At 68.6% G+C, this 112969-nt stretch carries 105 protein-coding genes and 1 tRNA gene (2 of these 106 only partly in view); 46 read left to right on the top strand and 60 right to left on the bottom strand.

From position 1 onward, the window contains the following. The 7 genes from B0I29_RS07205 to B0I29_RS07235 all read right to left on the bottom strand — a co-directional run. A protein-coding gene (locus tag B0I29_RS07205) for an FAD-dependent monooxygenase (RefSeq protein ID WP_111648111.1) crosses the window boundary here: on the bottom strand, positions 1-1114 show its 5' portion. Its footprint begins 341 nt before the window's first position; the window shows 1114 of its 1455 coding nt (coding positions 1-1114); its start codon is at positions 1112-1114; its stop codon lies beyond the left edge, outside the window. 16 nt (positions 1115-1130) lie between these two features. Beyond that, positions 1131-2477 carry a dipeptidase gene (locus B0I29_RS07210; protein ID WP_181557744.1) on the bottom strand — a complete coding sequence of 449 codons (1347 nt, stop codon included), beginning with the start codon at positions 2475-2477 and terminating at the stop codon, positions 1131-1133. Between the two features lie 26 nt (positions 2478-2503). Next, positions 2504-3586, bottom strand: a complete 1083-nt coding sequence (locus B0I29_RS07215) for a M48 family metallopeptidase (protein WP_111648113.1) — start codon at positions 3584-3586, stop codon at positions 2504-2506. Positions 3587-3683: 97 nt separating this feature from the next. Then, the gene (locus B0I29_RS07220; RefSeq protein WP_111648114.1) at positions 3684-5207 is read right to left on the bottom strand and encodes a cobyric acid synthase; all 1524 of its coding nucleotides are present in this window, start codon (positions 5205-5207) and stop codon (positions 3684-3686) included. Next, positions 5201-6142, bottom strand: a complete 942-nt coding sequence (locus B0I29_RS07225; RefSeq protein ID WP_111648115.1) for a cobalamin biosynthesis protein — start codon at positions 6140-6142, stop codon at positions 5201-5203. The genes B0I29_RS07220 and B0I29_RS07225 overlap by 7 nt, the downstream gene beginning before the upstream one ends. Beyond that, positions 6139-6606 (bottom strand): hypothetical protein, encoded by a 468-nt coding sequence (locus B0I29_RS07230; RefSeq protein ID WP_245972320.1) that lies wholly within the window; start codon positions 6604-6606, stop codon positions 6139-6141. The genes B0I29_RS07225 and B0I29_RS07230 overlap by 4 nt, the downstream gene beginning before the upstream one ends. 261 nt (positions 6607-6867) lie before the next feature. Then, a complete protein-coding gene (locus tag B0I29_RS07235) occupies positions 6868-7500 on the bottom strand; it encodes a single-stranded DNA-binding protein (protein WP_111648116.1) in 633 nt (210 codons plus the stop codon). A gap of 176 nt (positions 7501-7676) precedes the next feature. Here B0I29_RS07235 and B0I29_RS07240 point away from each other — a divergent pair, with 176 nt between their 5' ends. Beyond that, positions 7677-8759: an alpha/beta hydrolase gene (locus B0I29_RS07240; RefSeq protein WP_111648117.1), complete on the top strand. Its 1083-nt coding sequence runs from the start codon at positions 7677-7679 to the stop codon at positions 8757-8759. A gap of 13 nt (positions 8760-8772) precedes the next feature. Then, positions 8773-8845, top strand: a tRNA-Arg gene (locus tag B0I29_RS07245). Positions 8846-9011: 166 nt separating this feature from the next. Here the strand turns inward: B0I29_RS07245 and B0I29_RS07250 are convergent. The 3 genes from B0I29_RS07250 to B0I29_RS07260 form a co-directional block, all read right to left on the bottom strand. Further along, positions 9012-9947 (bottom strand): ADP-ribosylation family protein, encoded by a 936-nt coding sequence (locus B0I29_RS07250; protein ID WP_146616734.1) that lies wholly within the window; start codon positions 9945-9947, stop codon positions 9012-9014. Positions 9948-10170: 223 nt separating this feature from the next. Continuing rightward, positions 10171-11286, bottom strand: a complete 1116-nt coding sequence (locus B0I29_RS07255) for a sensor histidine kinase (protein ID WP_111648119.1) — start codon at positions 11284-11286, stop codon at positions 10171-10173. Beyond that, positions 11283-11939 carry a response regulator transcription factor gene (locus B0I29_RS07260; protein WP_111648120.1) on the bottom strand — a complete coding sequence of 219 codons (657 nt, stop codon included), beginning with the start codon at positions 11937-11939 and terminating at the stop codon, positions 11283-11285. Before B0I29_RS07260 ends, B0I29_RS07255 begins: the two co-directional genes overlap by 4 nt. 127 nt (positions 11940-12066) lie before the next feature. Between B0I29_RS07260 and B0I29_RS07265 the strand changes: the two genes are divergently transcribed. Genes B0I29_RS07265 through B0I29_RS07280 form a run of 4 tightly spaced genes read left to right on the top strand, consistent with a single transcriptional unit; the run spans position 12067 to position 15544 of the window. After that, on the top strand, positions 12067-12648 hold the full coding sequence (locus B0I29_RS07265; RefSeq protein WP_111648121.1) for a hypothetical protein: 582 nt from the start codon (positions 12067-12069) through the stop codon (positions 12646-12648). Beyond that, the gene (locus tag B0I29_RS07270) at positions 12645-13703 is read left to right on the top strand and encodes an efflux RND transporter periplasmic adaptor subunit (RefSeq protein ID WP_111648122.1); all 1059 of its coding nucleotides are present in this window, start codon (positions 12645-12647) and stop codon (positions 13701-13703) included. The genes B0I29_RS07265 and B0I29_RS07270 overlap by 4 nt, the downstream gene beginning before the upstream one ends. After that, entirely contained in the window at positions 13700-14362 is a 663-nt protein-coding gene (locus B0I29_RS07275; protein WP_111648123.1) for an ABC transporter ATP-binding protein, read from the top strand. Before B0I29_RS07270 ends, B0I29_RS07275 begins: the two co-directional genes overlap by 4 nt. Next, entirely contained in the window at positions 14363-15544 is a 1182-nt protein-coding gene (locus B0I29_RS07280) for an ABC transporter permease (RefSeq protein ID WP_111648124.1), read from the top strand. It abuts the gene before it with no gap. A 48-nt stretch (positions 15545-15592) separates the two neighbouring features. Here the strand turns inward: B0I29_RS07280 and B0I29_RS07285 are convergent, their stop codons facing one another. From B0I29_RS07285 to B0I29_RS07295, 3 genes are all read right to left on the bottom strand, one after another. Further along, positions 15593-16474 (bottom strand): SPFH domain-containing protein, encoded by an 882-nt coding sequence (locus B0I29_RS07285; RefSeq protein ID WP_111648125.1) that lies wholly within the window; start codon positions 16472-16474, stop codon positions 15593-15595. Positions 16475-16571: 97 nt separating this feature from the next. Continuing rightward, positions 16572-17282 carry a tyrosine-protein phosphatase gene (locus B0I29_RS45640; protein ID WP_181557727.1) on the bottom strand — a complete coding sequence of 237 codons (711 nt, stop codon included), beginning with the start codon at positions 17280-17282 and terminating at the stop codon, positions 16572-16574. Positions 17283-17989: 707 nt separating this feature from the next. Continuing rightward, entirely contained in the window at positions 17990-19006 is a 1017-nt protein-coding gene (locus tag B0I29_RS07295; protein ID WP_245972323.1) for a DMT family transporter, read from the bottom strand. 145 nt (positions 19007-19151) lie between these two features. Between B0I29_RS07295 and B0I29_RS07300 the strand changes: the two genes are divergently transcribed. Together B0I29_RS07300 and serA are read left to right on the top strand one after the other, a co-directional pair. Then, positions 19152-20075 carry a phosphotransferase gene (locus tag B0I29_RS07300; protein WP_111648127.1) on the top strand — a complete coding sequence of 308 codons (924 nt, stop codon included), beginning with the start codon at positions 19152-19154 and terminating at the stop codon, positions 20073-20075. A 182-nt stretch (positions 20076-20257) separates the two neighbouring features. Next, entirely contained in the window at positions 20258-21475 is a 1218-nt protein-coding gene (gene serA, locus B0I29_RS07305) for a phosphoglycerate dehydrogenase (protein ID WP_111648651.1), read from the top strand. Between the two features lie 46 nt (positions 21476-21521). Here the strand turns inward: serA and B0I29_RS07310 are convergent, their stop codons facing one another. Together B0I29_RS07310 and B0I29_RS07315 are read right to left on the bottom strand one after the other, a co-directional pair. Next, positions 21522-22841 (bottom strand): hypothetical protein, encoded by a 1320-nt coding sequence (locus tag B0I29_RS07310; protein WP_146616735.1) that lies wholly within the window; start codon positions 22839-22841, stop codon positions 21522-21524. Between the two features lie 505 nt (positions 22842-23346). After that, on the bottom strand, positions 23347-24003 hold the full coding sequence (locus B0I29_RS07315; RefSeq protein WP_111648129.1) for a response regulator: 657 nt from the start codon (positions 24001-24003) through the stop codon (positions 23347-23349). Between the two features lie 227 nt (positions 24004-24230). Here B0I29_RS07315 and B0I29_RS07320 point away from each other — a divergent pair, with 227 nt between their 5' ends. From B0I29_RS07320 to B0I29_RS07335, 4 genes are all read left to right on the top strand, one after another. Beyond that, positions 24231-24713 carry a hypothetical protein gene (locus B0I29_RS07320; protein WP_111648652.1) on the top strand — a complete coding sequence of 161 codons (483 nt, stop codon included), beginning with the start codon at positions 24231-24233 and terminating at the stop codon, positions 24711-24713. Between the two features lie 13 nt (positions 24714-24726). Next, positions 24727-25311: a class I SAM-dependent methyltransferase gene (locus B0I29_RS07325; RefSeq protein ID WP_111648130.1), complete on the top strand. Its 585-nt coding sequence runs from the start codon at positions 24727-24729 to the stop codon at positions 25309-25311. Between the two features lie 63 nt (positions 25312-25374). Then, entirely contained in the window at positions 25375-25851 is a 477-nt protein-coding gene (locus B0I29_RS07330) for a MarR family winged helix-turn-helix transcriptional regulator (protein WP_111648131.1), read from the top strand. After that, positions 25848-27482, top strand: a complete 1635-nt coding sequence (locus tag B0I29_RS07335; RefSeq protein WP_111648132.1) for an MDR family MFS transporter — start codon at positions 25848-25850, stop codon at positions 27480-27482. The genes B0I29_RS07330 and B0I29_RS07335 overlap by 4 nt, the downstream gene beginning before the upstream one ends. Positions 27483-27539: 57 nt before the next feature. Here B0I29_RS07335 and B0I29_RS07340 read toward each other — a convergent pair whose 3' ends face one another. From B0I29_RS07340 to B0I29_RS07350, 3 genes are all read right to left on the bottom strand, one after another. Further along, positions 27540-27842: an antibiotic biosynthesis monooxygenase family protein gene (locus tag B0I29_RS07340; RefSeq protein ID WP_111648133.1), complete on the bottom strand. Its 303-nt coding sequence runs from the start codon at positions 27840-27842 to the stop codon at positions 27540-27542. Between the two features lie 63 nt (positions 27843-27905). Next, positions 27906-28712 carry a GAF and ANTAR domain-containing protein gene (locus tag B0I29_RS07345; protein ID WP_245972325.1) on the bottom strand — a complete coding sequence of 269 codons (807 nt, stop codon included), beginning with the start codon at positions 28710-28712 and terminating at the stop codon, positions 27906-27908. Between the two features lie 327 nt (positions 28713-29039). Then, a complete protein-coding gene (locus B0I29_RS07350; RefSeq protein WP_111648134.1) occupies positions 29040-29543 on the bottom strand; it encodes a DUF1360 domain-containing protein in 504 nt (167 codons plus the stop codon). 87 nt (positions 29544-29630) lie between these two features. On the opposite strand from B0I29_RS07350, the gene B0I29_RS07355 reads away from it, so the two are divergent. From B0I29_RS07355 to B0I29_RS07365, 3 genes are all read left to right on the top strand, one after another. Beyond that, entirely contained in the window at positions 29631-30065 is a 435-nt protein-coding gene (locus B0I29_RS07355; RefSeq protein ID WP_111648135.1) for a hypothetical protein, read from the top strand. A 12-nt stretch (positions 30066-30077) separates the two neighbouring features. Further along, positions 30078-30404, top strand: coding sequence for a DUF3817 domain-containing protein (locus tag B0I29_RS07360; RefSeq protein ID WP_111648136.1), 327 nt, complete (start codon positions 30078-30080; stop codon positions 30402-30404). A gap of 293 nt (positions 30405-30697) precedes the next feature. Continuing rightward, positions 30698-31657, top strand: a complete 960-nt coding sequence (locus B0I29_RS07365; RefSeq protein ID WP_245972327.1) for a C40 family peptidase — start codon at positions 30698-30700, stop codon at positions 31655-31657. Positions 31658-31711: 54 nt separating this feature from the next. Here the strand turns inward: B0I29_RS07365 and B0I29_RS07370 are convergent, their stop codons facing one another. After that, the gene (locus tag B0I29_RS07370; RefSeq protein ID WP_111648138.1) at positions 31712-32713 is read right to left on the bottom strand and encodes a sigma-70 family RNA polymerase sigma factor; all 1002 of its coding nucleotides are present in this window, start codon (positions 32711-32713) and stop codon (positions 31712-31714) included. A gap of 533 nt (positions 32714-33246) precedes the next feature. Here B0I29_RS07370 and B0I29_RS07375 point away from each other — a divergent pair. Further along, complete coding sequence (locus B0I29_RS07375; RefSeq protein ID WP_111648139.1) at positions 33247-33936, top strand: SDR family NAD(P)-dependent oxidoreductase; 690 nt, start codon at positions 33247-33249, stop codon at positions 33934-33936. Between the two features lie 28 nt (positions 33937-33964). Here B0I29_RS07375 and B0I29_RS07380 read toward each other — a convergent pair whose 3' ends face one another. Then, positions 33965-34708 (bottom strand): dTMP kinase, encoded by a 744-nt coding sequence (locus tag B0I29_RS07380; RefSeq protein ID WP_111648140.1) that lies wholly within the window; start codon positions 34706-34708, stop codon positions 33965-33967. A 142-nt stretch (positions 34709-34850) separates the two neighbouring features. Between B0I29_RS07380 and B0I29_RS07385 the strand changes: the two genes are divergently transcribed. The 7 genes from B0I29_RS07385 (at position 34851) to B0I29_RS07410 (ending at position 40182) form a co-directional block, all read left to right on the top strand. Then, positions 34851-35432, top strand: a complete 582-nt coding sequence (locus tag B0I29_RS07385) for a nucleotidyltransferase domain-containing protein (RefSeq protein WP_111648141.1) — start codon at positions 34851-34853, stop codon at positions 35430-35432. Position 35433: 1 nt separating this feature from the next. Further along, positions 35434-35682, top strand: a complete 249-nt coding sequence (locus B0I29_RS07390) for a hypothetical protein (protein WP_111648142.1) — start codon at positions 35434-35436, stop codon at positions 35680-35682. Further along, positions 35679-36422: a metallophosphoesterase family protein gene (locus B0I29_RS07395; protein WP_111648143.1), complete on the top strand. Its 744-nt coding sequence runs from the start codon at positions 35679-35681 to the stop codon at positions 36420-36422. The genes B0I29_RS07390 and B0I29_RS07395 overlap by 4 nt, the downstream gene beginning before the upstream one ends. 45 nt (positions 36423-36467) lie before the next feature. Then, positions 36468-36614, top strand: a complete 147-nt coding sequence (locus tag B0I29_RS45645) for a GPGG-motif small membrane protein (protein WP_181557729.1) — start codon at positions 36468-36470, stop codon at positions 36612-36614. A gap of 190 nt (positions 36615-36804) precedes the next feature. Beyond that, the gene (locus B0I29_RS07400; protein WP_111648144.1) at positions 36805-37767 is read left to right on the top strand and encodes an MHYT domain-containing protein; all 963 of its coding nucleotides are present in this window, start codon (positions 36805-36807) and stop codon (positions 37765-37767) included. Between the two features lie 66 nt (positions 37768-37833). Continuing rightward, complete coding sequence (locus tag B0I29_RS07405) at positions 37834-38529, top strand: HD domain-containing protein (RefSeq protein ID WP_245972328.1); 696 nt, start codon at positions 37834-37836, stop codon at positions 38527-38529. A 27-nt stretch (positions 38530-38556) separates the two neighbouring features. Continuing rightward, on the top strand, positions 38557-40182 hold the full coding sequence (locus B0I29_RS07410) for a glycoside hydrolase family 13 protein (RefSeq protein ID WP_111648146.1): 1626 nt from the start codon (positions 38557-38559) through the stop codon (positions 40180-40182). Here B0I29_RS07410 and B0I29_RS07415 read toward each other — a convergent pair. Then, positions 40090-41559, bottom strand: coding sequence for an MFS transporter (locus tag B0I29_RS07415; RefSeq protein ID WP_111648147.1), 1470 nt, complete (start codon positions 41557-41559; stop codon positions 40090-40092). The genes B0I29_RS07410 and B0I29_RS07415 overlap by 93 nt on opposite strands. A gap of 134 nt (positions 41560-41693) precedes the next feature. Here B0I29_RS07415 and B0I29_RS07420 point away from each other — a divergent pair, with 134 nt between their 5' ends. Continuing rightward, the gene (locus tag B0I29_RS07420; protein ID WP_111648148.1) at positions 41694-42824 is read left to right on the top strand and encodes a glycosyltransferase; all 1131 of its coding nucleotides are present in this window, start codon (positions 41694-41696) and stop codon (positions 42822-42824) included. Here B0I29_RS07420 and B0I29_RS07425 read toward each other — a convergent pair. From B0I29_RS07425 to xylA, 4 genes are all read right to left on the bottom strand, one after another. Beyond that, positions 42821-44296 (bottom strand): RICIN domain-containing protein, encoded by a 1476-nt coding sequence (locus B0I29_RS07425; protein ID WP_111648149.1) that lies wholly within the window; start codon positions 44294-44296, stop codon positions 42821-42823. The genes B0I29_RS07420 and B0I29_RS07425 overlap by 4 nt on opposite strands. Positions 44297-44298: 2 nt before the next feature. Next, positions 44299-45729 (bottom strand): pectinesterase family protein, encoded by a 1431-nt coding sequence (locus B0I29_RS07430; protein ID WP_111648150.1) that lies wholly within the window; start codon positions 45727-45729, stop codon positions 44299-44301. A gap of 154 nt (positions 45730-45883) precedes the next feature. Beyond that, a complete protein-coding gene (xylB, locus tag B0I29_RS07435; protein WP_111648151.1) occupies positions 45884-47284 on the bottom strand; it encodes a xylulokinase in 1401 nt (466 codons plus the stop codon). A gap of 2 nt (positions 47285-47286) precedes the next feature. Next, positions 47287-48471, bottom strand: coding sequence for a xylose isomerase (gene xylA, locus B0I29_RS07440; RefSeq protein ID WP_111648152.1), 1185 nt, complete (start codon positions 48469-48471; stop codon positions 47287-47289). 74 nt (positions 48472-48545) lie between these two features. Between xylA and B0I29_RS07445 the strand changes: the two genes are divergently transcribed. Then, entirely contained in the window at positions 48546-49673 is a 1128-nt protein-coding gene (locus B0I29_RS07445; RefSeq protein ID WP_111648153.1) for an ROK family protein, read from the top strand. Positions 49674-49743: 70 nt separating this feature from the next. Here the strand turns inward: B0I29_RS07445 and B0I29_RS07450 are convergent, their stop codons facing one another. Further along, on the bottom strand, positions 49744-51444 hold the full coding sequence (locus B0I29_RS07450; RefSeq protein ID WP_111648154.1) for a substrate-binding domain-containing protein: 1701 nt from the start codon (positions 51442-51444) through the stop codon (positions 49744-49746). 248 nt (positions 51445-51692) lie between these two features. After that, positions 51693-52751 (bottom strand): lactonase family protein, encoded by a 1059-nt coding sequence (locus B0I29_RS07455; RefSeq protein WP_111648155.1) that lies wholly within the window; start codon positions 52749-52751, stop codon positions 51693-51695. A gap of 108 nt (positions 52752-52859) precedes the next feature. Here B0I29_RS07455 and B0I29_RS45135 point away from each other — a divergent pair, with 108 nt between their 5' ends. Together B0I29_RS45135 and B0I29_RS07460 are read left to right on the top strand one after the other, a co-directional pair. Further along, complete coding sequence (locus B0I29_RS45135) at positions 52860-53051, top strand: hypothetical protein (RefSeq protein WP_146616736.1); 192 nt, start codon at positions 52860-52862, stop codon at positions 53049-53051. Between the two features lie 84 nt (positions 53052-53135). Next, positions 53136-54203: a LacI family DNA-binding transcriptional regulator gene (locus tag B0I29_RS07460; RefSeq protein ID WP_111648654.1), complete on the top strand. Its 1068-nt coding sequence runs from the start codon at positions 53136-53138 to the stop codon at positions 54201-54203. Between the two features lie 37 nt (positions 54204-54240). On the opposite strand, the gene B0I29_RS07465 is transcribed toward B0I29_RS07460, so the two are convergent. Continuing rightward, entirely contained in the window at positions 54241-55047 is an 807-nt protein-coding gene (locus tag B0I29_RS07465) for a hypothetical protein (RefSeq protein ID WP_111648156.1), read from the bottom strand. A gap of 68 nt (positions 55048-55115) precedes the next feature. On the opposite strand from B0I29_RS07465, the gene B0I29_RS07470 reads away from it, so the two are divergent. Then, positions 55116-56714 carry an AfsR/SARP family transcriptional regulator gene (locus tag B0I29_RS07470; RefSeq protein ID WP_111648157.1) on the top strand — a complete coding sequence of 533 codons (1599 nt, stop codon included), beginning with the start codon at positions 55116-55118 and terminating at the stop codon, positions 56712-56714. A 6-nt stretch (positions 56715-56720) separates the two neighbouring features. On the opposite strand, the gene B0I29_RS07475 is transcribed toward B0I29_RS07470, so the two are convergent. Genes B0I29_RS07475 through B0I29_RS07490 form a run of 4 tightly spaced genes read right to left on the bottom strand, consistent with a single transcriptional unit; the run spans position 56721 to position 60774 of the window. Beyond that, complete coding sequence (locus tag B0I29_RS07475; RefSeq protein ID WP_111648158.1) at positions 56721-57320, bottom strand: GTP-binding protein; 600 nt, start codon at positions 57318-57320, stop codon at positions 56721-56723. Next, positions 57301-57687 carry a DUF742 domain-containing protein gene (locus B0I29_RS07480; protein WP_111648159.1) on the bottom strand — a complete coding sequence of 129 codons (387 nt, stop codon included), beginning with the start codon at positions 57685-57687 and terminating at the stop codon, positions 57301-57303. The genes B0I29_RS07475 and B0I29_RS07480 overlap by 20 nt, the downstream gene beginning before the upstream one ends. Further along, complete coding sequence (locus tag B0I29_RS07485) at positions 57677-58099, bottom strand: roadblock/LC7 domain-containing protein (RefSeq protein ID WP_111648160.1); 423 nt, start codon at positions 58097-58099, stop codon at positions 57677-57679. The genes B0I29_RS07480 and B0I29_RS07485 overlap by 11 nt, the downstream gene beginning before the upstream one ends. Then, positions 58096-60774: a nitrate- and nitrite sensing domain-containing protein gene (locus B0I29_RS07490; protein WP_111648161.1), complete on the bottom strand. Its 2679-nt coding sequence runs from the start codon at positions 60772-60774 to the stop codon at positions 58096-58098. Before B0I29_RS07490 ends, B0I29_RS07485 begins: the two co-directional genes overlap by 4 nt. 310 nt (positions 60775-61084) lie before the next feature. Here B0I29_RS07490 and B0I29_RS07495 point away from each other — a divergent pair, with 310 nt between their 5' ends. Together B0I29_RS07495 and B0I29_RS07500 are read left to right on the top strand one after the other, a co-directional pair. Beyond that, positions 61085-61771, top strand: coding sequence for a hypothetical protein (locus tag B0I29_RS07495; protein WP_111648162.1), 687 nt, complete (start codon positions 61085-61087; stop codon positions 61769-61771). A gap of 12 nt (positions 61772-61783) precedes the next feature. Next, positions 61784-62806, top strand: a complete 1023-nt coding sequence (locus B0I29_RS07500) for a hypothetical protein (RefSeq protein ID WP_111648163.1) — start codon at positions 61784-61786, stop codon at positions 62804-62806. Positions 62807-62867: 61 nt separating this feature from the next. Here the strand turns inward: B0I29_RS07500 and B0I29_RS07505 are convergent, their stop codons facing one another. The 3 genes from B0I29_RS07505 to B0I29_RS07515 form a co-directional block, all read right to left on the bottom strand. Further along, on the bottom strand, positions 62868-63401 hold the full coding sequence (locus B0I29_RS07505; RefSeq protein WP_111648164.1) for a hypothetical protein: 534 nt from the start codon (positions 63399-63401) through the stop codon (positions 62868-62870). Positions 63402-63495: 94 nt separating this feature from the next. Next, positions 63496-65628, bottom strand: coding sequence for a M48 family metallopeptidase (locus B0I29_RS07510; RefSeq protein WP_111648165.1), 2133 nt, complete (start codon positions 65626-65628; stop codon positions 63496-63498). Positions 65629-66755: 1127 nt separating this feature from the next. Beyond that, entirely contained in the window at positions 66756-68189 is a 1434-nt protein-coding gene (locus tag B0I29_RS07515) for a family 20 glycosylhydrolase (protein ID WP_245972331.1), read from the bottom strand. 25 nt (positions 68190-68214) lie between these two features. On the opposite strand from B0I29_RS07515, the gene B0I29_RS07520 reads away from it, so the two are divergent. Both B0I29_RS07520 and B0I29_RS07525 read left to right on the top strand, forming a co-directional pair. Beyond that, complete coding sequence (locus B0I29_RS07520) at positions 68215-68760, top strand: GNAT family N-acetyltransferase (RefSeq protein WP_111648167.1); 546 nt, start codon at positions 68215-68217, stop codon at positions 68758-68760. Continuing rightward, positions 68753-69259: a GNAT family N-acetyltransferase gene (locus tag B0I29_RS07525; RefSeq protein WP_111648168.1), complete on the top strand. Its 507-nt coding sequence runs from the start codon at positions 68753-68755 to the stop codon at positions 69257-69259. The genes B0I29_RS07520 and B0I29_RS07525 overlap by 8 nt, the downstream gene beginning before the upstream one ends. Positions 69260-69360: 101 nt before the next feature. Here the strand turns inward: B0I29_RS07525 and B0I29_RS07530 are convergent, their stop codons facing one another. Next, on the bottom strand, positions 69361-70320 hold the full coding sequence (locus B0I29_RS07530; protein WP_111648169.1) for a helix-turn-helix transcriptional regulator: 960 nt from the start codon (positions 70318-70320) through the stop codon (positions 69361-69363). Between the two features lie 65 nt (positions 70321-70385). On the opposite strand from B0I29_RS07530, the gene B0I29_RS07535 reads away from it, so the two are divergent. From B0I29_RS07535 to B0I29_RS07545, 3 genes are read left to right on the top strand one after another with little or no spacing between them, the layout of a single operon-like run. Beyond that, on the top strand, positions 70386-71327 hold the full coding sequence (locus B0I29_RS07535; protein ID WP_111648655.1) for an ABC transporter ATP-binding protein: 942 nt from the start codon (positions 70386-70388) through the stop codon (positions 71325-71327). Between the two features lie 2 nt (positions 71328-71329). Beyond that, entirely contained in the window at positions 71330-72067 is a 738-nt protein-coding gene (locus B0I29_RS07540) for an ABC transporter permease (protein WP_111648170.1), read from the top strand. An 18-nt stretch (positions 72068-72085) separates the two neighbouring features. Continuing rightward, positions 72086-73159: a magnesium and cobalt transport protein CorA gene (locus B0I29_RS07545; protein ID WP_111648171.1), complete on the top strand. Its 1074-nt coding sequence runs from the start codon at positions 72086-72088 to the stop codon at positions 73157-73159. Between the two features lie 67 nt (positions 73160-73226). Here the strand turns inward: B0I29_RS07545 and B0I29_RS07550 are convergent, their stop codons facing one another. Continuing rightward, the gene (locus tag B0I29_RS07550) at positions 73227-74006 is read right to left on the bottom strand and encodes a hypothetical protein (RefSeq protein WP_111648172.1); all 780 of its coding nucleotides are present in this window, start codon (positions 74004-74006) and stop codon (positions 73227-73229) included. Between the two features lie 206 nt (positions 74007-74212). On the opposite strand from B0I29_RS07550, the gene B0I29_RS07555 reads away from it, so the two are divergent. Continuing rightward, entirely contained in the window at positions 74213-74551 is a 339-nt protein-coding gene (locus B0I29_RS07555) for a PRC-barrel domain-containing protein (RefSeq protein WP_111648173.1), read from the top strand. 47 nt (positions 74552-74598) lie between these two features. Here B0I29_RS07555 and B0I29_RS07560 read toward each other — a convergent pair whose 3' ends face one another. The 3 genes from B0I29_RS07560 to B0I29_RS07570 form a co-directional block, all read right to left on the bottom strand. After that, positions 74599-75588, bottom strand: a complete 990-nt coding sequence (locus B0I29_RS07560) for an MHYT domain-containing protein (protein ID WP_111648174.1) — start codon at positions 75586-75588, stop codon at positions 74599-74601. A gap of 304 nt (positions 75589-75892) precedes the next feature. Next, positions 75893-76771, bottom strand: a complete 879-nt coding sequence (locus B0I29_RS07565; RefSeq protein WP_111648175.1) for a response regulator — start codon at positions 76769-76771, stop codon at positions 75893-75895. A 66-nt stretch (positions 76772-76837) separates the two neighbouring features. Further along, complete coding sequence (locus B0I29_RS07570; RefSeq protein ID WP_111648176.1) at positions 76838-77395, bottom strand: PadR family transcriptional regulator; 558 nt, start codon at positions 77393-77395, stop codon at positions 76838-76840. A gap of 42 nt (positions 77396-77437) precedes the next feature. On the opposite strand from B0I29_RS07570, the gene B0I29_RS07575 reads away from it, so the two are divergent. Beyond that, positions 77438-78679, top strand: coding sequence for a D-arabinono-1,4-lactone oxidase (locus B0I29_RS07575; protein ID WP_111648177.1), 1242 nt, complete (start codon positions 77438-77440; stop codon positions 78677-78679). A gap of 2 nt (positions 78680-78681) precedes the next feature. On the opposite strand, the gene B0I29_RS07580 is transcribed toward B0I29_RS07575, so the two are convergent. Next, positions 78682-79116: a rhodanese-like domain-containing protein gene (locus B0I29_RS07580; RefSeq protein ID WP_111648178.1), complete on the bottom strand. Its 435-nt coding sequence runs from the start codon at positions 79114-79116 to the stop codon at positions 78682-78684. A 71-nt stretch (positions 79117-79187) separates the two neighbouring features. On the opposite strand from B0I29_RS07580, the gene B0I29_RS07585 reads away from it, so the two are divergent. After that, a complete protein-coding gene (locus B0I29_RS07585) occupies positions 79188-80204 on the top strand; it encodes a helix-turn-helix domain-containing protein (RefSeq protein ID WP_111648179.1) in 1017 nt (338 codons plus the stop codon). Here B0I29_RS07585 and B0I29_RS07590 read toward each other — a convergent pair. After that, the gene (locus B0I29_RS07590; RefSeq protein WP_111648180.1) at positions 80119-82104 is read right to left on the bottom strand and encodes a beta-galactosidase; all 1986 of its coding nucleotides are present in this window, start codon (positions 82102-82104) and stop codon (positions 80119-80121) included. The genes B0I29_RS07585 and B0I29_RS07590 overlap by 86 nt on opposite strands. A gap of 45 nt (positions 82105-82149) precedes the next feature. On the opposite strand from B0I29_RS07590, the gene B0I29_RS47390 reads away from it, so the two are divergent. After that, on the top strand, positions 82150-84267 hold the full coding sequence (locus B0I29_RS47390; protein WP_111648181.1) for a glycosyl hydrolase family 95 catalytic domain-containing protein: 2118 nt from the start codon (positions 82150-82152) through the stop codon (positions 84265-84267). 598 nt (positions 84268-84865) lie between these two features. Here the strand turns inward: B0I29_RS47390 and B0I29_RS07600 are convergent. The 3 genes from B0I29_RS07600 to B0I29_RS07610 are packed head-to-tail and all read right to left on the bottom strand — an operon-like array spanning position 84866 to position 88400. Then, positions 84866-85768: a carbohydrate ABC transporter permease gene (locus B0I29_RS07600; protein ID WP_111648182.1), complete on the bottom strand. Its 903-nt coding sequence runs from the start codon at positions 85766-85768 to the stop codon at positions 84866-84868. Further along, complete coding sequence (locus B0I29_RS07605; RefSeq protein WP_111648183.1) at positions 85765-86745, bottom strand: ABC transporter permease; 981 nt, start codon at positions 86743-86745, stop codon at positions 85765-85767. The genes B0I29_RS07600 and B0I29_RS07605 overlap by 4 nt, the downstream gene beginning before the upstream one ends. After that, the gene (locus B0I29_RS07610; protein ID WP_181557730.1) at positions 86742-88400 is read right to left on the bottom strand and encodes an extracellular solute-binding protein; all 1659 of its coding nucleotides are present in this window, start codon (positions 88398-88400) and stop codon (positions 86742-86744) included. Before B0I29_RS07610 ends, B0I29_RS07605 begins: the two co-directional genes overlap by 4 nt. A 173-nt stretch (positions 88401-88573) precedes the next feature. On the opposite strand from B0I29_RS07610, the gene B0I29_RS07615 reads away from it, so the two are divergent. Both B0I29_RS07615 and B0I29_RS07620 read left to right on the top strand, forming a co-directional pair. Continuing rightward, on the top strand, positions 88574-89713 hold the full coding sequence (locus tag B0I29_RS07615) for an ROK family transcriptional regulator (protein ID WP_111648185.1): 1140 nt from the start codon (positions 88574-88576) through the stop codon (positions 89711-89713). 195 nt (positions 89714-89908) lie between these two features. Beyond that, positions 89909-92707: a glycoside hydrolase family 3 protein gene (locus B0I29_RS07620; RefSeq protein ID WP_111648186.1), complete on the top strand. Its 2799-nt coding sequence runs from the start codon at positions 89909-89911 to the stop codon at positions 92705-92707. A gap of 683 nt (positions 92708-93390) precedes the next feature. Here B0I29_RS07620 and B0I29_RS07625 read toward each other — a convergent pair. Next, entirely contained in the window at positions 93391-95103 is a 1713-nt protein-coding gene (locus B0I29_RS07625) for a cellulase family glycosylhydrolase (RefSeq protein ID WP_111648187.1), read from the bottom strand. A 547-nt stretch (positions 95104-95650) separates the two neighbouring features. On the opposite strand from B0I29_RS07625, the gene B0I29_RS07630 reads away from it, so the two are divergent. Beyond that, on the top strand, positions 95651-96202 hold the full coding sequence (locus tag B0I29_RS07630) for a hypothetical protein (protein ID WP_111648188.1): 552 nt from the start codon (positions 95651-95653) through the stop codon (positions 96200-96202). Between the two features lie 103 nt (positions 96203-96305). Here B0I29_RS07630 and B0I29_RS07635 read toward each other — a convergent pair whose 3' ends face one another. The 3 genes from B0I29_RS07635 to B0I29_RS07645 are packed head-to-tail and all read right to left on the bottom strand — an operon-like array spanning position 96306 to position 99208. Next, on the bottom strand, positions 96306-96920 hold the full coding sequence (locus tag B0I29_RS07635; protein ID WP_111648189.1) for a GNAT family N-acetyltransferase: 615 nt from the start codon (positions 96918-96920) through the stop codon (positions 96306-96308). A gap of 9 nt (positions 96921-96929) precedes the next feature. Continuing rightward, the gene (locus B0I29_RS07640; protein ID WP_311733611.1) at positions 96930-98561 is read right to left on the bottom strand and encodes an APC family permease; all 1632 of its coding nucleotides are present in this window, start codon (positions 98559-98561) and stop codon (positions 96930-96932) included. Then, entirely contained in the window at positions 98558-99208 is a 651-nt protein-coding gene (locus tag B0I29_RS07645) for a GOLPH3/VPS74 family protein (protein WP_111648190.1), read from the bottom strand. Before B0I29_RS07645 ends, B0I29_RS07640 begins: the two co-directional genes overlap by 4 nt. Before the next feature lie 256 nt (positions 99209-99464). Between B0I29_RS07645 and B0I29_RS07650 the strand changes: the two genes are divergently transcribed. Together B0I29_RS07650 and B0I29_RS07655 are read left to right on the top strand one after the other, a co-directional pair. Then, complete coding sequence (locus B0I29_RS07650) at positions 99465-100313, top strand: helix-turn-helix domain-containing protein (protein WP_111648191.1); 849 nt, start codon at positions 99465-99467, stop codon at positions 100311-100313. Between the two features lie 41 nt (positions 100314-100354). Continuing rightward, complete coding sequence (locus B0I29_RS07655; protein WP_111648192.1) at positions 100355-100570, top strand: DUF397 domain-containing protein; 216 nt, start codon at positions 100355-100357, stop codon at positions 100568-100570. Between the two features lie 165 nt (positions 100571-100735). Here the strand turns inward: B0I29_RS07655 and B0I29_RS07660 are convergent, their stop codons facing one another. Next, complete coding sequence (locus B0I29_RS07660) at positions 100736-101509, bottom strand: hypothetical protein (protein ID WP_146616737.1); 774 nt, start codon at positions 101507-101509, stop codon at positions 100736-100738. Positions 101510-101597: 88 nt separating this feature from the next. Further along, positions 101598-101900: a hypothetical protein gene (locus tag B0I29_RS45140; RefSeq protein WP_146616738.1), complete on the bottom strand. Its 303-nt coding sequence runs from the start codon at positions 101898-101900 to the stop codon at positions 101598-101600. A 177-nt stretch (positions 101901-102077) separates the two neighbouring features. Between B0I29_RS45140 and B0I29_RS07665 the strand changes: the two genes are divergently transcribed. Next, positions 102078-103940 (top strand): sensor domain-containing diguanylate cyclase, encoded by a 1863-nt coding sequence (locus B0I29_RS07665; protein WP_146616739.1) that lies wholly within the window; start codon positions 102078-102080, stop codon positions 103938-103940. Here the strand turns inward: B0I29_RS07665 and B0I29_RS07670 are convergent. After that, positions 103925-105355: an LVIVD repeat-containing protein gene (locus tag B0I29_RS07670; RefSeq protein WP_111648195.1), complete on the bottom strand. Its 1431-nt coding sequence runs from the start codon at positions 105353-105355 to the stop codon at positions 103925-103927. The genes B0I29_RS07665 and B0I29_RS07670 overlap by 16 nt on opposite strands. 133 nt (positions 105356-105488) lie before the next feature. Here B0I29_RS07670 and B0I29_RS07675 point away from each other — a divergent pair, with 133 nt between their 5' ends. After that, complete coding sequence (locus tag B0I29_RS07675) at positions 105489-106157, top strand: DUF305 domain-containing protein (protein WP_111648196.1); 669 nt, start codon at positions 105489-105491, stop codon at positions 106155-106157. Positions 106158-106175: 18 nt separating this feature from the next. On the opposite strand, the gene B0I29_RS07680 is transcribed toward B0I29_RS07675, so the two are convergent. From B0I29_RS07680 to B0I29_RS07715, 8 genes are all read right to left on the bottom strand, one after another. After that, on the bottom strand, positions 106176-106901 hold the full coding sequence (locus B0I29_RS07680; RefSeq protein WP_111648197.1) for an SDR family NAD(P)-dependent oxidoreductase: 726 nt from the start codon (positions 106899-106901) through the stop codon (positions 106176-106178). 30 nt (positions 106902-106931) lie between these two features. Continuing rightward, positions 106932-107753 carry a helix-turn-helix transcriptional regulator gene (locus B0I29_RS07685; protein ID WP_111648198.1) on the bottom strand — a complete coding sequence of 274 codons (822 nt, stop codon included), beginning with the start codon at positions 107751-107753 and terminating at the stop codon, positions 106932-106934. 68 nt (positions 107754-107821) lie between these two features. Beyond that, a complete protein-coding gene (locus tag B0I29_RS07690; protein WP_146616740.1) occupies positions 107822-108415 on the bottom strand; it encodes an FIMAH domain-containing protein in 594 nt (197 codons plus the stop codon). Between the two features lie 19 nt (positions 108416-108434). Next, the gene (locus B0I29_RS07695; protein WP_181557731.1) at positions 108435-109634 is read right to left on the bottom strand and encodes a cytochrome P450 family protein; all 1200 of its coding nucleotides are present in this window, start codon (positions 109632-109634) and stop codon (positions 108435-108437) included. A gap of 23 nt (positions 109635-109657) precedes the next feature. Then, positions 109658-110467: an ABC transporter permease gene (locus B0I29_RS07700; RefSeq protein ID WP_245972333.1), complete on the bottom strand. Its 810-nt coding sequence runs from the start codon at positions 110465-110467 to the stop codon at positions 109658-109660. After that, positions 110452-111189 (bottom strand): ABC transporter permease, encoded by a 738-nt coding sequence (locus B0I29_RS07705; RefSeq protein WP_111648200.1) that lies wholly within the window; start codon positions 111187-111189, stop codon positions 110452-110454. The genes B0I29_RS07700 and B0I29_RS07705 overlap by 16 nt, the downstream gene beginning before the upstream one ends. Beyond that, complete coding sequence (locus tag B0I29_RS07710) at positions 111186-111935, bottom strand: ABC transporter ATP-binding protein (protein ID WP_111648201.1); 750 nt, start codon at positions 111933-111935, stop codon at positions 111186-111188. Before B0I29_RS07710 ends, B0I29_RS07705 begins: the two co-directional genes overlap by 4 nt. A 20-nt stretch (positions 111936-111955) precedes the next feature. Next, positions 111956-112969, bottom strand: partial view of an ABC transporter substrate-binding protein gene (locus tag B0I29_RS07715; RefSeq protein WP_111648202.1) — the 3' portion only. 63 nt of this gene lie beyond the right edge of the window; the window shows 1014 of its 1077 coding nt (coding positions 64-1077); its start codon lies off the right edge, out of view; the stop codon is at positions 111956-111958.

Here is a 112969-nt window from a genome sequence, read left to right on the forward strand (position 1 = left end):
ACGAGCGCGGCAGCAGCCGAACACCGATCGGCGCGATCAGGGGCACGGCGAGACGCCGCAGGGTACGCGCGGGAAGCCGGCTGGACGTGATCAGCCCGAAGAGACGGTCCGTGGTGGCGACGAGCTTGCGGGCCACCGGGCGGCGCTCGGCCTCGTACCGATCGAGCCAGGTGTCCTTGGCCTTGCCGCGCAGCACGTCGGCGAGCTTGAAGGCGAGGTTGTGCGCGTCCTGCAGGCCGGTGTTCATCCCCTGCCCGCCGATCGGCGAATGCACGTGGGCAGCGTCCCCGGCCAGGAAGAACGGCCCGTCCCGGAAGGCGGCGGCAACCCGGTGATGCACCTTGTACGTGGCGAACCACCGCGATTTTTCGTATTTAACATTGAATATCCGGCTCAACCGGTCGCGGGCGTCGTCCTCGTCGAGGTCGCCGTCGCGCACCGCCCCGATCAGCCGCCAGTTGCCGTCGCCCCGCATCGGGAACGCCACCATGAAATCCGTGCCGTTCGGCCGGGCGTTGATCGCCCTTTCCTGAAGGCCGCTGACGCCGGCAGCGTCCAGGACGAAGAACCGGTGCGGGTTGGTGACCCCGTCGAAACCGATCCGGCGAGCCCGGCGGACCACCGAGTTCGCCCCGTCGCACCCGACGCAGAACCGCGCGCTGACCGTGTCGTTGCCGATCTTCGCCGAGATCCCCTGCTCGGTCTGCACGACAGCGGTGACCGGGTTCTCCCAGTGCACCTCACCGCCGAGTTTGCGCAGGTTGTCGTAAAGGATCTCCTCGTTGCGGCTCTGTTCGAGGATCTCGATGAACGGGTACGGGGTCACCTTCAACCCGAGCGGCCCGAGCGGAACCCGGCCGAACGCGCGCGGGCCGAAACCCGGCGCGAACGCCTCAGCCCGCCGGGCCGCTTCCAGCACGTGGTCGCCGATGCCGAGTTGGTCGTATATCTCCAGACTCCGTGCCTGTACGACGAGCGCCCGGGACTCCCGGGTCGGCCCGTCCTTCGTGTCCGTGACGATCACGTCCACGCCCAGGCGCGTCAGCCAGTTGGCGAGCATCAAACCGGTCGGACCGGCGCCCACCACCAGGACCTCGCACGACAACTCGGCCATCGGCCACCCCGCTCCATTACTTCGTCAGGCTCTCCGCGACGTTCTTGAGCAGCAGCGCCTCGGCGACGCAGACACGCTCGAACTCACCGAGGTGCAGGCTCTCGTCCGGTCCGTGGGCACTCGAGTGCGGGTCCTCCACGCCGGTCACGAGAATCGCCGCGTCCGGGAAGAGCTCCTGGAACGTGGCGATGAACGGGATCGAGCCGCCGACACCCATGTCGACCGGCTCGGTGCCGTCCCAGGCGTCACGGAATGCCGCCCGGGCCGCGTCGTACGCCGGACCGGTCGCATCGATGACGCAGGGCGAGCCGTCGCTTTCCAGCTCGACCTTCAACGAGGCCCCCCACGGAACATTCCGCTCCAAGTGGGCACTGATGGCCTTGAACGCCGATGCCGGGTCCTCACCCGGCGCCAGCCGCACGCTGATCTTCGCCCGCGCCGACGGCTGCAGCGCGTTCGCCGCCTCCAGCGTGCGCGGGGCGTCGATGCCGAGCACCGCGATGGCCGGCTTCGTCCAGATCCGGTCGGTGATGGTGCCCTTGCCGATGAACTCGACGCCGTCGAGCATCCCGGCCTCGTGACGGAAGCGGTCCGCCGGGTAATCCACGCTGGCGCCCTCCCGGCCAACCAGGCCGTCGACCGCGACCTCGCCGGAGTCGTCGTGCAGCGTCGCCAGCAGCCGGGCCAGGGTGATCAGCGCGTCCGGGACCGGGCCGCCGAACATGCCGCTGTGCACGGCGCTTTTCAACACCCTGACCTCGGCGAACAGGTTGACCAGACCGCGCAGAGAGGTGGTCAGCGCGGGCTGCCCGATGTCCCAGTTGCCGGAGTCGGCGATCACGATCACGTCGGACCGCAGCTCTTCCAGGTGCTCGTGGATGATCGTGTCGAGGGAGTCGGAGCCGTACTCCTCCTCGCCCTCGACGAAGACGACCACACCGACCGGCAGCTGGTCGCCGAACGCGCGCAGTGCGGCGACGTGCGCCATCACGCCGGCCTTGTCGTCGGCGGCGCCCCGGCCGTACAGCCGGCCGTCGCGTTCCACCGGCTCGAACGGGTCGCTCGTCCACAGCGCGGGGTCACCGGCCGGCTGGACGTCGTGGTGCGCGTACAGCAACACGGTCGGTGCGCCGGCCGGGGCGGCCTTGCGCCCGATCACGGCCGGCTGGCCGCCGTGCCGCACGATCTCGGTGTCGAGCCCACACCCGCGCAACAGCTCGGCGACCGCTTCGGCGGACCGCTCGACGTGCGCGTGATCGAAACCTTCAAAGGCGATGCCCGGGATCCGAACCAACCGTTCCAGGTCGGCACGGACGCCGGGCAACTCGCGCCGGATCGCGGCGCGCAGATCGGATTCACTCAGGCTCATGCCGCCGATCGTAGGCCCGATCAGTTCTGCGGCGCGCCCTCACCACCGTTGTCGCCCTGACCGCGCCGCCGCGCGTCGCTCGCCCAGTTCATCGCCCGGCCGGCAGCCGCGCCGGCCATGTCCGACGCCCCACCGCCGACCCGGCGCAACAGCCCGACCAGCGGGTCCTGCGAGTCGGAAAAATCTTTTTTGTACGCCGAAGCAGCCGCTTTCACATCCTCGGAGACCGACGAGGAACCGTCGTCGTCGCGGCGCGGGTAGTCGCCGGCGAGGATCTGCGAGTACTCGCCCGAGTCGACCCACTTGCGCAGCTCGGCCGCGCGAGCGACCGGCACCGGGTGGGTGCTCCACGCGGTGATGCCGATCTTGTGGACGCTGTCCCGCAGGTCACCGCCGCCTTCGTACTCCCCGGCCTGCTCCAGGAACGCCGCGGTGTCGATCTGCGACAGGTCGCCGCCACCGGCCAGTTTCATCAGCAGGCGCAGCGAGGCGGCCGGGTCCTGACCGGCGAGCAGACCGGCCCGGTCGGCGGAAAGCTCCGCCTTGCGCCACCACTCCAGCATCGCCGCGATGATCGCCCGGAGCGCGATCGCGCCGACCGGGATCCAGCTGATGTTCGCCGCCCAGCTGGTCAGGATCGACATGATGGTCTTGTAGACGGCGTGGCCGCTGCGCACGTGGCCCAGCTCGTGCCCGAGCAGGGCGCGCAGCTCGTCGTCGTCGAGTTTCTCCACCGCACCCGTGGTGATCACGATGAACGGCTTGTCCAGGCCGATCGCCTGACCGTTGATGATCGGGTTCTGGGTGACGTAGAGCTCCGGCAGGTCGGGCACGTCGAGGGTGGCCGCGGCCTCGGTGAAGCGCTGGTAGACCCGTGGGTACTGCCGATGGTCGACGCGGATCGAACCGGCCAGGAACGTGAGCCGGAAACCCCGCTCGTTCCACATGCCGAAGAACGTCTTCACGACGTCGTCGAAGCCGCGCAACTCGCGCAGAGCGGAGAGCGCTCCGCGATCGGCCGGATGCTCCCAGGCACGCGAACTGATGCCGGTCAGGGTCACCCGTCGCCGCACCGGCTGGGTCGCGTCGTCGGAAGTCGTCATCGATCCTCACCCCGATCCCCGCCGCCCACGCGGCAGTCATGGCTGCGTGGGACCAACGTACGCGCGGAACGCAACCGCTGTCGTCAGGGACGAACCCCTACGGGGCTCCGGGCGCTCCGGGTGGCACGAACGGCAATCCGGGCGGTGCGCCCTTCTCGATCAGCCGCAGCAGTGCTCCGGTGTCCAGGTGCTCCTCGACCAGGTCGCCGAGCACGTCCAGGGCGCGCTCGCGGATCGCCGCATACCTGGTGTCCGGCGCGACAGTGAACCCGTGCCGGCCGGCCTGCGACGCCGCCCGGGTCAGGAACCGCCGCCGGAACTCGTCCGACTCGAACGCCCCGTGCCAGTGCGTGCCATGAACATTTCCGGACACGGCACCTTCCGGACGGCCGTCGTCATAGTGCAGGAACGGTTCCGGGGTGCCCGATGAGACGTACCCATGATGAATCTCGTAACCGCGCGCCGGCGCACCTAAGCCGGCGCCCGACGAACGTCCGAGGGTCTTGCGCGCCGCGAACGTGACCTCGACCGGCAGCAGTCCAAGACCGGACACCGAGCCGCGTCCGCTCTCCACCTCGTCGTGGATCCGCTCGCCGAGCATCTGGAATCCGCCACAGATGCCGAGCAGCGGTTTTCCGGCGGTGGCGTGTGCGCGGACAGCGTCGGCCAGGCCCTTCTCGCGCAGCCAGGCCAGATCACTCACGGTCGCCTTCGACCCGGGAAGCACCACCAGGTCGGCATCGGCGATCTCGGCCGGCTCGGTCGTGAGCCGCACCTGCACACCCGGTTCGGCGGCGAGCGCCTCGGCGTCGGTGGCGTTCGAGACACGCGGCAGCCGGACCACCGCGACACGCAGCCACTCGGTGCCGCGCGGCGGACCCGGACGGCCGAGAATCCGCCCATAAGCCAGCGAATCCTCCGCGTCCAGCCAGACGTCGGCGTGGAACGGGAGCACACCGTGCACCGGCCGCCCGGTCACTTCGGTGATCATGTCAAGGCCCGGCTGGAGCAGCCCCAGATCGCCCCGGAATTTGTTGACCACGAAGCCGGCGACCAGCTCCTGATCCTCGCGGGAAAGCAGCGCGAGGGTCCCGAAGAACGCGGCGAACACCCCACCGCGGTCGATGTCACCGACGACCAGGGCGGGCATGCCGAATCGGCGCGCCAGCCCCATGTTGACGAAATCGCCGTCCCGCAGATTGATTTCCGCGGGGCTGCCGGCGCCCTCACAGATCACCGCGTCATATTCGCTCCGCAGCTCGGCCAGGGCCGCGTAAGCGGTCTCGGCAAGCCGTGGCTTCATCGACCGATAGTTACGGGCAGTTGCCGTGTCGACGGCCTCGCCCATGAGAATCACCTGGCTGGACCGGTCGCTGCCCGGCTTCAGCAACACCGGGTTGAACCGCAGATCAGGCTCGACCCCACACGCCGCCGCCTGCATGGCCTGCGCCCGCCCGATCTCACCGGCCCGCCCGTCCGGCCCCAGAACAACCACCGAATTGTTCGACATGTTCTGCGCCTTGAACGGTGCCACCCGGACCCCGCTGCGATGCAGCCAGCGACAGATCCCGGCCGTGACAACGGTTTTTCCCGCGTCCGATGTGGTGCCGGCGATCAGCATCGTCGCCCTCTGAAAAGGGCGGTCGCGGCTGCCAGGGCCACCGCTGCCGCGCCCACCGCGCCGGACACCCGGGCTGCCCGGCGCAGGTGCGCGGCTCCCGGTCGGGGGCCGTCGCCGAGGAACGGCCGGGTCTCGCTCCGACCGAAATAGACGTTTCGTCCACCCAGCCGGACACCGAGCGCGCCGGCCATCGCCGACTCGCACTGGCCGGCGTTCGGCGACGGGTGATCGTTGCGGTCCCGTCGCCAGACCCGCAGCGTCTCCCGGGGCGAACCGCCGGCGATCGGCGCCACCGCGATCGTGAGCAGGCCGGTCAGCCGGGACGGCACCAGGTTCAGCAGGTCGTCGAGCCGGGCCGCCGGCGTACCGAAACGCGCGTAACGCTCCGACCGGTGGCCGACCATCGCGTCGAGCGTGTTGGCGGCCCGGTAACCGAGCAGGCCGGCCGGCCCGAGCAGCGCGCCCCAGAAGAGCGGCGCCACGACGGCGTCCGACGTGTTCTCGGCGACGGACTCGACGGTCGCGCGGGCGAGCTCCGGCTCGTCCAGCGCCGACGGATCCCGGCCGCACAGATGGCTGAGCCGGTCACGAGCGGCAGGCATGTCATTTTCGGTCAGGTGCCGGCCCATCGCGCGACTTTCGCGCCGCAGGGTACGCGCACCGAGCACCGTCCACGTCGCAGCGGCCGTGACCACGAACCGGGCCACCGGCCGTCCACGAGTGGCCCGCGAGGCGGCGTACCCGGCAAGCACCGGCACACCGACCGCCACCGCCGTGTACAGCGCCCCGGCAGCACGGCCAGGCCGATAAATCCGCCGCTCCAGCGCCCCCGCGGCGGTCCCGAACCCGGCGACCGGGTGGAACCGCCGTGGATCGCCGACCGCCGCGTCGAGCAGGTAACCGGCGATCAGCCCGGCAGCGTCAGCGGAGGTCACCGGCCGAACGGCGTCAGATCGAACGCCCACACGGCCAGCCCGGACGCCTCCTCCGGTCCCTCGGGGAACGGCACCGGCTCCAGCTCTCCCCACACGATCGAGCCGGGCGCACGGTCCTCGAGGAACTCGACGACGATGGCCCGCAGATCGTCGGTCACCTGGTACGGCGTATCGAACGGCAAATCGTTCGCCTTGCACGTCCCGGCCGAGCACCGCAGTTGCCCGGCGATGGCGTCGTGCCAGACGTAGAACGTCGCGGAGCCCTGATGCCCGGCACCGGCGATCTGTTCACGCAGCACGAAAGCCGTCTCCTCGAACGTGGCGACGACCTCGTCCGCTGACAGGCTGATGCGCTCGTGTGGCGGCGCACCGAACCAGTTGGTGTTCGCGTTCTCGGCGGCCGGGTCCTCCGGCGCGAGCACCACCGCTTCGCTCACGATGGCGCGGATGTCCTTCAACAGCACGCGTCCAGTTTGCCGGGTCGAGGCGACAGATACCCACTCGGGCCGCTCCGACTCGTGGGCGGAAGCGTCGGCACGATCGGCCCATCCCTATCGACGGAACATGTCCACGTGGGCAAAGTCGGCATACCGGCCCGCTTTCCGATGAGGTAAATCCGCAACCGGCGGCCCGGCCCGGTGACCCCTACCGGGCCAGGCCGCCGGGCGCCACCGCGCCGGAGATAGCGGGAGACAGTCTCCGGGCGGCGGCTATCCGGGAATGCCTCAGGCCGCGACCGGCTCGCGCTTGGCGCCGCGCCGGCCACGCCGCGGTTCGTCCATCGGAACCTGCGGGATCTCGGGCGTGTCGCCGGTCTCGTCCTCCTCGGGTTCGGCCAGTCCGGCCACTACCTCCAGGAAACCGGGCGGCACCTCGTCGGGAACGCCGTCCCCGTACGTCACCGGCACCTCAGCCCCGTCCAGCGTGACCGAATGCTCACCGAGCACCTGCGCCTCGTCCTCGGAGTCCTCGACCATGGCGAGCGAGGGCGCCGGCCTGTTGCGGTAGAACTTGCCCCGGCCCCGGCTCAGGTCGTGACCGACGGCAAAGGCCTCCATTTCGTACGAGACACGGTTCTTCTTCTCCTCGTCCACCCAGTCACGGGTGAAGATCCGGCCGTAGACGATCACCGGATCGCCGACGTGGACCGACGACGCCACCCCCTCGGCGAGTTTGCGCCAGGCGGTGACCCGCAGGCGCATCGTGTTGCCGTCGACCCAGCGGGCGGCATCCCGGTCGTACCGGCGGACCGTCGAGGCGACCCGGAAGTTCGCCACGAGCTGCTGGGAATTGGTGGTGCGCCGCCATTCCGGCGCGGTGAGCACGTTGCCGACGATCACGATGTTGGTCTCGTTCACGTTTCCTCCTCAGGACGTCGAGCGCATCGGACGGCGGCCAGCTTGGCCGTTCCCGGGCCGGGCCCGGGGATCTTGCGGTCGCGGCCTGTGGACAGCGCCGGATTGTGGACGACGCGCCGATACGGAGGTCGATCTGTTACGGCGCGCCGCCGCGTACTGGTGGGTAGCCTGAGTTCGTGGAGACCGATGTTCTGGGATGGCCGTACGAGCGGCACACGATCGACCTGGGCCGCGACGACGAAGGACCGGTCGTGGCAACCCTGGTCCGGCGCCGGGCCGAACAGCCGACCCGGCGGGCCGTGCTGCACGTCCACGGTTTCGTCGACTACTTCTTCCAGACCCATCTGGCCGACTTCTTCGCCGAGCGAGGCTGGGACTTCTACGCGCTGGACCTGCGCAAGTACGGCCGCAGCCTGCTGCCGCACCAGACGCCGAACTTCACCCGCACCCTCACCGAGTACTTCCCAGAGCTGGACGAGGCGACCCGGATCATCCGCGAGGAGGACGGGCACGACCAGCTGCTGGTCACCGGCCACTCGACGGGCGGCCTGATCACCTCGCTGTGGGCGCACTCGCGCAGCGGCCAGGGCCTGGTCGACGGCCTGTTCCTGAACAGCCCGTTCTTCGACTTCAACATGCCGTGGTTCATGCGCCGGCCGCTGATGTCGATGATCCTGGCGGTCAACGGCCGGTCCCCGTACCGAAAGATGCCGACCTCTTCTCTGGGCTTGTACGGCCAAAGCCTGCACAACGAGCACCACGGCGAGTGGAGCTACGACCTCAGCTGGAAGCCGATCACCGGCTTCCCGGTCACGATGGGCTGGCTGGAAGCGATCCGCCGCGGCCAGCAACGGCTGCGCGCCGGCCTGACAATCGACGCCCCGATCTTCGTCGCCTGCTCGGACCGCACCTTCCGCGGCAAGGAATGGCACGACGACGTACGCGTCACCGACGCGGTCCTTGACGTGGATCACATCACTCGCTGGTCACCCGGCCTGGGCCCGCGCGTGACGATCGCCCGCTTCGACGGCGGCATGCACGACCTGACCCTCTCGGGCAAGGAGGTACGCACCGAGGTGTTCCGTGAGCTGGCCCGCTGGACGGACGCCTTCCTCCCGGCGCCCGGCACTCCGGAGGTCGAGGTCCCGGCCGCACCCGAGGACCAGGCAGACGTGGCAAAGGTCCTGGAAGCAGCCGAGGCAGCAGTCGAGCACGCCGCAGCAGACGACGCGGACGACAGATCCGGCACGACCGCCTAGTATGTGCAGGCCAGCGCTCGTAGCTCAGCGGATAGAGCAACGGACTTCTAATCCGTCGGTCGCAGGTTCGAATCCTGCCGGGCGCGCCTCTCACAAGCGGCTTTGACCTTGCAATCCACGGCGGTTGCAGGGTCCCGCTTGGTCATTCCGCTGCGGCGCTCGTTGCTTGTGAGCCCGAGGTAAGCCGCTGTGCGGAGGTGGCAGTCACCCTCTCCCCGCTCGCGTGGCGTGAGCGATGACGACAAAATGCGGTCACGCGCGCTTCAGTACCTCGACGTCGGCCAGGTCTCGCCAGTCGGCATGAACCGCAGCGATCTCGGCCAAGGCATCCCTACCCAGCACACGGTATGCACCGATCAGCAGGTCACGGCCGGCCGCCCGATACTCGTCAAGATCCAACCAGTGCAACTCCATGCCAATCGCAAGCGCATAGGCAGGAAGCCCAGCAGCTAACTCATGTCGAGCATCCGCAATCCATCCATCACCTGCTGACGAGAGACTGTTGAACCCAGCCAACCGTTGTGCCGCTTGGGCCACACGAGGGTCTCCGCTGTTCGCCGGCAGGATCGGAAAGATCGAAATCAAACCGTCCGTGCGGTCTGTATCGATCCAACGTGGCTCCCCGTCCGCCGCCAGCGCCTCTTGGTCGGGGCCAGTGAACCACTCAAGCGCATCGGCCAAGGGCATCAGAAGCGATGCCTCCTGACCGGGGCGTTTGATGCCCTGTTCCAGTACAGACCACATCTCTCCAAGCATGGTCGTGTACCCGGATGTCCAAGTCTCAGCCGAATCACCGGCGTAGTTGTAGGCGATGAACGTCGGTAACTCAGCCGGGTCGTCGTACCAGAGCCCATAGTGCAATCCGTCTGAACTTCCTGACGCGACAGTGACGAACTCCGCTGGATCTTGGCGAAAGCGGCAGTGCAACCGTTCGTCAAGGCCGTCTCTGCCGGCCAGATCGACTCCATCGTTGCGGAAGTAGTCGCTGATTCCCCAGGGCGCAAAGCCGAGCTCGAAGAGCGCCTCGCGTTCGGCCGCATCCTGCTGAGCACTCGCCCATAACGCCGCAAAGACTGCGCAATGCCGTGGCAGCCGGAGCCCGAAAACCCGTTGCATCCGTGCCTCGACGGTCGGGAATCGGTCGAGCATCTCTTCAAGAGAGGCACGCCGACGCGAATCGCCACCCACGAAGAAAGACTAGCGATCTTTGAGAGGTGTCCAACTTCTAATCCGTCGGTCGCAGGTTCGAATGTGGTGGCGGCGAGCCACGGAGGTGCTCCCGGACCACCCGAAATCGATACGCCACGGCGGCCCGCTCCGGAAACTCGTGCGTTCCTGGTCGATCGGACGGCCGAACGGCACAAGATCTGAACAGCGCCGGCGCCGCCCGACCCTCTTCCAGAAAAGCGCTTCAGGGGGCTCGGGGGAGCAGCACCGTCACGATCAGGCCGCCCTCGTCTCGGGCTTCGGCTCGGGCCTCGCCCCCGTGGGCCCTTGCCACCGCTCGCACGATCGACAATCCCAGCCCGGCGCCCGGGGACGCCAGCCTCTCCGTGCCGTACCGGTGGAACGGCTCGAACAAGCCTGGCACCTCGTACCGTGGCACCACCGGGCCCGTGTTGCCCACCTGCAGCTCGACCCAGCCGTCGAGACGTGTTCGGGACGTCACCCTCACCCAGCCGCTGGCCGGGATGTTGTGGCGGATGCCGTTTTCGACAAGGTTCTGGACCAGGCGTTCCAGCAGGACCGGGTCGCCCAGGACCGCCGCTTCGCCGGGCTCGGTCAGGACCTTCACCGTGTCGGACACCGCCACGTGGTCGACGATGTCGGCCAGATCCACATATGACCTCTCGGTTACCTCTCGGTCCGAGCGTGCCAGCAGCAGCAGGCCGTCGATCAGCCTGCCGTGGCGGTCGTTGATGGCCAGCAGGGTCGTGCCGAGCTGGCGTATCTCCGGCGACGCGGTCTCTGGCTCCAGCGTCACTTCCAGCAGGGTGCGGTTCAGGGTGAGCGGGGTGCGCAGCTCGTGGGACGCGCTCGCGATGAATCGGCGCTGGCCGTCGAACGACTGGTCAAGGCGGGACAGCATCAGGTCGAACGTGTCGGCCAGGCGTTTCACCTCGTCGTCCGGGCCGTCCAGGGCGATCCGCTCGTGCAGGCCGCGGTCGGCGGCCGGGGACTCGGCGATGCGGCGGGCCGTCGCGGTGATCTGGTGCAGCGGTTGCAGCATCCGGCCGGCGATCAGCCAGCCCAGGGCGATCGTTGCCACGCTGACCAGGGCGAAAGCGATCGCGCCCCGGGTCAGGATGGTGTGCAGGGTGTTCGCCTGGGTGCCTTCGACCACCTTCTGCAAATAGCGTTCGCCGTCGTCGGGTGGTGTCACCAGACGGTCTGTCACCACAGCGCCGCCGACCGAAGGAGCCCTCTGGTCGACCAGGACGTAGATCGCGCCGAGCAGCACGAGCCCGGCGATGACGAAGAGTCCGCCGTACACGAGGGTGAGCCGGCCGCGCACGGTGAGTTTCATCGGATCTTGTACCCCACTCCGGGTTCGGTCAGCACCACCGGCGGGTCACCGAGCTTGCGGCGGAGCTTCAGGATCGTCATGCGTACGGCATGCGTGAACGGATCCGCGTTCTCGTCCCACGCCTTCTCCAGCAGAGTCTCGGCGGAGACCGCGATGCCGTCGGCGCGCAGCAGTTCGGCGAGCACGGCGAACTCCTTGCGCGAGAGCGGCACGTACCTGCCGTCGCGGTGCACCTCACGGCGGTACGGGTCAAGGCTGATCCCGGCACGGCGCAGGACCGGAGGCGCGGCCGGCCTGGCCCGGCGCCCGAGGGCCGCGACCCGGGCCGACAGCTCCCGGAAGGCGAACGGTTTCGGCAGGTAGTCGTCGGCGCCCAGGGCCAGACCGGTGACCCGGTCGTCGATCCCGGCGGCGGCGGTCAGCATCAGGATCCGGATGTCCGCCTTGCGTTCGGCGAGGACCGCGCAGACCTTGTCGCCGTGCACGACCGGCACGTCCCGGTCGAGCACCACCACGTCGTAGTCATTGACGTCGATCCGTTCCAGGGCCGAGCCGCCGTCGTAGACGACGTCCACGGCGTGCGCCTGCTGCCGCAGGCCGAGTGCCACCGCGTCGGCGAGCAGCGGCTCGTCCTCCACCACCAGGATCCGCATGTCTCCATAGTGGCCCGGCGGCGTGTCAATTCGCCGTCATCGTTTTCCGTGACGCCCGGGAAACCAGGCCATCGCTTCACTGGCGCTGCCAGATGACGCCAGCAAGAAAGAGCGAAGGAGACGACGCATGAGGACCAGCACGGTGCTCGCGGTCGGCGCGCTGTTCGTGGTGATGGCAGGCGGCTGCGCCCAGAACGACAACGGAAGCCCGGATGTCGCGACCGCGCAGAGCGGTCCCGCACCTGCCGCGAGCTCGACGAGCGCGAACACGACCGACGACGCGGACGCACCCCTCAAGTACGCGAAATGCATGCGCGAGAACGGGATGACCTGGTTCCCCGACCCGGACCCCGACAAGGAAGGCCGGTTCGCCATCAACCTGCCGCCCGGTGTCACGCCGAAGGACATGGAGAAGGCGGAGAAAGCCTGCCGGCAGTGGGCGCCGAACGGTGGCGAAGCGCCCGAGATGAGCGCCGAGGACCTGGAGAAGATCCGGCAGATGGCGAAGTGCATGAGGGAGAACGGCGTGCCTGACTTCCCGGATCCGGATCCGGACGGCCGCATCGAGGCCCACCACAGCGTGGGCGACGGTCCTGGCAACGACGTGTTCGACAAGGCACAGGAAATCTGCTCGCAGTACCTGCCGAAGCCGCCCGGCGGCGGCGAGGCCGATGGCCCGGCCACCAATGTCGATGGAGGCGGAGCATGAGCCGGCGGGGACGGACCACGGCGGCGGTCGCCGCGGTGCTGACAGCGGGAGCGGCAGCCGCGGCGGTGTTCGTGGCCGGCCTGCCCGAGGGCGAGGCCGGTGCGCAGCCGGAGAGCGACCTGCCGGCGGCGACCGCTGACGTCCGCAAGGAGACCCTTGTCGACAAGGAGACCCACAACGGCTCACTCGGGTACGGCGATCCGGTCGCCGTCGACACCCGGCTGACCGGGACGGTGACGTCGCTGGCGGCACACGGTTCGACGGTGAAACGGGGAAAGCCGCTGTACGCCCTCGACAACGACCCGGTGGTGTTGCTCTACGGCAAGCTGCCCGCGTACCGAAGTCTGTCGTCCGGGGCTGAGGGCGCTGACGTGAAGCAGTTCGAGAAGAACCTGTGGGCACTCGGGTACCGCGGCTTCACTGTCGATAACGAGTACACCTCGGCGACCGCCGGCGCGGTCGAGGACTGGCAGGACGACCTGGGTCTGCCGGAGACCGGCACGGTCGAGCTCGGCCGGGTCGTCTACCAGCCAGCCGCGGTACGCGTCGGCTCCGTCACGGCGACGAAAGGCGACGCGGCCCAGCCCGGCACCGAGATCCTGCAGATCGCCGGGATCCGTCAGGTCGCCACTGTCGAGCTCGATGTCGACGACCAGCGGCTCGCCAAGAAGGGTGCGAAGGTCGACGTCACCCTGCCCGACGGCACGTCGGTGACCGGCCGGATCGCCGACATCGCGAGCACTATCGAGACCGCCGAGAACCCGTCCGAGGAGGACCGGACCGTCCTCACCCTGACGATCACGTTCGACAAGGCGCCGACCGGCCTGGACGACGCCGGTGTGACAGTGGACTTCATGTCCTCCCAGCGGAAGAACGTGCTGACGGTTCCGGTCAGCGCGCTTCTCGCGCTTTCCGAGGGAGGGTACGGGCTACAGGTCGTCGACGGCACCACCACCCGGATCGTGGCCGCCGAGACGGGGTTGTTCGCGGACGGCCGGGTCGAGGTCAGCGGCACCGGCCTCACCGAGGGTACGAAGGTCGGTGTACCGGAATGACCGGCCCGGTGATCCACCTCGAAGGTGTCACGAAGCAGTACGCCGGTGGCGTGACGGCCCTGAGAGACGTCGACCTGATCGTCGAACACGGCGAGCTCATCGCGATCGTCGGCCCGTCCGGTTCCGGAAAGTCCACGATGCTGCACCTGATCGGCACGCTGGACCGGCCGTCCACCGGAACCGTGCGGATCGACGGGTACGACGTGGCCCGCCTCTCCGACCGGCAACTGTCGGCGTTGCGAGCCCGCAAGATCGGCTTCGTGTTCCAGTCGTTCCACCTGGCGCCGGGACGGGACGCGATCGCCAACGTGGCTGACGGTCTGCTCTACATGGGCGTACCCAAGAAGGAGCGGGAGCGGCGCGCTGAGGCCGCGCTCGTCAGGGTGGGTCTTGGTGATCGTCTGCGGCATCGGCCGCATCAGCTCTCCGGTGGGGAGAAGCAGCGTGTCGCGGTGGCGCGGGCGGTGGCGGGGGAACCGGCGGTGCTGCTGGCCGACGAGCCCACCGGCAACCTCGACTCGCATGCCGGTGCCGGGGTGGTCGAACTGTTGCGGGAGTTGAACGCGGCCGGAACCACCGTTCTGGTGATCACCCACGATCACGAGATCGCCGGCGCGATGCCCCGGCAGGTGCCGATGCTCGACGGGCAGGTGGTCTGAATGGCCCTGCGACCGGCGCCTCTCGGTGCCGCCGACCTGGTCAGGCTGGGTGGATATGGTCTTCGCTCCCGTCCGCTGCGTGCGGTTCTGTCCGCGCTCGGCATCGCGATCGGTATCGCCGCGATGATCGCCGTGGTCGGCATCTCGGAGTCCAGCCGGGCCGAGCTGGACCGGCAACTCGACGCGCTCGGCACCAACATGCTGCGGGTCTCGCCGGGGCAGACGATGTTCGGTGATGACGCCAGCCTGCCCGACGAAGCCCTCTCGATGATCAAGCGGATCGGCCCGGTGACCTCGGCGACCGCGACCGGCACGGTCTCCGACACGCCGGTCTACCGCACCGACCGGATCCCGGCGGGCCAGACCAGCGGCATCGCCCTGATGGCGACCCAGCTGGACCTGCTGGAGACGGTCGGCGCGGAACTGGCCGGCGGCACCTGGCTCAACGCCGCCACCGCGAAATACCCCGCGGTGGTCCTCGGCGCCACCGCGGCCAAACGGCTCGGTGACGTGCCGGCCGTTTACATCGACGGGCGGCGTTACCCGGTCGTCGGCGTGCTGAAGAACGTGCCGCTCGCCTCGGAACTCGACACCGCAGTGCTGATCGGCTGGGCCGCCGCCGAGTCCTACCTGGACTTTGACGGGCACGCCACCACGGTCTACACCCGGGCCGTCGAGGCGAAAGTCGAGGCGGTCCGGTCGGTTCTCGCGGCCACCGCCAACCCGGAGAGCCCCGACCAGGTGGACGTCTCCAACCCGTCCGACGCGCTGTTCGCGCAGCGCGCCGCCAGCCAGACGTTCACCGCCCTGCTGCTCGGACTCGGCGCGGTCGCACTGCTGGTCGGCGGCATCGGCGTCGCCAACACCATGGTCATCTCGGTGCTGGAACGCCGCGCCGAAATCGGTCTGCGCCGCTCCCTGGGCGCCACCCGAGGACAGATCCGCACCCAGTTCGTCGCCGAGTCACTGCTGTTGTCCCTGCTCGGCGGTGCCGCCGGGGTGCTGGGCGGATTCGCGGTCACACTCTTCTACGCCAGCACCCAGTCCTGGCCGACGGTGGTGCCGCTCTGGGCGATCGGCGGCGGCCTCGCGGCCACCCTGCTGATCGGCGCGGTAGCCGGCCTCTATCCCGCGATCCGAGCAGCTCGGCTTGCGCCGACCGAGGCACTCGCGGCCGCATGACTTTCTTGGGTACGGGAGATGCGCTTTCTCCCGTACCCAAGAAGGGTTTTAATCGGCCTGACCGACCGGGCGGGTGAGAGAGACGCCGGCGCCCATGCACAGGCCTGGCTCTTTGCTGAGTTTCTCGGCGATCTGCAGACAGCGGGCCACCTGGTCGACGCTCGCATCGGTGCGGGTGATCTCGGCGCGGGTCTTCGCGTTCGCCTTGTCGATCTCCAGGTTGCGGGCTTCGAGAATCTTCTGACCGTACGCGGCGATGGCCTGCGTCGTCGGGTCGTCGTAACGCGGCGACTCGAACGCCACCGACTTCACCACGATCTCGTCGCCGAGCTCACCGGTGAGCGCCGTGATCAGCGGTTCCTTGTAGGTCTTGTTCAGATCCGGCGCCGGCGCGTCATCACTGGTCACGTCAACCACGCCGAGCGGATCGAACGACGCGAAGATCGACGTCATCGCACCGTTGATCTGCGGGTTGACCCGGCGCTCGACGAACACCTCGAAACGGGACTTGCCGTCGACCTCGCGGTAGGCCGCCCAGTTCTCCGGAGCCTTCTCCGCCTTGGCCGACCACTCGATCTGCACCGGAATGCAGGCCCGGCGCTGCGCCGCGATCGTCACCCAGACGCAGTCCTCGCCGAGGTGCGCATAGGTCTGCCCGGACGCGTCCCACTCGTCCACGTCCTGCCACGGCGCGGTCCACTGGAGGCCGGCGCCGGTGGTACGGCCGGTCGGCTTGTTCCAGCTGGTGACGATACCGACGTTCCGGGTCGGAACGACGGTGATGCAGGAGGCGATGAGGAACCCGGCGGCGGCTACCAGGCTGATGGTGAAGGTCAGCCAGGCGTTGCGGGGTTTGGGAAGCTTGCCGCTGACGGCGGCAAGAAGGGCGATGAGTGCGACGGCGGCAAGAACGAGGCCGAAGACGAACAAAGGGGATCCTCACGATGGGGGTGCGTCGACCACCCACGGTAAGGCAAATGATCAACAGTGCGTGGCCGTCCGGGATCTGTTGTCTCTTCGTCGACGCTCAGCCGGCGAGGCGGCGTCGCGCCAGGCTGATGTCGTCGTCCGTCAGCCCACCGTGGCGGAGATAGGTGGTTACGTCGAGTGAGGAGACCACCGCGGCGATGGCCTGCGTGACTGAGGTGCCGTGTTCGGCCAGGGTGGCAGAGAGCCATTGCTGGTATTCCGGCTCGCGTGCGGCGAGCCGTGCGGCGCTGCGCGCGTAGTCAGCGGCGATATCGCCGGCGGACACCCCGGCGAGGGCCAACAGAATCAGAGATGCGATACCGGTTCGGTCGCAGCCGCGCCCGCAGTGCACCAGCACTCCGCCCGGGGCGGCGTGCGCGACTGCCGCCACTACCGTGGCGTGCCGGTCCGGCCAGCGAGCCAGCGCGTCCGCGTAATACAACGGCGTGCCCCACAGACCGTTGTCAGCCCACCGCGCGACGAATTCAGCATCGGCGCCGTCCTCGATACCGATCCGAACCTGGATCAGCGCCGGGTGATGATCCCGTACGTCGATGCTGGTGTTGGGGACGTTGTCGGTCTCCAGTGTTATGACGGTGCGGATGCCGTAGTCCCACAACGCGGCCCATCCCGACGGCGTCAGGTATCGCGGGTGATCGCTGCGCACCACCGCTCCCAGTCGGGTTTGTCCACCGTCTGTCGTTCGTAAGCCGCCGAGGTCGCGAACATTCAGGCAGCCATCCCACTCCAGCTCTCGCCGATCCACCATGCCGCCATCCTGGCGAACACGATCAAACCGGCGCGCGCCGGATTGGTTGTGGCCAGACCGTGGTGGCGGGCCCGCCGGATGCTGCCCTCGCCGTTGTTCAGATCTTGTGCCGTTCGGCCGTCCGATCGACCGCGAACGCACGAGTTTCCGGAGCGGGCCGCCGTGGCTTGTCGATTTCGGGTGGCCCGGGAGCACCTCGGTGACTCGCTGCCACCACAAAGGTGGAGAGCGTCGGCTTTGTGGAAACCCGCGGGGGTCAGAGCACCTACAGGTCTCCAAGATCGGGCCGGCGCCGACGGTATGCCGCGACGAGCGCGCACTCTCCGTGACAATTCGTGGAGAAGGGTGCCACCAGCCGGGTTGATCCCCATGCCAGTGCCGTCGTTTCGTCGAGGACTGGGAAATCATCAGGCCCCGCGGCGGTCAAGCGGGACCCTGCAACCGCCGTGGACTGCAAGGTCAAAGCCGCTCGGGAGAGGTGCGCCAGGCAGGCTTCGAATCTGCGACCGACGGATGAGAAGTCCGTTGATCGCAGGGCGGGCAACCCGTTCGGCATGGAGGCGGGTCACGCCGCGTGGATGGGAGCACACCGTTGATGTCTGTGTGCCTTCATCACGGCCAGGGCATCGACGCGGGCACACGGTACGGCTGTGTGCGACTCCATCCACCCTGCACACATCCAGCCTGCCGCCAGAGCGCAGGTCGAATCAGGGGCCTGTCACTTCAGGGGCTTTGACGCCGCGATCGGCCCGGTCGTCAACCTCGTTGCCATCCGCCGGACCCGGAACGACCGGCTGCCCGCCCGCGTCAGAGACGCCCGGCCGACCCTCGCCCTGCCGACCCTCGCCCGGCCGACCCTCACCCGGCCGACCCTCACCCGGAGCGCCCGGCCTCGAACCCGGAGCAGCCGTCCGGCGGGCCAGGCCCACCACTCCCCACCCCATCACCAGCGCCGCCACGCCCACCGCGACCAGCCCGAAAACCCCGAACCGCACCCGCTCGTCGAACAGCACCACCCCGGCCAGCGCCGCCACCAGCGGATTACTCACGCTGACCGTGGCGAGCGGCGCGGCCAGCCCGGCACCCTTGTACGACAACTGGCCCAGCAGATAGCCGCAGACCGAAAACGCCACCACCATCGCCAGCGCCAGCCCGGACACCGCGCCGAAACCGCCGCTCGTGAACGACGCCAGCACCGCCTTGGACAGCACCGACGCAATTCCAAAAGCGACGCCGGCCGCCCCGGCGAGCAGCATCGCCCGCGCGCGCGGCCCGGCCCACCGGTCCGTGCGGGACGCCACCCACCGGGCGGCCAGCGCGCACACGACGACCACGCCCGCCGTGATCACGCCGAGCACCCGCACATCACCGGAGCCCAGCAGCGCCGGGCCGGACGCTTCCACGGACAGCAACAGAATCACCGCGAGGCCGAAGACGGTCAGGCCCGCGTCGATCCAGGACGCCCGGCTGACCGGGGTCCGGTATCGAATCACCTGGATCGGCAGCGCGAAGATCAGGGTCAGGGTGCCGAGCGCCTGGACGACGGCGACGGTCCCGAAGTTGAGCGCCACCACGTGCAGCGCAACGCCGGCCCCGGTGAGCAGCAGCGCGACGGCCCAGCGGGACAGGCCACGATGGCCGCGCTCGGCGAGACGCTCCTGCGCGACGGCGGCGATCGCGTAACTGGCGGCGGAGAGCAGGGAAAGACCCACGGCCCAGCCCATCGACCCACCCCCGAAGTAATCCGCTCCATCGAACATACCGAGCGCCGCCCACCGAATTACCCGTCACCAAAGAAGCAAACCGACAAAACACTCACCCGGGAAATTCCGTTTCGCCGGCCACCCGCGACCTGCCAACATCGCCCGCATGGTGACGGCAAGTGGTGTACGCATCGGCTGGGCGGATCTGCCCGGCCACGTTCGCGACCGGATCGAGCGGATCATCGGCGGCGGACCGGTGGTCGAGGCGCTCTCCCAGACCGGTGGTTTCTCCCCCGGCACCGCTGACCGGGTCCGCACCGCCGACGGCCGCCGCGCCTTCGTGAAGGCCGTCTCCCCCAGCCAGAACACGGACTCCGCGACGATGGCCCGCCGCGAGGCCAGGATCACCGCGCTCCTGCCCGAGCACACGCCGGTCCCTCGGATGCTGGGAACGTTCGAGCAGGACAATTGGGTCGTTCTCATCCTGGAGGACATCGTCGGCTCGCATCCGCGTACCCCCTGGGTGGAGAGCGAGGTCGACGCGGCCGCGGCCGCGCTCGCGAAGCTTGCCCAGGCACTCACGCCGGCGCCTGATCTTGACCTTCCTCGGGTGACCGATTACGTGGCGTCCGATTTCGCCTGCTGGGCCAAGCTCGCCGCCGACCCGCCCGCCGACCTCGACCCTTGGCTGGTGGCCAACCTCGGCGCGCTGCGCGCGGCCTCGGAGCACGGCCTTGCCGCGATCTCTCACGGCGACACGCTCACTCACTGCGACATCCGAGCCGACAACCTTTTGGTACGCACGGACGGCCGCATTCTCATCGTCGACTGGCCCTGGGGCAGCCTCGGTCCGGCATGGCTGGACACCGTGATGCTCGCCATGAACGTGCTGGTGCACGGCGGCGACCCGAGCCGGCTGCTGGTGGGCCTCGACCCGGACGACGTGACCGGGGTGATCGCCGGTTTCACCGGTTACTTCCACTGGCAGTCCCGGCTGCCGCCTCCTCCGGGTCTGCCGACCGTGCGGGCGTTCCAGAGGTTCCAGGGTGACGCCCTGGTCCCGTGGCTACGCGCCAGGCTGACGGCCTGACTCACAGAAACACGACTGAACCACACCCGCTGCCGGGCCGTAACAGTTACCGCATTGACCGGCAGGTGGGACCTCAAGCACACCGCGCCGGACCGCCCCGCCTCCCGGACTAGGCTTGACCACCGTGAACTGGGCTTCGGCGTGGCGGCCCGGAAGCAGCCCACCGAAACATGGAACGGAAGATGATGATCGATCAGGCCAAGGTGCGAGTCCTTCTTCTGGAGAGCATCCACCCCGACGCGGTTTCCCGGCTCGAGGAAGACGGCTTCCAGGTCGAGTCTCTCCGCAACGCCTTCGACGAGGCTGAGCTGATCGAGCGGATTCCCGGGGTGCACCTTCTCGGCATCCGCTCCAAGACCCAGGTGACGGCAAAGGTGCTGGAGGCCGCAGACAGTCTGGTGGGCATCGGCGCGTTCTGCATCGGCACCGACCAGATCGACCTGCCGCACGCGTCAGCGACCGGCGTGGCCGTCTTCAACGCCCCGTTCTCCAACACCCGCTCGGTCGTCGAGCTGGCGATCGCCGAGATCATCGCGCTGACCCGCCGGCTCACCGAGAAGAACACGCTGATGCACAACGGCGTGTGGGACAAGTCGGCGGACGGCTCGCACGAGATCCGCGGCCGCCGCCTCGGCATCATCGGGTACGGCAACATCGGCACCCAGCTGTCGGTGCTCGCCGAGAACCTCGGCATGTCGGTCTCGTTCTACGACACCGCCGACAAGCTGGCGCTGAGCAACGCGCACCGCTGCGCCAGCCTCGAGGAACTGCTGGAGACCAGCGACATCGTCACCATGCACGTGGACGGCCGTCCCGGTAACGCCGGCTTCTTCGGTGCCGAGCAGTTCGCGAAGATGCGCCCCGGCAGCCTCTTCCTGAACCTCTCCCGCGGCATCGTGGTCGACCACCTGGCGCTGCGTGACGCGCTGAAGAGCGGCCACCTGTCCGGCGCCGCTGTCGACGTGTTCCCGAAAGAGCCGAAGGGCCGGGGTGACGAGTTCATCTCCGAGCTCCGCGGCCTGCCGAACGTGATCCTCACGCCGCACATCGGTGGCTCGACCGAGGAAGCGCAGTCGGACATCGGCGGCTTCGTGGCGAACAAGCTGGCGAAATTCGTGACCGAGGGCAACACCACGCTCAGCGTGAACCTGCCCGGTGTGTCCCTGCCGGAGTCGCCCGGACTGCACCGCATCGTGCACGTCCACAACAACACGCCGGGTGTGCTCGCCCAGGTCAACCGGATCATGGCGGAGCACAACGTCAACGTCGAGGGTCAGATGCTCAGCACCCGCGGCGAGTACGGGTACCTGATCACCGACATCGCCGCCGGTTACGCCGACGAGGTGCTCGTGCAGCTCCGCGCCATGGAGCAGACGGTCCGCCTGCGCGTTCTGGACTGAGATCGTTGTTGAGAGATGCCGCCGGGGTGTTCCCCGGCGGCATCTTTCATTTGGCGTTCTCGACAGTCAGCAGGGTTATCGGCGCGACCGCGTCCACGTCGTAACGGTCGGCGTTCTGCCAGTCCTTCGGCGTGAGCGTGGAGCCCGGCGGAACATCCCGGAGGGTACGAGCACCCGCCGTGACCGTCGACGCGCCGCCACCCACCTTGACCCGCACCGGGCTGCTGGCCGGAGCTCGCAGCAGCAGCTCCTCCACCCCGCCGGTGATCTTCATGGGCACGGTTCCGGTGGCCTTCGCGAGGGTCACCTCGGCCCGGCGGGTTCCGCCCACCACTTCGATTCCGCTGACCCGGCCCTCGCTGAGGTCCAGGACGCGTTCGGCCGCGTACCCGGAGAAACGCAGCGTCCAGCGCACCTCGGCGGCGAGCAGCACCTCGATCTCCCCGCCGGTGGCCTTGTCGGCGTCCCGGGTCAGGTCGAGGCGTACCGCGTCGTCGCGCAGTTCCGCGTTCGGGTAGATGCCGGCGCCCTCGGCCGCGCTGATCCGGTACAGGTCGGTGCCGAGGTCGGCGATCCGCACGCGGACCCGGTCGGTCGCCGCCAGCAGCTCGAACGATCCGATGGTCCGGCCGTCGAGCGGCGCGCTGACCGCCGCCTGGCTGGTGGTGCCACCGCCGTTGCCGAGCTGGAGCATCTCCGGGATCTTGGAGTCCGGCCCGGAGTAGTAGACGATCCCGGTCAGGGCGATCGCTGCCAGCGCCACCACGCCGAGCACCGCCATGCCGAACGTCACGGCCCGCGACTGCCGCGGCCTTTGCGGGGGTACGACCGGAGCAGGTGCCGTGTCGGACCACACGACCGGCTCGTCCCAGACCGGCGCCAGCCGGCCCTCGTTGTTCCCGGACCACGGCGGCGGGGAGTCGAATCCGTCCACCGAGGACGCCGGCCGGTTGGCCGGCTCGAAGGTGATCGGCGCCCAGGAGCTGGTGGCCCAGTGCTCGACGGGCGGGTCCAGGGTCTGCCCGGAGCCGCCCGACGCGGGCGCGGGCTCGAAGCCGGCCGAAGCAGGCGGCCACGGGGCTTCCGGAACGGGGTTCCAGGCGCTCTGCTCCGGCACGGAACGGGGAGCCGGAGCAGGAGCCGGGGCCGGAGCAGGAGCCGCCGCCGGAGTGTCCCGGCGGCGGATGACCGGCAGCGAACCAGAGGCGCCGCTGCTGCGCCGGCCACCACCGATCGGTCCGTCACTGAATCCGAACGAGGCCCGCCCGGGCCCACCGGGAGAGGCCGGCCCGAACTCGGGCGCCGGCGTGCCGGCGGGTGCCTGCTTGACCGTTGGTGCCGGAATAGCGGCGGGTGGCGCCGGCACCGGATCCGCGTCCCCGGAGCGGGATGCGAAATTAGAGCTGGAAGCCGAGCTTGAGGAGAAACCTGAGGGCGAGCCCGGAGCAGGGCTGGACGCCGACAGGGACGAGAATCCGCTGGATGACCGCGAGGAGGACCGGGGTGTGAGCCCCGAGGTCAGCCGCGCCGACGTCCGGGCGGGCAACCCGGTCGGAGCGCTTTTCTCAGCCGCCTTCTTGGCCGGCACGAACGGCTTGGGCATGAACGATTCGTCATCTGCCACAACGGGCACCTCAGACGACCCCGGCGCCCCCGCGCCGAACCATCCGCCTTCTGGTGCATCGGACTGTTTAGCCTCTGGCATCGTCGCCCCCGGACGACGCTGAGGCAGATCGGTGTCGGTCACGGCCGGATCGGACGGCGTGCCGACAGCGGTACGGTCCACTGCGATACCTCCCTGCGACGCCTCTCGGGTAAGGCCCCCGAATGGAGTACGGAAGGAATCGCCTGTCGGATGAGTGACCGGCGATTTACCGCGGGTCAGGTCGGACAAGTCCGCGACGATTGGCGATCGCGACCGCTTCCAGCTGGCTGTGCGCGCCCAGTTTGGCGAGCACGGCTTTCTGATATCCGCGGCACGTGTGCACGCTGATCCCGAGCCGCCGGGCCACCGCGCGAGCGTCCAGACCGGCCGCCATCAGCTGCAACACCTCGTCCTCACGAGCGGTAAGACCGCTGGCCCGGGGCACGCTGACCGGCGACGTGCTGCGCAGCAGACGCGCCAGGATGTCGGTGGAGACGGTCATGCCGCCGACGTGCGCGGTACGCAACGCGTTCAGCACGTCGCCGAGCGCACCGTTCTTGGACAGGAACCCGGCGAAACCGGCGGCGGTCGCCCGGCGTACCAATGCCTGTTCCTCGCTCGCAGTGAGGATCACCACACGCGAATCGGGCTGGCGCACCCTGATCAACTCGGCGATCGCGATGCCGTCGGCATCGGACAGTTCGGGATCGAGCAGGATCACGTCGGGCGTCAGCTCCGCCGCAAGGCTCAACGCCTCCTGCCCGGTACGCGCGTGGCCCACCCACCGAAGATCGGGTTGACCAGCCAAAGCATGTCCGAGCAGCTCTGCGAAGGTCTGGTGACCGTCGACGACGAGGACTCGTATCGTCTCGCCGTTGTCCATACGTCACCTTCCTCTATCCGCCCGTCTGGGCTCCGCGCAGTCTAAGGATTACCTGCCTCGATGGCGGCCCTACCAACAGACGGCCAATGCGGCACCGAGCCTGACACACCCGGTACACCCGACGCCGGGTTGCCTCCGAGCGGATGCGATAACCAGTCTTTCGGCCGAGTGTCCCCCTCGCTTTGGGGCCTTGCTGCCCCGGACTTCGAAGCGCAGAGTTTGTGATCATGTTCGAGATCCAGCTCTTCGGCCGTCTCGAGGTCCGCACGCGGGGCATCAGCCTCTCCGGCGACGACTTCGGCGGCGAGCGTCCCCGTCACCTGCTCGCCCTCCTGGCGCTGCGCGGGGAACGGTCGCTTGTGGATCTGGCGTACCTGGTTGGCGTGCCTGCCGTGACGCTGAAAGACGACCTCGCGGTGCTGCGCGACCGCCTCGAGCCGGGTGTCCGCAGCCGCGACTCGGTGATCGCCGGGCGCCGCAACCGGCTGTTCCTGGTCCCCGAGCGGGTCCGCGTCGACGTCGCCACCTTCGACGAGCTGATCGCGGCCGCCGCCGGCCGGACCGCCGAGCGCGCCGCCCGCCCGCTGACCGCCGCGGCGTACGTGGCCGCCCGCCCGCTGCTGGAGGACGTCGACACGCCGTGGGCCGCCGAGGCGCGGGGCGAATACCGGGCGAAGCTCGTGATGAGCGCACAACCCATCCGGAGCTGAAAAGATCGGTGGGGTGTTCTCCACCCAACTGAAACCGGTCCCGCTCACCCCGGAGATCAGCCTCCATCTGGCCGGCGATCACCAGGGCTTGTTCAGCGGCGACTTCCACAGCGATCAGCCACCCCCGTTCTGGGCCTTCGTCTGGGCCGGCGGCCAGTCCCTGGCCCGCTATCTGCTCGACGATCCCGCGCAGGCGGCCGGCAAGCGCGTCCTTGAGGTCGCCTGCGGTTCCGGAGTGGCCTCGATCGCCGCCGCCCGATGCGGCGCTTCCAGCGTCTGCGCCACCGACATCGACCCGGACGCGGTGGCCGCCGCGCGCCGCAACGCCGCCGCGAACGGCGTGACCCTGGCCGAGACCGAGGACGCCCCTGACCTGGTCCTGGCCGGCGACGTCTTCTACAGCCCGTCGGTCGCCCCGCAGATGACATCGTTCCTGCGTGCGGCCCGGAAAGCGGGTGCCACGGTTCTGGTTGGCGACCCCGGACGCGGGTACTTTCCCGGTCGTCTCTTCGAGAGGGTGGCCGAGTACACCGTCCCGGTGCCGGCCGCGCTTGAGGAGACCGAGTCTCTGGTCTGCGGCATCTGGAAGATGAAATGAGAATGCGTTCATCACGCAACCACTTGTAGGCTGCAACCAAACCTCGAGAGAGATGGCGAACGCTTGCATCACGACCACGACACCGGCCAGCTGGCCGACGAGATCGCCCGATTCATCCGATTGGGCACTCGTTTCCGGGGCATGCTCAAAGTGGGAGACCTCGGTGCCGAGTTCTCCGCGCTCATGCTGCTGCGGCCGCTGCGTGAGCAGGGCCCGATGCGAGTCACCGACCTGGCCGAGATCAAGCAGGCCGACCCGTCGACGATCAGCCGTCAGGTCGCGCAGCTGGTGAAAGCCGGGCTGGCCCGCCGTGAGGCCGACCCGGTGGACGGCCGCGCGTCGCGCCTCGCGGTCACCGAGTCCGGCGTGGCCGCCTGCGATCGGCTCCGGGACGCCCGGGTGGCGCTGCTCGCGAGCGCGCTGCACGAGTGGCCGGCCGACCGCGTCGCCGTCTTCACCGACATGTTCGAAGAATTCAACAGCTTGATCGAGACGCACCTCCGGCTCGATCCCACCGCACCCCCACGGGAGAATCCGTGAGTCACCCGAGCCCACCGGCTACCGCGCCGGTGGAATTCACCCACCGCCAGATCCTGACGATCCTCGGCGGCCTGATGATGGGCATGTTCCTGGCCGCCCTCGATCAGACGATCATGGCGACCGCGACCCGGACCATCGCTGACGACCTCCAGGGCTTCGACCTTCAGGCGTGGGCGACCACGGCGTTCCTGATCACTTCCACGATCTCCACGCCGCTGTACGGCAAGTTGTCCGACATCTACGGACGGCGCCCGTTCTTCCTCCTCGCCATCGGCATCTTCATCGTCGGCTCGTTCCTCTGCGGCCTCTCCGACAACATGTGGCAGCTGGCCGGGTTCCGGGCGATCCAGGGCATCGGCGCCGGCGGTCTCATGTCGCTCGCGCTGGCCATCATCGGCGACATCGTGCCGCCCCGCGAGCGCGCCAAGTACCAGGGCTTCTTCCTGGCCGTCTTCGGCACCGCGAGCGTCCTCGGCCCGATTCTCGGCGGCTTCTTCGCCGGCGCCGACGAGCTGCTCTGGTTGTCCGGCTGGCGCTGGGTGTTCTTCATCAACGTGCCGATCGGCCTCGCCGCGATGGCCGTCGTCGCGAAGGTGCTGCACCTGCCGCACCAGCGGGTCAACCACCGGATCGACTGGCCCGGCGCGCTCACCCTGATCCTCGGTCTGGTGCCGCTGCTGACCGTCGCCGAGCAGGGCCGTGACTGGGGCTGGGGTTCCGGCCGCTCGATCGCCTGTTACGTGGTCGGCGTGGTCGGCATCATCGGCTTCATCCTGGCCGAGAGGGCTTACAAGCACGAGGCACTGCTGCCGCTGCGGCTCTTCAGCAACCGGACCGTCGCGGTCGGCGCCGCGTCCAGCACGATCCTCGGCATGGCGATGTTCGGCGGCCTGATGACCGTCCCGCTGTACCTGCAGATCGTGAAGGGCTCCACCGCCACGATGGCCGGGCTCCAGATGATCCCGTTCGTGTTCGGCATCATGGCCGGCTCGATCACCTCCGGTCAGCTGATCTCCCGGACCGGCCGCTACCGGATCTTCCCGATCATCGGCAGCTCGCTCATGGTGGTCGCGCTCTTCCTCTTCTCCCGGGTCGGCGCGGACACCCCGCTGTGGCAGACCATGCTGGTCATGGTGCTGATGGGCCTCGGCCTGGGCAGCAACATGCAGCCGATGATCACCGCCGTGCAGAACGCTGTCTCGCCCCGGGAGATCGGCGTGGCGACCGGCGCGGTGACGTTCTTCCGCTCGATGGGCGGCACGCTCGGCACCGCGGTCTTCCTCTCGGTGCTCTTCAACGTCCTGCCCGGCAACATCGCCAGCTCGTACCAGGAGGCGGCGAAGGACCCGGCGTTCCAGCAGGCCGCGGCCGATCCGGCGCAGCAGGCGCTGCTCGCGCAGGCGAAGGGCGGTGACGCGCTCACCGACACGTCGTTCATCACCAAGCTGACCGACGTGGTCGCCCACCCGTTCAAGGTCGGCTTCTCGGACAGCGTGCACGTCGTTTACCTGATGGCGTTCTTCATCATGCTGATCGGCCTGATCGTGGTGTTCTTCCTGCCGGAGCTGCCGCTCCAGCAGCGCTCCGCGCAACAGGCCCGCGCCGAGGACGCCCTCAAGGCCGAGGCCTGACAAGATCAAGATCAAATTCCGAGGGTACGGGCGAAGCACCCCGTACCCTCGGAAAACTTACTTATGGACCGACTGGACGACCTCGAACTCCAGGAGGCTGGCACCGCTGGCGACCGGCTTGGCCCGCTCGCCGGAGTGCGCCTCCTTGGCGCCGCCGCTGGACCACGCCTGGAACGCCTCCTCGGACTCCCAGCGGGTGTAAACGAAGTACCGGTTGTCGCCGGACACCGGGCGCAGCAGCTCGAACCCGAGGAAGCCCGGTGAGTTCTCCACAGCGCCCTGCCGCGCGGCGAACCGCTTCTCCAGCTCGGGGCCGGCGCCCTCGGGAACCTCAATCGCGTTGATCTTCACAACAGCCATGCCGTCACGCTACTGCGCATGCCTGAGAGCCGCGGAGACCCGCCGGAGCGGCGAGCCCCGGCGTCACCCGCCGGATTTGCGGGCCGCGGCGGCCACCAGCCGCTCGGCGACGACGCGGCGGTCCAGGCCGAGCCGCTGGGCGCTCTCCTGCAGGATCGAGTACGCCTCCTGCACGCCGCAGCCGCGCTGAGCGATGATCACGCCGACCGCCCGGTCGACCTCGGCACCCTCGGTGAGTGCCGCGCGCCGGCCCAGCTCGCCGAGCAGCACCTCGGCCTGCCCGCCGATCGCCATCGCGGTGACCAGCAGTTCCGGGCCGGGGTCGCCGGCGTCCTCCAGGTACACGCTGAGCCCGCCGACCGCGGTGCGCCGCACGTCGAGCGGGATCGCCGCGACCGCGCGCAGCCCGCTGGCCGTCGCGGCCTCACGCAGCTGCGGCCAGCGCTCGTCGACGGTCAGGTCGCCGGAGGTCACCAGGGTGCGGGTCCGTGCTGCTTCGAGCCCGGGTCCGGTGCTCATCTCGTACTGTCGCCTGTCGAAGATCTCGCTCGCGGAGCCGGAGGCGGCCTCGGTGAGCGGGCCACCCTCACCGATGAGCGCGACCGAGCAACGGACCGCGCCCGGCAGGGAGCTCACCGCGAACGCGGTGAGGCGATCGAGGGCACGCGGCAGCGTGTCCGCGGAGAGCAGGCGGACGGTCAGCTCGTGCAGCATCCCGGCGAGCTCGACCGGGTGCGGGCCGGTGCCGGCGGGGATGTCGCCGGCGAAAAGGCCCGACGTGGATCGCCGTGACCTGCGGGAAGAGAGGGTGCGTCGGAGCGAGCGGCCGCCTGTCGAGGCGGCCGGGACGCGACGTTGCGGAACGGACACGCCAGGGATCCTGCCACGTCGATAAGAAATCGGGGTGGTCGAGGTGCCCCGTTCGAGGGGTCCTGTCCCGATAAACCTTCTCGCCCGCCGAAGACGAAAAAATGCCGGAGAAAGTAGTACGCCGCCCCCCGGCGAACCGGAAGGCGGCGCTGAGTGCCGGTGTGCAGGTCGCCTCGCGGCGAAAGGCTCAACACGGCTCCAGCCGAACTGGTATTCCGTGAAGGCAAAGGGTGAGGCCCGGGGACACTGGGCACACCGGCATTCGTTCTCAACTGTCGGTCGCCCCACGCGATTCCTGCAGTACTTGTGACCTGGATCACATCCAGATCAACCCTCCGCCTTCTCCTTCGCCATCGAGTACGCCATCTGGAGGAAGTCGGAGACCGCCGTGGCGGTGAGCACCGTCGCGACGAGCCGGGTGAACCGGGGAGCGAGCACCAGGCCGCCGGTCAGCCCGGTTGCCACCCAGACGGCCAGGCAGAACGGGCAGGTGACCAGCTCGCCGATGCCGTGCCGGACGCTGCTGCCCTCGTCCCGGACCTCCTCGTTGAGCTCCGCGGCGCCGGCCGGTTCGGCGTACCGGGTGAAGGGCGCCCGCAGCGGGCTGGTCACCGAGTCCTTGGCGATCAACCGGCTGAGCTTGTGTGTGGCGATCGAGATCAGCGCCACATCGGCGAGAGCCGGACGCTCCGGCACCGGGGCGCCGGTCAGCTTGGCGGCGGCCACCAGGCTCGCGGACAGGACGCCGAAGGCGCCCATCGTCACGACATAGCCGTCAAGCGGCCGGTGCTCGTGCGGCGAGTACGCCCGGGCCAAACGCGCTTGGGTCATCGTGCACCTCCGATCTATTCGGATTCCGTCCGTGAGCACCGTTGCCCGACCCGTCAGGCACCAAACCCACGCCGGTACGCTCGGGGCATGAGAGGGCTGTGGACACCCGCATGGATGGCCCGTCATCTGCTCGCGATCGTGCTGACCGCGGGCTGTCTCGGCCTGGGCTGGTGGCAGTTCAGCCGCGCGACCTCCGGCAACTCGATCAGCTGGGGCTACATGTTCCAGTGGCCGGTCTTCGGCGGCTTCGTGGTCTTCATCTGGCTCCGCGAGGTCCAGCTGGCCAAGCGCAAGGCCGCCGGCGAGCCGCTGGAGGAGCCCGACGCTCCCGCGCCGGAGACGCCGCGCGCTCCCGGCGCCCCGGTCACCTTCGGCCGCCCGGTGCGCGTCAGCGCCCGTCCGTCCGCTGCGGACGGCGACGACCCGGAGCTGGACGCGTACAACGATTACCTGGCCTGGCTCGCTGCCCACCCGGGCGCCCGGCACATCGATTACCCCGGCCGCACCCAAGCAGAGAAGTAGGAGACACCCGCCGTGCAGGGAGCCCTGACCCGTTACCGGACCATCGCCTGGATCGTCGGCGTCGTCCTCATCGCCCTGGTCGTGGTCGGCATGCCGCTGAAGTACCTGGGCGACAACCCGATCGTCGTCGAGACCGTCGGGCCCTTCCACGGCTTCCTCTACATGGTTTATCTGGTGCTCACGTTCGACCTGTCGCGCCGCGCGCACTGGCCGTTCAGCCGAATGCTGCTCGTGATGTTGTCCGGCACCATTCCGTTCCTCTCGTTCTGGGCCGAGCGCAAGGTCACGAAGAACTGGGTTCCGGTCGCTGACAATTCACGCTTAGCTGTTGTGGAATGACAGTCCGTTATCGGGATTAATCGCACAACAGCGACTATTGGCATAAATCACTCGGCCAGGTCTTGATTTCTTTTCTCCCGCCGATAAGTTGATGCGGTTGGTTCGGTCCGCAGCCACAAACCCTCCTGTGGCGCCGGCCAACGCCGCCGAATCAATCGCGGCCATCCGGCGCCTTCTCCCCCTACGGTGCCGGCAACCGCGAACCGAACCGGGGACGGCTGGGCCTTCTTCCCGCCCACGCCCGTCGGACCGCTCCCGGTAGGCGGCGCAGCGGAAGAAAGGCCCTCTGACCAGTGCCACACCCCCGTACCCGGCTCCGGGCGCTCGTGGTCGCACTCACCGCGTTCGCGATCACCCTGTCGGGAGCCAGTGCCGCGCATGCGGCGCCGTCCGCCGAGCTCAAAAAGAAGATCAAGGCGGCCGAGGAGAAGCTGGAAGACGTCGCCGAGTCGTACAACAAGATGCGGCTCGAACTCAAGGAAACCAAGGCCGAGTCGAAGCAGCTCGAATCTTCGCTGAAGCCGACCGAGATCGCCCTCGCCGCGGCCACCGCCAAGGTGGAGACGATCGCCACCACGACGTACATGCAGGGCCGTCCCGGTGGGATGACCGTCCTGGTCGCCGGCGACCAGGGCAGCCTCCTGGAGCGTCTCACGTTCCTTGAGCAGATCTCCCGGACGAACCAGCAGAACATCGACACGTACACCGAGACCACTCAGACGTTCGCGGAACGCAAGGCCGCTCTCAAGACGACCCAGGCCAAGCAGACCGCGCAGGTCAAGGAACTCGCCAAGCGCAAGGACAAGATCGAGGGCGACCTCGACGACCTGTACGACATGCGCGAGGCGGCGTACGGCAGTGCCACCGAGGACTCCGGGTCCTACACCGGCAAGATCCCGAGCATCGCCGGCTCGGCGGGCACGGCGGTCACCTACGCCTTCAACGCCATCGGCAAGCCGTACGGGTACGGCGACGACGGTCCCAGCTCCTACGACTGCTCGGGGCTGACCTCGGCGGCGTGGGCGGCGGCGGGCAAGTCACTGCCACACAACGCGGCCGCGCAGTACAGCGCCACCGCACGGATCAGCAAGGCCGACCTCAAGCCGGGCGACCTGATCTTCTACCGATCGAACGGGCACGTCGCGCTCTACGTCGGCGACGGCAAGATCATCGACGCGCCGTCGGCGGGCCGGGACGTGCTGTATCGCGGCATGAACATCATGACCCCGAACGGATACGGCCGAGTGAAGTAACACCAGGCACGAAAAGGCCGGCGCCCCTCGGGGTGCCGGCCTTTTTGTCTACTCTCAGGCGGCCTGGAGGCCCTCGGCCCGGGCCAGCTCACGCAGCCGGCCGAGCGCCTGGATCTCCAGCTGGCGGATGCGCTCGCGGCTCAGCGAGAAGCGCGAGGCCACCTCGGTCAGCGAGTGCTCGCGGCCGTCCTCGAGGCCGTAACGCGCCCGCATGATGCCGGCCGACCGGTCGTCCAGGTGGTTCAGCAGGCCCTCGATGCGCTGGCGCTCCAGGGCGCTCAGCACGATCTCCTCCGGGGAGGGGGCGTCGCTGTCGGCGACCAGGTCGCCGAGGTTGGTGTCGCCGTCGTCGCCGACGGGGGTGTCCAGGGAGACGGTGTCCTGAGCCCAGCGGGTGAGCTCGTTGACCCGCTCCACTGTCACACCGAGCGCCGCGGCGATCTGCTCCGGCTCGGGGTCGCCGCCCAGCTCACGGACGAGCTGACGGGTGACGTTGCGCATCCGGTTGACGTCCTCGACCAGGTGCACGGGGAGACGGACGGTGCGCTCCTGCTGAGCGATGGCCCGGCTGATCGCCTGGCGCACCCACCAGGTGGCGTAGGTGGAGAACTTGAAGCCCTTTTCGTAGTCGAACTTCTCGACCGCGCGGACCAGGCCGGTGTTGCCCTCCTGGATCAGGTCGAGCATCGGCATGCCGGACCGCACGTAGCGTCGTGCGATCGAGACGACCAGCCGCAGGTTGGCTCGGATGAACAGGTCCTTCGAGTGCTGGCCGTCGGAAACGATCCGCTCCAGCTCTTCCCGGCTCACACCACGCCGTTCCTCACCCTGATCGAGCAGGTGCTGAGCGTAGAGGCCCGCCTCGATCGCCCGAGAGAGCTGTACCTCTCGCTCGGCGTCCAACAGCGGCGTCCGGGAGATCTCGTGCAGGTAGACTCCGACGAGGTCGCGCTCCTCGGCGACCTGATCGGTACGCATCACGGTGTTCTTCTCCACGTTGCCCACGGTCCCCTCATTGCCGTCACTAACCCTGTTACGGGCATTACCTGCGTCCATCAGCCCTCTCCCGTAACGTCCGCAGCACGTGCATTGCGGTTGCTGACATCCACATAACAAATTGCAGCCTGCACTGATTCCGGCTGGCGGATCGAAAGTGTCACGAACGCCTGGGTGATAGCTGAGAACCCAGTGCGGGGAAGCTGAGTGCGGTCTCTTGCGGTCTGTCGTGTAGACAGCCGGATACCCGTCGCGCGTCTCTCATAACACCATCGGCCTCTCATCGATCACAGCGACGGGCATCACCCTGGGCTACGCGATGCTCGTCACCCCGAAGTACGGAAAACGCACTCGGCGGGTTCATGTGCAGCATCGGCCGGCCGATGACGGGCCTGAAACAAACGCCACGGGCAAAAGATCCCCGCACTTGGGCGCACGAACGGGACCACCGGTCACAATGCGCCACGCCGCCCCGCAGATCACTCGCCCACACGGGTGACGCCGCATCTAACGGGAACATTCCCAGGTGGCAGCCAGGTAGCCCGCACAAGTGAGCAAAAGCACAGACACCGCCGTGTGACAAGCTTCGGCGCATGACGGACACGCGTACCGCGCTCGTGACGGGCGGCACCGGCGGATTGGGCTCCGCGACGATCTCTGCGTTTCTCGCGGCGGGATGGCGGGTGGTCGCCCCGGCCCGCCCTGGAACAGCCGCGCGGCTTCCCGCGGGCGCGATCCCGGTGGATGCGGATCTCACCGACGCGGCTCAGGTCAGAGCCGCGGCCGAGGCGGCGGCAAGCGACCAGCGCGCCCCCCTCAAGGCGGTGGTCAATCTCGCCGGTGGGTACGCCGGAAGCGGGCTGATCGCCGACACACCGGTCGAGGAGTTCGAGGCGATGTTCGCGGCGAACCTGCGACCGACGTACCTGACCACGGCGGCCGCGCTGCCGCACCTGGTGGCCGCGGGCGGCGGCTCGGTCATCTGTGTCTCGTCCCGTGCCGCGGTGTCGCCGTTCCCCGGAGCGGCCGGGTACGTGACCTCCAAGGCCGCCGTGCTGGCGTTCGCCGAGACGGTCGCGGTCGAGTACAAGAAGCAGCACGTGCGCTGCAACACGGTCCTGCCCAGCATCATCGACACGCCTGCGAACCGGGCAGCCCAGCCGGATGCCGACGTCAGCCGCTGGGTCAGCCCCGAGGAGATCGCCGCGGTGATCCTCTTCCTGGCCTCGGACGCGTCCGCGCCGACCAGCGGCGCCCGGATCCCCGTTTACGGCGCGGCCTGAGTTTTCGGTCTCCGAGGGGCTCCAGCGCTCAGAGTGACTCCGCGAGCTGCAGTCCGAGCATCGCGAAGGCGGCCAGCAGCGGCGCGGCGGCGAGCACCAGCGTGCGCGTCGCCGGCCGGTGCCGCGGCGCGGGCACGACCACCGGCCGGGCCGCCATCCGGACTTTCAGCTCACGCTGGATCTCGGCGGCCACCTCGTCCGGAGTGCCGTTCGCGTCGATCACCACGAAGGCAGGGAACTCCGGCAGCGAGCGATAGGCGGCATCGGCGGCCCTCAGGTAGTCCATCTCCTCGTGGTCGTACCCGCGGCGGTCGATCCGCAGCTGGGCCGCGGCCGGGTCGACCGCGAGCAGGAACGTGACGTCCGGCGCCGGGAACAGCCGGTACGCGAGCCGCGCCCGGCGCTCGGCGACCGGCTTCGCCCCGCGGGCCCGCAGGCTCGCGTACTGGCAGTACGCGTACCGGTCCATCACCGCGATGTCCCTGGCGAACGCGCGGCGCAGAATCGTGCGCAGAATGGCGAGCCAGCGCAGCACCGACTCGATGCCGAGCATCGCCCGGCGGCCCACCAGTTCCTCGGCGTCGGCGCGTCCGAAGAAGCCCGCGACCCGGCCGACCCAGTGGCGGCCGCCGGCGTTACGGCGGTAACCCGCCGCGATCCCGGCGGCGGTCAGCTCATCGGCCAGCCGGTGTGCCTGGGTCGTCTTTCCGGAGCCGTCGATTCCGATGAGGGCGACGGTCCGGACGGCCGGGGACTTCTGCTGGGGAGCCATACCAACTTACGGTAGCGCCGGCCTGCACGTTCCGTTTCCACATCGTGGGGCGCCTCGGCCGGGCGAGAATGACCTCGGGGGTTCAAGGTGGGACGACTCCGGGTAGTCGTTCACAGACCGGACACGGGACCAGGAGGTCGCCATGCCACACCGTGTGGACGAGGGATTGGCCGTCACCTTGAAGCGCGTAGCGTCCACGCTCAAGGGCGCGGACATCCCCTTCGCGCTGGGCGGGAGCTTCGCCGTGTACGCACGCGGCGGGTACTCCAGCGACCATGACGTGGATTTTCTGATCCGCGAGCAGGACAAGGACCGGGCTCTGCAGGAGCTGGCGGCGGTCGGTTTCGAAACCGAACAGCCGCCGGAAGACTGGCTGGTCAAGGTATACGACGAGGGCCGGATGGCGGACCTCATCTACCGGCCGGTGGAGTCACCGGTGACCGACGAGACGCTTCAGGACACCGACCAGATCTCGGTCGAGGCGATATACATGCCGGTCATCTCCGCAAGCCAGCTGATGGTCCACAAGCTGCTCAGTTACAGCCAGCACTACTGCGATTTCGCCACCGGGCTGCCGGTTGCCCGCTCGCTGCGCGAGCAGATCGACTGGGACCGGGTACGCCGGGAGACCGCCAAGTCGCCGTACGCGGACGCGTTCTTCGTGCTCCTCGACCGGCTGGACGTGGCGTCGTTCCCGGCCCACGAGCTGAAGGTAGGGGGATGAGATGACCAACCAGATCGACCTGGAAGCCGAGATCCAGCGACTGCTCACCGAGCACGACCGGATCGCCGAGCAGGGAATCACGATCCAGCGCCGGGAGCACGCGATAGTCCTCGGCGGGGAGGTGGAGAGCGCTCAGCGCCGCGACGAGATCTGCCGGCAGATCACCGGCCATTTCCCGGAGATCGAGATCACCTGCGACATCGGCATCACCCGCGCACAGGCGCCCATCGAGGTGGAGGAGATTTCATGATCCGGATCGCCGCCGTGGGCGACGTCCACGTGGACAAGGACGTTCTGGGCCGTTACCGGCCCGCCCTGGAGGAACTCCCCGATCGGGCCGACGCGCTGCTGATCGCCGGTGACCTCACCCGGCACGGCACCGTCGAGGAGGCCCGCTGCTTCGCGACTGAATTCGGCGGGCTCGGCGTACCGGTCGTGGTGGTGCTCGGTAATCACGATCATCAGAGCGACCTTCAGGACGCGGTCACCGGCACGCTCACCGACGCGGGCATCACCGTGCTGGAAGGCTCGGCGACCGTCCTGGAGATCAACGGCCATCGGCTCGGCATCGCCGGCAGCAAGGGGTTCGGCGGAGGTTTCGCCGGGGCCTGCGCCAGCAACTTCGGCGAGCGGGAGATGAAGAACTTCGTCGGCACCACCGAGGAGATCTCGGCCCGGCTCGGCGAGGCGCTGCGCTCGGTCGAGTGTGACGCGCTTGTCGCGCTCACCCATTACGCGCCGGTGCCGGAGACCCTGATCGGCGAGCCGCTGGAGATCTACCCGTTCCTCGGCTGCTATCAGCTCGGCCAGGCCATCGACTCGGCGCCGACCGCGCTCGCCCTGCACGGGCACGCGCACCACGGCTCGGAGCGCGGCCGTACGCCCGGCGGCGTTCCGGTCCGCAACGTGGCGCATCCGGTCATCAAGCAGGCGTACAACGTGTACCAACTGCTGTCTGAAACCGTTGATACCGAACTGTTGCCTGCCTGATTGATCACAGGTTTTCGATTTCCCGGGTCCGGGTAATCGAAGGCCATGGCTCTTCTACTCTGGATTCTCGCCGTCATCCTCGTCGTCTCCGGCATCCTCGCGCTGTTCCGCAGGCAGGTCCTCTGGGGGGTTGTGCTGATCATCGTCGGCCTCCTCGTCGGCCCCGGTGGAGTCAGCATCTTCAACGTATGACGCCGTGACCCATCCACGGCCTTAGCGTCAACCGGGGTCGCCGCCGCTTCGTCCGAGATCGAAAGACTCGGGCGGGGCGACGGTGGTCCCGGTTCTCTTTGGCCTACTGACGCACATGAGGTGCGATGTACGGTCGCTGATTTCTGACTGAATCCCCCGCGGACGATCGCCGACTCCCGCGAGGTAACCAGTGGCTCACGTGCATCACTTCACCTATGGGGCGTTCAACCCGATAGCCGCCTATCTCCTGGCGTTCCTCGGTTCGTTCCTCGGCTTGCTCTGCACCGGACGGGCCCGCGACGCGCACAGTCGCGGCCGGCGCAACCGATGGCTGGTGATCGCGGCGTTCGCGATCGGTGGGGGCGGCATCTGGCTGATGCACTTCTCGGCGATGCTCGGCTTCGACGTCCCGGACAGCCCGGTCCGGTACGACGTCACGCTGACCCTGCTCAGCCTTGTCTTCTCGGTGCTGACCGTCGGCATCGGGCTGATCGTGGTCGGGCACGGCAAACGCAGTACCGCCCGGATCCTCACGGCCGGCGCGCTGACCGGCAGCGGCGTCGTCGCGATGCACTACACCGGAATGGCGGGCATGCGGATCGCGGCCACCATCCACTACTCCCCCGTGCTGGTCGTCGCCTCGGCGGCAATCGCGCTCGCGGCCAGCACTGTCGCGCTCTGGTTCGCCGTCTCGGTTCGTGGCTGGCTCAAAATCATCGGCGCCGCCGCCGTGATGGCCGTGGCGGTCTGCGGCATGCACTACACCGGGATGGCCGCCATGTCGGTCGAGCTGGACCCGGCCGGCACCCCGCCCGGCGGCATCCGCCCGCTCACCATGCTCGTGCCGATCACGGTGATCACCGCGGCCACGATCATCGGGGTGGCGCTGAGCGCGTTGCAGGCGATGACCGAGGAGGAGTTCACCGACGGTGCCGGCACACCGAAACGTGGCGTGCACGCGGAGAACCCGCCGCCCTGGTCGCTCAAGAACGCCTCGATGGGCGCGGTACGCCTCACCCCCGCCGCCCGTGCCGTGGTGTCCGGCCGTACCTCCGCCAACCGGCCCTCGCCCGGCCCGCGGCCCTCGCCCCGGCCGGTTCCGGCGGCGCCCGCGTCCACCCCTGCCGCACCACCGGCCACCTCGGGGGGCTGAGAGAAACCCACGAGCCGCCGTGATCGGGTATATCTGATCGGCATGGCACCACGGATGCTGCTCTCGATGCCACTTCACGCGATCACGGAGGTGTACGGCGAGGCCGGGTTACGTGACCGGTTCGCCCTGGAGCTGGAGTCCTTCCCCGACCCCGACCGCAAGCAGCTGACCGAGGCGCTCGACCTGGCCGCCGCCCTGCACGCCGAGGACCGGCGGGTCCGCGAGCCGTACCTGAACCATCTGCTCCGGGTCGCCATCCGGATCATCAAGTACTACGGGGTACGCGACCTCGACGTGCTCGTCGCGGCGCTGCTGCACGACGCCGTCGAGGACCATCCCGCCGAGCTCGGTGGCGTGCCCGAGCAGACCCCGTACCCGGAGGCTGTCGAGGCCGCGCTGGCCGAGCTGGGCCGGCGTTTCAACTGCCGGGTCGCCGACCTGGTCAGCTCGGTGACCAACCCGGAGTACGACCCGGGACGCGATCGGCACGAGCAGTACCGGGAGCACGTCGCGGAGAGCCTGGAACGGGATCCGTGGGCGCGCGTGATCAAGATCTCGGACTTCACCGACAACGGTGTCGGGGTCATCCACACGACGATGGACAAGGCTTTCCGGTCGGCCACGAAGTACCGTCCGCTGGTCCCTACGCTGCGCGAACTCGTCGGGCGGCCGGACACTCCGCTCTCCACCCAGGCCAAGGAACACATCCTCGATCAGCTCGACCTGGCCGAGGAGCGATTCGCGGCCATTCTGGACGTCTGAGGTAGGGCGCGGCCTAACCTTGGGCGCATGCCCTCCTCAGAAGCCTGGTGGCGTGACGCCGTCATCTACCAGATCTACCCACGCTCGTTCGCCGACTCCGACGGTGACGGCATGGGCGATCTACCCGGCATCACCGCGCGCCTGCCCCAGCTCCGCCGGCTCGGCGTCGACGCCGTGTGGCTGTCCCCGTTCTACCCGAGCCCGCAGCACGACGCGGGTTACGACGTGGCCGATTACCGGGGCGTCGACCCGCGGTTCGGCTCGCTGGGCGACGCCGACAAGCTCATCACCACCGCACACGAGCTCGGCCTCAAGATCATCGTGGATCTGGTGCCGAACCACACCTCCAGTGACCACGTCTGGTTCCAGGCAGCGCTGAACGCCGAGCCGGGCAGCCCAGAGCGCGAGCGCTACATCTTCCGTGACGGCAAGGGCGCCGGCGGAAACGAGCCGCCCAACTCGTGGCAGAGCGTCTTCGGCGGTTCCGCCTGGGAGCGGCTGCCCGGCGGCCAGTGGTTCCTGCACCTGTTCGACGTCTCCCAGCCGGACCTGAACTGGGACCACCCCGAGGTCCGCGCCGAGTTCCTCGACATCCTGCGGTTCTGGCTGGACCGGGGCGTCGACGGTTTCCGGGTCGACGTCGCGCACGGCCTGATCAAGGACGCCGACCTGACCGACTGGACCAGCCCGGCCACCGTGCTCGGCGGCCTGGAGCCGGCCGGCCCGCCGCCGCCGATGTGGGACCAGGAAGGCGTGCACGAGATCTACCGGCAGTGGCGTGCCGTCCTCGACGGTTACCCGGGCGGGCGCATCCTGGTCGCCGAGGCGTGGGTGCAGCCCGAGGAGCGCCTGGCCCGTTACGTACGCCCGGACGAGATGCACCAGGCGTTCAACTTCCCGTACCTGGAGACGCCGTGGAAACCGGCTGAGCTCCGCGCGGTGATCGACTCCTCGCTCGCCGCCAACAGCTCGGTCGGCGCGACCACCACCTGGGTGCTGTCGAACCACGACGTGGTGCGGCACGCGTCCCGCCTCGGATTTCCGATCGGCGAGCCCCGCAAGCCCGGCATCGGCGCCGACGACCCGCAGCCGGACACCGGACTGGGCCTGCGCCGGGCCCGCGCCGCGACGCTGCTGATGCTGGCGCTGCCCGGCTCCGCGTACCTGTACCAGGGTGAGGAGCTCGGCCTTCCGGAGCACACCACGCTCGCCGACGAGTACCGCGAGGACCCGGCGTGGGAACGCTCCGGGCACGCCGAGAAAGGCCGCGACGGCTGCCGGGTGCCGATCCCGTGGGAGGCGGACGCCCCGTCGTACGGTTTCGGCCCCACGGACGCGAGCTGGCTGCCGCAACCGGCGGTCTGGTCCGAGTACGCGCTCGACCGCCAGGTCGACGTGCCCGGCTCGACGTACGAGCTGTACCGCTCGGCGCTGGCCGCCCGGCGTGAGCACGCGCTGGGCTCCGGCGTGCTGACCTGGTCGGACACCAGCGAGAAGGTGCTGTCGTTCCGCAACGGCGATCTGCTGGCGCTCACCAACTTCGGTGCCGAGCCGGTCGGATTACCGTCCGGCGCCCGGGTCCTGCTGACCAGCGAGCCCTTGGACGCCGACGGCCGGGTCCCCTCCGACGTCACCGTCTGGGCCGTCGTCTGAGCGCTCGGCTGCCACGGCCAGCAGGGTGGTGTGCGTCTCGGCCATGTCCGCCGCCACCGTCCTGCTGGCCAGCCAGTACATGATCCCGGTCGGGATGAAGAAGAACTGGAACGCGGCAAGCCCGACGGCGTAGTTCAGCGGCGGCGGGAACGCACCGGCCAGCCCTCGGAAAGCGACGCCGACCAGCGCGTTGCCACCGGCTCGGCCAACCCCGTTGATCAGGTTGCCGAGGCTGTAGACGGTGCCACGGTGCTGCGGCGGGTTCACGTCGGCGATCATGGCGAACCAGTTCGGTGAGTTCGCCGAGGTCAGCATCAGCGCGAAGACCGCGATCGCCAGGCAGGCCGCGACGGTCGGCTCGGTCACCACGTTGGCCAGCACCGCACGGATCAGCTCACCGGTGCTCCCGCCGTCCGGCACGGTGATCTTCATGGGAACGAAGAAGAGCACCACGTAGAACGGCACGGCGGCGAGGACACCGACCGAGGCGACCAGCGCCCGGCCCCTCGGAGTGCGCCGCTGCAGCCGGTCACCGGCGAGCCCGCCGAGGATCGACAGCGCCGCGCCCAGCTGGAAGATCGTCGCGAAGATGCTGCCGACCAGCACCGCGGTGCCCGCTGAATATCCCTGGTCCTCGGCCCGCGCGCGGAACAGGATCGGCAACCAGACCAGCGATCCGAACGCGATCTGCGCGGTGCCGCCCTGAAGGATCAACCAGACATTGGTACGCCTTTTCAGGATCACCGGGATGTCCTGGTGGTGGATCCGCTCGTCGTACTCGACGCCGGCCAGTTCAGGCTGGCTGTCGCCGCGCGGCACGTTGTAGGTCAGCAGGTACGCGCAGGTGGCGATCACCCCGGCCGCCGCGGTCACCAGGAACGGCCGCCGCCAGTCGGCGTGCCCGAGCAGCCCGCCGACCAGCGTGCCGGCCAGCGTGCCGACGCCCTGCGACAGCCCCCAGAAACTCATCACCAGCCCACGCCGGCGCGGCGAGATCAGGTCACTGACCACGGCGAAGCTGACCGAGGCCACCCCGCCGAGCCCGAACGCCGCGACCACCTGCGCGGACAGGAACGCCGGATAACTCTCGGCGAGACCGGACCAGGCGGTGCCGATCACCCAGATCGTGGTGCCGGCCACCAGGACCGGCTTGCGGTCGGTGCGATCACCCACGTACGCGAAACCGATCGCCGCGACCGCGCTGATCAGGAACATGGCCGTGGTCGCCAGCGCGATATGTCCCTCGCCGACACCCAGATCGTCGCCGATGCTGCCGTACAGCGGCGGGACGATGCCGATCGCCACGTTGTCGAGGGCGGCCAGGATGACGAAGACCACCACGCTGTACACGCGGTGCACAGTCCCGCCCCGGCCCATCACCCGATGAGGCTATCCGCACCCGATGCCCGCCAGCGCCCCGCACGGTGGCCGTCCCAGGTTGTTGTTGATCGTTAGGGAGGGCGTCAGCGGTGTGTTGCCTGCCGGACCACGGTCCCGGTTCACCTATTGGCATGCTGATCGCCCGCATCGCCAACTTCGTGCACGCAACGTCGGGTGGGCTTCGTACCGCGCTCCGGGAGCTGGGCCGGGGGTACCTCGAAGCCGGCCACGAAGCGGTGCTGATCGTGCCGGGCGCGGTGGCTTCCGACGAGCAGACCGATTACGGGCGGGTCATCACGCTGCCCGGGCCGATGGTGCCGGGTCTCGGCGGATATCGCGTGCTGCTCAACCGGATCGCCGTGGGCGGGCTGCTGCGCCGGCTGGAACCGGATCGGATCGAGGTGCACGACCGGTCGACGCTGCGCTGGACCGGTGCCTGGGCGCGGCGGGCCGGGGTCCCGGCGCTGATGGTGTCGCACGAGAGTCTGGACGGGCTGCTGCGGCTCTACGGTCCGGGACCGGTGGGCCCGTGGATCGCCGGGGCGCTCAACCGGCGGACCGTGGCGGCTTTCGACACCGTGGTCTGCACGACCGGCTGGGCTGCACGGGAGTTCACCCGTTTCGGCGGGGCTCCTTTACGCGTACCCCTGGGAGTTGATCTTGAAAGGTTTTCGCCCGCGTTTCGCGATGAAGAGTGCGCGGGTGAGGTGATGTTGCTGCACTGCGGGCGGTTGTCGGCGGAGAAGCAGCCGCATCTCTCGCTGAACACGCTTGCCGAGCTGCGGGCGGGCGGGATCGACGCCGAGCTCGTGGTGGCCGGTGACGGTCCGTTGCGCGAGGCGCTGGAGGCCGAGGCCGTGGCGCGGAAGCTGCCGGCGCGGTTCCTCGGATATGTGGGTGATCCGCGCGGGCTGCTGGCGACCGCCGACGTGGTGCTGGCGCCCGGTCCGATCGAGACGTTCGGGCTGGCGGCACTGGAGGCTCTGGCGAGTGGAACGCCGGTCGTGGTGCGGTCGGAGAGCGCGCTGCCCGAGGTGATCGGGCAGGCCGGGGTGGCCGCGGAGGGTGACGGCGCGAGCTTCGCCGCCGCCGCACGGACGTTGCTGGACCGGCCGGAGAGCGAACGCCGGGCTGCGGCCCGCGCTCAGGCCGAGCGTTTTCCCTGGTCCCGATCGGTGGACGGCTTCCTCGCCGCGCACCGGATCCCGAAGGCGGCGCCGCGCTTCGCTCGCGGCGCCGCCCTCCCCTTGCCCCCGGGTTAGTTGCCGATGTTGGCCTGCGGCCCGGCGTATTTGGCGAGCAGCGCCGGGATGTCGGCTGCCGCGTCCAGGGTGTACGCGTAGAAGCTGCTCGGCGTGAAGGCCGAGCCGTTGGTGACCTGCTTGCCGGACGAGTTCTTCACGATGCTGCCGCTCTGCTTGAGCTGGCCCTTCGTGAGGTCGTCGACGTTGTACGGGTTGGCCACGTTGTCGAAGTAGCTGTTCTCCAGAACCATCTTGGTGCTGCCGCGCGACAGGTTGCCGTACGAGGTGATGTTCTGCAGGTAGTTGTTGTAGAGGTGGGCGTACGCCACGTTGTCGGTGCTGGGGTTCCGCTGGCTGGTGTTCTTGATCCAGTTGTGGTGGATCGTCATCCGCGCGGTGACGTTCTCGGTCCAGCCGATGCCGAACGCCTTGTTGCCGGTGTCCAGCAGGTTCCAGGACACGGTCAGGTACGTGGTGTCCTTCCGGCTGTCGATCATGCCGTCGTTCATCCGGGTGATCTTGTTGTGGTCGATCCAGATGTGGTCGGCCGTGTCCATCTGGATGCCGTCGTAGTCGTACGTCTTGTCGTCCGGGTCGTCCTCGGTCATCTGGGTGTCCCGGATGGTGAGGTTGCGGATGATGACGTTCTTGACGCCCGCACCCAGGAAGAACCCGCCGCCGACGATCTCGCCGCTGGTGCCGGAACCGACGATGGTCTTGTTCGACTTCACCTTCAGCTCGGTGCCCTTCGGCGTGATCGTGATGGCCTTGGCCACCTTGATCACGTAAGGCTCGGTGGCGGTGACGTACTTCGTCAGGTCGGCGAGGGTCGACACGGTGACCGTGGCGCCGGCCGCGCCGCCGGTCGTGCCGCCGCCGGTGGACGCGAAACCGTCCGGGGTGGACGCCCAGGTCCGACCGCTCGAACTGGCGGTCGGCGCCGCGGTGGCCCCGGTGACCGGGGTGAACGCCCACTGCTTGTTGCTGTTGGCCGTACACGTCTCCTGGATGATCGACGCGCCGTTCGCGGTCGACGCTGCCTGGTCGGAGATGCACAGGCCGGAGGCGATGTTGACGATCTGGAACGTGTCGGTGCCGCTGGCGACCGTCTTCCACTGCTGGTTCGTCTGCGAGCCGACACAGCCCCACTGCTGGAGCCGCAGGCCGGACGTCGTGGCGCCGGACGGCACGTCGACGCACTTACCGCTGTTCACGTTCTGCAGCAGGAAGTTGCTTCCCGACGCCACCAGCTTGAACTGCTGCCAGGTCGAACCAGTCGTACAACCCCACTGCTGGAGCAGAGCACCGTTGTCCTTCGACGCGGCCGGCACATCGATGCACTTGCCGCTCTTCTTCACGACCAGCTGATAGGTGCTGCCGGCTGCCGGTGCGGCGGCCGCGTTGGAGGGCAGCACCGCCCAGCCGATGAGCGCGGCGGGGACCGCGATGACGACAGCGGTCAGGGCCGCGCGCTTCTTGGCGATTTTCATGATCAACCCACCGGGTTCCAGTTGTCCGAGCCCGCGAGGTACTTCTGCGGGGTGTAGTTGGCCGCCGTCGACGCGCTCATCTGCGGGCGGTTGCTGTTCTTGGTGGCGCCCGAGCCGGTGTTCGCGTACTCGAAGAAGCGCGCGTTCTGCCAGGTGTTCGTGGACATGTTGGTCCACGGCTGTGCGGTCGCGATGGTGGCGCTCAGGCTGGTCTCGCGGTACAGCACCTGCGCGTCCTGACCCCACGGGCGGCCGAGCCCAGTGGTGTTGTTCGTCGCGCCGGTCACCGTGGACTTGTAGATCAGGAATCCGTACGCGTTGGCCGCGTCGGTCCGGGCCGCCGTGATCGGGCCGCCGGTGCTGCGCTTCTGGTAGATCTTCGTCGCGTTGATCACCGTGGTGCCGCCGCCGAAGATGAAGTCGACGGTGCCCTCGACGTACGAGTTCTTGATGTACGAACGGCCGCTGTTGAGCAGCAGGGTGTCCTGCGCGCCGAGGAACCGGACGTTGTCGAAGATCAGACGGTCGGCGTTGAGGTTGGCGGCCACGGCCTGGCTGCCTTCGCCGTAATCGTTCGAGATCGTCAGGTTGGTGGCGTTTGTCTCCTTGCCGTTGGCGAAGAAGGTCGCGCTGCCCGAGGTGCCGTAACCGCCGGCGTTGCTGCGGTTGTTGACGATCACCACGTCGTCGGACGAGTCACCGCCGCCCTGCAGCGTGATGAACGGCTTGTTCGACGGGATGGTCACGATCTCCCGGTACGTGCCGGGCTTGATGGTGATCGTCTTGCGGCTGGTGTTGTTCGCGGCGACCGCGTCGACGGCGGCCTGCACGGTCTTGTACGTCCCGGTGCCGTCAGCGGCGACCGTGAACGTGCCGGTGCTTCCGCCCGACACCAGATTGAACGCCCACTGCTTGTTGCTGTTGGCCGTGCACGTCTCCTGGATGATCGACGCGCCGTTCGCGGTCGACGCGCCCTGATCCGAGATGCACAGGCCGGAGGCGATGTTCACGATCTGGAACGTGTCGGTGCCGCTCGCGACCGTCTTCCACTGCTGGTTCGTCTGCGAGCCGACACAACCCCACTGCTGGAGCCGCAGGCCGGACGTCGTGGCGCCGGACGGCACGTCCACACACTTGCCGCTGTTCACGTTCTGCAGCAGGAAATTGCTTCCCGACGCCACCAGCTTGAACTGCTGCCAGGTCGAACCAGTCGTACAACCCCACTGCTGGAGCAGAGCACCGTTGTCCTTCGACGCGGCCGGCACATCGATGCACTTGCCGCTCTTCTTCACGACCAGCTGGTACGTGCTGCCGGCGGCGGGGGCGGCCGCGGCGTTCGACGGGAGCACGGCCCAGCCGATGAGTCCGGCGGGCACGAGCAGCGCGGTCGCGAAACCGAGCAGTTTCCGCCTGCGAGATCTTCTCTCTGCCATTGCGGGTCCTTCCTACATGCGGGGATGCCGGCCGGGGACAGCCGGGAGGTTCCGTGCATGTAGATGCCGCTGCGGCGAGAGGACAACAAGTTTTCGGCCGGCTCTTTTTTCGAGCTCTTCTTTTCGAGCTCGGACCCGAGCCGGCCGAAACCTGTCAGCGGGTGCGGTCGATCACCGCGTTCTGTGCTGCCGCGTACTGCTCCCGGATCAGCGGGACGGGTGCGTCCTCGTAGATCTCGGGGCTGGCCGCCGACCACGAGGGCGGGTTGTCCCCGCCGAGCACGACCCAGGCCGCCTGGCGGGCCGCGCCGTCGGCGACGTACTCGCCGGGCGGCGGGACCAGCACCGGCTTGCCGAAGAGCGCGGGCGCGATGCGGCGAACCGCCTCGCTGCGCGCCCCTCCACCGACCAGCACGATCCGGTTGGCCGCGGCGCCCTGCGCGACCAGGGCGTCCAGGCCGGCGGCGAGGGCGCAGAGCATCCCCTCGACGGCGGCCCGGGCCAGGTGCGCCGGGTCCGAGGTCTTGAGCGTGAGCCCGTGGATCGCACCGGTGGCGTCCGGCCGGTTCGGCGTCCGTTCCCCTTCCAGGTACGGCACCAGGACCAGGCCGTCGGCGCCCGCCGGGGCGGACAGCGCGAGCCTGGACAACTCGTCGTGGTCGACGCCGAGCAGCTTGGAAGCCGCGTCGAGCACCCGGGCCGCGTTGAGCGTCACCACGATCGGCAGGAACCGCCCGGTGGTGTCGGCGAAGCCGGCCACCGTGCCGCTGGGGTCGATCGGAGCCACGTCGGAGGAGACGAAGACCGTGCCGGACGTGCCGATCGAGACGATCACGTCGCCGGGCAGCGCGCCGGTGCCGAGAGCGGCCGCCGCGTTGTCACCGGCGCCGGGACCGAGCGGCGCACCGTTGGGGAGGCGACCGGCGATGCCGGTCGGTTCCAGCACCTCGGGTACCCGAATCCGCCGGCCGAAACCAAGTTCGAGCAGGTCCAGACGGTATTCGCCGGTCTTCGCGGACCAGTAGAGCGTGCCGCTGGCGTCGCTGCGGTCGGTCTTGATGTCCGCGATGTCGGTCGACCCGGAGAGTTTCCAGGTCAGCCAGTCGTGTGGCAGGCAGACCAGGGCAACCCGAGCCGCGTTCTCCGGCTCATTGCGGGCCAGCCAGCGCAGCTTGGTCAGCGTGAAGCTGGCGACCGGGACGATGCCCACGGCCTCCGCCCACTTCTCGCCGCCACCCAGCTCCTCGATCAGGTCGGCGGCCGCGCCGGCGCTGCGTGTGTCGTTCCACAGCAGCGCCGGGCGGACCACCTCACCGTTCTCGTCCAGCACGACCATGCCGTGCTGCTGGCCGGCGACCGAGGCGGCGACGACGTCGTCGAGACCGCCGGCTTCCTCGATCGCCTGCTGCAGCGCGGCCCACCAGGCGTCCGGATGCACCTCGGTGCCGTCCGGATGGCTCGCCCGTCCCTGCCGGACCAGCTCGCCGGTCTCGGCGTCGCGGATCACGACCTTGCAGGACTGGGTAGAGCTGTCGATCCCGGCAACCAGAGCCATGGTCAGCGGGCTCCGAGGAGGTGGTCGATCGCGAGCTGGTTCAGCTTCACGAAGCCGAAGCCCTTGGCGCCGACGGCGTCAGCGTCGTAGTCCTCGAAGGCGGACTTGTCGGCGAGCAGCTCGGCGTAGCCCTCACCCGGGTTCAGCGTCGGGGTCTTGAGCTCGGCGACCTTGCTGGCGGCGAGCGCCTCCTGCACCTCGGGGTCGGCGCGGAACGCCTTGGCCCGCTCCTTGAGCAGCAGGTACATCCGGATGTTGGCCTTGGCCGAGTCCCAGACGCCGTCGTAGTCCTCGGTGCGGGACGGCTTGTAGTCGAAGTGACGCGGTCCGTCGTACGCCGCGCTGCCGTCCGCGCCGTTCTCCAGGAGGTCGACCAGGGAGAACGCGTTGAGCAGGTCACCGTGGCCGAAGACCAGGTCCTGGTCGAACTTCGGGCCGTGCTGACCGTTCAGGTCGATGTGGAAGAGCTTCTTGTGCCACAGCGCCTGGGCGATGCCCTGGGTGAAGTTGAGGTTCGACATCTGCTCGTGCCCGGTCTCCGGGTTGATGCCGAACAGCTCGGAACGCTCCAGCTCCTGCACGAACGCGATGGCGTGGCCGGCGGTCGGGAGAAGGATGTCGCCGCGGGGCTCGTTCGGCTTCGGCTCGATGGCGAAGCGGAGGCCGTAACCACGGTCCTCGGAGTACTGCGCGAGCAGGTTGAGCGCCTCGCGGTAACGGTCGAGGGCAGCGCCGACGTCCTTGGCCGAGTCGTACTCAGCGCCCTCGCGGCCGCCCCAGAGCACCAGGGTCTTGGCACCCAGCTCGGCGCCGAGGTCCATCTGGCGCAGCACCTTGCGGATCGCGTAACGCCGCACGGAGCGGTCGTTGCTGGTGAAGCCGCCGTCCTTGAACACCGGGTGGGTGAACAGGTTGGTGGTCACCATCGGGACGATCAGGCCGGTCTCGTCGAGCGCCTTCTTGAAGCCCGCGATGATCCCGTCGCGGGTCTGGGCGTCCGCGCCGAAGGGCACCAGGTCGTCGTCGTGGAAGGTGATGCCGTAAGCGCCGATCTCGGCGAGCTTGTGCACCGCCTCCACCGGGTCGAGTGCCGCGCGGGTGGCGTCACCGAACGCGTCACGAGCCTGCCAGCCAACGGTCCAGAGACCGAAGGAGAACTTGTCATCGCGTGTGGCCTGGACAGACACGGTTACCTCCGGGAAACGCGGTTGATTTGTTTATTGGTTGAATTATTTGCCGGGGGTATGGCATTGTCAAGGGCGTGACGGCCCGCCTGACTTCTCGTTCCAGCGCACCCGTCCGGCAATCGAGCGTGCGAGCCCATAATCTCGCGCTCGTGCTGCATACCGTGGCAAACAGCACAGATCGGCCATCACGAGCGGGCGTCGCCGCCGTGACCGGGCTCACCCGGGCCACCGTCTCGGCGCTCGTCGACGACCTGGTCGCCGGTGGTCTGATCACTGAGATGGACCCGCCTCCGCGTACCGGCGCCGGGCGTCCCGCGGTCGGGCTCGCGCTCAGCTCGGCCGGTCCGGCCGGTCTCGGCTGCGAGATCAACGTCGACTACCTGGCCGCCTGCGTGGTCGATCTGACCGGCACGGTCCGGCAGCGATTCGTCGAGCACGCCGACCAGCGCCCCTCCGGCGCCGAGCGGTCCCTGGAATCGCTGGGCAGGCTCGCCGCCCGGGCCCGGCTCGCCGCCGAGGCCGAGGGCCTGACCGTGGCCGGCGCCGCGCTCGCCGTGCCCGGCCTGGTCGCCGGGAACGGCTCGGTGCGGGTCGCACCCAACCTCGATTGGCAGGATGTCGACGCCCCGGCGCTGTTACGCGCCGTGCCCGAGCTGGCCGACCTGCCGATCAGCGTGGACAACGAGGCCAACCTCGCCGCGCTCGGCGAGCTGCGGGTCTCCGGCGGAGACCCCACATTTCTGTACGTGTCCGGCGAGGTCGGCATCGGCGCGGGACTGGTGCTCGACGGCCGGCTCTACCGGGGTGTGCGCGGGTGGAGCGGCGAGATCGGGCATGTCACCGTCTATCCGGACGGCCGGCCCTGCCGGTGCGGCGCCCGCGGGTGCCTGGAGCAGTACGCCGGGCAGGAAGCCCTGGCCGGTGACCTGCCCCTGGCCGCGGCCTCCCTCGGCATCGCCCTGGCCGCCGTGGTCAACCTGCTCGACGTGCCGGTGATCGTGCTCGGCGGGGCGTACGCACCACTCTTCGCCGAATTGCGGGCCGGGATCTCCGAGGAGCTCAGCCGGCGGGTGCTGACCTCAGGACTCGCCGATGTCGTGCTGCGCCCCGCCGCGCTGGGTGCCGACGCGGCGATGCGCGGGGCGGCCGACACGGTGATCCGGGCTGTTCGTGACGATCCTGCGGCGTGGTTGCGCCGTTAGGGCGTACCCAAGGCAATGAAGAGCGACCGCCGTCCCCAGAGGGACGGCGGTCGCTGAGCGTGAGCACCGATCAGCTGGCGCCGGTACGCGTTCCGATCGCTTCGAGGAAGATGTCGCTGATGCGGGCCGGGTCGGGGGCGATGAAGACGCCACTGCCCTTGACCACAGCCGAGATCTTATCGAGCTCGGCCTTGTTGACCTCGTTACCGATACCGATCAGCACGAGCCGGACCGGCTTCTTCGGGTCGACCGCCTTCTTCAGCTTCTCCAGGAATTCGCCCTGGCCGAGGCCGTCGGGGTTCAGGTTCTCGCCGTCGGTGAAGAGGATGACCGAGTTGCTCCGGCCGGCCTTCCAGCCGTTCTGAACCTCCCCGTAAGCGGCGAGAACCGTGTCGTAGAGACCGGTCGCGCCGTCCGGCACCGGGTTGAGCTTGCCGATCGACTCCTGGAGCGCCTGGCGCCCCGCGGTGAGCGGCGTGATCGGGACCAGTTCCTTGTAAGGCTTGGTGCCGTCCAGGTTCGTGGAGAACCGCCAGACGCCGACCGCCCACTTGTTGTTGAACAGGGCCAGACCGCCCGCTGCCGCTTCCTGCGTCACCTGGGCACGCGTGGCGCCACCGGCAGTCGGCACGGCCTTGGACATCGAGCCGGACACGTCGAAGACCGCGAGCACCCGGCCGGGCAGCGTGGTCGCCACCCAGGAACCGACCGCCTGGCTCAGAACCTGGCCGCTGATCCCGGAGGCGGCCTTGCCACCCTCGGAGCTGCCCGAGCTCTTCACCGCGGGGGACGCGGCCGGAGCGCCGACCGGAGCCTGGAAGCTCGCGCCGTAGGTGCCATCCGGCGCACGCAGGCCGACCGAGGCGAGCGTCTCCTTGAAGGCGCCGCTGGACAGCTGGGCGAGCAGACCGTCGGACGCGGCGGCCTTCAGCGAGTCGACACCCTGCGGCATCACCGCGTACGGGTAGTCGAGCGGCGTCGGCGCCGGCTGCATGTAGATCGCGCTGAGCTGCACGGCCGGGCGCTGGGCGTTGTACGCCACCACGTCCTCCTCGGACAGCGGCGCGGCCTGGAGGCTGTTGCCCAGGTCGTTGGCGTCGTTCGACTTCGGGAACTGCTGGAGCAGCTCCTCACGCAGCGACGAGCGGTTCTCGGAGAGCGCGGTCAGCGCCTGCACCTTCTTCAGCTTGCCTTCCTGGCTGCTGCCGGCGATCGCACCGATCGCGAGCAGGCTCGTCAGGCCGGCAGCGTCGCGCGTCGGGTCGACGATGCCGACCTGCAGCGTGCTCTCCGTGCCGAACTGGCCGAGAAGCTGCGCCCAGTCCATGTTCTTCTCCGGCCAGCCGAAGTTCTTCGCCACCGGCTCGGGCATCGCGAGCACGATCGGGCTCTGCGCGACCGAAGCGATCTTGGTTGGCTTGAAGCCGGACGCCTCCTGCTGGAGACGCAGGAGCCAGGTCGACGAATCCGGGAGCCACACGTCGGGAACCGTCACCGTCTCGGGCGCGGTGCCCAGGCCGGCGAGGGCCACGTCGTGATCACGGGAGACGGCACCGGCGATGTCAGCGGGGTTCGCGGAGGTCACATCGACCGCGACACACGTCCCCGAGACCTCGGCACCACTCGCCGTCCACTGTTGAGCGACCTGTTGGACAGCAGGCGCGATTTCGGGAGCAGCGGCAACCGACAGGCGCACGGACCCGGTACAACCGGAGTCCGCCAACTGCTGATAACCGAGCCACGTCCCCGCAATTACGACGACTATCGCCATCGCACCTCCGACGACGCCCGCTCCCTTTGCGTTGAAGTTTCTACGATGGCGGCCAGACACGCGCTCTATAGTGTCGATCTCGGAAGCTGAATGCCATATACGTTCGGACGAAAATTACTCAGATTGGCGCTTCCCGATCTAAGAAACACTCTCCGTGACGACTCGGCTTCGATCGGTATCAACTTTTGGGTTTGTCGCGCCTGATTTGCTCCTAAAGATCACTGACATGCCCGGCTGACCGATCTCCCCTATGGCCTGATCATCGGGGGATTCCAGCGGAGCAGACAGGTGGGACTCGGTTCACCGGTCGGCTCACCTTGCACACCGGGAATTCCGGTGTCCGGATCGATACGGAAAACCGTCACGTTGTGTGAACGCTCATTGGCTACGTAGAGGTGATCCCCGAGCAAGATCATGTGCCGCGGCCACACCCCACCGGTCGGCACCTCGGCGATCAACTCGGCCGTCTCACCGTTCCAGGAGAACGCGGAAACGGTGTCCGGTCCCCGGTTAGCCACATAGACGAACCTGCCATCGGTACGAATGGTGAGCTCCGACGGATAGACCGGGCCGGACAGCCGGCTCGCCATGACCGATCCGGCCTGTTCGAGCGTCGGACCGCCCGCCGGGCGGTACCAGGTCACGTCACCGGTCAGCTCGCCGGCGAGCAGCAGCGTCCCGCGGGAGCCCTTCGCCATGTGCCGCGGGCCGGTGCCGGGCTTCGCCTCCACCGCCGGCTCGGGCAGCCCCAACCGGCCGGAGATCGGGTCGAGCCTCGACCGCCACACACGGTCCGAACCCAGATCGGAGATGAGCACATCAGGGCCGTTCGGATCCGGAACGACCTGGTGGGCGTGCGGCGAAGCCTGACGCTCCGTGTTCGGACCGGAACCGGAGAGCTGGAGGAGATCACTGCGCTCGGCCGGCACACCCTCGGCGTCAAGCGGGAAGACCGCGACCGATCCGCTGCCGTAGTTCGCCACCACCAGGTGCCGGCCATCCCCGGTCACCGCGAGGTGGCAGGGGTCCGAGCCGCCGGTCGGCCGGGTCGCCAGCGGGATCAGCGAGCAGTCCGGCGCCACCGAGAAGGCGGTGATCGTGCCCTGGTCCAGCTCGTTCACCGCATAGAGCACCGGCAGGGCCGGGTGCTGGGCGAGGAAGGATGGCGACGGGGTGCGGGCGGCGAGCCCGAGCCGGGTCAGATCACCGGTGGCCGGGTCGCGGCGGAGCAGCGTGATGCCGTCGCCCTCGCCTCCCTTGTCACCGGTGTAACAGCCGACGAAGACGTACTCAGCGCTCGTACCCATGCCCTGATCCCATCACATCAGGATGTCCCCGCAAGTTCGCCTCGCCTTCTTGACCGGTACAGAAGACGCGGTTACTGTACCGGTACAGATCGCATCTGGAGGTAAGTCATGGAACTACCTGCCGCGTACATCCGTGGCGTCCAGGACATGACCCGAGAGGTTCTGAGCGCCCGGCCCGACGCCCCGGTCGTGTCACCTGCGAAAACCTCCGCTCGCACACCACGGGTGCGGCTGGCCCTCTCGCGCGCGCTCTACCGTGCGTCGTGCGTGGTGGCGCCTGCCGGCCACCGCCCGGCCTGAGCTTTGTTCGATCAATGGGCCGGGATCGCCTTCCCTCACCGTCCGGCGGAAGGCGATCCCGGTTCCCGGCGCTACCGTGTGGACATGCCCCGGGTGACGCTGCAAACCATCGCCGACCGGGTCGGCGTGAGCCGGATGACCGTGTCGAACGCGTTCTCCCGACCCGACCAGCTCTCCCCCGCCCTTCGCGAACGGGTTCTGGCCGCCGCGCAGGAGCTCGGTTACGCCGGCCCTGACCCGACCGCGCGGGCCCTCGCCAAGGGCACCACCGGCGCGGTCGGCATCCTTCTCACCGACTCACTGCGGTACGCGTTCACCGACCTGGTGGCCGGCGGTTTCCTCGCTGCCATCGCCGAGGAGCTGGCGCCGACCGGGCTGGCGATCACCCTGCTCACCTCGTCCGGCTCCGGCGACGTGGTGCCCGCCCGCGATGTCGCGATCGACGGCGCGGTGGTCTACTCCTGCGACCCCACCTCGCCGGCCGTGTCCTGGTTGCGTCGCCGGCACCTGCCGATGGTCTTCGTCGATCAGGACCAGGTGGACGACGTGTCCAGTGTCAACATCGCCGACCGCGAGGGTGCCCGCGCCGCCGCACAGCACCTCGTCGACCTGGGCCACCGGCGGTTCGCCATCGCGATGAACGGTGAGAACGGCCGGCACGGCTTCATCGCGGACCCGTCGACGCTGGTCGAGGGCCACGCGTCACGCCAGCGCCGGCTCGGCTGGTTCGACGTCCTGGAACCCGCGGGCCTCAAGCCCGCGTTCATCCGTCACCCTCTGGAGCAGACCGAGGACGTACGCCGGGACGCCCGCTTCCTGCTGTCCGCGGACGACCGGCCGACGGCGTTCCTGTGCTTCTCGGACACCACCGCGGTCGGCGTCCGGCAAGCCGCCGAGGACCTGGGCCTGCGGGTCCCGGAAGACCTGTCGATCGTCGGGTTCGACGACGGCCCGGTCGCGGTCCGGATGCAGCCGGCCCTGACCACCGTGCGGCAGGACGTGGTGGAGAAAGGTCGCGCGGCCGCGGCGGCGCTGACCGAGGCCATCCGCCGCTCCCGAGATGGCGCGCCGGCGGCGGTGTCACACGTTGTCCTGCCTGCCGAGCTGGTGGTACGCGGCAGCAGCGGACCGGCGCCACGGACCCCCGTCTGACCCGTGGCGCCGGACCGCTGCGTTTTCCCGGTGTGTCTCAGCCCTTCAGAAGGTCGTAGACGTCCGCCGTGGCCTTCACCGCGTCCGCCGGTACCTCCAGAGAGGCGGCCGAGCCGTACTGGTCGTAGGTGACCTTGTAGGTGCTCGCCTTGGTCTTGCCGGCGGCCGGGATCTTCACGGTCGCCGTGGAGATCCGGCCCTCGCCGTCCACGACCACCTCGAGCGGAACGCCCTTGGCCTTCTCACCGAGCGCGGTGAGCGTGGCCCCCTCGACGATCTCCGCCTCGGTCGACTTCGTCAGGTCGGTCGTGCCGGCGTAGTGGCCGGGTGTGGTCTCTTTCAGATCGTCGGCCGCGGACACCAGCGCCGCGACCGAGCCCGGGTCGACCTCGGCCTCGCTGTACTTCATCTCGGTGACGAAGGAGTCCTCGGTCTTGGCCGGGTCCAGGGACATCCACTTCTTCGGCAGCTTCGGCAGGCCCATGTCCGCCGTCGCGCCCTTGAAAGCGATCTTGGTCCAGATCTTCTCCTCGATGACGAGGAACTTCATCGACAGGGTGATCGGGGTGTCCGGCACCTTCTGCGCGATCTCGGCGGTCAGCGCCTTGCCGGCCGGGTCGATCACACCGCTGAACGGCGACACACCGCCCTTGACCGTGTAGTGGAACGCCGGCGAGGACTCGTCCGGCACCGCGTCGAGCAGCGTCTCGCTCACGGTCGGCGCGGGGCTCTGCGCCGCGGTCGTCTTCTCGGTCACGCTCTCGGTGCCGGTGGCCGCACAGGCGGCCAGAGTGGTGCCCGCCAGCAAGAGGGTTCCTGCGGCGGCGATGCGGTTGCGGATCATGGCTGTCTCCTACGTCGGGGGTAGCTGCCGAGAAGACTCCACAGCACGACTGCCGATGTGCTGCGGCTATGCTGCTGCCGGCTGCGGTTCTGCTGCCGTCGACAAAAGCGCTGCTCAACAGGAGGGTCGCCGGGGTGAGTGACAGCCTCGCTGCCGTCCCGCTGCGGTTCGAGATCCTCGGTCCGGTGCGGGCGTTCCGAGGTGCCGAACGCGTTGACCTGGGCCCGGCCAAACAACGCGCCGTCCTCGCTGTCCTGCTGCTCAGCCCCGGCAAACCGGTGCCCGTGCACCGGATCATCGACGCGGTCTGGGGCGACGATCCGCCGGAGAACGGCCCCAACGTGGTGCAGAAGTACGTGGCGGGACTGCGCCGCGTACTCGACCCGGACCGCGTGCCACGCACTCCCGGCGAGTTGCTCGCGCTCACCGACGGCGGGTACGTACTCCGTGCCGTCACCCTCGACGCGGACGACTTCCGGGCCCGGCTGGCCCGCGCCGACGCCGAGCGTCAGGCCGGCAATGTGACCGAGGCGGCCGGGATCGCGCACGACGCGCTCGATCTGTGGCACGGCGAGGCACTCGGCGGGCTGACCGGCCCGGTCTTCGAGACGGCCCGCAACCGGCTCGCCGAGGAGCAGGCCAGCGCCTGGGAGCTGTGGGCCGAGATCGAGCTCAGCCAGGGCACCGACAGCGGACTGCTCTCCGAGCTGGGCCGCCTGGTCGAGGAGTTCCCGCTGCGCGAGGGGTTACGGGCGCAGCTGATGATCGCGTTGCAGCGCGCCGGGCGGCAGGCCGAGGCGCTCGCCGCGTTCCGGGACGCCCGGGAGTACTTCCTGGACCAGCTCGGCGCGGAGCCGGGTGAACGCATGCAGGAGGCGCACCGGCGGATCCTGCGGGACGAGGCGGTCTACGTCGAGGCGGTTGACCCGTGGGCCGGGCGGGACGTGACACCGCAGGTGACGGTGGTGCCCGCTTTTGCCCCGCCTCCGCCTGTGTCTCTGCCTTTTCCTCAGCCCTTGCCCCCGGTTTTTTCGCCGCCTCATCGATCGGAGGTGCGGTGGCTCGAGGTTCTGGCCGCCGCGGCTCTGCCGATCGTCGTCTGCACCTTCGGCAGCTGGATCTGGTTCGCCTGGGCGGCGGCACAGCGCAGGACCCGGCACGAGCTGGTCGCGGCGATCGTGTACTTCGCCGGGTTCATCGCGGTGATCGTCCTGTTCGCGATCAACCCGGCCCCGCTGGAGAGCGACGATGTCAGCGGCGCCGAGGAGGCCGCGGTGCTGCTCGCGGCGATCCTCTCGCTGACCGCCTCGGTGCACGGCGCGATCCTCGCCGCGCACGGCGGCGACAACCGGCAGGCGCGGGCACGACGCCAACTGGCCCGCCAGTTCGCGGCGGTCGACCCGGCCGGCGCCCGGCAGGCCGGCATCGGACGGCCAGACCTGCTGCGCGCGTTCGACGACGGCGGGCTGCTCGACCTCAACCACGCGCCGGTACAGGAGATCGCCCGGTTACGCGGTGTCGGGCCGGCCGAGGCACAGCGGATCGCCCAGGACCGTTACCAGCGCGGCCCGTACCTGCAGACCTCGGATCTGGTGACCCGGGGGCTGCTGGCCCCGGCGACGCTGCGGCGGATCGAGCCGTGGCTGATCTGCGTGCCGCCGGGCTGAGTGGCCTTACCGACGTCCCGCTGCTGTCAGCTGGCGCCGGGCAACGTATTCCACGAGCTCGATCAGCACGTTGCGGGCAGCAGCCTGGTCACGGGCGTCGAAGAGCACCACCGGGACACCCGGGTCCAGGTCGAGCGCACGGCTCACCGCGTCCGGCGCGAAGCGCTGGTGGGTGTCGAAGCAGTTGACCGCCACCACGAACGGCGTGCCACGCTGCTCGAAGTAATCGATCGACGGGAAGCAGTCGGCCAGCCGCCGCGTGTCGGCCAGCACCACGGCACCCAGCGCACCCTGCGACAACTCGTCCCAGAGGAACCAGAAACGGTCCTGCCCGGGAGTGCCGAAAAGGTAGAGCTGGAGATCCTCGGTGATGCTGATCCGGCCGAAGTCCATGGTCACCGTGGTGGTGGTCTTACCCTCCACCCCGGAGACATCGTCGGCGCCCTCGGCGCCGGTCAGGACCTCTTCGGTCTGTAGTGGCCGGATCTCGCTGACCGAGCCGACCATCGTCGTCTTACCCGCCCCGAAACCTCCGGCTATGAGGATCTTGAGCGCGGTGGGAATGCGCGACGAGCCGCCGTTGCGGTCAGAGCGCACGGAGTCCATTGACAACCGCCTTGAGAACGTCGACGTCGTGCGGCGCAGTCGCCGCCGGAGGTTCGTACAGCGCGATGAGGCCCGCTGAGCGTAGATCACCGAGGAACACTCGGACCACACCGATCGAGAGGTCCAGTTGGGACGCCAGCTCGACCACCGAGATCGGCTCCCAGGCCGCGGCGACGATGCCGTGGTGCTCCGGCTGGAGCTGCGGACCGATCGGCAGATCGGGAACGGTGGCGACCACGAACGCGACCAGGTCGAAGTCGCCACCCGACGGCGCGACCCGTCCACCTGTCATCGCGTACGGCCGGACCACCGGTCCCGCGTCGGAGTCCAGCCAGTCGTGTGTCACACGCGGCTGCTCAGAGGGCATCGGACGGCGCCAGAACCGACCGATCCGGCGCGCTCATGATCTGACCGACCCGGGTCACCAGCATCGCCATCTCGTAAGCGATCAGGCCCAGATCCGCGTCGGCGGACGCGAGCACGGCCAGGCACGCTCCCTGGCCGGCGGCCGTCACGAAGAGGAACGCCTCCTCCATCTCGACCACGGTCTGGCGTACCTGACCGGCGCGGAAATGCCGGCTCGCTCCCTTGGCGAGGCTCTGGAAGCCGGCCGCCATGGCAGAAAGGTGTTCGGCGTCCTCACGACTCATCGCCGCCGAGGCGCCGAGCATCAGCCCGTCGGCCGAAAGCACCACGGCCTGCTGCGCGGTTGGCACCCGTTCGACGAGGTCGTCGAGGAGCCAAGTGAGGTTCGCGCTCTGCTTAGTCTGTGCCACTATGCGTCCTTCTCCAGCCTGAGGTTCTCACCGGTGCCGTGCGCGCGGTCGCCATCCGCTGCTTCGGTCCCGGATGCTGCGTTGTCCCGAGCCGCCGCGACATCGACGAGGGCCGGGAAGCTGACGGTATCGTCCGGATTCACCGGAGGTTCGGTGCCTTCGGACTCGGTGCGGGCCGCAGCGACACGGCCACGGGTGGTGCCGAGCTGCAAGGCGCTCATGAGCGTACGGACCTGTTCCGGGCTGCGTTCCGGCGCGGTGGATTCCCGCTCCACAACGGGTTTGCGCAGCTGCGGCGCGAGGCTCGCCTGGCGTACCCGCTTCGGCAGTCCGTCGAGGCCGATCTCGCCGGTCGGCTCCTCGTCGAGCATCTCCAAAGGAGACGGTCCCCGCTGAGCGGGAACCCGCGGCGCCCGCGGCGCCTGCGGCGCCGTCTCACTCTCGCTCACTGCCGGACCGGAGTTCCTGGGTACGGAACGCGGCGCCACCGTCAGCTCGGAGGGCATCTCCAGAGCCTCGTTGGGCGTGCGGCGCACCCGCCGGCGCTGGACCAGTCCCTCGACGCTCAGCTCCTCGGCGACGAGGCTCGGCGCCGGGCCGCCCGGGTCCGCGGTGACGTGGTGTGTCTCCTCGTCGGTGGATGCCCGGCGACTGGCGACGGTCACCTCACGCAGCTCTTCGCCGCCCTGCCACTGGAGTTCCGCCAGCGATTTCCGCAGCGGGTCCTCGTCGCCCGAACCGACCAGCGGCGCGTTCCAGCCACCGGACGATCCGCCGCCCGGCCCGGCCGGCAGTGCGGGCGCGCTGGTCACCAGGTCGCCGGGGATCAGCACGATCGCGGTGATGCCGCCGTACGCGGAAGCGCGCAACGAGACCCGGATCTGATGCCGGCCGGCGAGCTGGGCCACCACGAAGAGGCCGAGGCGGGCGCTGTCGGTCGGGTCGAAGTCCGGCGGCTCGGCGAGGCGGCGGTTCGCCTCCTCGATCGCCTCGGGGCTCATGCCCAGGCCACGGTCCTCGATCTCCAGGGCGTACCCGTTCGGCAGCACCTGGCCGATCACCTGGACGCGGGCGTGCGGCGGGGAGAACGACGCCGCGTTCTCGATCAGCTCGGCGAGCAGATGGATCACGTCGCCGACCGCGCGGCCGTAGACCGCCGAGGAGGTGATGGCCCGGATGTCGACCCGCTTGTAGTCCTCCACCTCGCTGATCGCGCCGCGGACGACGTCGATCACCGGGACCGGGTTGCGCCAGCCGCGGCCGGGTGCCGCACCGGCGAGAATGACCAGGTCCTCGGCGTGCCGCCGCATCCGGGTGGCGAGGTGGTCGACCCGGTACAGATCTTCGAGCTCCTGCGGCTCGGTCTCGCGGCGCTCCATCCGGTCCAGCAGCGAGAGCTGGCGGTGCAGCAGGGTCTGGCTGCGCCGGGCGATGTTGAGGAAGACCTCGTTGATGCCGCGGCGGACGTTGGCCTCGTCGACCGCCGACTGCACGGCGGTGCGCTGCACCTCGTTGAACGCGCGGCCGAGCTGGCCGATCTCGTCGCCGCCGTACTCCAGCGGGGGCGTCTCGACCACGACGTCGACGGGCTCGCCGCGCTGGAGCCGGCGGACCACCGAGGGCAGCCGCTCCGACGCCATCTCCAGGGCCTCGCGCCGCAGCCGGATCAGGCGGCCGACGATCGACCGTCCGAACCGGACCGAGACGAGGATCGAGAGGACCAGGGCGGCCAGGCCGAGCAGGCCGGCCACGCCGAGCCAGAGCAGCACGCTGGCGGCCAGCGGCGTGGCGTCCTGCGCGACCTTGTCGACCTGGCGCAGCACGAAGTCGCTGAGCTCGGCGTTCGTCCGGTCGTACGTCGGCTGCCAGTCCTCGCCGGAGACCGGCGGCGGCCCGCCCGCGTAGCTGTCGCCGATCAGCTTGTTCTGCATGATGTCGAGGACGATGAACGACGAACTGGTGACGACTCGCGCGTACTCACCGCGGGACGCGTCCGGCATGTCGTCGACACCGGATTTGAGCAGGTAGCGCGAGTTGGCGATGTCCTCGATCAGGACGCCGCGGTTGATCGCGTTGATGAATCCCGCGGTGTTCGCCCCGGCCAGCATCGCGTCGACGCGGCTCAGGTGCTCCAGCCCGCGGAGCGCGTCGATCAGGCCGCGGACCTCACGGTCGACCCGCTCGTGGAAGAAGATCGCCGCGGAGGTGGACACCTCGAACGCGGCGTCGATCATGCTGCTGAAGTCACGCATGACCGGGAGTACGTCCTTCTCCACCCGGTCGTCGACCCGGTTGCGGGCCGCCGGCAGGCCGTCCAGCAGGAGAGTCAGGTCGTTGACCCGGGCGGTCACCGTCTCGGTCAGGTCCGCGTCGCCGATGGCCTCGCGGAGCACGCTGACCGCCTGATCGGTCGCGGCACGCTCGCGGTTGAGGTCGGTCGCGGACGGCTTCGCGGCGGAGACGTAGATCGTGGAGAAGTGCCGCTCGCGCTGAAGCTGAGCGATCAATTGCAGTCCCGGGTTACCGAGCTTGTGTACCGCGTCGCGTGCTTCGAGCAGGTTCAGAGCCGGTCCGGCGGTCACCACGGTCGCGAACACCCATAGCGCGAGCAGCGCGACGAGAGGCACCGCGACCATCGCGGTGATCTTCGAACGGATCGACCAGTTACGGCTTCTCATCAGGCTCCGCCCGAGGGGTTCGGTAGGAAACGATCAATGCGCCGGCCTGCCCCGACGGCCGATCAGAATGGGACGGCCGCCGCGTCCGGGCGCACGCGCTCCGGAAGAATACGTAATGACGTGCGTCTCAGCTAGCTCCCCGGTCTCCCGGATGCTGGGCATCCGTCCCGTTTGTCCAGCCAGATCGGCGTGCGATCTTTTTAAAGAGATCGTCGGGGTTACGACAGTGCGCCCTGACGCGGAACGTGAACCCGAGGGTTGGCGCCCGGTATCAGGTGGGAATACCTCCTATGGAAGAAGGAGGAACCCGATGTCCGCCACCGTCACCATCATCCTGATCGTCGTCGTCCTGCTGGTCCTGGCAGCGGTCGCCGTCGTCGCTGTCCCGGCACTGCGGCGCCGCCGGCTCCAGCAGACGTTCGGCCCCGAGTACGACCGTGTGGTCGCCGACACCGGCAACCGCACCGAGGCGGAGCGCGAGCTGAACGAGCGCACCAAGCGGCACGCCCAGTTCGAGCTGAGCCCGCTGTCGCCGGAGTCGCGGTCGAAGTACTCCGCCGCGTGGGAAGAAGTCCAGATCCGTTTCGTGGACGACCCGAAGGAAGCGGTCTCCACCGCCGACGAGCTGGTCACCAAGCTGATCACCGAGCGCGGGTACCCGACCGGCGATTACGACGAGCACCTCGCCAACCTGTCGGTCGAGCACGCCTCCACGCTGGAGCACTACCGGTCCGCTCACGACATCAGCGTGCGCAGCAAGAACGACGAGACCGAGACCGAGGACCTGCGTCAGGCCCTGGTCCATTACCGCGCCCTGTTCGCCGACCTGCTCGGCGAAGAGCCGGTCGCAGGCACCAGCACCAGCACCCCGGCCCCTCGCACTCCTGCCGACGACACGATCGCGGACGATGCGCCGGCTCGCACCGTGACAGACACTGAGGACACCGCCCCCGAACCCGGCGTCGCGCGCTCCCGCCCCGACGCCACCAGCCGCTGAGGAGCACCAACGATGCGCTTCTTCTCCAACGATGCCAAGGACAACGTCGAGGACCAGGACACCACCGACCGGGCCGGGCAGGACACGCCCGCGGCGGAGGTTCCCCAGCAGCGGGCCGGATCACCGTGGCAGCACGGCCCGGCCGACACCCGGGACCCGCTCGATTCTCGTGACCCGCTCGATGCCCGCGATTCTCGGGACTCGCTCGATTCTCATGACTCGCTTGACGCCCGCGATTCGCTTGACGCCCGCGATTCCCTTGATGACCGGCTGCCGGAGTCGGACGCCGACCGGACCGTTGCGATCGACACCGCCGACCAGGACAAGACTGTTCCGATCGGTGCGCGAAGCGACAAGCCCGCCTATTCGGACGAGACGGGCCGGCACGTGCAGGACGAGACGGTCGACCTGCCGCTTGAGGACAAGGCCACCGCGATCGACGAGCCTGCCGGCACCGGCAAGCGTGACGATGCCTACGAGCCCGCCGATGCCTACGAGCCGGTGGACACCTACGAGGAGAAGGACGCCGACGCGTTGAAGCGGGACGATGACACGGCGTTTGAGGACAAGGCGTTTGAGGACAAGGCCGCAGTGGTCGACGAGCCCAAGAGCGAGCCCGAGCACAAGCCTGAGCACGAGGCCGTGACCGAACCCGTGACTGAGCCCGAGGCCAAGACTGAGCCTGAGCTCGTGACCGAGCCCGTGATCGAGCCTGAGCCCGTGGTCGAGCCGGAGTCCACCACCGAGACCGCGCCCGTCGTTGTTCCCGTTGCCGACGGTCCTGTGGCGTTCTTCCCCACCGGTGAGACCCAGGCGCTGAAGGACCGCTGGCGTGACGTGCAGCTGCGTTTCGTCGACGACCCGAAGGCCGCCACCGGCGAGGCTGCCACGCTGGTCGACGAGGCCGTCGACAAGCTCACCACCGCGCTGCGTGATCACCGCGGTTCCCTTGCCAAGGGAACCGATGACACCGAGTCGTTGCGGGTGGAGCTTCGTGCGTACCGAGACATCCTGGACCGGCTCCTCGGCCTGTAGATCTCGCAAGGCAGAAAGGGAGGGGAGCCGAATGGCTCCCCTCCCTTGATGTTTCTGTTTGTCAGTTGATCGTGAAGCTCGACAGCGGTGCGCCGCCACCGGCGTCCTCGGACGGCTCCGGATCCTCGCTGACCTCGCCGGTCGGCTCCTCGGAGGGATCCGGCACGGGCTCTTCGTCGAGCGACGGGCTCGGCGAGGCGCTGGGCTCACCGGGTGCGCCGGACTCGCTGGGTTCGCTGATGGACGGCACGGCTGACGGGCTGGACGGCGCGGCCGGCGACGGCGACGAAGAGCTGGGTGTCACGACGATCGCGGCCGCGGAGCTCGACGACGAGCGCGCGGGAGACGGGCTCGGCGAGGTCGTGGTGGCGGTCGGGTTGGGGTAGACCTGGATCCAGTCCGCCTGGTCCGGTGTCTCACCGGCGCCGACGCCACCGAAGTCCATGTCCGTCGCGGGGTACTGCTCCTCGCCAACCGGGGCGGGACGCTCGTTCGGCGCGACGTTGACGGTGCCCAGCTGAGCGCCGAGCCAGAGGGCCGGGCCGAGCCCGACCGAGACGATTGCCCCGAAGAGCGTCAGTGGACCGCGTTCCATGAGCGCCCTCCCCCGGTATGGAGACGATCGTCGCGCCTCAACCGCTGACCCTGCTACCCAATTCAGCCGACGGTGAAGCGAACATCTCCCGAGGTTATTGTGACCCAAAGTGACGTAATGATTGCTCATCCGTCGGGGATGAGACTGTCTGGCCCTGGGTACGCAGGTCCGGCTCAGAGGGTTCAGTCGATGCCTCGATCGAGGAGCGTTGATCCGGGATCGCCGGCCGGGTGCCGGTGAGGAACGTCACTGCTTCGTCCCAGGCTTTCCAGCCTCCGGGGAGTTCGTCGGCGTCGAGGGCCGGGCGCAGGGTCACGGCATCACTGTCACGCAGGCCGATGGTCCAGCCTTTCCGGCGACCGGGGAGGGTGGTCACGCCGGTCACGTCGGCGTACGGAAGAAAGCGCTCCCCGGGCGTGCTGGTTTCCCCTGCTCCTGCTGTGACTCCGCCCACCGCGAGCTTCGTCAGCCGCCGCTTCGCCTCGTTTCCCCGGCCGCGGGGCAGGCCCGGCACCAGCAGCAACCCCAGATCCGTGATCAACAGATCGGTGCGCACACCGTCGGCCGTGAGATTGACCAGCCCGCCGAGAATCTGGCTGCGCGCGGGCCCGCCATCACCAGCCGTCGCCGCGAGATCAACACCGATCTTCTCAAGGTACTCACGCACCTCCTGGACCATCTCCGGCTCGGCCGCCGCCCGCGCGAGCTCCGCGAGATTGAGATAGGAGCCGTCAACACCCACCACCTCGGCCGCCCCGGTCCAGCTGTGCCGCCACCGCACGACACCGCTGCGCAGCGCCGCGAGCGCCAGCATCAACCCGAGCAGATCGATCATCCGCTCGGTGGTCTCCTCCGGTGAGTTCCCGGGGAACAACTCCTGCGCCGCGGTTCGCAACCGGCCGTCCGCGGCAAGCTCCAACACCTGGGCCGGGCCGGTCACTTCGCTCCCGGCAGCGCGGGACACGGTCGCGAGCGCGGCCTCGGCCTCCCGCTCCATCTCAGCGGTGCGAGCCAAGCTGAGAAATTCATCCCAGGACACGACGGTACGCCCACCGGCCGGGTACGCGACGTCCTGAAGCGCCCGCCCGAGCCGCGGAAGATCGGGCACGAGTTCGGGGTGAGGTTCGTCTTCCTTGGCGGGTGTCGCCTCGTCCTTTTTGCCGGGTGTCGCTTCGTCTTTCGTGGCGGGTGCCGGTTCGTCTTTCGTGGCGGGTGCCGGTTCGTCTTTCGTGGCGGGTGCCGCTTCGTCGTTTTTGTCGGGCGCCGGTTCGGGCTCCGGCGTCGTTTCCGCGGCTGGCTTCAGTTTTTCCAGCTCGGCGATCCGCTCGCCGACCAGCGGGTGGGTGTCCCACGGCCCGGCCGGTTCCGGCTCTTGCCCGCGCAGCTGTGCCATCTCCGCCGACCGGGCGGCCAGCACTCGCAGCAACCCGCCGAAAACGTCGTCCGGCACCAGACCGGCCTGCCAGCCCGGGGCCACATATTCGGCGTGGAACAACCGCTGCATCCCGGCCAGCGCGGGCAGGTCACGCAGCACCGCGACGACCGCCTCCGCACCGGCGTGCTCGGCCGCGATCCGGTCCGCGGCGAACTCCTGCGCCCGGCTGAACGGCGCGTCGACCCGCCGATAGAACCCGGCATAAGCCCGCAGCGCCACCCCGGCCGGGTTCCGCCGGTTGATCCGCGGAATCACCCGGCCGGCAGCGACCCGGCCCCGGTACGCCACCGGCGCCCACCGGCTGAGCCGCGGCGAGTAGTGCGCCAGCTCGTGCGTGGCACCGGCCCGCAGCAGAGTGGGTTCCCACGCCTGAAGAAGCGGAAGCCCCAGGTAGAGATCACGGGGCCCGCCGACGATCCCGAGCAGCCGGGTCCGTTCACCGACCGCGACGGTAGCTTCGGCAACCACGATCAAACGGTCCGGCGACGTTACCGAAGCAGCCTTGGCCGCGCCGTCGACCAGCTCCCACAGCTTCGGGGCACGGTCCCGCGTCACCTCCACCCCGGCCGGCAGTCGCCTCCGGGTTTGAAGGGCGCGCCAGGTCGCGTACCCAAACGCTCCGAATGTGGCAATGCTCAGCGGAACCCCCGCGCGGACCGCGACCGTGCTCGGCAGAATCGACAGCACTGCCCAGAGGATCACCAGTACGACGGCCAGCTGCGCCGCCACGACCAGCAGAAATCCTGCGAGGGCAGCAACCGGGGCCGCCGCTGATCGCGCACTGTTGCTCAAATCCGTGTTCCTCCTTCGAACCGGGCCCAGACTAGGGCCAATTCGTTGCCGGACACGCCTCACGGTCCCGCAGCGGGTTATACGTCCGCCACAGCCACCACCGATCAGAGCCCTTCAATCGCCCCCAAGAGGTACCGCTCCCGCCCGGCCCGGCCCCGCCAACACAGCAACCGAACAAGCCACCCAAGCCAGCCACCGCCACACGAGACGTCCCGCGAAAGGGCGTCCCGTGGAAGCGCGCCCGCGCGGCGGTGGCTCCCGCGATCTTGAGCGACTTTGCACACCAGGCTGTAGAAAATCGCTCAAGATCGCGGTCGGTCTCAAGCCACAGGCCGCGCGGCGAGTCGAATCACCACATTTGTCCGCACGAAGCACCCGCATTGAACACTCGCCTTGCCATGGCGCGGAGCCCATCGCCCAGAGACGCCGGCCGGACGCGGGAGTTCGCCAAATCTCGGCGTACGTCAGGTCGCACATAACGCCACCGTGCGCCCGGGTCTATGCCCTGGCCGTGATGAAGTCGCACAGTCCGCCACCGTGCGGCCCCATCCACGTCAATTCGAGCATCCGTGCGCCCTCAGCCACGTGCCCCAAAGCCCACCGTGTGCCCCCGGCCCGTCAGCGGCGGGGCCAAGCCGACTCCCGGCGGGGCGAGCCGTAGCCCATCCGCGTCATCGGGCCCGCATAAGGTGGCCGAGCGACGGCTCAGCGGGGCGAGCCGTCGTCCAGGCGTGTCACCGGACCCGGATAACAGGTCCAGCCGACGGCTCGCATCGGGGCAACGCGAACTCGACCGCAGAAACGAGCCCCAACTCAACACGGCGGGGTCGGCCCACCAGTGCGTGTCGACTTTGGGTGCGGATTGCGCCTCAAATCGACACACACAGACGGACGCCAGCCTGCGTGTCGACTTTCGGTGCAGAGCGCGCCTCAAATCGACACACACAGACGGACGCCAGCCTGCGTGTCGACTTTCGGTGCAGAGCGTGCCTCAAATCGACACGCTCGCGGCTTGATCGAGGGCTGCGGCCACCCCCGGAACCGCGGCCACCCCCGGAACTGCGGGCACCCCGACGCTGCGGGCACCCCGGAACTGCGGAAACCCTCTGTCTGCCTGGCCGGGAACTCTACGGCCAGGGGATTTCTGGGGATTTGTAGTACGACACGCCTTCTGCGTCCCACTTCGGGCCGAACGTCGCCACGCGAGCGCGGAACGACTCCCAGTCGCGGACGTCGCGCTTGGACCAGCCGATCTCGGCAATGGCCGGCAGCCGGGGCAGCGTCAGGAACCGTACGTCCGCCACGCTTCGCAGCGTCTCGGACCACAGGGGCGCCTCCACCCCCAGCAGCGCCTCCTCCGGGACACCCGGCAAGCGGTCCGCGGGATCCCAGTCGTACGCGCGCCGCACATCCACGTACCCGGCCCAGTCCAGCCCCAGAGCGGTGTCCGAGTCGTACTTCATGTCGAGATAGGCCCGGTCCGCCGGGGACATGATGACGCGCCGGCCCTCGGTCGCGGCCCGGGCGGTGTCGGCGTCGGCGGCTTCGATGCGCCAGTACTGCACGACAGCGGTCTCCGGCAGATCCACGGCGGCCATCTCGTGCCAGCCGATCGCCCGCTTGCCGTACTTGCCGGGCAGCGGAAGCACCCGCGCCAGGAACGTCCGATAGTCCTCCGGCGGCGTGGACAGGCACTCGTCGCCGCCGATGTGCAGATAGGGCCCGGGCGTCACATCGGCCAGGGTCCGGATCACGTCCTCGACGAAGGCGTACGTCTCCTCCTTGCCGGCGACCAGCGAGCTGTACCCGACCTCGGCATCAACCCGCTGCGGAACCGGCTGACCGTCGGAGGTCAGCGACGGGTACGCGTAATGCACAGCATTGACGTGCCCCGGCATGTCGATCTCCGGAACGATCGTCACGAACCGCTCCGCGGCGTAAGCGACGACATCGCTGTAGGAGGCAAGCGTGAGAAACCCCGGCCCCACCCCGTCAACACCGGTGCCCGCGCCGCCGCTGACCTCGGTGAGCAGCGGCCAGCCCGGGATCTCGATCCGCCAGCCCTGGTCGTCGGTGAGATGCAGATGCAGATGATTGATCTTGAATTGGACGAGAAGGTCGATGTGCGCCTTGATCTCGTCAGCGGTGAAGAAGTGCCGGGCGAGGTCCAGCATCGCGCCGCGGTACTCATAGCGAGGCGCATCCGAGATCAGCCCGCCGGGCAGCGACGTCCCCAGCTGCAGCAGCGTCTGCACGCCCCAGAACAGCCCCTGCGGACTTCCGCCGCGCAGATCCACGCCCGCATCAGTGATCTCCAGCGTGTAGCCCTCGAAATCCAGCGACGGATCCACCGAGAGCCGGATCGCCCCGTTGGGACCGATCGGGATCGGGCCGCCGACAACTTTCTCCAAGGCACCAGCGAGATGCTCGGCGACACCGGCGGCTTCCGGCGCGCAGTCGAGGACCGTACCGGGAATGATCGTGAATGATGCGGCCGGGACGGGCCGCACCGAGGCCGGGTGAGGGATCACATCGCCGAGTTGCTTCGTGAAAGCGCGCACTCTGAAGACTCTAAACTGTTTCCCCATGACGATCACCACGCGTCACGGCGTCCTCGGCGATGAGCGGATCCTGCATGATCTCGCTGCTCGCACGTTCGGGCTGGCCTGCCCGCCGGGGACCGCCCAGACGGACATCGACGAGTTCATCGCGAAGAACCTGTCGGAGGACAGCTTCGTCCAGTACCTCGGCGACCCGAATCGAATCATCGTGCTGGTGTCCGAGGATGATCAGCCGGTGGGTTACGCGATGCTGATCCGCGACCGGATCACCGACGCCGATGTGGCCGCCGTGGTCGACGAGGCGACAAGCATCGAGCTGAGCAAGTTCTATCTGGCCGCCGAGCGGCACGGCTCGGGCGCGGCGCAGGCGCTGATGACCGAGACGCTGTCCAGCGCGGCGCGGACCGGTGCGGTGAGCTGCTGGCTCGGCGTCAACCAGAAGAACGTCCGGGCGGCGAGGTTCTACGCGAAGCACGGTTTCGAGATCGTCGGCGTGAAACGGTTCCTGGTCGGCTCCGAGTGGCACGACGACCACATTCGCCAACGGGAATTATCATCCCAAAATGCCTAAGGTACGAGCGGCCCGCGAAGCCGACGTGACATCGATCGCCGGCATCTGCTCCCGGGCCTACGCCGCCACCTACCAGGGGATTCTCCCGGCGGGGTACCTCGATCGGATGCTGGCGGAGTTCTACGTCCCGGAGCGGATCACCAAGGACCTCGCCCCGGCGCCGCCGAGCTGGCTCGGATATCAGGTGGTCGAGGAGGACGGCCGCGTCCTCGGGACCGCCGCCGGCAGCCTCACCGCGCCGGGCGTCGGCGAGCTCGCCATGATCTATCTGGAGCCGGGCGAGCGCGGCCGCGGCCTCGGTTCGCTGCTCCTGGACCGGATCACCGAGCAGGTCCGTGAGCTGGGCGCGACCGAGATGTGGGTCGCCGCGGTGGTCGGCAACGAGCTCGCGCTGCCGTTCTACGAGGCGCGCGGCTTCACCATCCAGGGCAAACGCCGCGCTTACGGCTCCACCGACGATGAGGACGCCTGGTCCCTGCGGCTGCGTCGCGAGATCTGAGCGTTCCGCTCACGCTCCATTCCCGGGTACGGAAAAAATGTCGTACCCCATCGATACGTTGACCGTGCGGATCGGCGCCACGGGGGCGCCGATCCGTCCCATCACGACGCCTCGGCGGCCCGCATCAGCGTCTCGCCCGCCGTGCGGACCCGTTCGCGCAGCTCAACGGGTGACTCGATGACGAACGGCGAGGCCAGCAGCCCCAGCACCATTGTCGGCCAGCCCAGGTCGTCGACGTTCATGCGTATCCGGCAGGACGTGGCCGTGACCTCCTCCACGTTGCCCCAGTGCCCGAGAAACGATCGGACCGCCTCGGCCGGGGTCTCGATCAGCACCGACACGTCGTACTTGTTGGGGATCGACGCCATCCGCGAGCGCATCCAGGTCACCGGGTCGCCGCCCGGCAGCTCGCGCGGGCGGAAACGCGCTCCGGTCGGCGCCGGCGAGGTGAGCCGGTCGACTCGGAAACTGCGCCAGTCGCCCCGGTCGAGATCCCAGGCCACCAGGTACCACCGCCGGCCGAGCGAGACCAGCCGGTGCGGCTCGACGTGCCGGAGCATCGGCTCGCCGGCCCGCGGGGTGTAATCGAAACGCAGCCGCTCCTCACCCCGGCAGGCCATCGCGATGGTGGTCAGCGAGATCGCGTCGAGCACCGGGCCGCCACCGAAGACGCCGGGGGCGGTGACCGCCTGCAACGCGTCGATGCGGCGGCGCAACCGGGGCGGGAGCAGTTGGATGACCTTGGCGAGTGCGCGTACCGAAGTCTCCTCGAAACCGGCGACGGCGCCGGCGGCGCCGCTCCGGAGCCCGACCGCGATGGCGACCGCTTCCTCGTCGTCGAGCAGGAGAGGTGGCATCGCCGCGCCGGCCTGGAGCTGGTAACCGCCGGCCACACCCCGGGCGGCGTCGACCGGATAACCCAGATCGCGGAGCCGGTCGACGTCGCGGCGCAGGGTACGCGGACTGACCTCGAGCCGATCGGCCAGCTCCGAACCGGGCCAGTAACGATGGGTCTGCAGCAGCGACAGGAGCCGCAGCATCCGTGCACTCGTGTTCGCCATGTCCTCAGACTCCATCGGATTGCGGTCAGGAAGTGGCCGCTTCGAACTCTAGTGTCGAGAGCATGATGATTGAGACGCGAGAGCTGACGAAGCTTTTCAAAGACGTCCGCGCGGTCGACGGCATCAACCTGACGGTGGCCCGCGGTGAGCTCGTCGCGCTGCTCGGCCCGAACGGCGCCGGCAAGTCCACCACTCTTCGCATGCTGACCACGCTCATCCCGCCGACCTCGGGCAGCGCCCAGGTGGCCGGCTTCGACGTGGTCCGCCAGCAGCGCGACGTGCGGCTGCGGATCGGATACATCGGACAGGGCAACGGTGCCGGGCACAGCCAGCGCGGCCGCGACGAGCTGATCAGCCAGGGCCGGGCGTACGGAATGACCGTCCGCGCGGCCCGCACCAGAGCCGCCGAGCTGATCGACTCACTCGGGCTCAGTGACGTCGCGGACCGTACCGTCTCCACCCTCTCCGGCGGCCAGCGTCGCCGCCTGGACATCGCGATGGGGTTGATCCACGCCCCTGAGCTGCTTTTCCTCGACGAACCGTCGACCGGGCTGGACCCGCAGAACCGGGCCAACCTGCAGGAGCACATCGTGCGCCTGCGCGCCGAGCACGGCACCACGATCGTGCTGACCACGCATTACCTCGACGAGGCGGACTCGATGGCCGAGCGGGTGATCGTCATCGACCACGGCCGGGTCATCGCGGACGACTCGCCGCAGCAGCTGAAGGCGAAACACGTGGGCGACCGGGTGATCCTGGGGTTCGCCGGTTCTGAGGAAGCGGCGCGGGCCGCAGCGGCGATCGGCGCACAGCACGAAGGCGGATTTATCCGGCTCACAGCCGAGGACGGCCCCCGCGAAGCTCCGAAGATCTTGGCGTCATTGCCGATCACCCCGACCTCCATCGAGGTCACCCGCCCGACCCTGGACGACGTCTTCCTCACCCTCACCGGCCGCAGCCTTCGTGAGGACAGCAGCACCCCCGCCGCCGAGCTCGTGGAGGCCTGATCATGACTTCCCTCGTCACCGACACCCGTGTCGTCTTCAGCCGTGAACTGCGTCCGGTCATCCGGGACCCGTTCTCGGTGATCTTCTCGATGATCCAGCCGCTGTTCTTCCTCGGCCTCTTCGCGCCGCTGCTGCCCGGCGACAACTCGCTGCAGTGGTTCGTTCCCGGGATCATCGTGATGTCCTGCCTCTTCGGCTCCTCGATGACCGGCTCCAACCTGCTCTTCGAGATGCAGACCGGCTCGCACGAGCGGATGCTAGTCACCCCGCTGCGCCGGCCCGCCCTGCTGATCGGCCGGGCGCTCAAGGAGATCGTCCCGATGATCGCGCAGGCCGCCCTGATCGTCGCGGTCTGCATTCCGTTCGGTTTCGAGCTGCACCTGCCGGGCGCGCTGCTCGGCCTGCTCATCCTGGCCGCGTTCTGCATCGGCCTGGGCGCGCTCTCCTACACCCTGGCGCTCGCCGCGAAGAACAAGGAATGGCTCTTCTGGACCGTCCAGCAGACGCTGATCTTCCCGCTGCTCCTGCTCGCCGGGGTTCTTCTCCCGCTCGACAACGGACCGGGCTGGCTGCGGGCGCTCTCTCACATCAACCCCATGACGTACGTGGTCAACGCCGAACGAGCCCTCTTCAACGGCGACGTCCTGACCCGCAGCACCCTGGAAGGTGTGATCGCGGCCACTGTCGTAGCGGTGCTCGGTCTTCTCATCGGCGTGCGAGCCATGCAACGGTCCGACTGAGCGATACCGTTCTCGCCCATGAGAGGTGCGCTCGGGCGGCTGCTGGAGAACATCGTCCGTCCCCCGAAACCGGTGACCCCGGCCCGGAGCGGCAACCCGGACGCGGTGGTGGACTGCGCGGTCTACGCCGGCGGGTCACGCCGGTTCGGGTCGCGGCAGATTCCGTACGCGGAGGCGGCCCGTCTGGCAAGCCGGCGGGGCGCTTTCGTCTGGCTCGGCCTGCACGAGCCGAGCCTGTCCACGATGAACGCGGTGGCCCAGGTCTTCGGCCTGCACGAGCTGCACGTGGAACAGGCCGTCTCGGGCGGGCACCGGCCGGGTGTCGAGGTGCTCGGCGAGGTGACGCGGCTGGTTCTGCGCACCGCACGGTACGTCGAGCACGACCGGCTCACCGCCGATTCCGAGGTGGTGGAGACCGGTGACGTCACGGTGCTGGTCGGCCCGTCGTTCGTGATCACCGTGCGGCACGGCCCGGTCGGCCCGCTCCGCGAGGTACGCCAGGAGCTGGAGTCCCGCGCCGAGGTCCTGCGACAGGGCCCGTGGTCGGTGGCGTACGCGGTCGGCAACCGGATGGTGGACAGCTACCTCGACGTGGCCGAACACGTGGAGCACGACCTGGACCGGATCGAGGAGGAGACCTTCGCGACCGAGCGGTCCTCCGAATTCGCCCACATCTACCAGCTGAAACGCGAGATGGTGGAGTTCAAGCGGGCGGTGCTGCCACTGGCCGAGCCGATGTCGCGCCTGCTGGAGCTGTCCGGGGTGCCCGAGGAGCTGCGTCCGTACCTGGTGGACGTTCGCGGCAAGCTGGCCCGGGCCGCGGACCGGGTGGCCGGTTTCGACGAGCTGGTCACGTCGATCCTCCAGGCCCGGCTCGCACAGGTCTCGGTCGATCAGAATCACGACATGCGCAAGATCGCTTCATGGGCCGCGATCGCCGCGGTGCCGACCGTGATCGCCGGGATCTTCGGGATGAACTTCACGATCATGCCGGGGCTCGGATCCCGGTTCGGATTCGCCGGCGCGATCATCGCGATGATCGTGATCGGTGGCGGAGTCCATCGCTCATTGAAGAAATCCGGATGGCTTTGATCAAATACAACGCGCGGCCGGAGAATTGCACTCCGGCCGCGCATCGTCCTATTTCCCGGTGACAGGATCAGTGGCCGCCGCCACTGTTCCCGTGACCACTGTGGCCACCACCATTGCCGCCCTGGCTACCCCCGTTGCCGCCCTGGTTTCCACCAGAACCACCCTGGTTGCCGCCCTGGCCGCCCTGGTTGTTGCCCTGGCCGCCCTGGTTTCCACCAGAGCCACCCTGGCTGCCACCGGAACCACTCTGGCCGCCCTGGCTTCCACCGGGAGCGCCCTGGCCACCGCCGTGACCGCTGCCCGGGCCACCCTGCCCCGGAGCGCCGGGGCCGTTCTGACCCGGCCCGTCGGAGTGGCCGTGTCCGGGGCCGCCCGGACCGCCGTTGCCACCCGGCGAGGTGTTGCGCGCCACCACCGGCAGGGAGAGAACCGTGGTGCGCGTCTGGGTGCGGGCCTTCCATCCGCACTCGTCGTACGAGATGGTCGCCCACAGCTTCGTCACGCTGTTACGCCGCGCGATCGGCGTGACGCGAACCTTGGTGAAGTCGGTGCGTCCCGGCCGCAGCGAGTCGCCGCGGGAGAACGTCGTGAACCGCCGCGCGCCGAGGTAGTCGACCTTGATGGCCTCGCCGCGGACCCGGATCTGCGCGTCGCAGATCGGGCGGTCGGTACGCCAGTTGATCGTCACCCAGCTGGTCGTGTTCGCCGGGACCGCCTGCAGCCAGTTGGAGACTGGGGCCGGACCGCGGCCGATGGCCGCGGCCGGAGCCGCCGCCGACACCGCTGCCATCCCGGCAGCCGCCGTGGCCAGGGCAATCATCGCTCCGAAACGCCGCGTCTTCTGCATGAGTTCCTCCAGTGACTGTGATGTCCGCCGCGGGGATCCGGCGGGCAAAAAGGACACTAAGGGAATTGCAGACATGTCGCCATGTTTTGCCGCGCGTTTCAGGGCAAAAGTCCATTGTTGTACAAAATGTTTAGGTGGCCTCAGCCGAAAAGATGATGTTGGCTAGCGATGCTGAATCGACTGGTTTCCGGGTAAAGGCAACAGGCATGAGCGAGAACGGCGAAGACCTCGGCGCACCCGTGTCCTACCTGGTCCTGAAGGAGGGCGTCCCGGTCTACGACCGCTCCGGCGGCAACGTCGGCACGGTCGAGCACGTGCTCTCCGACGAGCGCGAGGACGTCTTCCACGGCCTGCTGCTCAAGACCGCCGACGGTCACCGGTTCGCCGGTGGCGACCAGGTGGACGGCCTCTTCGAGCGCGGCGTGATCGTCAGCGAGCCGGTCGACAAGCTCGCCACGCCGAGCGCCGACACACCGGCCGGCCTGGCCGAGAGCCGCGTCTCGGCGCTGCGGAAGGCCTGGGACTGGCTGATCCAGCCCAAATGACAAAAGGCCCGCCCCGAGTCCCGGGACGGGCCTTTCGCTATGAAGATCTACTGTGCGCGGTCGCGGTCCCGGTACGTCCACTGACCGCCGCCGAGCGTCGACCGGCCGGCCTGGCCCTGCTGACCTTGCTGGCCCTGACCCTGCTGGCTCTGCTGACCGAATTGGCCCTGCTGGCCGTACTGGCTCCGCTGACCACCCTGCTGGCCCTGCGGCTGCTGGCCCCAGAGCTGGCCGGGCGGGGTGGCGCCGGTGGCCGGAGCCGTGCGGGAGTCGAGCCGGGCCGCCAGATAAGCAGCCGCCTCGCGGTCCTCCTCGCTCGGTGCTGCGGCCAGCGCGTACACCATGCCGAGGATCGCGAAGACCACCGCGGCGCCGACCGGGACGAGCAGGCCGCTCGCGGTCGCGCCCTCGACCGAGCCGAATGACTGCTCGGAGAGCACCGACATGGCAGCCATGCCGGTGAAGTGCATGCCGTTGACCGCGACACCCATCACCAGCGCGGCGCCGAAGATGGCGATCGGCTTGCTGACGTTCAGGGTGAGCCAGAGCGCGACGGTCGCGGCGACCACCGCGATCACCACGGAGAGGATGACCTCGCGGCCCGCGTAGTGGATCTCGCCGCGGAGACGCATGGCGGCCATACCGGTGTAGTGCATCGCGGCGACGCCCAGGCCGGCGAGCACGCCGCCGATCAGGATGCGGGTACGCGGGGCGGCGGTGCCCAGCAGCGCGATGGCGAGCCCGACGCCGACCGCGACGAGCGCGATCACGGCGCTGGCCACGGTCAGGCCGATGTCATAGCGGATCGGCGTGCCGGTGACGCTGAAGCCCATCATGGCGACGAAGTGCATGCTCCAGATGGCAGTGGCGCCGATGGCGATCGCGGCGAGCGTCAGCCACCAGGCCCGCTCACCGCCGGTCTTCGATTGGCGGAGGCGCACCGCTGCGGTCAGCCCCAGAAGTGAGCCGAGCACGGACAGTACGTAACTCACCGTCGGAGTTACCCATCCGTGGTCGAAGTGATGGATCTCCGCCATAACGCTGTTCCTCTCACGTACTCATTCCGCCGGGCTGCATCCTGCCCTCACCACCGCCATGGGCGTGACTGATTGTGACGCACCTTTCGTTACGAGAGAACGAGCAGCACATCTCGATTTAGATCTCGTCCGATCGGCTGATCAACGTTTTGTGCCTGCAAATACCCTAATCCGCATATACAGAGGCAGATGTCCGAGTGTAACCATGCCGCTACAAAAATATAGTGGTTGCCGTTGATATAACCTTGGGTTACATCTGGGCGATTCGCCGCCGGATTTTCCTCGGTACGGGAGTAAAAGTCGCTCAGCCCGCGCGGGACAGCAGACCGAGCGCCGGAGCCCGCTGCGAATGCAGCATCTGCACGGTGTCCTCGGTGCAGGTGCCCGGCTTCTCGCCCATCACGCAGAGGGTGCCGACGACATGACCCTCGGACGAGTTCAGCGGCACGCTCGCGTACGACCGGATGCCGCTGATCGAGAACAGCGGCGTGGTCGCGAACCGTTCCCCGGAGGTATGGCTGTCGACGATCAGCACCGGTACGTCCTCGGCCACCACGATGGTGTCCGGTGACCATTCGACCGGCACCCCACCGGCCTCCTGGACCCAGGTGGGCAGCCCGAACGACCCGGCCAGCGCCACGCTGTCGTTGAGGACCAGGGTGATCGCCGCCATCGGGGCGCCGGTCAGCCGGGACAGCCCCTCGGCGAAACCGTCGAGCGCCGCCGTGTGGACGTTCCGCTCGTCCGTGCGGCCGGGCCGGGTCAGATAACCCGAGACGGCGAGCAGCCTGTCGACGTCGACCAGGTGGTTCGCCGTGCCGGCGACGGCCTCGCGGGCGGCCAGCAGGACGTTCATGGCGTCGAGGACGTGCTTGGGGCGGACCGGCTTGGAGATCGTCACATCGACGAGACCACGGGCGGCGGCCGGCGCCCCGGCGGACAGCATGATCACCGGGATGGTGGCGGTCGGCCCGCCGGCGCGCAGACGCTCGGCCACCTCAAGGCCACTGAGTTCGGGCATGTGGTGGTCGAGGATGACCAGGTCCGGCAGCGTCTCGGTGATGACGGCGAGCGCGTCGAGCCCGGTGAACGCCGTACGCACGGTGTGCCCCTCGTTGCCCAGCACGGTGGCGAGCAGCTCGGCGACGTCGATGTCGTCCTCCGCGACGACGATCAACGCCATGTGCTGCTCCTCCTCACGCTCGGCCCGCCCAGACAGCAGAACCTTAACCCCTCCCAGCCGGGCGAATCAGTCGTTTGACCGCCCCTGATCCGGGCCCCCGGCCTCGTTCCAGGCGAGCTCTCCGGACCTGATCCGCCGGGCCAGACCGGTGATCCACTCGATCTCGGCGGTCACCATGCCGCGCCAGTACTCGTTCTCCAGCGGGCCGCGTCCCGGCGCGTCCCCGGAAGCCAGCAGCCGGGCGGCACGGTCCTCAAGGATCAGGGCAGTGCGCTCGGCGGCCAGCACCTCGGCGTACCCGAGGGCCAGCACGAAGTCCATCGACGCCGCCGGTGCGTCGCGCAAGCCGGCCTCGACCTTGTCGTGAAAACCGGTGACACCCGCCGGGGTCGTCTCGTACACCGTTCGTGGCGGCCGATTGCCCACCCGGCCCGGCTCGCGGGCGGTGACCAACCCGGCCCTCGCCATCGACTTGAGCAACGTGGCGACCGTACTGCGCGTGACCGGCAGATGACCGCAGCGCTCCCGCAGCCGCCCGGCCAGGTCATACGCGTGCGCCGGCCGCTCGGCCAGCAGACCCAGAATGGGGAGCACCAGGCTGTTCCGGGATGCATCCAGAGGCATCTTCCCAGCGTATACATCTAATGAAAACGTTAAGGTGAAGCGATGCACGAACGACTGACCAACTGGGCCGGCAACATCGTCTTCAGCACCGAACAGGTGCATCGACCGAAAACGATCGCCGAGGTGCAGGAGACCGTCGCGGCCGCGGATTCGCTGCGGGTGCTCGGCAGCGGTCACTCGTTCAACCGGCTCGCCGACACCGACGGCGCTCTGCTCTCGCTGGCGGGCCTGCCGCGTACCGTCGAGATCGGATCCGATCGCACGTCGGTCCGGGTCGACGGCGGTCTGCGTTACGGCGATCTCGCCGCTCCCCTCGCCGCCGCCGGTCTGGCCGTGCACAACATGGCGTCGCTGCCGCACATCTCGGTCGCCGGTGCGGTCACCACCGCCACCCACGGTTCCGGTGTCCGCAACGGCAACCTCGCCACCGCCGTCGCCGGCCTCGAGATCGTCCGCGCCGACGGCGAGCTGGTCACCCTGACCCGCGCCGACACCGACCTGGCCGGAGCGGTCGTCGGCCTCGGCGCCCTCGGCGTGGTCACCGCGCTCACCCTCGACGTGCAGCCCGCGTTCGAGCTGCGGCAGTACGTCTACGAGAACCTGCCGGCGGCCGCCGTGCGCGACGCGCTCGCCGAGATCCTCGCCGACGGATACAGCGTCAGCCTCTTCACCCGCTGGACCGGCGCGACCATCGACCAGGTCTGGCTCAAGCGCCGCGACGAGATGCCGGCCGGCGACTTCCACGGCGCCACGCTCGCCGGCGGACCGCGTCACCCGGTCCCCGGCATGCCCGCCGAGAACTGCACCGAGCAGGGCGGCGTCCCCGGCCCGTGGCACGCGCGGCTGCCGCATTTCCGGATGGAGTTCACCCCGAGCAGCGGCGAGGAGCTCCAGTCCGAGTGGCACGTGCCGCGCGAGCACGCCCTCGCCGCGATCGAGGCGGTGGGCGCGCTCCGCGAGCGCGTCGCGGTCGTTCTCCAGGTCTGCGAGATGCGTACGATCGCCGCCGACGAACTGTGGCTGAGCCCCAACCACCAGCGGGACAGTCTCGCGCTGCACTTCACCTGGATCGCCGACACCGAGGCGGTGCTCCCCGTCGTCGCCGATCTGGAGCAGGCCCTCGCGCCGTTCGCGGCCCGTCCGCACTGGGGCAAGGTCTTCACCACGCCGCTCGGCGATCTGCGGTCCGCGTACCCGCGCTTCGCCGATTTCGCGGAGCTGGCCGGCCGTTTCGACCCGGACGGCAAATTCCGCAACCCCTGGCTGGACGCCCTCCTCGGTTAGTTTCAGCAGCCGCAGGCCGCTCCGGTGACGGCCGGGGCGGTCAGGTCGTCGATCGGGCGAGCGCTGACGCCCTGGTCGTCGCGGACCGGGAAGCCCTCGCGGACCCAGTACTCGTAACCGCCGAGCATCTCCTGGACCGGGTATCCCAGCTTGGCGAACTCGAGCGCTGCCCGGGTGGCGCCGTTGCAGCCCGGGCCCCAGCAATAGGTGACCACCCGGCTGCCGGGCGGGATCAGCTCGGCGGCCCGGGCGGCGATCTGGGAGTGCGGCAGGTGGACGGCGTGCGGCAGGTGGCCCTGCTGCCAGGACACGTCGTTGCGGGCGTCGATCACCACGACGCCGGGTGTGCCGGCTTCCAGGTCGGCGTGCACGTCGCTCACGTCGGTCTCGAACGTCAGGCGGGCGGAGAAATGGGCGACAGCGGCTGCGTTGGTCATGCTGTTGATCGTGCCGCCTGCGAAAATCCCGGCCCAGTGGCGTGAACGACGATGACCGCTAAGATTCCGCCATGCTGACGATCGGCCGCCGGGGCCCCACCGTGTCGGTTCTCGCGTACGAAGGAATGTCGGTCTTCGAGATCGGCATCGTCACCGAGGCCTTCGGCCTCCCCCGGCCCGAATTCGACTTCCCCTGGTACGACCTGACGATCTGCGCCGAGACACCGGGACCGGTTCGGGTGGTCGGTGGCGCCACCCTGCACACCGACCACGGCCTGGACACGTTCGCCGCCGCCGACACCCTGATCGTCCCGGGAGTGCCGGACGTGCACGCTGATCCGTCGCCCGCCCTGGTCGAGGCGCTGCGTACGGCTCACGCTCGGGGCGCACGGGTCATGTCGATCTGCTCGGGGGCGTTCGCCCTGGCCGGCACGGGTCTGCTGGACGGACGCCGGGCCACGACCCACTGGCGGTACGCCGACCAGCTGCGCGCCAAGCACCCGTCGATCCAGGTCGACGCGGACGTGCTCTACATCGACTCCCCCGAGACAGAGACCGGCGGGCCCATTCTCACCAGCGCCGGCAGCGCCGCCGGTCTGGATCTGTGCCTGCACGTGATCCGTCTCGACCACGGCCCGGCCGTGGCGAACGCGGTGGCCCGCCGGCTCGTGGTGCAGCCGCATCGGGACGGCGGTCAGGCCCAGTTCGTCGAGGCGCCGGTGCCCACCGATCCGGACGACGACCGGGTGGCCCGCAGCATGGAGTGGGCTCTGACCAACCTGACGACCGGCATCACTGTCGACATCCTGGCCCGGCGTGCCCACATGTCGTCACGCACGTACCTCCGGCACTTCGCGCGGGCGACCGGCACCACCCCGATCCGCTGGCTGATCACCCAGCGGGTGCACGCCAGCCTGCCGCTGCTGGAGGCCGGCGCGATGCCGATCGAGGAGGTGGCGGCGTCGGTGGGCTTCGAGACGGCAGTGACGTTCCGCCACCACTTCACTCAGGCGATGCGGACGTCGCCGTCGGCGTACCGGCGGGCGTTTCCAGTCGGGCCACCAGCGCTTCCCCTGACCGGATCGTGATCTCCGCCGGGAAAGAACCGCCGTTCACCGCGTCGACGGCGGCCGTGGGGAGCTTCACGCTCGCCTCCGATTCGCTGTGGTTGAACAGGAACAGCAACTCTCCACGGCGGACCGCCTCGACCCGCGGCGGCAGACCTTCCAGCACCGGCGACACGTCCGCCTCGGCCACGATCGTGCCCAGCAGCCGCTCCCAGCCGGTGTCGTCCAGGCCCGCCGAGACGTACCAGGCGTTGCCGTTCCTGGTCACCGCCGGCTCGCCGGCCAGCGTGCCTTCGGTGTACCGGGCCAGGGCCTGCGCGCCGGTCAGCTCGACTCGTTCCGCCCAGCCGAAGGCCGTGGAGCCGTCGTCCAGGTGCACCGGGACACCGGGGTCCTGCGGGTGCCATTCGGTTACCCGTACCCCAAGAATCTGCCGGAAAGCCGCAGGGTAACCGCCTGGACCGACCCGGGCGAAGGGGTCGGCGATGCCGCTCAGCGGACCCACCACCAGGTGGCCGCCGGACGCGACGAAGTCGCGGAGAGCGGCCGCGACCTCGTCGGACACGAGATAGAGGTGCGGCACGACGATGATCCGATAGCCGGTGAGATCCAGCTCCCGGGTCGGGAAGATGAAGTCGGTCGGGATGCCGGCGCGGAACAGCGCGCGGTGCGCCTGCTGGACGGCCGCGAGATAGTCGATCCCGGCGGACGGCAGGCCGGCGCCCTGTAACGCCCACCACGACGGCGCGTCCCAGGTCACCGCGACCTCGGCGGTCCGTCCGGCGGGCTTGAGCTGGGACGACAGTGCTCCGAGCCGGGCGCCGAGATCCACCGCCTCGCGGAAGACCGGGCTGTCCGGGCCGGCGTGCGGCACCAGCGCCGAGTGGAAGACCTCCGCTCCGCCGCGCGGCTGCCGCCACTGGAAATACATCGCGCCGTCCGATCCGCGCGCCACATAGGACAGACTCTGCCTGGTCAGGCGGCCGGGTTCCTTGGCGTGCATCCGGCCGCGCGTGTAGATCAGGTTCGGTGCGGTCTCCATGAGCAGCCAGGAGCCGCGACCCCAGCTCCGGGCGAGATCACCGGCGAAGGCGGTCTGCTCTTCCGCGGAGACATCCGATGAATCGGGGTAGTGATCCACCGCCACGACGTCGACGACCTCGGCCCAGCGCGCATGATCAACACTCACCCAGCCGCCCTGCACGAAGTTCGTGGTGATCGGGATCGACGGGTTGACGCCTCTCAGCAGGTCACGCTGCTCGACATAGGCACTGAGCAGCTCGTCGGAGAGGAACCTGCGGAAATCGAGAACCTGCGCCGGGTTCGGCAGGTACTGAGTGGCCCGCGGCGGCATGATCTGCGCCCAGTCCGAGTACCGCTGACTCCAGAACGCGGTGGTCCACGCCTCGTTCAGCGCGTCAAGACTGCCGTGCCGTTCCCGCAGCCACTCACGGAACGCAGCGGCGGTGAGGTCACAGCGGCAGTCGGTGCCATATTCGTTGTGCACGTGCCACATCGCGAGCGCCGGGTGATGGGCGTACCGCCTGCCCAGCTCACCGGCGATGCGCCGGGCGGCAAAACGATAGGCCGGCGCCGAGACGCAGTACGTGTCCCGGCTACCGTGCGTGAGCCGGACACCGTCGGCGTTCACCGGCAGCGCCTCCGGGTGAGCGAGCGTGAACCACGGCGGCGGTGATGCGGTCGGCGTTGCCAGCACGACCTTGACACCGCCGTCGTGCAGCCGGTCCAGCACCCGGTCGAGCCAGGCGAAGTCGTACTCCCCCTCGGACGGCTCCAGGTGCGACCATGCGAAGACGCCGACGGTCACCGCCGTGACGCCGGCTTCGCGCATCAGCTCGACATCGGCGTCCCACACCTCTTCAGGCCACTGCTCGGGGTTGTAGTCGCCGCCGAAGAACATCCTGCCGCCTTGACTTTAGTTTGATGTCTAAACAAAGTATGAGGAGTGCAGATCCATGTCAATCCGTCGTTCCATGACTCGGCAAGCACCGAGGACTGGGAGCACGCGCTGATCACCGGCAACGGCAGGCAAGGCGCGCTCTGTTACGGATCCCCCGCCGCGCTGCGCTTCACCCTCGCCCACGAGGGCCTCTTCCAGCCGGTCACCGAACCGCTCCCGGCGCCACCGACCGCCGCGGCTCTGCCGCGATTGCGCGAGCTCATCGCCACGTCACGCTTCACCGACGCGGCCCAGGCGGTCTGCGACCTCGCCGTTTCCAGCCAGCCTGGGTACGCGGAAACGCGCTGGCAAGACCCGCTGATCCCCGCCGGGACTCTGGTTTTCACACCGGACGTCGACCGTAGTGACGACTATGTCCGGGGCACCGACTTCGCCACGGGTGTGGTCCGGCAGTCGTGGGGCGGGGTGGTCTGCGACGCGTTCGTCTCCCGGCCCGACGATGTCGTGGTGATCCGGGTGGTGGGCAGCGGTGGCACGGTTTCCGTCAGGTTGGCCGACGGTGAACCGGAGCGGCCGATCGATGCCCTGGTCTCTTCGGTGGATGACGGGCTGGTTCTTACCGGACGATTCCCCGGGGTCACGTGGGCTGCTCTTGAGGGGTGGACTGTTGCGGTGCGCTTTACGCGTACCCAAGAAGGGGTCTTGATCGTGGCCCGGGTCGCGCCTGGCTTGCGGTCGCCGTCGGCAGCCGTGGCGGAGCTCCCTCGCGGCGACTTCGACGGCCTGCTGCGCAAGCATGCGGCGGTGCACGGTGATCTCTTCGAGCGGACGCGGCTCGACCTGGGCGGCGACGTGGTGGAGCGGCTTTTCGACGCCGGGCGTTACGCGATCATCAGCAGCACCGGGACGCGGCCGCCGACGCTGCAAGGGGTGTGGAGCGGGAGCTATTCGCCGCCGTGGCGCAGCGGCTGGACGGTTGACGGCAATCTGCAGGCGGCGCTGCTGGCGGTGCACTCGACGGGTACGCCGGAGCTGATGCCACCACTGTTCGACCTTCTCGACTCGTTGATGGACGACTTCCGGGCGAATGCGTCGGATTTATACGGCATGCCGGGCATTGCGGTGCCGGCGCATCTCGGCACCCATGGCCGGCACAACCACTTCGGGCCGATCTGGTGCCTGACGTTCTGGACCGCGGGGGCGGCGTGGCTGGCCCGGCTGTATGTGGATCACTGGCAGTTCACCGGGTCGGCGTCGTTCTTGCAGAATCGGGCGCTGCCGTTCCTGCGCGAGGTGGCTTCGTTCTACTCCAGTTTCGTGCGGATCGTTGACGGGCGGGCGCGTTTCAGCCCGTCATATTCGCCGGAGAACCATCCGGCCGGGGCCGAGTCGCAGGCCTGCTTCGACGCGACGATGGACATGCAGGTGCTGGGTGACCTGCTGCGCACGCTGGTCCGGTTCGACGACTCGCCGCGCTGGCGGGAGTTGCTGGACGCGCTGCCGCCCTATCGGATCAACGCTGACGGCGAGTTGGCGGAGTGGCTCGATCCGAGTTTCGATGATCGTCACGAGCATCGGCATTGCAGCCATTTCTTCCCGTTCTGGTATGCCGGCGATCCGGCCTTTTCCGACCCCGCCCTGCGGGCCGCCGCGGTGCGGGCTGTGCGGGCGCGGTTGCGGTGGTGGCTGGGGACGGAGTCCGACGAGATGGGGTACGGGCTGGCACTGGTCGGCGCGGCCGCCGCGCATCTGGGGCTGGCCGAGGAGGCGTATGCGGCGTTGCGGCGGATCGTTTCGTCGTATTGGCGCCCCAACCTCGTGCCGACGCACAACCGGGACCATATGTTCAATGTGGACCTGGCGGGTGGGTTGCCGGGGCTGGTGGTGGCGATGCTGCTGCAGAGCGGTGATGCCGGGGTGGACGGGGTTGCCCGGGTGCGCGTCCTGCCGGCGCTTCCGGCGGAGTGGCCGTCGGGGAGCGTGCGAGGTCTGGTGGCACGGGGGCCGATTGGTGTCGATTTGTCGTGGGGGCTGGGGGTGGTGACGGTGGTGCTGAGATCGGAAGTCGACCGCAGGGTGGAGTTGACGGTTGCGGAACGGCGGCCGGTGACACTCCATCTGCGGGCCGACATCCCCTTGACCACAACTTTCCGCGTCGGATGAGGCCGGCACCTTTCGCGCTTGTGGTGGCGGGTGCCCTAGACCCTGTGCCCTGAAGCGCCGCTGCTGCCTACCCGATCTTGGAGGCTTGCGGGTGCTCTGACCCCACCTTTGCGGTGGCAGCAGGTCACCAGAGGGCGCCCGGACCACCCGAAATCGACACGCGACAGCGGCGGCCTCCCGGGAACTCGTGAGTTTGTGGTCGATCGGATGGCCGTACCGCACAAGATCCGTGAGGATGCCTCGCCACGAGAGCCGCCGCGCCGACACCTCAGGTTCGCCATTTCGGGGCATACGGGGACCACCGCATGCTGCAAAGGCTGGGGCTACGCGATCTTGTGAGGTTGCGCCGCTGCCTCCACCACAAACTCACAAGTTTCCGGGGGCACACGCCGCTACCGCACTGTCACCAACGCCCAAAGTGGACATATGGCTCGGAATTCCACTCGCAGCGGCACCTGCGCTCGTAATTTCACGGCTTTTTTCCGCTCCGCCTGTCGTGCCCGACCGATCTTGAGCCTCTGTTCACCACCGGGTGTGCACAAAGGCTCAAGATCGGCATGAGGGGCTTCTTTCCGGCGGCACTGCGGTTAGTCGTCCCTCAGCCTTTGACTGCTCCGATGATCACGCCCTTGGTGAAGTGGCGCTGGACGAACGGGTAGACCAGCAGCGCCGGCACGATTGTCACCACCACGACAGCCATTTTGATTGCCAGCGTCGGCGGGATCGCTGAGCCGAGGCCCGGCACGTAAACCGCTGTGCCCGACGACGACGGCGTCTGCCCGGCCAGGATGAACTGCTGCAGAACCCGCTGCACCGGCTGCAGATCATTGCGGTCGATGTACAGAACAGCGTTGAAGAACGCGTTCCAATAACCCACCGCGTAGAACAACCCGACCACCGCGGTGACCGCTTTGGACAGCGGCAGCACGATCCGGAGCAGAATCCGCAGCTCCCCGGCGCCGTCGATCCGGGCGCTGTCCAGCAGCTCGCCCGGGATGCCCATGAAGAACGCCCGGAGCACCACCAGGTTGAACGCACTGATCGCGGTAGGCAGGATCAACGCCAGCAGGTTGTCCTTCAGCCCGAGCCCGGTGACCACCAGATAGCTCGGAATCATGCCCGGATAAATCAGGAATGTCAGCAAGAAATAGAACAACAGGGGCTTGTGTGCCAGCGACCCCGGCCGCGACAAACCGTAAGCCGCCAGCACCGTCACCACCAGGCTCAACACCGTCCCTGCCAGCGCGACCACCGTGCTGACCAGGATCGCGTCAGTGATCTGCCCACCGGTGAAAATCACGATATAAGCGGACGGGTCGAACTCGCGCGGCAGGAAGACGTACCCGCCCGCTTCGTTGATGGTCGTCTCCGACGAAAGGCTGGTGACCAGCACTACCCAGAGCGGCACCAGCACGGCCAGCAACACCACGGACAGCACGGTGCCCTTGCCGAAACGGCCCAGTGCGCTGGGCTTCTCCTCCCAGACTTCTCTGACACTCATGACTTCGAATAGATCCCTTGCTCGCCGAACTTGTGGGCCACCTTGTTGGCGCCCACGATGAGCAGCAGCCCGATCACGGCCTTGAACAGGCCCGCGGCCGCGCCGACGCCCCACTGCTGGACAGCGATGCCCTGGTAGTAGACGTACGTGTCGAGCACCTCGGCGGCGTCTCGGCCGACCGCCTCGCGTTGCAGGACGAACTGCTCGAACCCGACGTTGAGCGCGTCGCCCAGACGCAGGATGAGCAGCAGCACGATGACCGGGCGCAGCCCTGGCAGCGTGATGTGCCAGAGCCGGCGCCAGCGACCGGCGCCGTCGGCCGCCGCTGCCTCGTACAGGTTGGTGTCGATCGCCGCGAGCGCCGCCAGGAAGACGATCATTCCCCAGCCGGCGTCCTTCCAGAGCGCCTGCGCGGTGATCAGGAAAAGGAACGTGTCCGGGTCGGTCATGAAGTTCGGCATCGCGAAGCCGGCCTCGGACGCGGTCTGCACGATCAGGCCCGCGCCGCCGAGCATCATCTGGAACAGCGAGACCACCAGCACCCAGCTGAAGAAGTGCGGCAGGTACACGACGCCCTGCACCAGAGCGCGTACGCGTGGCGACATGATGCTGTTGAGCAGGATCGCCAGGGCGATCGGGATCGGGAAGTAGAAGACCAGCTGGAACGCCGTGATCGACAGCGTGTTCACGACGGCGTCCCAGAACGCCGGGTTCTTGAAGAGGTACTCGAAGTTCCCGAACCCGATCCACTCGCTGTAGAGGAATGCTTCGAACGGGTTGTCACCGACGTACGGGTTGTAGTCCTGGAACGCGATGACGTTGCCGAGCGCCGGGATGTAGTGGAAGACCAGCAGCAACGCCGTCGCCGGCAGGCACATGAGAAGGAGCGGCCAGTCCCGCCGCAGCCGGGCTCCGAACGAGAGCCGCTGCCGCGGGACCACCACTGCCTTCTTGAAAACCGATGGGATGGCGCTCATCGGCCGTTGTCTGCCAGAACCTTGGCGTAGAAGTCGCGGGCCTTGTCACCGCCGCCGTTGCGCCACTCGGTGACCACCTTCTCGAAGTCGGAGATCGGGCGACGGCCCCGCATGATGTCAGTGACCTTGTCCTGGGTGGGCTGCTCGATCGCTGCCTGCTCGGTGGGCACCTCGACCTTGATGCCTTCCCACGGGTTCTTCTCCAGGTACTTCGTGGCGTCGTTGCCCCAGCCGACGAAGGCTTCGGCGTACGTCGGGATGTCCGGTCCACCGACGATCACCGGCGGGCGTCCGCCGAGGAAGATGAACTGGTTGGCGAACTCCTTGACGTACAGGTCATTGGTGACCGGGGCGCCGCTCGCGTCGCGCTTGAAGTGGGTGCCCTCGACGCCGTAGTTCTGCAGCTCCCACTCCTTGGTGCCGAAAGGCGCCGCGACGTAGTTGAGGACCCGCAGAAGTTCCTGGGTACGCTCCTGCCCCAGCCCCTTCTTGATGAACGTCCACATGATCGACGGGGTACCGCCCCAGCGCACCGGCGGCGTGCTCGCGTCCGCGCCGAACACCTTGATCGCCTGCATGTCGAACTTCGGGTTGGTCTGGATCGCCGGGCGCCAGACCTCTTTCCAGGCGCCGCCGCCGTCCCAGAACATGAAGATCTTGCCGCCCTTGAAGAGCGTCTTCACGTCACCGCCCTTGCTGCTGGCGATGTCCGGGTGGATCAGCTTCTCGGCGTACAGCCGGGTCATGAACTCGACGGCCCGCTTGTAGTTCTCGGTCTCGTACCGGTGGTAGACCTTGCCGTCGGCGCCCTTGGCCCAGCCGTTCTGCGAGCCGGTATTGCCGCAGATCTGCAGCACCTCCTGGAAGAGATCACCGAACGCCCACTCACCCTTGTCCGGGTTCGTCATCTTCTTGCCGAAGTCGTAGACCTCGTCGAGGGTCGTCGGCGCCGCGACACCGCGCTGGTCGGCGACGTCCTTGCGGTAGAAGAGCAGCGACGGGAACGGATTGTCCGACGGGAACGGGACGCCCATCAGCTTGCCGCCCCACACCGAGTCCGACCACGCCTTGGTGTCCAGACCGGCCAGCAGCGGGTACGCACTGATCTTGTCCCCGGCCAGGTACGGCGTCAGGTCCTCGAAAAGCACGTGGACCGCGTCGTTGAACCGGGCCAGCTTGTTGATCTCCCAGCCCGGGATGCAGGTCAGGTCGGGTACGTCCCGGGCGCCGAGCATCGTGTTCAGCTTGTCGCCGTACGTGACGCCGTCCTGGATGCTGAAGTTGATCGTGCCGCCCAGATCGGCATTCACCGCGCCGACCAGCTTGTTGTCGGTCGGCGGGGCCGGACCCCACCACGGCGTGGTGGCCGAGATCGGCTGCCCGCTGGTGATCGCCTTCTCGCTGACCGCGTCGGCCAGGGTGGTCGGGTATTTCGCGTACCCGTCGGCAACCGGCCGGATGCCCTTGATGTCCGGCGGAACGAGCGTGGAGTCCTTGAACGTCGGCACCACGCCGGCCGCCTGCTCGGCTGTGGTCGCCGAGCCGGTGGTGCCCGGTTCCTTGCTGCATCCGGTGAGAAGCCCGCCGCCGGCCACGGAGGCCGCGCCGAGGCCGATCAGCCCTAGAAAATTCCGCCTGTTCGTCGACGCGCCCACGGCGCACCTACCTTCCGAAATGGCTTAAGTTTGGTTAGCGTCTAAACTAAGTACATCGAAGACAAGCTAACTGACGTGTGGTGCAGGCGACAAGAACGAACTGGGAGCGCGCCCACGGCGGGGTGGTTAGATGACCGTGAAGACGGCTGAGAGCGGAGCTTGACTTGAGGACCATGGGCTTCACTGACGTCCGGGCCACGAACCTCGCCGTGGTCCTGCGTCATCTGCGGACCAACGGGCCGAGCTCGCGCGCTGCCATCGCCGCGTCCACCGGGCTCAACAAGGCGACCGTCTCCAGCCTGACCAGCGATCTCATCGACCATCGGCTCCTGCGTGAGACCGGGTCGAGCGGCAACCGCATCGGGCGGCCGGGAACCGCGGTGGCGCTGGACGGTTCCGCGTACGCGGCGATCGGCCTGCAGGTCGCGGCCGACCGCCTCACCGCGCTCGCCGTGGACTTCGCCGGCGAGCAGGTCCTGCTCTGGCATCGCGCGCTCGCCGCGGAGGGCGGACGCGCCACCGGCGAGATCATCGCTCTCGCTCAGCGAACCGCGACCCGGGTACGCCAGCAGGGCCGCACCGTCCTGGGCCTGACCCTCGCGGTCCCCGGCCTGGTCGACGAGGACGGCACGGTACGCCTCTCCCCCGCCCTCGGCTGGTCCGACGTGGACCTTCGAGGGCTGGTGGCGTCATCCCTGCGCCAGCCCGGACTCGTGGTGACCGCAGCGAACCAGGCCGGACTGGCAGCCATAGCCGAACGAAGAGCCGAAAACATGATCTTCGTGACCGGCACCGCCGGCATCGAAGCGGGCCTCATCGTCGACGGAAAACTCCTGCACGGCGCCCGCGGCTTCACCGGGCAGATCGGCCGCTTCGCACTCGGCCCGGCCGGCTCTCCCACCCTTCACGACCTGGCCGGCATCGAGCCGCTGGTCCGCCGCGCCCTGCCCGGATTCGACCCGGATTCGCTGACCGACCTGAGTCCCGCCGTCGAACAGGTCATCGTCCAGGCCCGCGCCGGGGACGCCGCCGTACTCACCGCGCTCCGGGACACCGGCCGTCACCTCGGGCAGGGCCTGGCGATCCTGTCCAACCTCACGGACCCGTCGGTGATCGTTCTCGGCGACCACTACGCGGCGCTGGCCGAGTGGATCATCCCCGCGGCCAACCCCGAGCTGGCCGGCCATCTGCTCGCCCCGGGCGGAGCCGAGTTGGTCGCGTCCGAGCTGGGCCTGCACGCCGCCGCGCTGGGCGGCGCGATCTCCCACCTGGAGCGGGTGGACAGCGGCAGATCGATGCCGATTACTGCCTAGACGCAGATCAGATCGATGCCGATTACCGTCTCGGCGCAGATCAGATCGATGACTGCAACTCCTTGACCCGGGCGGACCGGGGATGCGAGCCTCAGGGAACCCCGACCGAAACATCTGCGAAACCCACTCGCGCGCTCGGTTGTCGAAGCGCTTCGACATGCCGGCCCATCCCCTCGGCCTTCGAAGGAACGCGTCGTGACCGAATCCCCTGTTTTTCGGGACCCGCACCATAAGGTCGCCGCCCGGGTCCTGGATCTCCTGAGCCGGCTGAGCCTCACCGAGAAGATCGGCCTGCTCAACCAGCACCAGGCCGCGGTACCCCGGCTCGGCGTCGACGCCTTCCGTACCGGCACCGAAGCGCTGCACGGCGTCGCCTGGCTCGGCGTCGCCACCGCGTTCCCCCAGGCGATCGGGCTCGCCAGCAGCTGGAACCCGGAGCTGCTGCGCCGCGTCGGCGAGGCGGTCGGCAGCGAGGTACGCGCAATGCACCACCGCGACCCGCAGAACGTCGGCCTCAACGTCTGGGCCCCGGTGGTCAACCTGCTCCGCGACCCGCGCTGGGGCCGCAACGAGGAGGGGTACGCCGAGGACCCGTGGCTCACCGGAACACTCAGCACCGCGTACTCACGGGGTCTTCGCGGCGACCATCCACTGTGGCTGCGGACCGCGCCGACGCTGAAGCACTTCCTCGCCTACAACAACGAGACCGACCGCTGCCTTACGTCGAGCAACATGCCGCCGCGAGTGCTGCACGAATACGAGCTGCCCGCGTTCCGGCCCGCTCTCGCCGACGGCGCGGCGGTCGCCGTGATGGCGTCGTACAACCTGGTCAACGGCCTTCCCGCGCACCTCAGCCCGCTGATCGAGGACACCCTTCGATCATGGTCCGAAGAGGACATCATGGTCGTCGGTGACGCCTGGGCGGTGCACAATCTCGCCGGCGACCAGCATTGGTACGACGATCACGTGGAAGGTTTCGCGGCGGCTCTGCGCGCCGGCATCGACTGCGTGACCGAGGACCTTCCGGCGACGCTGGCCAACTTCACTGCCGCACACGAGCGTGGCCTGATCACCGAGTCGCACATCGACGCCGCCGTCTCCCACATCCTTTCGATCCGGGTGCGGCTCGGCGAGTTCAACCCGATCGAGGATCCGTACCGGCACATCGGCCCCGAAGTGATCGACTGCGCCGAGCACCGGGAGCTTGCCCACGAAGCCGCCAGCGCCTCGGCCGTACTGCTCACCAACGACGGGATCCTGCCCCTCGATCCGGATTCCGCGGACCGGATCGCGGTGATCGGTCCGCTCGGTGACCAGGTCTTCGACGACTGGTACAGCGGCACGCCTCCCTACCGGAAGACATTGCGCGCCGCCTCCGGCGCCACCCTTTTCGCCGAAGGCGTGGACCGCGTCGCCTTACGCTCCGCGTCCGGCTTGCTCTGGGCGTCCGACCATTTGCGGGTACGCCCGAACGACGCCGAAGTGGTCCCGAATGAAGCCCTGTTCGACGTCCTCGACTGGGGCGAGGAGACCATCTCGCTGCGGTCCGTGTCGACCGGCCTCTTCATCGGCGCCGACGACGACCACCTCGTCACCGACCGCCCCGGCCCGAACGGCTGGGAGGTCCGCGAAACGTTCCGCCTTAATTCCGTACCCCATGGTGTTGTCCTGAGGCACGCCCAGAGTGACCGATTCCTGAAGGCCGGCGAAGACGGCCTGATCGGTTTCTCCGCTGACGAAGGCACCGTTTTCACCGTGGATGTGCTGGTGGACGGGGTGGCCGCGGCCGCTGAGGTGGCGGCCTCGGCGGACGTGGTGCTGCTGGCTCTCGGCAACCATCCCCTGGTGGCCGGCCGGGAGACCGCGGACCGGCGCGACCTGGACCTCCCCGGCACCCAGGACGACCTGATGCGTGCCGTGCGGGCCGCCAACCCGCGAACCGTGCTGGTGCTGACCAGCAGTTATCCGTACGCGATCGGCTGGGCCCGGGACAACCTCCCGGCCGTGCTCTGGTCCGCGCACGGCGGCCAGGAACACGGCGCCGCCCTCGCCGACGTCCTGTTCGGCCGCGCCGAACCCACCGGCCGGCTGACCCAGACCTGGTACGCCGACGACGGCGAACTGCCGGACCTGCTCGATTACGACATCATCGCGTCCGACGCCACCTACCTGTACTTCCGTGGCGTCCCACTGTTCCCTTTCGGCCACGGACTCGGGTACACGACGTTCGCATACGAGAACCTGGCGCTTGACGAGTCCTCGGTGGACCCGTCCGGCACGGTGACGGCGACCGTCGACGTGATCAACACCGGCTCGCGCGCGGGTTCTGAGGTGGTCCAGCTCTACACCCGCCAGCAGCGCTCCCGGGTCAAACAGCCGTTGCGCCAGCTCCGCGACTTCCGCCGGATCCACCTCTCCCCCGGCGAACGCACCACGGTGACGTTCGCCCTGCCCGCGGACAGCCTGGCCTTCTGGGACGTCACCCGCTCCCGCTGGGTGATCGAAAACGCGACGGTCACCATCGCCGTGGGCCGCTCCAGCACCGACTGGCGCCAGACCGCGACGCTCCGCGTCCGCGGCGAACACATCCCACCCCGCTGCCCCACCTTGCGCTTGATCGACAACGATGGGTACGCGGGAACAACCCCAGTCCCGGGCGAAGGCTTACAAAGCGTGACACCCGACGCCTGGGCAGTCTTCACCAACGTGGACTTCGGCCAGGGCCGGAGCCAAGTCCGAGTGCAGGCCGCAGTCGCAGCCGCAGTCGCAGTCGCGCCGGCAGCGGCGGACTCGCCCTCGACGGCGCTGATCACGATCCGGCTGGACGACCCACTGGCCGGCCCGGTGCTGGCAACCCTCCCGATCCCGGTGTCGGAAAAGCGTGACGAACCGACCGAAGTGTCCGCCGAAATCCCCCGAATCCCGGGCAACCACGACGTCTTCCTCCAGTTCAACACCCCACACATAATCGCCACAACACTCCACTTCGACTGACCCAGCCGGGCGGACGAGGGCCCACGGAGTGCCCCCACCCACCCGAGACCAGAGCCCACGGAGTGCCCCCACCCACCCGAGACCAAGGCCCGCCGGCCTCCGAAAATCGCGGCCGGCCCCTGGCGCAAGAACCGTCGCGCACCGACCCAGCCGCCGACGAACCCGACGGGTGAGCGAGCCGTCGTTCAGCCACGGAATCGGACCCTCATAACGTGCCTGGAGGACGGCCGAGAGGCGCGAGCCGTAGCTCAGACACGTCATCGCGGTCCCATGACATGGCTGAACTACGGCTCGCGCCTCTCGGCAACGGGACCTGCGGCACCAGAACACGCCGTGACCCGACAGGCCGGCGCGGGCAGCGTGGATGCGGTCCCACACAACCGTTCCGTGTGCGTTCATCAACGCCATAGCCGAGCCAGGAGCCCACAGACGGCTTGCGTGCGTCCTCATCACGCCATCACCGATAACCTGCGGCCCGGCTCGCGCCAACGGTCGCGTTTGCCGCCCTCACGCGACCACAAGCGCAAGCTGGGCCCCTATCCGCCCAGAACCAGAGCACACGGTGGCCCCCGGCCCACCCGAGACCGGAGCCCACGGTGCGCCCCCGTCCACCCCGAAACCAGAGCACACCGTGCGCCCCCGTCCACCCGGGACCAGGGCGCACCGTGGGCTTCTGCTCGTGTTCAGGCCGCGGGGGTTCCGGTCACCTCGGCGCCCACGCGGGTCACCGTGTAACCGACCGTCTCGCCGCTCCAGAAGTGGAACGTCAACGTCACCGGCTCGCCCTCGCGGACCTCGGCGAAGAAGTCCGGCGTCAGCCTGATCGTGCCGGCCGAGTAGTCCGGGGCGAACGCCCTGTCGAACTCCTTGTAAGCGGTCCAACCGTGCGGCCCCGCGTTCGACCCGTCCGCGTAGACCGCCGTCATCGTGGCCAGCCTGTCGCCGCTGAAGGTGACCGGCACCGCGAAATCACCGCTGACCCCGACGACACCCGAGGCCGACGGCCTGTCGAAGGAGACCACGTCGAGGCGCCACGGCACTCCACGGGAGAAGCGCAGTGACAGCGAGGCCTTCACCCCGTACCCCTGGGTCCTGGTCAGTCGCGTGAGCAACGCGGCAGTGAGGGTGAGTTGATCGCCGGAGATCTGGTAGTCGGGTCCGCGTCGCAGGGTGCTGTTGCCGAGGCGGATCTGGGTGAAGCCGGTGCCGTTCAGGTTCAGCTTGATCGTCTGCGAGAGGACCGGCGTCGCTCGGCGCACGAAAACCAGGTCGCTTGCGGCGGTGCCGGATCGGGTCTGCCAGCTGGAGCGGATCTGGGCGAAAAGTTCAAGATCATTCCAGACCATTTGGGTACGGTCGAAGTGCTGGCCGTTGTCCCACAGCATCGTGGTGACGCCGCGGGCGCGGGCCTGGTGGCCGAAGAGTTCGAAGAACTTCAGCTTCTCGCCCTGTTCGATCGTGCCGGTGTGCCGATCGAAGCCGAGCAGGCCGTACTCACCGATGATCACCGGGATGCCGCGGGCGACGAACGTGGTGTGCACCCGGGTGAACGTGTCGAGCAGGTCCTGCTGAGCGGTCGCGTCGAAGCGGTATCCGCCGGCGACGTTCACGCTGAACGGCCAGTATCCGTAGTAGTGGACCGTGGCGATCAGGTTCGGATCGTCCAGCGCGGCCATCTCCGAAGCCAGGTTGTCCAAATGCACCTGGTCGGCCGAGGTGTGCAGGGTGGGCAGCACCAGCAGCCGGTCGGTGTTGCCGCCACCCGAGGCGCGCACGATCCGGTGGAAGTTCGCGTTCAACTCGGCGAGCAGAGCCGCCGGGTCACCACCGGCGAACTGTGGCTCGTTGACACTCTCCAGCACCAGCTTCGACGGGGCATCCCGGAAGGTCGAGGCCACCTGGGTCCAGATCGCGTTGAACCGGGCCAGCACGGCGTCATGATCCGACGCCATCCCGTTGATCCACTGCCAGGAGTCGTGGTGGATGTCGAGCATCACGTAGAAGCCGTCGTCGATGGCCCAGCCGATGACCTCCTTCACCCGGGCGAGGTACGCCGCATCGATCGTGTAATCCGGGGCGGGTCCCTGGTGCTGGACCCACGTGACCGGGATCCGGATGCTCTTGTAGCCCTGCGCCCGGATGCCGTCGAGCAGCTGCGGGGTCACCCGCGGGTTGCCCCATGACGTCTCGTCGTCGCCGGTGGAATCGAACGTATTGCCGAGGTTCCATCCGGGCTGCATAGCAGCCACCGCCTGGGCCGGCGTGCGAGCGGCCTGGGCCGAGGTGCGGGCGGATGGCGCGCCGGCCTGGACAGGGCCGGGCGGGGTGAGGATCGAGCCGGTGATCAAGGCGAACGCGAGGCCGAGGCCTCCGAGTCTGCCGAGTAAGCGCGACATGACGCTCCTGCCGGGGACGGGCGGGTGCGGGAGATCGGGAGCGCTCCCACTCTGATCACGGCAGACTAAGTATGGACGTCAAACTATGTCAATGAACGCATGGAGGCGGGCCACCCGAGGACGAGAGGGGGATGCGCACCTCGCCGGGATGGCCCGCGACAACCAGTCGCAAGGCGACCCGCCGCGCCGTCGAAGGGCGCACCCTGGGCGAGCACACGGTGCTCATAACGCGGAGGCTAGTACTCGGTGCATTCCGCAGAAAGGCTGATCCACGAAATACTGAACTTCTTTAAAAACCGATTCCAGCGGCTCCATCGTGAATTGCCAGCAAGGGCTCGGACGGGTTGATCTCTGCGACCACCTGCAACTACGCAAGTTGCATGATCGTTTAACGAAAGGCATCCCTCCAAACTGGATTGGCACATGATTTTGAGGATTACGCATTGTCGTGGCCCTATTGCAGTTCGTACTCTGTGGTCACCTGTTATCGATCGACTTGAGTACGAGAAAGCGGGACCGCTCGGCACGGTCCCGCGGGGGAGCTGCCATGCTTGTCAAAGTCATCGACCAGATCACCGACGAGATGAACGACGCCGCATGGGACCTGTACGAGGGCGCTTTCAAAGACGTTCGTGCCCTCGCGGTCCAGCGCCACCTGATGTACCGGGCGGAGTTCGACCAGGTGATGTGCGATCCCCGAGTCGACAAGTACCTCTGCCTGGACGACGGCGGCAAACTCTGCGGAGTGTCCACGTACACAAATGATCTGTATGCGATGCCACTGATCGCACCCGAGTACTTCGAACGCCGCTGGCCCGACCTCTACGCGCAGAACAAGATCTGGTACTGCGGTTTCGTAGCGGTCGCTGAGGACGCCCGATCCACCCGGGCATTCGCGGAACTGGTCGAAGCCATGTACCGCACTGCCACGGATCGGAACGGGATCATCGCACTCGACTTCTGTTCCTACAACGATGACGAACGCAACATGTCCAAGGTGATCCGGTTGATGTTGCGCCGGCTCTCCGGTGGCACGTTGGAAGCCTCGTGCATGGACCAGCAGTCATTCTGGATCTACGAGTTCCCAGCGGCTGCGTGATGAGCCTTTTTCAACGTGGCAAGGGCCTCGCTTGCCGGCGCCGAACAACGGCCCGGCGGCTTCAGGCCCGATGCCAGGTTGAAAATTGCTCACAGGATTGAGATCAGGCCATCGGCGCCCTCCACATGCACCACAGCGGAGGTCCGTCGGGTAGCTCGATCACGGACCGGACCTGGTATCCGTGCCGGAGGTAGAGGTCGCGGTTTCGCGGATCGTTCGCCTCGAGATAGGCCGGAAGCCCGGCCCGGTCCAGCCGGGCGTGGTGCCGGTCGAGCAGGGCGCTGCCGATGCCGCGGTTCTGCTCGCCCGGACGCACCGCGAGGAACGCCAGGTAGTGATGCGGCTCGAGCGGGTGGTTCTCGTCGAGTACGGCGTCGAGTTGCTGGGCGCGGTCGAACGCGGTGTCCGAGGCCTCCTTGAGCCGGCGCTCGTAATCCACCGGCGGCGGGATCATCGCGGTGAGCGGGAACCAGAGCGCGACCCCGCTCATCCGGCCGTCGTCGGCGTCAGCGGTGCTGTAGACCTCGCCGTGCCGCAGGGCGTGCTCCACGAAGATCTCGAAGTACCGGGACGTGTTGTTCCGGCGTACCAGCATGTCCGGCTGCATCCAGCGGGCCACCGGGCCGTCCCACATCGCGTCGGCCACAAGATTGGTGATCTCTTCGGTGTCGAACGGCGACACGTGCCGGATCACGAGTTCCTGAATGGCGTACGTCATGGATCTTCCCTACTTGATCGACGGAAGTTGTTGATCGCGGTATTCATGCGGGTTCTGCGAGTTCGTCTGCGAGTGCGAGTGCGGACGAGCCAGCGCCGAGTAATCGATGACGTTGCGGCCGTCGGCACCCCGGCCGATTCCCGCGTACACGTCCGGCCTGGTGCGCCGCATGATCAGCGCCCAGATGAATCCGATGCTCGCGCAGATCAGGTACCCCACCTGGAACACCCAGTGGAAGACCGAGCCGGACTCCACCTGCAGCAGATCGCCGAGACCGATCACGGTCGCCAGCAGGATGATGCTGAGCAGGAAGAACGCGACGATCGGTGCGATCCGGCCACGCCAGATGTTCTCGCCGCGGGAGTGCTGGACGAAGAACGCGATCACGGCTGCCGAAGCGGCCCACATCAGGATCAGGATGCCGAGGCCGCCGATGACGGTCAGCCACGCGAACAGGTGAACCAGCGGATCGATCTTGAGAGCCCCGTACGCCAGCAGCACCACGAGAGCCAGCGCGCTCTGCGTGATCGAGCCGACCACCGGCGCGCCGGTACGCGGATGCGCATAACCCCAGCGACTCGGCAGCACCCGCTCACGGCCCAGTGCGTACTGGTAGCGCGAGACAGCGGCGTGGAAGGCGAGCAGGGCGGCGAAGATACTCGTCATGAAGAGCAGGTAACCGATGCTGATCAGCGTCGACGGCACATGTGGCGCGACCAGGCTGAAGACCAGGTTCGTCTCCTCGCGCCGGGCGTCCGCCACGATCTGGGTCGGGCCGGCCGCGACCGACATGGCCCAGGCCGACACCGAGCAGAGGATGCCCGCCAGGATCACGCAGAGGTGGGTGGCCCGGGCGATGGTGCGTTTCGGGTCCTTCGCCTCCTCGGAGAGCACGACGGTCGCCTCGAACCCGGTGAACCCGCCGATCGCCAGCATCATCATCGCGACGACCTCGGGGCTGAGCAGCTGTGACGGCGCCAGCGAGGCGAAGCTGACCGAGCCCTCCGCCGGGTTGCCGACCATCACCAGGTCGTAGATCACCACGACCGCGATCTCGGCGATCAGCAGCACGCCGAGCACCTTGCCACTGAGGTCGACCCAGAGCATGCCGAGCACCGCGATCAGTGCCCAGGCGACCAGCGCACAGGCGAGCCAGGACGCTTGCAGACCGACCGCTTCCAGGACCGCCGAGGCCACCACCCCGAAGAGCCCGAAGAGCCCGATCTGCATGAGCGAATAGGAGACCAGCGCGACGAAAGCCGCCGAGACACCGAGCTCACGACCCAAACCATGACTGATGTACGAGTAGAAGGCGCCCGAGTTGACGATGTGCCGGCTCATCGCGACGAACCCGACCGTGAAGATCGAGAGAATGCCCGCGACAACGAGGTAGACCAGCGGCACCGCCGTGTTGCCGACCACCGCGTAGATCGTCGAGATGGCCCCGATGATCACGGTGAGCGGCGCCGCACCGGCAACGCCGAAGAAGACCACCGACGAAACGCCGAGCCGGTTGCTGGCCAGCGCCTGACTCACGATGTCGGGGCCGGTGCCGGTGTTCCTCTGCAGGTCCATCAGCATCGTGCCGGCCCACTGATCAACGTTGTTGCGCCGGCGCTGGTGGCGGCCGGCCGGGCTCACCGGCGGCCCACCGCGAGCGCGGTGCCCACCGACTGCTCGGTGCACTCGACGATCTCACGCAGATCGTTGGGCAGCGAGGAGATCATGGCGGGCAGGGCATGGTAGATGTGCGGGTAGTTCTCGAATCCGTACATGACGTGCCGGGTCAGGCCGGTCGCCACCACCAGTCCGACGAGCATCCGGTCGGCGATGTTGAGGTCCATCCCGCGAACCAGAATGTTCGCGATCCGGGTGGAGGCCCAGGCGGCGGCGTTGCGCTGCCGCGCGGTGTTGGGCATGTAGAGGGTCTGTGTCGAGCCCAGCATGCGGCGGCGGGTCACCATCTCGACGGCGCCCACACGCATCAGTCGCTCGGCCACCCGCAGGCCCGCGTCCTGGGACAGGAATGCCAGCCAGGTCCGCACGTCGGTGTGCTGCGACTGGGCACTGAGAAGGTCCAGAACATCGTGGGTCAGCGCGTCACGCGGCGGGTGACGATCAACGATGAACAGTTCGCCGTCGGCCACGCCGATGCGGCCTTCGAGCACTAACTCCGAGAGCAGCGCGGCGGCCAATCCGAGGCCGGTCGCACGGGGATGAAGCCGGGATCGCCCGGTGCGGTCCTCGTGTGCGATCAGGTAGTACTGGTCAGCCAACACTTGCGCCACGCCCCTTAGACGCCAGTTCCAATGATCATTTCTCTATGTGTAGGAAAGAAGACAGAACTCGATGTCCGCAGCATCATGTACCCAACATCAAGGTCAATACAAGAAGTACTAGACTTCTTATTCAGGCCCTGCGGTGTCACACTCCTAATTGGATCATGCATATTCGCGATCATGAGGAAGTGTGATCTTGAATGGGTTGTTCGACCACGAGGAACCGACCGTAATATCGACTTCATCAGGACGGTAGGGAGTCCAGGTGTCCGATATAGAGGGTCCGACGCTGCGACGCCGCCGACTGGGCGCGGAGCTCAAAAGATGCCGGGAAGCAGCCGGCCTGACGCAACAGGACGTGTCCCGGCACTTCGAATGGCACGCCGCCAAGGTCACCCGGATCGAGACCGCACGGGTGGCGGTGACGCCGCGCGACGTGCGGGACCTGCTGACCCTTTACAACGTGCGCGACCAGGGATATCGCGAGGCGCTGGTGGAGCTCGCCCGGCTCTCACGCGAGCGCACCTGGTGGACCGATTACCGGGACATCCTGCGCCCCGGCAACTTCGTCGGGCTGGAGGCTGCCGCCTCGTCGATGCGCGCCTGGGAACCGATCATCGTCCCGGGTCTGCTGCAGACCGAGTCGTACATGCGGGCACTGATCAGGACCGGTCGTTCATCCGACACGGCTCAGCAGATCGACCGGCGCGTCGCGCTGCGCATGACCCGGCAGAGCCGGCTCGGCGGCGAACGCCCGCTGGAACTCTCCGCCGTCATCGACGAATCCGTGGTGCGCCGGGTCATCGGCGGCGAGGACGTCATGGCAGAGCAGCTGCAACATCTGATCGATACAGCTAGATTACCGAATGTAATGCTGCAGATCCTGCCGTTCAGCGCCGGGGAACATCCGTTCCTAGGCGGCTCAGCAGCGCTTTTGGAGTTCCGCGAGACCACCCATTTGGATGTTGTCTACCTTGAAGGCATTGCGGGAGACTATTACGAAGAGCAACCAGACGAGGTTGCCCGGTACCGACAGGAGTTCGAGCGAATGAGCGCTAAGTCGCTCGATCATCGGACTACGATAAAGATGATCGAGAGTCTGCTCGTCGCGTAGCGCTCCCGAAGAAATCTCATATCGAAGGGAGGTGCTCGAGTATGCTCGCGCACCAACTCGACGGTGCCGTCTGGAAAAAAGGCAGTCGCAGTAACGGCAGCGGTGGCAGCAACTGTGTCGAGGTCGCATTCCTCGACAAGGAAATCGCCGTCCGTGACAGCAAGGACCAGGCGGGCCCGGCTCTCATGTTCACGTTAGCGGAGTGGACCGCTTTCGTGGACTCCGCCAAGGACGGCGAATTCGATATCAACTCGTGAGAGCCTACCGATAGGCGCGCACCGATGGAAGTCCTGAACAGCTAGATCGACTTTCGCGATGTGCGACTTGAGGAATGCCACGGCGTCTCCCCGTGAGGCGCCGTGGCATCGTCACATCTGGCCGGAACCTCCGGCAGCCGATGATGACAATCGGTCAGCGCCCGCTCACGCGAAGGCGGGGCGGAAGGCCTCGCGGGTGGTGACGCGCGGCGCCGGGATCAGGTGCTCGACCGCTGCGGCCCGGGCCTGGGCGACGGCTGCCTCGCGGATCAGGCTGTCCCGGTTGCGGCAGGCGTCCAGGGCGTCGTGCCAGGCCGCGCGCTCGTCGGCCACGGCCCGCTCGTACACCTTGGCCAGGTACTCGGCGCTGACCCGCTGCACCACCAGCTCCTGCTCGGCCGGGTGCAGGCGGGCATCCCAGCCGTTACGCCCGCTCAGCGCGTCGGCGACCGCCTCGGCGGGCAGCTCGCCACGGCCGGCGGCCTCCTGAACGGCACGGTGCAGGAAGCGCTCGCGGTACGCGTACTCATGGGTGGTCCTGGCCGTGTAAGGCGTGCCGAAGGCCGCTGTGGCCCGTCCCCTGGCCCAGCGCGCGTCCGAGGCCTGCCAGGCCTCCCAGGCCGCGTCCACCGCCGCGTCGGCCGACTCCCAGTGTCCCTGCCAGCGCTGCGACGCGTACCCGGCCTGATCAGCCGCGACCTGGATCTCCTCGGCGTAACGCACCGCCTGGACCGCCTCGTCGAGGCGCCGCTGGCGCAGCTCGTCGCGCTTCTCGGCGCGGCGGCGCAGGAAGCCCACCGTGTCGATCAGGGCGCGCCCCGGGTTGCGCACGTTATGCGGGCTGGCCAGCACCACCAGGGCCGGCAGCGTGAGCAGCATCAGCGCTGCCCAGATCGCCATCGGGGCCGGTTGGGTCAGCATCTCAGCAACGATGTTCATGGTTCGGTTCCGTCCGCTCGTCTCGCGTTTCCCGCTCTCTCCTGGCATGCGTCGACCCCCGGCAGCGCAGCACGCTGCCCGAAAAGGGTCAGGCGAGAGAAGCGGGCGGCGCCCGCGAGCCGGCCGCGCCGGCGACGGTCTGAGCGCGCAGAACGCGCTCGAACGCGGTGGTCGAGCAGAGGCGAACCGGCGCGGACGCCGGATCTTCCTGGGTACGCGCGGGAGCGTCACACGCGTCGGCGGAGGCCGTTTGCACCGCCGTGGAGGAGGCGGAGATGCTGTTTGCGCTCGGGCGCCGCACGGCAGAGGCCGGTGCGGTGAAGAAGGCCAGAACGAGCGCCAGCAGAACAGGCAACGACCGGAGCAGAACGCTGCGGTGTGTCGTGGCCATGGGATGAAAGTACCGATTTGCTCCCTAGAGTCCGATCTTGGCGCGCCGGACGGTCACCCGTTCCGGCTACGTGAATCGGATAGATCCTGCGCGGAAAGGATCACTCAGTTTCGCGCTTGTCCCGCCGATGGTGGAGATCGACCGGAAGCCATCCGGGGCACCCGGACAGGAGCGATCATGCAGATGCGCGCCGCGGTCAGAGACCCGGTTCTGCTGGCGCTCCTGACGACCGGTCTGCTGCTCGCCCCGTGGTTCCTGGCCGGGCCGGGCGGCACCACCATGCCCTGGGTCATCCAGGCGGCGCTCGACGTGCTGATGGCGTACATCGCGTGGCGGCTGGCCCGGCATCCGGAGATGCCCGCGGCCGGACGGCGGTTCTGGCAGGTCGTGATGATCGCCTGCGCGTCCTGCGCGATCGGTGACACGTACCAGTGCCTGATGGTTCTCGCGAACCCCGGAACCACCCGGATCAGCCTGGTGCAGACGACGTTCGTGGTCGCCGGCATGGCCACCGTGGTCGTGGCCACGCTGCGGCACCCGCTGGGCGGCGCCGGGCGGCAGCGCCTGCGGCTCTGGTTCGACACGGCCACCGTGCTGACCGGCGTCGCGGTCTTCCTCTGGTACTTCCTGCTCGCCGAGGAGATCGGCGGACGACACGACTCGGACCGCTGGGCCGCCTCGGCCACCGCGGTGGTGATGCTGCTGATCGCGTTCGGGGTGCTCAAGCTGATCCTGAGCGGGACGGCGCCGTTCACCCGGGTGTCCGGGTCGGCGGCGGCGCTCGGCGTGGCCGGCACCGCGCTGGCCGCCCCGATCACCACCGGGCTCGTCGGCGACCCCGGCCTCGGGCTGATGACAGTGGTGCAGCTGCTGCCGTGCGTACTCACCACCGCGGCGCTGCGCCTGCAACAGCTACAGGCCGGGCTGCTGGCGCCACGGCTGCCCGGACCTCTCGGGCCGCGGTCGAGCCGGTTGCCGTATCTCGCGGTCGTCGCGACCCAGCTCCTGCTGGTCTGGTCGCTGCGGGAGAAGACGATCGACAGCCGGCTCTGGGGCGTCGCGATCGGCGTCGTGGTGATCACCGCGCTGGTGCTGGGCCGGCAGCTGGTGGCGTTCCGGGACAACGAGCGGTTGCTCGGCGAGCTCGACGAGCAGCGTGAGCGGTTCCGGGCCCTGGTGCAGAACACGTCCGACCTGACGCTGGTGGTCGACCCGCTCGGGAAGATCGACTATGCCAGTCCGGCCGCTGAGCGCGTGCTCGGCCTCACGCCGGAGCAGCTTCTGGAGACGAACCTTTACGACCGTACGCATCCGGATGATCTCTCCGCCGTGAACGAGCTCTCCGAGCAGCTCGCCGCGCGCCCCGGCCACGGCGTCACGACGCAGCTCCGGTGGCGGCACGCGGACGGCACGCACCGGTGGCTCGACGTGGTCAGCACCGACCTGCGCAACAACCCCAGCGTCGGCGGGGTGGTGCTCAACGCCCGCGACGCCACCGAGACCCGGGCGCTGCACGACGAGCTGCGGCGGCAGGCCAGCCACGACGCGCTCACCGGGCTGGCGAACCGGGTGCTGCTGCACCGCCGGCTCCAGGAGTCGGCGGCCGTCACGGTCAGCATGCTGCTGATCGACCTGGACGGCTTCAAACAGGTCAACGACCTGCATGGGCACCACGCCGGCGACGTCGTGCTCCAGACGGTCGCGGAGCGGCTCACCGGCATGCTCGGCGCCGGCGAGCTGGCCGCGCGGCTGGGTGGCGACGAGTTCGCGGTGCTGCTGCCCGGCACCGCCGAGGCGGAGGCCACCAACCTGGCCGAGCAGATCGCCGCGGTGGTGGCCGAGCCGATGATGGTCGCCGGCCAGTGGCTGAGCGTGGGCGCCAGCGTCGGTGTCGCGACCGGAACACCGGGCGAGGGCGACGGCCTGCTCCGCGAGGCGGACGCGCTCATGTACGAGCGGAAGAAGGCCAGAAAAGCCGGAGGGACCGCCCTCACGGACGATCCCTCCGGTCTAGCTACGACACATCACCAGCGACGGTAGTTGTCCTGGGTCTGCGCGTTGAACTGCCAGGTGCGCTCACGCTCGGCCTTGTCGATCCGGCGGTCGCTCACCTCCAGGACGTCCAGACCCTTCTGGATGTCGTTGGAGTAGATGAAGCCGTTGTACCAGTACGCGGACCACGAGCCACCGACGATGAACCGGTCGGCGCTGAGCGGGCCCCGCTCCCAGTACGCGATCTCCTTGGGCTTCTTCGAGTCGGTGAAGTCCCAGATCGAGATGCCACCCTGGTACCAGGCCTGGACCATGATGTCCTTGCCCTTGACCGGGATCAGCGAGCCGTTGTGGGCGACGCAGTTCTCCAGGGCCGAGTTCTCCCGCGGGATCTTGAAGTAGCTCTGGAACTCGAGCTTGACCTTCTTGCCCTTGCCCTTGAGGTGGTAGATCGCGTCGGCGCCACGGTTCGGGCCGATCTCCGGGTTACAGGTGGCCTGGCCGCCGCCGCCGAGCTCGTCGGTGAAGACGACCTTGGTGCCGTCGTTGTTGAACGTGGCCGAGTGCCAGAACGCGAAGTTCTCGGTGTCCCGGACCGTGGTGAGCACCTTCGGCGCCACCGGGTTCGAGATGTCGAAGATCGCGCCGTCACCCATGCAAGCACCGGCCGCGATGTCCTTCTCCGGGTACGCCGTGATGTCGTGGCAGCCCGTGGTCGGGTAACCGTCGGCGTCACCGGGGTAACCGCCGTCCGGGAAGAGCACCGGCGTGGCGACGACAGCCGCCGCGGTCGGGTTCTTCAGCGGAACCTTGACGATCGAGATCTTGTCGTGCGGCAGCGCGCAGTTGGGCACGCTGGCACCGGACAGGTTGTAGGACGACACGTACAGGTAGACCGACTTGTCGCGGCCCTTGCCCGGCACGATCGTCTGGGTGTGCGAACCGCAGTCCGTCTTCACCGCCGCGACGTACTGCGGGCTCTTCGGGTTGCTGATGTCGAAGACCTTGATGCCTTCCCAGCGCGGCGTCTCAGCCGGCGACGTCCCGGGCACCGAGGTGCTCGCGCAGGAGTCGTCGGAGCGCTGCGCGTCGGTGGCGAGGAAGAGCAGGTCTCCCCAGATCGAGATGTCGTTCTGCGCGCCGGGACAGACCACGACGGCGGCGACCGACGGCTTCCGCGGGTTGCTGATGTCGTAGACGGTGAACCCGTTGTAGTTACCGCCGTACGCGTATTTGCCCTGGAACGCCCAGTCCGAGTTGAGGGAGTTCTCGGCCGCGAACGGAGCGGCTTTCGGGATGTTGGCGATCTGCTTGAGGTTGGAACTGCTGCGGATCTCGTCGACCGCCGGAATGTCGGCCGCCGCGGCCTGGGCGGGCGCCACGGCCAGGAAGCTGAGCAGGACTGCCGCAGCACCAATACTGGACAGGCGCTTGAACCGCCCTCGTGGGGCAGGGTGCTTCATGGAGCTCCTTCCGGGTACGGAGCCACCGACGACACACCGCGAGTCGTGTCGCGAGCACCCCCGGTGACAGCGATATCGGTCGTTACGATAGCTGTCGAATGTTGCGTTGGGGACCCTTACCGAAAAGGAAGCAATGAATCGCCGACACACACGGAGCCGGGCGGCCGTCGCCCTCGCGGCCGTCGCCGCCGCCGGGATCGCCCTGACCGCCTGCTCAGCAGAGGACAAGGAGCCCGTGGCTCAGTCCTCTGCCGCCTCATCCTCGCCGATTCCGGTGCTGCTGCCGGGCCGTCCGGGAGAATCGGCAGTGGTGTCCGATTCTGATCAGGTGAAGGCGCCCGACGGGACGGCGTACAACTCGATCGACGTGGCGTACGTGCAGATGATGATCGCCCACCACGACCAGGCTGTCGCGATGGCCGACCTGGCGCCCGGGCGAGCCGGCAACAGCGCGCTGAAGCGGCTCGCCGAGCGGATCAGCGTCGGCCAGAAACTCGAAGTCGATTACCTGAAGTCCTGGTTGAAGGACCGGAACCAGCCCAAATCCGATCCCAGCCACGACCACTCGACGATGCCGGGCGGGCAGAGCCCGGAGAAGATCGCGGCTCTCACGGCGGCCACCGGCGCCGGCTTCGACCGCCTTTTCGTGGCCATGATGACCGAGCACCACAAGGGCGCGCAGCAGATGGCCGGCGATCTTCTGAAGAGCGGCGTGGACGAGCGACTGTCCGAATTAGCCAATGAATCGGCGGTCGAGCAGATCTCCGAGATCCGGCGGATGGCCGAGCTGGGACTCAGCTGATCGTTTCCCTGAAAAGGATCAGAGGAGCATGCCGCCCGAGGCCTCGACGCGCTGGCCGGTGATCCAGCCGGCGCCGTCGCCGAGCATCGTCGCGACCGCCGCGGCGATCTCCTCGGGCCGAGCCACCCGGCCCAGCGCGGTCACGCTGCCGATGTGGGCGCGTACCTGCTCGTTGTCACGGAGCGCGCCGCCACCGAACTCGGTGCCGGCCGGTCCGGGCGCCACCACGTTGGCGGTGATGCCGCGCGGGCCGAGCTCCTTCGCCAGGTACTTGGTGAAGACCTCGACCGCGCCCTTCATCGCGGCGTACGCGGCGTAGACGCCCTCGCCGGTGAAACGGGTCAGCCCGGTGGAGAGGTTCACGATCCGGCCGCCGTCGGCGATCAGCGGGAGCAGTTTCTGGGTCAGGAAGAACATGCCGCGCCAGTGCACGTTCAGCATCTCGTCGAAGGCTTCGACCGAGGTCTCCGCGATCGAGCCGGCCGCGCCGACGCCGGCGTTGTTGACCAGGAAGTCGAAGTCGGTCCGGCCGAACCGGTCGGCGAGGACCTGACGCAACGAGCCGGCGAACGCGTCGTACGAACCGAGGTCGCCGACGGTGAGCGGCAGTGCGACAGCGTCGATCTTCTCGCCGGGGTCGCCGCGGTACGTGTAGATCACTTCGACGCCGGCGTCGATCAGAGCGAGGGCGGTGGCCCGGCCGAGTCCGCGGTTACCACCGGTGATCAGGGCGATTTTGGGCATGGTGATGCCTTTCTACGGGTTTTTTCAGACTTAAGCGTTTACCGCGGCGAGGAGCTGGAGCTTCTCGTGACTCGCTGAGCCGGGCACCGCGGTGAAGACCAACAGGGTCTGCATCTGGTCCGGGTCGAGCAGGTTCTGGCAGTACAGCTCGATCTCGCCGAGCTGCGGGTGCAGCAGCGTCTTGCGGTCGGTGTGCGTGAGGCCGACCTCGTGATCGGCCCAGATCGCGGCGAACTCCGGGCTCACCGCCAGCAGCGCCTCGACGATCTCGCCGGCCCGGCTGTCCGGCGCCGCCGCGTACGCCCGCCGCAACTGAGCAGTGAGGATCCGCGCGTGCCTCGGGTGGTGCTCCTCGGGGTAGGTCCGGCGGCACTCCGGCACGGTGAACCACCGGTACCACGCGCTGCGCGCCAGGCCGGTGAACCGGGTCTCGTCGCCGACCAGCGCGACCGCCATCGGGGTCTGCACCAGCGTCTCGCCCCACCGGGAGATGACCATCGCCGCGGTGTCGTCGAGCCGGTCCAGGATCCGCATCACCCCGGGGTTGATGTGGTCGTCGCGCAGCGCCCGCTGCGGCACCGGGTGGCCGCCCAGACGGAACAGGTGGTCCCGCTCCTCCAGGCCGAGATGCAGGGCCCGGGCCAGCGCCGCGAGCATCTGCTCGGACGGCGCGGGGCCGCGCTGCTGCTCGATCCGGCCGTAGTAGTCGGCCGACATCCCGGCGAGCGACGCGACCTCCTCGCGACGCAGGCCACCGGTCCGCCGCCGGGCGCCCCGGGGCAGCCCGACGTCCTCCGGCTGGAGCGCCTCACGGCGAGTCCGGAGAAAGTCGGCCAGCTGGTCTCGATCCATGTGACCAGTCTGGCCCGGGTGTGCGTACGGATGAAGGCCGAACTTATCCGGGGACGACTGATCCCTGTTTAATCGTCGTCGTCGCCATCGTCGTCGCCCGAGGTGGGCAGGACCGCGCCGATCTGGGTGGCGCCGGCCGCGAGGGTCTGGAATCCAGCCTCGCTGATGTCACCCTTCTCGCGCAGTTCGGCGAGCTTCTTGACGAACTCCTCCAGCTTGCGGGAGGCCTTGTCCGGGTCCTTGCGGAGCCGGTTCTTCAGCTGCTCCAGGCGCCGGTTCAGCGCGTCCGCGCCCCTGCGGTCCAGCTCGCCGCGCTTCTCCAGTGCCCGCACCACGGTCGCCAGCTGGGTCACCAGCTCGGCCGGACGGGCCGGGGCTGCCGTGGTGGGTCTCGGCGTGGGCGACTTGCTGGCCGGCGCCGCCGAGGGCTCCTCGACCGGCGCGTCCTCGGTGATCACCGTGCTGGGCGCGGCGATCGGCACGGCCGGCGACTCCGGGTCGTCGTCCCCGCCGGACGAAATGATCGTCACGGCGACGGTCACGAACAGCACGGTCGCCGCCGTGACCGCACCCAGGATCTTCAGACGCTGGCTCGCGCCCTGCGGCTTGACCACGGGCAGCTTGGTCGTCGGCGAGTAGTACGGATCATGAGGGACGGACACGGCCGTCATCATGCCAGGTCTACAGCGACACCGGCAGATCGTGCAGCCCGCGCAGCAGCAGACCCGGACGCCACCGCAGGTCCTCCGCGGCGATCGCCAGCCGTAGATCCGGGTGGCGGGCCATCAGCTGGGTGAAGGCGATCTGCGCCTCCATCCGGGCCAGCGGAGCGCCGAGGCAGTAATGGATGCCGTGGCCGAACGCCAGATGCGGGTTCTGCGTGCGGTCCAGGCGCAGCGCGTCGGCGTCCGGGAAACGGGCCTCGTCACGGTTCGCCGACAGCAGCATGACCACGACCGGGTCGCCGGCGCGCACGGTGACGCCGCCGATCTCCAGGTCCTCGGTGGCGACCCGGAACGTGGAGGTCTCGACCGGCCCCTCGTATCGCAGGAACTCCTCGATCGCGGTGGGCAGCAGCGACGGCTCGGCACGCAGCCGTTCCCACTGGTCGCGGTCGCGGAGCAACAGGTATGTCCCGTTGCCGATCAGGTTGACCGTGGTCTCGTGGCCGGCGATGAGCAGCAGGAAGACCATCGAGGAGAGCTCGGACTCGGTGAGCTGGTCCGCGGAGTCACGGACCTGGATCAGCCCGGAGAGCAGGTCGGTCCCGGGGGTCGCGCGGCGCTCGGCGATCAGGGCGAGGATGTAACCGACCATGGCACGGATCGCCGGTTCCAGCCGGGAGCCGGACTGTGATCCGGCAACGATCACATTGGACCAGTCGCGGAACGCGTCCCGGTCGTCCGGCGGCACACCGAGCAGCTCGCAGATCACCTGGATCGGCAGCGGGAACGCGAACGCGTCGATCAGATCGACCTGGTCCTGGCCCTCCATCGCGTCCAGCAGGTCGCGGGTGATCTCCTCGATCCGCGGACGCAGGCTCTCGATGCGGCGGGCCGTGAAGGCTGCCGACACCAGGCGGCGCAGCCGGGTGTGGTCGGGCGGGTCTGCGGCCAGCATGTGCCGGGAGAGGATCGCGGCGGGGCTTGCCGCCCGGTTCGCCGCCTCGGACGAGCCGACCGAGAAAGCGGACTGCTTGGAGAGGCGCGGATCGGCCAGGGCCCGGCGGGCGTCGTCGTAACGCGTGACCACCCAGGCGCTCAGCCCACTGGGCAGCCGGGTGCGCCGGACCGGGCCGGTCCGGCGCCACGCCGCGTACGTGGGGTGCGGGTCCGCCTGAAACGCCGGATCAGTGAAGTCGACCTCAAGTCCCCGTGTCACCCCACCACGATACCCGTCAATATCTACAGAGTGCGGCCGGTTCGTTCGGGGGCGTAACGGGCCAGGGTGAGCTGCTCGGCGAAGCTGATCAGCGTGTAGAGCACGATCGACGCGACCGTCACGATCGTCACGCCGGTCCACATCCGGTCCAGCTCGAACGTCGTCACCGAGGCGAGCATCAGGTAACCGAGGCCCTTGCCAGTGGCGAGCCACTCGGCCAGCAGCGCGCCGACCAGAGCCAGCGGCGCGGCCACCCGCAGCGCCGCGAAGAGCGCCGGCAACGCGCCGGGCAGCTGTACGCGGAACAGGGTGGTGTACGCCGAGGCGCCGTACGCCCGCATCAGATCGAGCGACGACGGGGTGACCGCCCGCAGCGCCAGCGAGACGTTGACCAGCACCGGGAAGAACGTCACGATCCCGGCGATCACGGTGACCGCGACGAGGCCGCGCCCGAAGATCAGCGCGATCAGCGGGGTCATCGCGACCAGCGGTACCGCGCGCAGAGCCATCGCGACCGGCAGCAGCGTCTGCTCGACACCCTGCCACAGCGCGAACGCGATCGCGGTCGCGAGGGCCGCCACCGTACCGAAGGCCAGGCCGAGCAACGCGTCCACCGCGGTGACCTTGAAGGCTTCCCACAGCAGCGCGCGTTCCGCGTCGTTGGCCGGATCGGTCACGAAGTTCCAGACGTCGATCGGGCCCCGGGTCAGGAACGGGTCCAGCTCCAGGCCCTTGACCAGCAGCTGCCAGACACCGCAGATGACCGCCACCGACAGCAGCGCGCCACCGATCCCCTTGAGGAACTTCCAGGCCGCCTTCATCGGGGCGCCCACGGGGTGAGCAGCCGGCCGGCCAGGCCGGTCAGCGCGTACGCAAGACCGGAGAGTGCAGTCGCCACCAGGGCGATCCCCCACGTCCGTTCGACAGCGAGGCTCTGCTGCGAGTTGATCATCGCGACTCCCAGTCCGGACTCCGCACCCAGGTACTCACCGATGATCGCGCCGAGCATCGCGGCCGGCGCGGCGATCCGCAGACCGGCGAAAAGGCTCGGCAGACAGGCACGCAGCCGCACCCGCCACAACTGCGTCCACCGCCCTCCGCCGTACGCCCGGATCAGGTCGAGACTGGTCGCGTCCGCGCTGCGCAGCCCGACCAGCGCGCCGACCAGGGTGGTGAAGATGACCGAGATGGCGGCCAGGATCACCTTGGAGGTGTCGCCGCTGAACAGCACCGCGAGCACCGGCCCGATCGCGATCACCGGCAGGCAGTAACTGACCAGCGCGAGCTGGAGCAGCGCCCGCTCGATCAGCGGGATCTGCACGAAGAGCACGGCCAGCACGATCGCGATGGCGTTGCCCCACAGCCAGCCGAGGCCGGCCTCGCGCAGGGTCGCCTCGGCGTTCGGCCAGTAGAAGCCGAAGCCGTCGGTGCCGAGCTGAGCCAGGATCGCGGTGGGCGGCGGCACCGCACGGCTCTCGGCGAAGACCGTGCGGCCCAGCAGCTCCCAGACGGCGAGCAGGCCGAGCAGGCCCGCCGCGCCTTTGAGGGACTTCATTCGCCGTTCCCGAACAGCAGCGCGCTCAGCTGGTCCTCAAGCTCGTGGAACCGGGCCGTGCGCATCATCTCGGGCGTACGCGGCCGGGGCAGGTCGATGTCGACCTGTGCCACGATCCGGCCGGGCCGGGCGCTCATCACGGCCACCGTGTCGGCCAGGAACACCGCCTCGGCGATCGAGTGCGTGACCAGCAGGGTGGTCGTCGCCCGCTCGCTCCAGATCCGCTGCAGCTCCAGGTTGAGGCGCTGGCGGGTCATCTCGTCGAGCGCGCCGAACGGCTCGTCCAGCAGCAGGATCCGCGGTTCCACCACGAGCGCGCGGGCGATCGCCACGCGCTGCCGCATGCCGCCGGAGAGCTGGGACGGGCGGGCCTCCTCGAAGCCCTCCAGCCCGACCAGCTTGATCAGATCGGTGATCGTGGAGTCGTCCACCTTGACCCCGCTGACCTCCAGCGGCAGCCGGATGTTGGCTTTCACCGACCGCCACGGCAGCAGCGCGGCGTCCTGGAACGCGATGCCGAGATGGTGGTTGCGCCGGGTCGCGGCCGGGCCCTCGCCGTGCACGAACGCCTCACCCGAGGTAGGGCTGTCGAGGTCGGCGAGGATCCGCAGGATGGTGGACTTGCCGCACCCGGACGGCCCGAGCAGCGCCACGAACGCGCCGGCCGGAGTGTCCAGGTCGACGTTGTCGAGCGCGGTGACAGTCGACCGGCGGATCGTGAACTGCTTGGTGAGCTTGCGCAGCACGATCCCCCGGTCGGACTCGCTCAGGACGCCGCCTTCAGGTTCGGGTTCTCCTCGTAGACCTCCTTGATCACGGAGAGATCGAAGAGCTGCTCCTTGGTGATGGTCACACCGCCCAGCGCCAGCGTCGCGATGGTCTCCTCGACGTGCGCGTCGGTGATCGTGAACAGGCCGTTCGCCTTGGTGTCCTCGGTCTGCACGACGGTGTTCTGCGCCTCGGACTCGAGCACCTGCTCCTTCTCGTCGAGGCCCAGGTCCTTGCCGTACTTGGTGGCGGCCAGGTTCGCGCCCAGCGCCGGGTCGGCGAGCGAGTCGGTCCAGCCCTTGATGTCGGCGACCAGCAGCGCCTTGAGCTTGTCGCGGTCCGAGGTGAGGCTGGAGCGCTTCACCACGTAGACCTCGGAGACCATCGGGTAACCGTGGTCGTTGAGGAGCATGACCGCGGTCTCGACGCCCTTGGTCTTCAGCAGGTTCGGCTCGTTGGTGAAGAACGAGAACCAGCCGTCGACCTCTTTGGACACCAGCGGGGTCGGGTCGAACTGGGCCGGCACCTTCGTGACGCTCGCCGGGTCGATGTTGTTGGCCTTGAGGAACGCGTTCCAGACCGGCTCGTTTGTCGCCTGGACACCGATCTTCTTGCCGACCATGTCCTGCGGCGTGTTGATCGGGGTGTCCTTGAGACTCACGATCGCGAACGGGTTCTTCTGGTACTGGGCGCCGAGGATCACCAGGTCGGCGCCCTTGAGGATCGCGGCCGCGGTGATGTCCGGCGAGGAGATGCCGACCAGAGCCTTGCCGGCGGCAACCACTGCGTCCTGGCTGACCGTCGGTCCACCGGACATCAGGTTGACCGAGCTGAAGCCGGCGTCCTTGTAGTAACCCTTGGTGTCCGCGATGTAAGCACCGGCGAACTCGACGTTCTTGATCCACGAGAGCTGGTAGTTCAGGGCGCCGAGGTCCTTCACGCCACCGGACTCGCCGCCGGAGGACGTCGACTCGTCGCCGTCGCCGCACGCGGCGAGCAGGGCAGCGGAGAT

It is taken from the genome of Actinoplanes lutulentus (genome assembly GCF_003259845.1).
Classification (GTDB): Bacteria; Actinomycetota; Actinomycetes; order Mycobacteriales; family Micromonosporaceae; genus Actinoplanes; species Actinoplanes lutulentus.

Excerpts from the sequence above, each read along its gene's own strand:
- B0I29_RS07375 (WP_111648139.1), top strand. The coding sequence starts at position 33,247 with ATGACGGACACGCGTACCGCGCTCGTGACGGGCGGCACCGGCGGATTG.
- B0I29_RS07535 (WP_111648655.1), top strand. The coding sequence starts at position 70,386 with ATGATTGAGACGCGAGAGCTGACGAAGCTTTTCAAAGACGTCCGCGCG.
- B0I29_RS07455 (WP_111648155.1), bottom strand. The coding sequence starts at position 52,751 with ATGGGTACGAGCGCTGAGTACGTCTTCGTCGGCTGTTACACCGGTGAC.
- B0I29_RS45645 (WP_181557729.1), top strand. The coding sequence starts at position 36,468 with ATGGCTCTTCTACTCTGGATTCTCGCCGTCATCCTCGTCGTCTCCGGC.
- B0I29_RS07340 (WP_111648133.1), bottom strand. The coding sequence starts at position 27,842 with ATGGCTGTTGTGAAGATCAACGCGATTGAGGTTCCCGAGGGCGCCGGC.
- B0I29_RS07295 (WP_245972323.1), bottom strand. The coding sequence starts at position 19,006 with ATGGGCTGGGCCGTGGGTCTTTCCCTGCTCTCCGCCGCCAGTTACGCG.
- B0I29_RS07575 (WP_111648177.1), top strand. The coding sequence starts at position 77,438 with ATGCACGAACGACTGACCAACTGGGCCGGCAACATCGTCTTCAGCACC.
- B0I29_RS07705 (WP_111648200.1), bottom strand. The coding sequence starts at position 111,189 with ATGAAGTCCCTCAAAGGCGCGGCGGGCCTGCTCGGCCTGCTCGCCGTC.
- B0I29_RS07275 (WP_111648123.1), top strand. The coding sequence starts at position 13,700 with ATGACCGGCCCGGTGATCCACCTCGAAGGTGTCACGAAGCAGTACGCC.
- B0I29_RS07655 (WP_111648192.1), top strand. The coding sequence starts at position 100,355 with ATGCTCGCGCACCAACTCGACGGTGCCGTCTGGAAAAAAGGCAGTCGC.
- xylB (WP_111648151.1), bottom strand. The coding sequence starts at position 47,284 with ATGGCTCTGGTTGCCGGGATCGACAGCTCTACCCAGTCCTGCAAGGTC.
- B0I29_RS07540 (WP_111648170.1), top strand. The coding sequence starts at position 71,330 with ATGACTTCCCTCGTCACCGACACCCGTGTCGTCTTCAGCCGTGAACTG.
- B0I29_RS45640 (WP_181557727.1), bottom strand. The coding sequence starts at position 17,282 with ATGGTGGATCGGCGAGAGCTGGAGTGGGATGGCTGCCTGAATGTTCGC.
- B0I29_RS07560 (WP_111648174.1), bottom strand. The coding sequence starts at position 75,588 with ATGGCGGAGATCCATCACTTCGACCACGGATGGGTAACTCCGACGGTG.
- B0I29_RS07670 (WP_111648195.1), bottom strand. The coding sequence starts at position 105,355 with ATGAAGCACCCTGCCCCACGAGGGCGGTTCAAGCGCCTGTCCAGTATT.
- B0I29_RS07350 (WP_111648134.1), bottom strand. The coding sequence starts at position 29,543 with ATGACCCAAGCGCGTTTGGCCCGGGCGTACTCGCCGCACGAGCACCGG.
- B0I29_RS07465 (WP_111648156.1), bottom strand. The coding sequence starts at position 55,047 with ATGATCCGCAACCGCATCGCCGCCGCAGGAACCCTCTTGCTGGCGGGC.
- B0I29_RS07570 (WP_111648176.1), bottom strand. The coding sequence starts at position 77,395 with ATGCCTCTGGATGCATCCCGGAACAGCCTGGTGCTCCCCATTCTGGGT.
- B0I29_RS07470 (WP_111648157.1), top strand. The coding sequence starts at position 55,116 with ATGCTGCTGCCGGCTGCGGTTCTGCTGCCGTCGACAAAAGCGCTGCTC.
- B0I29_RS07415 (WP_111648147.1), bottom strand. The coding sequence starts at position 41,559 with ATGGGCCGGGGCGGGACTGTGCACCGCGTGTACAGCGTGGTGGTCTTC.
- B0I29_RS07215 (WP_111648113.1), bottom strand. The coding sequence starts at position 3,586 with ATGACGACTTCCGACGACGCGACCCAGCCGGTGCGGCGACGGGTGACC.
- B0I29_RS07380 (WP_111648140.1), bottom strand. The coding sequence starts at position 34,708 with ATGGCTCCCCAGCAGAAGTCCCCGGCCGTCCGGACCGTCGCCCTCATC.
- B0I29_RS07505 (WP_111648164.1), bottom strand. The coding sequence starts at position 63,401 with ATGGAACGCGGTCCACTGACGCTCTTCGGGGCAATCGTCTCGGTCGGG.
- B0I29_RS07660 (WP_146616737.1), bottom strand. The coding sequence starts at position 101,509 with ATGAACATCGTTGCTGAGATGCTGACCCAACCGGCCCCGATGGCGATC.
- B0I29_RS07495 (WP_111648162.1), top strand. The coding sequence starts at position 61,085 with ATGTCCGCCACCGTCACCATCATCCTGATCGTCGTCGTCCTGCTGGTC.
- B0I29_RS07450 (WP_111648154.1), bottom strand. The coding sequence starts at position 51,444 with ATGGCGATAGTCGTCGTAATTGCGGGGACGTGGCTCGGTTATCAGCAG.
- B0I29_RS07395 (WP_111648143.1), top strand. The coding sequence starts at position 35,679 with ATGATCCGGATCGCCGCCGTGGGCGACGTCCACGTGGACAAGGACGTT.
- B0I29_RS07300 (WP_111648127.1), top strand. The coding sequence starts at position 19,152 with ATGGTGACGGCAAGTGGTGTACGCATCGGCTGGGCGGATCTGCCCGGC.
- B0I29_RS07500 (WP_111648163.1), top strand. The coding sequence starts at position 61,784 with ATGCGCTTCTTCTCCAACGATGCCAAGGACAACGTCGAGGACCAGGAC.
- B0I29_RS07260 (WP_111648120.1), bottom strand. The coding sequence starts at position 11,939 with ATGCGGATCCTGGTGGTGGAGGACGAGCCGCTGCTCGCCGACGCGGTG.
- B0I29_RS07385 (WP_111648141.1), top strand. The coding sequence starts at position 34,851 with ATGCCACACCGTGTGGACGAGGGATTGGCCGTCACCTTGAAGCGCGTA.
- B0I29_RS07280 (WP_111648124.1), top strand. The coding sequence starts at position 14,363 with ATGGCCCTGCGACCGGCGCCTCTCGGTGCCGCCGACCTGGTCAGGCTG.
- B0I29_RS07255 (WP_111648119.1), bottom strand. The coding sequence starts at position 11,286 with ATGAAACTCACCGTGCGCGGCCGGCTCACCCTCGTGTACGGCGGACTC.
- B0I29_RS07665 (WP_146616739.1), top strand. The coding sequence starts at position 102,078 with ATGCAGATGCGCGCCGCGGTCAGAGACCCGGTTCTGCTGGCGCTCCTG.
- B0I29_RS07530 (WP_111648169.1), bottom strand. The coding sequence starts at position 70,320 with ATGGCGAACACGAGTGCACGGATGCTGCGGCTCCTGTCGCTGCTGCAG.
- B0I29_RS07270 (WP_111648122.1), top strand. The coding sequence starts at position 12,645 with ATGAGCCGGCGGGGACGGACCACGGCGGCGGTCGCCGCGGTGCTGACA.
- B0I29_RS07565 (WP_111648175.1), bottom strand. The coding sequence starts at position 76,771 with ATGGCGTTGATCGTCGTCGCGGAGGACGACATCGACGTCGCCGAGCTG.
- B0I29_RS07635 (WP_111648189.1), bottom strand. The coding sequence starts at position 96,920 with ATGACGTACGCCATTCAGGAACTCGTGATCCGGCACGTGTCGCCGTTC.
- B0I29_RS07580 (WP_111648178.1), bottom strand. The coding sequence starts at position 79,116 with ATGACCAACGCAGCCGCTGTCGCCCATTTCTCCGCCCGCCTGACGTTC.
- B0I29_RS07585 (WP_111648179.1), top strand. The coding sequence starts at position 79,188 with ATGCTGACGATCGGCCGCCGGGGCCCCACCGTGTCGGTTCTCGCGTAC.
- B0I29_RS07420 (WP_111648148.1), top strand. The coding sequence starts at position 41,694 with ATGCTGATCGCCCGCATCGCCAACTTCGTGCACGCAACGTCGGGTGGG.
- B0I29_RS07675 (WP_111648196.1), top strand. The coding sequence starts at position 105,489 with ATGAATCGCCGACACACACGGAGCCGGGCGGCCGTCGCCCTCGCGGCC.
- B0I29_RS07475 (WP_111648158.1), bottom strand. The coding sequence starts at position 57,320 with ATGGACTCCGTGCGCTCTGACCGCAACGGCGGCTCGTCGCGCATTCCC.
- B0I29_RS07625 (WP_111648187.1), bottom strand. The coding sequence starts at position 95,103 with ATGTCGCGCTTACTCGGCAGACTCGGAGGCCTCGGCCTCGCGTTCGCC.
- B0I29_RS07520 (WP_111648167.1), top strand. The coding sequence starts at position 68,215 with ATGACGATCACCACGCGTCACGGCGTCCTCGGCGATGAGCGGATCCTG.
- B0I29_RS07480 (WP_111648159.1), bottom strand. The coding sequence starts at position 57,687 with ATGCCCTCTGAGCAGCCGCGTGTGACACACGACTGGCTGGACTCCGAC.
- B0I29_RS07315 (WP_111648129.1), bottom strand. The coding sequence starts at position 24,003 with ATGGACAACGGCGAGACGATACGAGTCCTCGTCGTCGACGGTCACCAG.
- B0I29_RS45140 (WP_146616738.1), bottom strand. The coding sequence starts at position 101,900 with ATGGCCACGACACACCGCAGCGTTCTGCTCCGGTCGTTGCCTGTTCTG.
- B0I29_RS07265 (WP_111648121.1), top strand. The coding sequence starts at position 12,067 with ATGAGGACCAGCACGGTGCTCGCGGTCGGCGCGCTGTTCGTGGTGATG.
- B0I29_RS07550 (WP_111648172.1), bottom strand. The coding sequence starts at position 74,006 with ATGCAGAAGACGCGGCGTTTCGGAGCGATGATTGCCCTGGCCACGGCG.
- B0I29_RS45135 (WP_146616736.1), top strand. The coding sequence starts at position 52,860 with ATGGAACTACCTGCCGCGTACATCCGTGGCGTCCAGGACATGACCCGA.
- B0I29_RS07630 (WP_111648188.1), top strand. The coding sequence starts at position 95,651 with ATGCTTGTCAAAGTCATCGACCAGATCACCGACGAGATGAACGACGCC.
- B0I29_RS07430 (WP_111648150.1), bottom strand. The coding sequence starts at position 45,729 with ATGGCAGAGAGAAGATCTCGCAGGCGGAAACTGCTCGGTTTCGCGACC.
- B0I29_RS07220 (WP_111648114.1), bottom strand. The coding sequence starts at position 5,207 with ATGCTGATCGCCGGCACCACATCGGACGCGGGAAAAACCGTTGTCACG.
- B0I29_RS07615 (WP_111648185.1), top strand. The coding sequence starts at position 88,574 with ATGGGCTTCACTGACGTCCGGGCCACGAACCTCGCCGTGGTCCTGCGT.
- B0I29_RS07405 (WP_245972328.1), top strand. The coding sequence starts at position 37,834 with ATGCCACTTCACGCGATCACGGAGGTGTACGGCGAGGCCGGGTTACGT.
- B0I29_RS07525 (WP_111648168.1), top strand. The coding sequence starts at position 68,753 with ATGCCTAAGGTACGAGCGGCCCGCGAAGCCGACGTGACATCGATCGCC.
- B0I29_RS07425 (WP_111648149.1), bottom strand. The coding sequence starts at position 44,296 with ATGAAAATCGCCAAGAAGCGCGCGGCCCTGACCGCTGTCGTCATCGCG.
- B0I29_RS07460 (WP_111648654.1), top strand. The coding sequence starts at position 53,136 with ATGCCCCGGGTGACGCTGCAAACCATCGCCGACCGGGTCGGCGTGAGC.
- B0I29_RS07320 (WP_111648652.1), top strand. The coding sequence starts at position 24,231 with ATGTTCGAGATCCAGCTCTTCGGCCGTCTCGAGGTCCGCACGCGGGGC.
- B0I29_RS07545 (WP_111648171.1), top strand. The coding sequence starts at position 72,086 with ATGAGAGGTGCGCTCGGGCGGCTGCTGGAGAACATCGTCCGTCCCCCG.
- B0I29_RS07590 (WP_111648180.1), bottom strand. The coding sequence starts at position 82,104 with ATGTTCTTCGGCGGCGACTACAACCCCGAGCAGTGGCCTGAAGAGGTG.
- serA (WP_111648651.1), top strand. The coding sequence starts at position 20,258 with ATGATGATCGATCAGGCCAAGGTGCGAGTCCTTCTTCTGGAGAGCATC.
- B0I29_RS07680 (WP_111648197.1), bottom strand. The coding sequence starts at position 106,901 with ATGCCCAAAATCGCCCTGATCACCGGTGGTAACCGCGGACTCGGCCGG.
- B0I29_RS07600 (WP_111648182.1), bottom strand. The coding sequence starts at position 85,768 with ATGAGTGTCAGAGAAGTCTGGGAGGAGAAGCCCAGCGCACTGGGCCGT.
- B0I29_RS07490 (WP_111648161.1), bottom strand. The coding sequence starts at position 60,774 with ATGAGAAGCCGTAACTGGTCGATCCGTTCGAAGATCACCGCGATGGTC.
- B0I29_RS07555 (WP_111648173.1), top strand. The coding sequence starts at position 74,213 with ATGAGCGAGAACGGCGAAGACCTCGGCGCACCCGTGTCCTACCTGGTC.
- B0I29_RS07685 (WP_111648198.1), bottom strand. The coding sequence starts at position 107,753 with ATGGATCGAGACCAGCTGGCCGACTTTCTCCGGACTCGCCGTGAGGCG.
- B0I29_RS07355 (WP_111648135.1), top strand. The coding sequence starts at position 29,631 with ATGAGAGGGCTGTGGACACCCGCATGGATGGCCCGTCATCTGCTCGCG.
- B0I29_RS07390 (WP_111648142.1), top strand. The coding sequence starts at position 35,434 with ATGACCAACCAGATCGACCTGGAAGCCGAGATCCAGCGACTGCTCACC.
- B0I29_RS07370 (WP_111648138.1), bottom strand. The coding sequence starts at position 32,713 with ATGGACGCAGGTAATGCCCGTAACAGGGTTAGTGACGGCAATGAGGGG.
- B0I29_RS07410 (WP_111648146.1), top strand. The coding sequence starts at position 38,557 with ATGCCCTCCTCAGAAGCCTGGTGGCGTGACGCCGTCATCTACCAGATC.
- B0I29_RS07605 (WP_111648183.1), bottom strand. The coding sequence starts at position 86,745 with ATGAGCGCCATCCCATCGGTTTTCAAGAAGGCAGTGGTGGTCCCGCGG.